This window comes from Pseudoxanthomonas sp. JC1303 (assembly GCF_058448525.1).
This window is the reverse complement of the sequence record NZ_CP185958.1, coordinates 3,799,546-3,914,888: the sequence shown is the minus strand read 5'-3', so window position 1 is coordinate 3,914,888 and position 115,343 is coordinate 3,799,546. Positions and strand designations below refer to the sequence as shown.

Here is a 115,343-nt window from a genome sequence, read left to right as displayed (position 1 = left end):
ATGCGCGAAGAAGCGGCGTTCCAGGCGTCTTTTAAACTTGGCCTAGAATACAGGACGCCGCGAAATCCTGTTCGCTCGCTGCGTTCAGAGCGCCGGAATGATGTCGTCGGTAGAGAGCATCCCCTCTGAATGCTGGCGCGTGCGCAGCTTGTCCTGGAGACCGCTTGCGAAATCCGGAACGTTCTCACTCAGCAGCCTCCCCAGCTCCGTCTCAAGCGCTTGATGCATCACGCCGTTCATCTGTGCAAGAAGCGCATTGGGCGCCGGACGGGGGCTGCCCGCGTCGGTCCATATCTGCCACTGCGCCTCCATGATCGCCGTGTAAAGCGTCAGTGCGCCCGAGGGCCATCCCTGCCAGTGGCCATGCTCGGGTCCAAGGATCTGCAGGTGCTCGTTCATGTGCGCTCCGATCGATTCATTCAGTCAAACGACTATGCGCCAGTGATGCCAAGCTTTCCCTGAAGATGCCCCGGGCAGTCATGGCCGACGGGGTACCTCAAGCATCGCTTGATGCGGTCGGGAAGACTCCGGCTGCTCTGGGTGATTGAGCAGATAAGCGCCCAGGAGTGGCGTGTGCCGAGCATGAAGACTCTCGAAGAGCGACCGCCAGCTTCAAAGAACGCAGGTGTTTTTCGCCATCCCAGATGGCAGACCTCGGCACGATGACAGGCCTTCCCTCACCCGCCCCAGATCTGGGGCGTGCTCTTGCAATAGCGATCGATAAACGCCTGTTGCATGGGCAACCCCGCGACCGCTTGCTGGATCGGCGCCCGGATCGAATCGATGAGTCCGCGCAGGTTGGCATCCGACAATGCACGAGGCAAGGGATGGTGCTGCTGAGGCATGTGCCCCTGCCCCAGCAGGACGTGCACCCAGGAATCGGCGCGGAACAGCTCATTGGAACTCTGCCAGACGTGCGCACATTCCTTCCAAGCGCGCAGCCGAAGCTCCAACGAGGAAGGCAGCGCCATTTCCCGGCAGTGCTGCCACATGGCTTCGGAGCGCTGGTTGGCGTGATAGTGCAGGATGATGAAATCGCGTACGTGCTCCATCTCGGCACGACTGATTTCGTTGTAGATCTCGACCTGCGACGAGACGATCCCTTCCAAAGGAAAAAGCATGAGCAAGCGCATGACCGCGGCGATGGTCAGCTGAATGCTCGTGGACTCCAGGGGCTCGATGAAGCCACTGGCCAGCCCCAGGGCCACCACGTTCTTGTTCCAGACCTTGCGCCGCCGCCCCGTGCAGAACGGCACCAGACGCGGGTCGTTGATCGGCCTACCGCCGACCGCCTGCAATAGGCGGGCCTGCGCCTGGTCGTCGGACATAAAGCGACTGGCATACACCAGTCCATTGCCCACCCGATGCTGCAATGGGATCTGCCAGCGCCAGCCCGCCTGATGGGCGATGGCGCGTGTGTAGGGCAGCGGCGCCTGTGTCGATTCGGTCTGGACGGCGACGGCCCGGTCGCAGGGGAGCCAATGACTCCAGTCTTCGTATCCGGTCTGCAGGGTTTGCTCGATCAGCAGGCCGCGGAATCCCGTGCAGTCGATGAACAGATCCCCTTCGATGCGCTGGCCATCCTCGAGGATCAGTGCCTGGATGGCACCGTCGCGCTGGTGTTGGCTGACATGCGCAATCCGCCCTTCGATGCGCCTGACCCCATGACGCTCCGAGATGCCGCGCAGGAAGCGCGCATAGAGGCCTGCGTCCAGGTGGTAGGCATAGTTGAGCGGCGGACGCTGCTGCAACGCGAACCGCCCCTGACGCGACGCCTGAGTTTCAAGGCAGAACTCATCAAAATCCGAATGCATTCCGCGCCGCAGGGACTCAAGCCAGAAGTGGTGAAAGGCGCAGACCTGCGTGCCCTGGCCGACGATGCCGAATGGATGAATGTAGTGCTCTCCATCGCGCCTCCAGTTTTCGAAGGAGATGGACAGCTTGAACGTCCCGGCGACCGCGCGCAGAAACTCGCGCTCGTCGATCTGAAGGAACTGATGAAAGCTGCGGATGGGGGGAATGGTGGATTCCCCAACGCCCACCGTTCCGATCTGCTCGGACTCGACCAGGGTGATCTCCAGCTCCGTGCGGAACTGGTGCGACAGGGCGCATGCGGCAATCCACCCAGCCGTGCCACCGCCGGCGATGACCACCCTGCGAATCCGATCCGTCTCGCTCATGGCCGTTGACTCATGCAGGCATTCCCCCGGGTCCTTCAACGGTTCAGTCGATTGATCAGCAGGGCGCGCAGCTGGCGCGAACTTGCTTCGTCCAACGGCCCCAAGACGTTGCGCGCGGATTCTGGCAGGTGTTCCCCGGCGCGCTCGGCCGGGCCGAACACGTAGTATTCGAACACTTCACGCCAGGCCTGTTTTTCTCGCTCCGGTCGATCGCGGATGGCCCAGAGCGCGTGATACATCGCAAGCGTCGGTGCGGGCAGATAGGCTGGCGCGCCGCTCCACCAGTAATTCACCAGTACGTTGAACGGCGCGAGCGCCTGGACGTGGTGCCACCACATGCTGGGGATGAAGACCGCGTCACCCGGCTCCAGGATCGCGCTACGCGCGTGCGCCAGTGCTTCGCGGAAACGCGGGTGGCGCGTGAAGTCCGGGCGGGTGAAATCAACCATGCTGACGACCTGCCCGCCTGGCGTCGGCTCCAGCGGCCCGGGATAGAGGTTGTGGATCTGCTCCGGCGGCAGCACCGTGATCCGGCGGCGACCCACCGCGCAGCACGCAATGTTGTTGGGCGCATCGTAGTGGCAGGACGCAATCGTGCGGTTGCCGATCCAGATGCTCGGACGCGACACCACTCCGCAAGCCTCCAGATCCAGCGCGTTGTCCGCCAAGAATCCGGGCATATGCTGGTCCAGCAGCAATGAGGCCAGATAGAAGGTGGGCGGACTGGGATCGTCCAGATGCGCCGCGATCTGTCCCAGCAGTTCCTCCAGCGTGCCGCGACGCACCTGCGTGTTGAGGCACGTTGCACTGTCATCGTAGAAAGGGCGGCCTTGGATCTCCGGCCCCCCATAGGAATACTGCACGGGCCGCCCGACGTCGTACTGCAGCAACGCCGACATGGCAGGCGCCGGCCCGGCCATGCCCTGCCTGACCAGACTCCAGTCCCGCGCGATGCCGCGCAGCACGACGGGCGTGCCTGCGTCCACGAGCGACTGGGCCGGAAGCGCATCGGGGGCGTGGCCCGTCAGTTCCTCGATGGCTGGCAGCGACGACATGATCACCCCGGCAGCGGCGCGGCGGCCGGCGATGTCTCGGCTGCACGCAGGCGGCGCTGCTTCTCCGCCATCAGGCGCCGCACGTTATGAAGCGAGGACAACATCAGGAAGGCGCCCTCCAGATAGCCAGCGCGATGAAGTCCGTGCAGCGTGGTCGCATCCAGTGCCGCCAGGCGTTCGCGATCGATGCCGTACAGGCCGGACAGACTCACGCCATGTTCGCCGTCCAGCCGCAGCGCCAATTGGGTGGGCTGGATCAGCCCGGCCGCACCGAGCGCGGCGAACATGTCGCGGCCGGCGGCGTCGCCATCCCGGATGCCACGCAGGATGGTGATGATGTGCTCCAGGTAAGGGCTCTGCCCCCCCTGTGGCAGAAACACCGCTTCGCCCTGCCCTGTCTGCAAGCGTGGGTGATCCAGATCGACGTGGATGACCGGCTCATTGACCAGCACCCCGTCGATGCGCTGCTCCTGGAATCCGATCAGGAACGGCCCTTTGGCCACAATCCCGGGGACGTAGGACGCATTCCAGCGCTGCCCCTGCAGGAACAGGTTCTCGCCCGCCTCGAATCCCAACACCGCCACGGCCTGGTAGCCACCGCCGTCCGGCTCCTTGCGCAGGAAGATGGGGTACTCGCGTTGAAGCTCGGCGAATTCGGTTGGAAACGCCTGCACCAGGCCGACCTGGTCGCCGAAGGCGGTGCCAAAGCGCAGGTCCACCCTCAGGTCCTGATGCGCCAGATTGTTCAGTAGTTCGTATCTTGCCACCGGCCCCTCCAGCCAATTGCAACATGGTCGGGCACATCACCGCCTGACGGGCCCTGCGGGAGCATGCCTGATCGACCGCAGTGTCTCCATGCGACTAACGTGTCGCCTGTCCGCGGCCTAAAGGCTGCCAGCCGCGCGGAAAAGAGAAAGCCGCTGCCCTGGGCGATGCCATGGACAGCGGCTTGTCGACACGCGATCGCTCAGAAGTTGTAGCGCACCCCGAGGGTATAGCGCGGATCCTGATCGATCAGCTTGATCACCTGCTTCTCCGAGCGGCCATGCCACCGCACGTCTTCCCCGGTGAGGTTGATCGCCTCGAAGCCGATCGAGAAGTGATCATTGAACGCGTAGTTGACGCTCAGGTCCCACTGCTCGTACGGCTCGACGTAGTACGGATTGCGATTGGCGCCATTCTGGTTAGCCGCGATGAGGTACTCGTCGCGCCAGTTGTAGGCCAGACGGGCAGACCAGCCGTACTTCTCGTACATGAACATCACGTTGGCCGTGTCGCTCAGCCCCAGCAGCGCGAACTGGTCGCGGTCCAGCACGTTGTTGTCGAAACCGACGTCGCCCTCCACGATGGTGTAGTTGGCGTAGATGCCAAAGCCGGTGTCGGCGAAGAAGTACTGGCCACCCAGTTCCCAGCCATGGATGTTGGCCTTGTTCTGGTTGACCGGGCGCGAAACGTCGAACAGATACAGCGGATCGTCCGCCTCGCCGGTCAGGTCATAGGCGTTTTCCAGTGCCAGGGTCTGCGCGGAGCTGCCGTTGTAAGCCGCCAGACCACCGGTCTCCGCAGTATTACGCAACAGCGCGGTCGCCGCGAACAACGCGGTGTCGTTGGCCGAGCAGGCGGAGGCCACGTCGTTGCCTGCCGCGCCCACCTGCGCCGCGCACGCACCACTCTGCAGGAAGGCCAACGCCGCCTGCGCGTCCGGTCCGGAGGTCGGATCGGTCAGGCCATAGAGCGATTCGCGGCTGACCGTGTTACCGATGAAGTTGTTGACCCGCTTGTTCCAGAACGTGGCCGACACGTAGCTGGCGTCGGCGAAGTACCACTCCAGCCCCAGGTCCAGGTTGTCCGATTCGAGGGGGTCAAGCTTTGGGTTCTGAGAACTTCCCGCGCCGCGCGTGGAGGGATTGATCAGGATCGAGCCAGTGGGTGCGCCGGGGCTGGGGCCCGCAAAGAGATTGGAATACGGCGCGCGTGCGATGGTCTGGCCGAACGAGACGCGTCCTTTCAGGTCGCTGGTGATGTCGATGCTGAAGTCCAGGTTCGGCAGCACGTAGTTGTAGGACGTCTTCTCGCTGAAGGGCTGCAAATCACTGGAACGCACGATCTGGAAGTCGTTATTGGCTTGCCAGAGGATCGCATTCGGCGTGGCCACCTGCGAGGTGGAAACCACCTCAGTTTTCTCGTAGCGCAGTCCGAGCCGGGTGTTGGTGGTCATGCCGCCGAGCTCGCCGGGCAGCTCGAGCTGCACGTAGGCCGAGCGCGTCTTTTCCTCAACGTGGTTGTTGTCGCTGTACTGCGGGTTATAGCGCGTCGTGGCGCCGTACTGGTTGCCCGCCCAGAGGGCAAGTTGGTCAGCATTGCCCCGCCACGCAGTCGACGGCGTGCCGTTAACGCTGTAATCGTCGAACATGCCGGTGATGTCGACGGGCTGAAGCAAGTCGGTCAGCCCCGGCTCGTTGCCTGCATTGGCCACGCTCCAGTCGCCCAGGGTCGAATAGGTGTCGCTGATCTGTCGATCCATCGTGGTCTCAGTCGACCCGATGCCGAACTGGAAGCGTCCGTTGTCCAGGTCCCAGGTGCCGTCGAAGCGCCCTTCCTTGACCTCGGTCACCTGGCGTTGATAGTAGATGCGCAATACCTGCGAGCCCAACTCACCCTCGGTGAAGGGCCGGCTGGGGTCGCCGTTGGTGCCGGCGATGGAATCGGCCGCGGTGGGATACCAGGTGCGCACGCCAGTGGGCAGACCGTTGTTGAAGCTCAACTCCTGTGCCCATTGCCCACCGCAGTTGGGACCATTCGTGCAGTTGTTGGTGCCGGCCAGGCTGAAGTAGGTGGCACTGCCGCCGGTGACCGGATCGTTGGGCAATGCCTGGGTCTTGGAATTGTGGGCGTCGAAAGACAGATTCAGGCGATCGGTGGCCTGCCAGTTGGCGTTGAAGCCCAGGGAGCCCAGCTTGTATTTCTGCATGTTGCGCTGCTGCTCCAGGCCGAAGTCCTTGGCTCCGGTCGGGACGTCGCGCAGGTAAACCGGCGTGGCCACGGTCTGGCCGGTGTCGAACTCCAGATTGGTGAAGCTGTTGGCCCGCTGCAGCCAGATCGCTTGCTCACCGCGCTCCTCGCGGATCTCGTTGGTCGAGTACGTGTAGTCCAGGGTCAGGGTCAGGCTGTCGGTCGGCGCGAACTGCAGCACCGCCTGGCCATTGATGCGTTCGCGCTCGAAGTCGGCAAAGGCATAGCGCAGATCGTTAGGCATGCCATAGAGCTGTCCGATCTGTGGCGCGTTGACCACCACCGCATCGGGCCGCAGCGCTGGGTCGCTGCCGGTCCATTGTTGGATGTTCCAGGTGTTCTCGGTGGCCTGGACCGAGCCGCCGTGGCGCTTCTGGTAGCTACCGCTCAAGCCGATACCCCAGACCTTGTCGGGGCTGGTGTAGCTGAAGATGCCCGAGACTTCTGGCGTTATGTCGTTGCCGAACGGTTGCGACTCATCGTAAGCGCCTTTCACGCCGGCACTGGCCACCACGCCCTGGTGGTTGAACGGACGGTCGGTCTGGATATTGATCGTGGCGCCGATGCCGCCGCTGGGTGCGGTGGCCCGACTGGTCTTGTAGACCTCGATGCCGGTGATGGCCTCGGATGCCAGCTGGGCGAAATTGAACGCGCGCGTGCCGCCATCCACGCCACCGATCGGCGTCTGGCCGGGTGCGCCGAATGCGTCGGCGCCCGGGATCAGACGCCCGTTGAGGGTGACGGTGTTGAACTGCGGACCAAAGCCACGTGCGGTGACCTGCGCGCCTTCACCATCGCGGCGCTCGATCGAGATGCCGGTGATGCGCTGCAGGGACTCGGCCAGATTGGTATCGGGGAACTTGCCGATGTCCTCGGCGCTGATCGCATCGACCACGCCGGCGGCATCGCGCTTGATCCCCATCGACTGGTTGAGGCTGTTGCGGATGCCGGTCACCTGCACGCGATCCAGCGTGGTGGCATCGGTCTGGGCTGCCTCCTGCGGATCGGGCGTAGCGGAGGTCGCGTCCTGTGCAAAGGCCGGGTTGATGACGAGCACGCCACCAACGAAGGTGAACATGGCCCGCGACTTGAATTTCTTCAGCGTGTGATTCATCCGTGTGTCCTGTGGTCTGTGGCCGAACGGCCGGTGGCGCCAGCGGCAAGCGGCACGTGCCGCGCTGTTCTCGTAACTGGTACGTGAGCCAATAACTTGTGACGTCGCATTGGTCCCCTCCCCTCGTGGATCGATGGACCACCCCCCCCGGACGGCAGCCACCGGCGGCCCTCGGCCGCAATCCCGCGTCGCGCTATGGAGCAACCGTTTCCGAAGATGGAAACGTATGCACCGAGCGCGCCGGTGGCCGAACCGCTCGGGCACCCGCTGGTGCCACTGCGCCTCCGCCCCCTCCTTCGTGTTCGCGACCGTATTTACGTGTTAGCGCTATCACAAAGTGGCGCCACATAATCATCAATGTCGCTGCTTGTCACCGTGCGTTGCAGCATGTGTAGCCACTGACATCGGCTGTAACCGTTATCAACCGATCACTGCTTGGACTTTATGAAAAGACCAGCTCAAACCAGGCTTGCACACGCTCGCCAGGCAGCAGCACATCACTGCGCAGATTGAAGGCGTCGGGCGGCCCGGTTTGCGGCTCCAGGCATGTCGCGTGGGGTGTTTCGTCGTACAACACCCAGTGGTCGCAGCTGGCGGTGAGCAGCAGTCGCTGCCCCGCGCGCTCCAGGGCCGCCGCTTCGCCGCTGATGTAACAGTCGTCCAGCGGACCCGGCGGCCGGGCCAATGGCAGCGTGGCGATCCCTTGCTCGTCGCGCGGATAGAACGCGCGCGGGTTGAAGGCGATGCGCTCGGCCTTGTGGAACCATGGATGCCAACCCAGCACCGGACATGGCATCGCCCGCTGCCCCGCGCTGAAACTCAACTCCATCCGCAACCGGTTGGCCGACAGCGCGATTCGATGGGTGGCATCGCCGCCAAACGGCCAGCGCGGATCGTCTTCCAGCGACAGGGCCAAGGTCAGTTCAGTGCGTTGCTGCTCCAGCACACGCCATGGCCGGTCGAAGGCGACCCCGTGGATCGCATGCGGACCCAGGTTGACCGGCAGCGCATGGTCCCGCGCCTCGAATTGGAAACGTCCGCTGCGTATCCGCCCCGCCCACGGCAGCATGGGATAGCAGCCCCAAGAGATCGCACCGGGGAAGCCCTGATCCGGACCCACCAGCCAGTCCACCCCTTCGTACCGGATCGCCGACAAACGTCCACCGGCGTGTAAGGCCACCTCCACTGCCAGACCGGCGTCCTCCAGGCCGATGCAAGGGCCTGGCGGCAAGGGATCCAGCGCTGGATCAGTCGTCTTTTCCATAGGGATACACCGTGACGATGCTGCCATCGGGCGCATGCTGCAGTTCGACCACCTTGATCGACCGCAAGTGCGTAATCCCGCCAGAGTACAGGGCGTCGTGGTAATACAGCCACCAGCGCCCGCCGAAGGCGACGATCGAATGATGTGTCGTCCATCCCACCACCGGCGCGAGCACCCTGCCCTGATAGGTGAATGGACCATACGGACTGTCACCGGTGGCATAGCAAACGTAATGCGTATTCCCGGTGGAATAGGACAGGTAGTAACGGCCTCCGTGGCGATGCACCCAGGGCGCTTCGAAAAACCGACGCGCGTGGTCGCCGGCGAGCAGAGGCTGGCCATCCTGGTCCAGGATCTGGACCTCCCGGGTCGGCTCGGCGAACTGTTTCATGTCTGCCGACAGTCGCGCGATGCGCGGCCCCAGCGCCGGCTGATCCTCGGCCGGTTCGTCGTAGTCGACGTGGTACTGATCATCGCGATAGTGCTGGAGTTGCCCTCCCCAAATACCGCCGAAGTAAATGTAATGTGCGTCGCCGTCTTCCAGCACCGCCGGATCGATGGAATAACTGCCGACCATGGGCTCCGGCTCGGCCACGAAGGGGCCCTCCGGACGCTCGCCCACCGCCACGCCCAGTTGGAATCTGCCATCGGCACGCTTGGCCGGGAAGTACAGGTAATACCGACCGTCGCGGCATGCCGCATCCGGCGCCCACATCTGCCTTGAAGCCCACGGCACGTCCTTGACGTGCAGCGCCATGCCGCAATCCACCGCCTCTGCGTCAGGACCGTCCATGCGAAAGACGTGGTAGTCCTCCATCGCGAAGTGGTCGCCGTTGTCGTTGAACGCCGCGCCGCCCTCGATGTCGTGCGAAGGATAGATATAGAGGCGCCCCTCGAAGACGTGGGCTGACGGGTCGGCGGTATACAGGTGGGTGACAAGCGGCGCCGAGACGGCCCTGTCGGCCAGCGCTTCGAGTTCGGTCGGATCAGTCAATTCGGTCATTGCATTGCCAGGGCAAGGGGGAGGAAGGCCAGGTCAGGCGCTCGATGCCGCACTGGCCCGGCGCAGTTCCAAGTCGTGTTCGATCCGCTTCTCAGTGGATTTGTTGATTTCGTAGCGGAACAACAAGGCGATCCCGAGCAGGAAGGGGATGGCGCAATAGACACTGACGGTCAGGCGGATGCCCTGCACCACCGAAGGCGACTGCACGGCCGCGTCTCCGTCGTAGCCATAGGCGGCCAGGATCGCCGCCACCAGTGCGCCGCCGATGCTCAGGCCCGTCTTCAGGCCACACAACATGGCCGAAAAGATGATCGCCGTGGCGCGACGGTGGTTGCGCCATTCCGAGTAATCGGCGACATCGGCGATCATGGCCCACAGCAACGGCGTGCTGATCCCGTAGAAGAAGCCATGGAGCATGTAGGACAGCATCACCAGGCCCACCGCGTCGGGCGGATAGAACGCGTAGGCCAGCAGACAAAGCGTGGACAGGAACAGCGAGCCACCGAAGACATCGCGCTTGCCGTAGCGATCGGCCAACCGACGCGAGAAACAGATGCCGCCGATCATGCACAGCACGCCGCCGGCACTGAACACGCTGAAGGCCGAGGTGGGCGCGTCCTGTGGCCAGTGGAAGCCGGCCAATCCCATGCCAATCAAGCCACGGTTGAGGCCCGCGATGGCTCGATTGACACCGACCGCATCGACGAAATGGGCCAGCGCCCCGGCATCCAGGTAGTACTTGAAGTAGTAGACGTACATGCCCCCCTTCAACGCCAGGGTGACAAACACCAGGATGGTCAACAGCAACATGACGCGCCATGGACGGTTACGCACCAGGTCGGTCAGGTCCTGGCGAATGCTCGACCCTTCCCCTGACACCGGCACCACCCGCTCGCGGGTGGTGAAAAAGGTGATCAAGAAGAACACCGTGCCGATCACGGCAAACAGGGCCATCGTGTACTCGAAGCCGCGCGCCTTGTCGCCATCACCCAGGATCAGCACCAATGGCAGCAGCAGGACCTGGATGATGAACTGGGCAATCATCACCGCCACGAAGCGATACGAGGACAAGCTGTTGCGTTGATCCATGTTGCCGGTCAGCACGCCACTGAGCGCCGAGTACGGCAGGTTGTTGGCCACGTAAACCAGCATCAGCAAGGTGTAGGTGGCCAGGGCGTAGGCCGTCTTGCCAGCCTGGCCCAGGTCCGGCGTGGTAAAGGCCGACAGCGACAGCACCCCGAACGGGATCGCGGTCCACAGGATCCAGGGCCGGAACTTGCCCCAGCGCGTGCTAGTGCGGTCAGCCAACACGCCGATGACGGGGGTGAAAACGAACGCCCCCAGCAGGCCGACGACGAAGATCACCTTGGCCGCACTGGCCGCCGGAATGCGATAGACATCGGTGTAGAAGAACGCGAGGAAGGTCACCAGGGTCTGGAAGATCAGGTTGGCTGCCAGATCGCCCAGGCTGTAGCCAATCTTCTCGCGGACCGAGAGCTTGCCCGTGGCGTCGGTCATGCGCATCTATCCCTCAAGGCCAGCGTAGATCGATCGACTGGATCGTGTCGCATGTCCCCTTTTCAACGCCATTGTTTGCGCCACCTCACCGCTCCTGTGTTGGCGAATCCGCGGCAGGATTGCGCGCTTTGGCGATCCCCGCATCTCGCTGCGCGCAAATTATGATAGCGCTATCATTTGTGGGTCACGCTGCGCAGCAGCAAAGCGTCGAGCGCCTGTCTCGCAAAACGTTGTACCCATGCACGGTGCCCTGCGCCTTGCTTTCAGGCTCAGTCCCTATCGTCGCGCAAACGCCGGGGCGCATGCGGTGCCCTTGATCGAATGATCCATCCAGCCACGGAGCTCGCCGAATGCCGCAACCATTCCAAACCACCCTGCCCCGCTGCGTCGTGCGACCTGCCGCCAGTCCTACCAGGACCCTGACCGCGCCTCGGTTACGCCAGGCCCGGCCGCGCCTGGCCGCGCTGACGGCCGCCTTGATCGCGCTCTCCAGTATCACAGCCTGTGCCGCCCAGCCCCAGAGTCCTCAGACCTTGAAAGACACCTATCGTGGTGATTTCAACGTGGGTGTCGCCATCGGCGATGGCGTAGTCAGCGGGACAGACACCTGTGCCCGCCAGGTGGTGCTCTCGCAGTTCGACAGCATCAGCCCAGAAAACACGCTCAAGCCCGAAGTGCTGCACCCCAAGCCTGGCGTCTACGACTTCAGCAAGGGTGACGCGTATGTGGACTTTGGACGCGCACATGGCATGTTCGTGGTCGGACATACGCTGCTGTGGCACATCCAGACCCCGGCATGGATGTTCACCGATGCGCAAGGCACCTCACTCGATGCCGATGCCCAACTCGCTCGCTTGCGCGACTACATCCAACGGGTTGCCGGCCACTACGCGGGCCGCGTGCAAGGCTGGGACGTGGCCAACGAAGTCATCGACGCGCATGGCGGTTACCGGGAGAGCCCGTGGCTGAAGAATGTCGGCGACGGTGATCGCCTCCTGCGCGAAGCCTTCCAGGCCGCTGCCCGCCATGCGCCGCAGACCGAGCTGTACTACAACGACTTCGATACCTACAAGCCGGACAAGCGCGCCGGGATCGTGCGCCTGGTCAAGATGCTGCAAGCGGCGGGATTGCGCATCGACGGTGTCGGGATGCAGGGCCACTGGGGCCTGGATCGCCCCTCGATCGCGGAAATTGAACAGACCATCGACACCTTCTCCGCGCTTGGGGTCAAGGTCATGATCACCGAGCTGGATATCGACGTCCTGCCGCAGCCTGCCCAGACCGAAGGCATGCCCGCGGACCAGCGACTGGCGCTTCCCACCGACCCGGTCGCGCGCCGCAAGCTGGACCCTTACCCGGATGGCCTGCCCGAGGACATGCAACGACGCCTGGCGCAGCGTTACGCCGACCTGTTTGCGCTATTCCATCGCAAGCGCGCGGCCATCTCCCGGGTGACCTTCTGGGGCGTGCAGGACGGTGGCTCCTGGAAGAACGATTACCCCGTGCAGGGCCGCAGCAACTATCCCTTGCTGTTCGACCGCCAGTGCAAGCCCAAGCCCGCGCTCGACGCGGTCCTGCGCGTGCCGACACAGCTCACCCCCTAGATCCCTGGCGCGGGCGCGAAGGCTGCCGCGCCGTAGAGAAAATGCGGAGGCGACGATGCCGGCGTCCCGGGGAGGAACCCGCCGACATCGCCGCACCCGCGCCGGTCATCGTGCATGCGCGGTGACCGGCCGAACGGCGTGATGGTTCAGTCGCTTTCCACGGTCAACTCGGTGCTCGCGCGAATGTCCGCACTGGATGCGCCAACCTGCACCTCGTAAGCACCCGGTGTCACCACATAGCCCGCAGCGGACTCGTCGTAATGGCGCAGGTCCTTGGCCGGGGTGAGTGCAAAACGGACTTCGCGCGTCTGGCCCGGCTGCAGGTGGACGCGCTGGAAGCCACGCAGGTCCTTCAGCGCCCGTCCTGGCGTTGCCTGGCGTGGACGCAGGTACAACTGCACCACTTCGTCGCCCGCACGCTCGCCTTGGTTGGTGACCTTGACCGTGGCAGTGAACGTCTCGCTCTGGCCGACGCGATCGTGGTCCAGCGACAGCTCGGAATACCCGAACTGCGTATAGCTGAGCCCGAACCCGAATGGGTACAGCGGCTCGCCGTCGAAGTACCTGTAGGTGCGCCCGGCCATGGCGTAATCGTCGAACGCAGGCAGCGTTTCCTCGGCCTTGTAGAAGGTCACCGGCAGGCGACCGGCCGGGTTGATCTTGCCGAACAGCACGTCGGCCACCGCATTGCCGCCGTCCTGGCCGGGATACCAGGCCACCAAGATCGCCGGGAGATGCGCCTTGGCCCAATCAACGCCCAGCGCCGACCCCGTGGTCAGGACCATCACCACCGGCTTGCCGGTGGCCTGCAGCGCCTCGAGTAGCGCCTGCTGGGTGGCTGGCAGGCGGATGTCGGTGCGGTCGCCGCCGGCAAAGCCCGGGTAATCGACCTTCATCTCCTCACCTTCCACGTCCCCGGTCAGGCCGCCGACGAACACCACCACCTCCGCGTCGCGCGCCGCATCCAAGGCCTGCTGCAAGGCCGGCTTGGCGCCCGGCATCGCCCAGCCCAGGCGCACGCCGGCATCGCGTTGCCCGTCGTAGTACTCGAGCTTGATCGCGTAGGCGCGACCGGCTTCCAGGGCAAGCGTGGTGCTCTGCGCCTGCATCCGGTCACTGTCCTGCCAGTGGTCCAGCACCAGCTTGCCGTCCAGCCACAGCCGCACGCCGTCGTCGGCGGCCGCCTCGATCCGGTAGTCGCCGGACACCGGGGGCAGTAGCTGTCCGGTCCAGCGGATGCTGAAGTCGTCGTTGGGCAGCGCCTGTTCGCCGCTGGCCTCGCCACGTGCCATCAAGGTGTCCGTCGGCGAGCCGCGGTCCCAGCGGAAGCCGATCTGGGTATCGGTCCGCACCAATGCCGGCGTGCCGGACAGCGTCCGGTTGCGGAAGTACTCACCGCGCAAGCCGCGCTCGCTGGAATCCTTCGACGGTCGCAGGTACTGCGGTTCAATCAGCGGCGTGGCCGAAGGATCATCGCGGCCCGGCACCAGATCGGCGCCGCGTGCATAGACCACCTGTGCCTGCGGCGCCGCCGCGCGGATGCCCTGCAGGATGGTCACCGGGTTGGCCGGGGTGCCGTAGTAGTTGCCCAGCAAGGCCATGGTGTCGTCGGCGGTCGGGCCGATCACCGCGATGCGGCGCGTCGCCGGCGACAGCGGCAACACGCCCTCGTTCTTCAACAGGACGATGGATTCCTGCGCCGCCTTCCGCGCCAGCGCGTCGTGCTGCGGCGACTGGACCACCGAGTAGGGGATCGCGTTCCAGCGCACCTGCTGCGGCGGGTCGAACATGCCAAGTCGCATCCGTGCGGTGAACAGCAAGGTGGCCGCGGCATCGAGCTCGGATTCTGGAATCAATCCCTTGCGCACCGCCACCGGCAGCGCCTTGGCATAGGTGCTGCCGCAGTTGAGTTCATCGCCGTTCTTGACCGCCAGCGCGGCGGCCTCTTCGGGTGTGGCGACGATCTTGTGGTTTTCCCAGATATCGCGAATGGCCCAGCAGTCGGACATCACGTACCCGGTAAAGCCCCAGTCCTTGCGCAAGGTGTCGCGCAGCAGGAACTGGCTGGCGCTGGCCGACTCGCCATAGACCCGGTTGTAGGCGCCCATCACCGCATCGACCTGGCCTTCCTTGACCAGGGCTTCGAACGCCGGCAGGTAGGTCTCGTAAAGATCGCGCCTGGACGGATGCACATCGAAGTGGTGGCGGTCGGCTTCGGGCCCGCTATGCACTGCGAAGTGCTTGGCGGTGGCATCGAGCTTGCGGTACACCGGGTCATCGCCCTGCAGGCCGCGCACGAAGGACACCCCCATGCGCGCGGTCAGGTAGGGGTCTTCGCCATAGGTTTCCTGGCCGCGGCCCCAGCGCGGATCGCGGAAGATGTTGATGTTGGGCGACCAGAAGGTCAGCCCCTGATAGCGGCCGCGCTCACCCTGGGCGCTGAAGCGGCTGTACTTGGCGCGCGCCTCATCGCTGATTGCGCTGGAGACCTGGTCCATGAGCGGGATATCGAACGTCGCCGCCATGGCAATGGCCTGTGGGAACACGGTGGCGCTGCCGGCGCGCGCCACGCCATGCAGCGCTTCGTTCCACCAGTCGTAAGCCGGCACGCCCAGGCGTTCGATGGCCGGCGCATCGTTCTGCATCTGCGCGGCTTTTTCTTCCAGCGTCATCGCCTTGACCAGCAACGCGGCGCGCTGCTCGAAGCCCTTGCTGGTGTCCAGCCAGGGCCGCTCGGCATTGGCCTGTGCGTACACGAGCGATGGCAATGCCAGCAACGTCAAGGCCAGCGCGCCCGCGCGCAGCCGTGGATGGCCCCGCCCTTTCGCTGAAAGCCTCGATGTCGTGGGCGCGCCAAGGCGGACGAAGTATGGGTTGTGCATGTCAGAGATCCTTTCCGCTGGATGGGCGCGGACGTTCGTCGCGGGCGTAAGGCCCGATCATGGCGCCGACAAAACCGCCGGCGACCTCGGTGCTGAGCAGGGTTCCGTCTGCGTCTTGGACCAGCCACTGCAGGCCGTGCCCGTCGTCGTATCCAAAGCCATAGGCGCCGCCGTCGGCCTGGATCTTCAATTGCACGCGCTCGTTGACTGGCTGAAGTCGGTGGCTGGCCACTACCGTGGCCGGCGCATCGCCTCCGCGCTTCTCCAGGAACACCTCAGCATGTGCGCCCGTGCGGCGCACGCCCAGGAAATACCAGAAGCGCTCGTTCTGGAACGCCGCGATTCCCGCAGCGGTGCCGGGCGGCGGCAGCGCCAGCGCGGTGCTGGATTCGAACGCCAGGTGCTGCTGGCGACGGGCCAGGAATGAGGGATTGCCCAGCGTGTCCAGGCCTGCGGCGAGCGGATGGATGGTCAGGTATCCCGGTTGCTTGCGCAGATCGAACCACGGCGCCTTGGGCATCCGCACCTGCAGCCAGGCACGCCCAAGTGTTGGCTCATCGAAGTCGTCGCGCCAGCTGAAGTTGCCGGTGTTGGGCGCCTGATCCTGTTCGCCGGTCATGAACGCAGGCCCAGGCACTACGTAGGGAATGGCCTTGCCGTGCGCCAGGATCCGCGGCCAGCCGTCGGTCCAGGTCACCGGCAGCAGATAGGTCTCGCGACCGGTGTTGTAGTGCACGCCGGCATAGTTGCGACTGGCCAGGAACACCGCCCACCAGCTTTCATCGGGCCCCTGCACCAGATCGGCATGACCGGCGTTGGTGATCGGCAGGGCGCGCCCGGGCGGCAGGTCGCGCTGGGTCAGGATCGGGTTGTCGGGATTGGGCTGATACGGCCCCCATACCTGGCGGCTGCGCAGCACCACCTGCGAGTGCTGCGGGCCGGTGCCGCCTTCGGCCGCGGACAGGTAATACCAGCCATCGCGCTTGTACAGATGCGGACCCTCGATCCAGATCGGCTGCTTGGCCGGCTCCACGCCACCATCGATCAGTACCTTGCGTGGACCAAACGGGGTCCGTGTGGCGAGGTCGATCTGCTGCATCCAGATGGCGCGATGCCCCTCATAGCGCGGCGTGCCCTCCGGCGCATCGTTGTTGATCACATAGACCTTGCCGTCGTCGTCGAAGAACAGCGACGGATCGATCCCCTCGATTGACTTGAGCCAGATCGGATCGGACCATGGCCCTGCCGGATCGGTCGCGGTGGCGATGAAGTTGCCCCCACTGTCCACCGCGGTGGTGATCACATAGAACGTGCCGTCGTGGTAAGAGATGGCCGGCGCGAAGATGCCGCGCGACACGCTGAGCCCATCGAAGTCCAGCTGTGAGGGGCGTTCGATCACGTTGCCGATCTGGGTCCAGTGCACCAGGTCATCGCTTTGGAAGACCGGAATGCCTGGGAAAAAGGTGAAGCTGGAATTGACCAGGTAGAACTTGCCCCTGGCCGCCACCACGCTGGGATCGGCATGGAACCCGGCCAGGACCGGGTTGCGGAAGCCGCCAGCCGGCACCGTACATTCGAAGGCCACGTCATGACCGGTGTATGCAAACCAGTCGAACACCGCATCCGGCGCTGGCGCATCGGACGATGGCGCGCCGGCCCAGGCAGCGCCAAGCGTCGCGAGAAGCACGACGCCCAGCACGCGCGCGGCCCATCGGCGAGATCGCGATGATCGTCTGGTGGGACGTGGCCCTGCCGCGCCACGCCGGGCGACGGGTGCAATGAAGCCAGTCGATTGAGCGATCGGGATTGCGTTGATGGTCATGGCAGCGCGGCAGGCCCTCATGGGATGGGAAGTTCGAACGGCCCGGCCGGCAGGCCGTTTCCGTCGTAAAGGGTGACCACCGGGCTGTCGGCCCAGCCATAGCGCACGCGGGTGGCCTGGGCTGCCTGTTCGGCGCGCAGCAGCACCCGGTCGCCCTCGATCCGGGCGCTGGCGTAGCGGCAGCTGGCCTGGGTGGCGCCGCATAGCTCGAAACCCACCGGGCCTAGACCGCCGTAGGCGATTAGTCCGGCTTCCACCTCGCCAAAGCGCACCGACACCGCATCGCCTTCGTGCCGAGCCGTCAGCGGCACCGGGCCGGACGCCGGCATCGCTTCGCCATAGACCACGTGCCGCGCCGCGCGCGCCAGCCGCCGGCCCAACTCCTGTTTATTGGCAGGATGGATGTCGCCACGCTCGCCAATGTCGATGGCCACGGCCAGCGCAGAATGTGCGTCCTGCGCCACTGTTGCGCGCTGTGCCTCGCGCAGCTGCGCCCATTCGCTGGCGCCAGGCCGGATCGGCGCCGGGCCGAAATTGGCCAGTTGTACGACCAGCAGCGGCAAGTCCTTGCCGAAGTAGGCGCGCAGGTCGCTGCGATAGCGGTCCAGCAGCCCCGCATAGCGCGACGCTTCGCCCGTATTGGACTCGCCCTGGTACCAGAGCACGCCACGCAGGCCGTAACCCGCCAGGGGCGCGATCATGCCGTTGAACAAGGTGCTCATGCCCGAGGCCGACATCCACGGCGCCGTTGGCGGATTTCCAATTTCCTTGGGGACGGTGCGGTAGTGCCAGTCGGCCAGTGGCACGCGCGTCCCGTCGGCCAGCGCCAGGGCCTGGCGCGCGGCCGGGCCGCCGATCCCGCCCAGTCGATAGGTGTTGACGACGTTGACCACCACCGTGTTCCGGCCCGCATGCAGGGTGCCGCTGGGCAGTGGGTAATGACGGCCGCTATCGGCTCCGTAGCCGCTGCCGGCCACCACCCCATTGACCCAGGCCAGGTCGATCTCATCGACCGGCCCCAGTTCCAATGACGCCGGCTGCGCGGCCTGGCCGGCATCGAGTTCCACCGTGGCGCGATACCAAGCCACGCCAACTACGTCCGCCAGTGCCGGCGCCAGCCACTGCTGGGAAGGCGTGGCCGCGGTCCACGGCCCTGGCGCATCCGGCTTCCACGGCGCGTCACCGGCCTGGCCGGCAAGGCCTTGCCACCAGTGTTGCCACAGCGCCCCCCAGCGTGCCGTGCCGGTCGCCGGATCGCGCGCGTACAGGGCCAGCACGTCCAGCGCCGCAGCTTGGCCACCCGCCTGGCGTAGCGCATCGGCACTCATCCAGGCTTCGATCCTTGAGCCTCCCCAGGACGCATTGATCAGCCCCATGGGCACGTCCTGGTGCTGCTGCAGCTCGCGCGCGAAGTAGTAACAGGCCGCGGAAAAGTCCGCCACGCTTTGCGGCGTCACGGGCTTCCAGCTCAGCGGCGCCTCGAACCCAGGCTTGGGCATGGGGCTGCTGACCTTGGGAATGGTCAGCAGGCGCATGCGGTCGTTGCCGGCGCCGCCAATTTCCGAAAGCGCATCCAGGCTGCGATTGACCGGTAGTTCCATGTTGGATTGGCCGCTACACAGCCACACATCGCCGACCAGCAGGTCTTGGACACGCTGCACCTGTCCTGCGGCCTTCACTTCCAGTTCGTAAGGACCACCGGCGGCCAGGGCCGGGAGTTGCGCCCGCCACGCGCCGTTGCGATCGGCACGCACACGGACCGTGCGATCGGCCATGCGCAGCTGGATGTTTGCGCCAGCCTCCGCTTGGCCCCAGACCGGGATGGGTTGGTCGCGCTGCAGGACCGCATGGTCCTGGAAGGGCGCTGCCAACAACGACGCGGCGCTGGCCGGGAGGGTGGCCAGCGCCGCACCGAGGACAACCAGGTGAGCCACAACGCGGCAAGGCAAGGCACGGGGAAAGCCGCTCATTGGGTGTTCCCCGGCGCAAACGGAAAGGACAACGACGTGTAGTAGGACAGCGGGTGCGATGGTGCTGGCTCGCCAGGCGGCAGCGGGCGCTGGCTGAGGCTCATGAAGTACGCCACGCAGGCATCGCGCCACCACATGGCCTCGCGCTGCTGGATCGCCAGGAAGGTGGCCACTTCGTCATGGCGCTGCGGATCGATCTGGCCGGAGAGCGATGCCCAGGTCGCGCGCATGGCCTTTACTTCATCCACGCCGTGCCCGTAGCGCTGCACCAGCGCGGCCCATAGGGTCTGGCCGGAGCGCATGCGATAGTCCCAAGGGACGTGGTGAAACCACAGCAGATATTGCTCGGGCACCTGGGACAGGTCGGCAAACCGACGCGCCACAGGCGCGGCGTACTGGGCCACGGCGTTGCTGCCGCTGCCGGTGCGGTCAAAGCCGATGCCTTGCGCATCGGCCCGGTGGTAGTACACCGGATCCCAGTCGGGCCGTTCGCTGCCCGCGTCCCATGGCGCCGGGCCGTAGTGATGACCACGGCCCATCAGGTGCGCCAGCCCCAGCGGCGTCATGTAGTCGACCGCCGCCTCGCGCGATCGCATCATCATCGACACCACCGGCTGCACCACCTGCGGCGCGTTGGAGAAGGTCATGCGCGCCCAGTCGTCGGCCACCTGGCGTGCGTCGGCCATCGGGTTCCAGGCCATGCGGCCGAACACATACCAGTTGGCCTGGTCGAACTGCGAGCCCGTCCAGTTGCGATCGCTGCCGACATTGGCCACGCCCGCCATGCCGGTGATGCCGGCCTGCTGCAGCGAGCCGTCGATCACCCGTGCCACCGTCGATCCCCTGCCCTGCGCGTAGGTATCGGCGCGCAGCGTCTCCTGATACAGCGGCCCCAGGTACACCAGGTGCGTGGCGAATCCCAGGTACTCCTTGGTGATCTGGAACTCCATCATCAGTGGCGTCTGTGGCATGGCGCCGAACAGCGGATGAAAGGGCTCACGCGGCTGGAAATCGATGGGGCCGTTCTTCACCTGCAGCAACACGTTGCGACGGAACTTGCCATCCAGAGGAACGAACTCGTCGTAAGCCTGCTTGGCACGATCTCCTGCGTCTTCGTGCGCATAGACGAACGCGCGCCACATCACCACGCCATGATGCGGCGCCAGTGCGTCAGCCAGCATGTTGGCGCCGTCGGCGTGGCTGCGGCCATAGTCCTGTGGGCCGGGCTGCCCTTCGGAATTGGCCTTGACCAGCAGCCCGCCGAAGTCCGGAATGGCGCGATAGATCGCGCTGACCTTGTCGCGCCACCAGCGCCGCACCTGCGGGTCCAGCGGGTCGGCCGTGGTCAGCCCGCCGATCTCCATCGGTGCGCTGAACCTGGCGCTCAGGTAGATGCGGATGCCGTAGGGGCGCATCACGCGCGCCAATGCCGCGGCCTTGGCCAGGTACTGTGGCGTCAGGCTCTGGGCACTGGCATTGACGTTGTTCAGCACCGCGCCGTTGATGCCAATGGACGCGTTGGCGCGTGCATAGTCGGTATATCGAGGATCCAGCCAATCGGGCAGTTTCTGCCAGTCCCAGAGCGACTGTCCGGCGTAGCCGCGCTCGACGCTGCGGTCCAGATTGTCCCAATGGTCGAGCACGCGTAGTTGCAGGTCGGGGTGTTCGCGGACCGCCAGCGTCTGCGACAGCTGGGTGGTCTGCAGCAGCCGCAGCAGGTGGAACACGCCATAGAGCGTGCCGATGTCGTCGTTGGCTGCCACCACGATGGCGGCATGGCCGTCGATCTTCGCGCCGCGGATCAGATAGCCCTCGCGGCCCAGGCCCTCCAGCGGCAGCTTGAGCGTGGCGATGTCGGGAGAAGACGCCGGTGTGCCCACCACGATGGCGCCATCGGCCTTCACCGCGTCGAGCCGCTCGGGCCCCTGGTCAAGCAGTCCTTCCAGCCCGTGCAGCAATTCATCGCGTGCGGCCCGCTGGGTCGCTGTTTCAACCGGCGCCAGCACGCCACGCGCAAGCGCACGGTATGCAGGAAGGACCGTGGCCGGCAGCGACCGATAGCGTAGCCACAGGTCGTAGCCGTCCTCGGCGTGGGCCGATTGAACCGACATCAGCAAGGCCACCGCCAACAGGCAGGTGATGTGCCAGACGCGTCGGCAGCAGCCCTGGTTCACGGAAATCCCCCCTCCGCACGGGCCAGGCAGGCCGGGAAACTGTCGCCGCTGAAAGCCGCGCCCGCTACCATGGATTTGCCAGGGACCGACCGGCCGGTCCCCGGCCACCGGCACCGCCTGCCCTCGCCCGTCCCCAACCCCGCAGCTCTGCTGCGCCGGCGCCAACGAACTACCTGGAAGGTCCTGCCTTGAACATTCCCAAGAAATCCGTCCGTCGCAAGGGCCGCGCCACCACCATCGACGAGGTCGCCGTGCTGGCCAAGGTGTCGCCGATGACGGTCTCGCGCGTAGTCAACGGCAAGGGCAATGTCCGCGAGGCCACCCGTGCCCGCGTGCTGCGCGCCGTGGACAAGCTGGGCTACACGCCCAACCTGGCCGCCAGCACGCTCGCGGCCGCCCAGAACACCCGCATCGCGTTGATCTACACCAATCCCAGCGGGGCCTACCTTCGTGAACTGCTGGTGGGCGTGCTGCACGTCGCCTCGCGGACCGCCATCCAGCTGGTCATCGACTACTGGGACGGCCTCGACCCGGAAGGCGAGCGGCTCGCCGCCCGCCGCCTGGCCCGCGGGGTGTCCGGGGTCATCCTGCCGCCACCGCTGTGCGAGTCCGAAGCCGCCGTACACGAACTGGTGCGGGCCAAGGTGCCCGTGGTGGCCATCGCCTCGGGACGCTTCAGCGACCGCATCAGCTGCGTGCGCATCGACGAATTCGGCGCCGCGCGTGAGATGACCGAGCACCTGATCGCCGCCGGCCATCGGCGCATCGGCTACATCCGCGGCCGTAGCGACATGACCGCCAGCGAGCATCGCTTCGAGGGTTTTCGCGCCGCGCTCGATGCGGCGGGCATTCCCTTGGACCGACATCTGGTGCAGCCCGGCGAGTACACCTATCGCTCCGGCATGCTGGCCGCGGAAAAGCTCCTGTCCCGCCGCATCCCGCCCACCGCCATTTTCGCCAGCAACGACGACATGGCCGCCGCTGCCGTGTCGGTGGCCCATCGGCGCGGACTCGACGTGCCGCGCGACCTGTCGGTGGTGGGCTTCGATGACAGCTCCTCGGCCACGACGGTGTGGCCGGAGCTGACCACGGTTCGCCAACCGATCGAGACCATGGCCGACTCGGCCGTGGACATTCTGCTGCGCAGCATCCGCAGCGGCGAGTCCAGCGAACGCAACATCGTCAACGAAGTCTTCGCCCATCAACTGGTGCAACGTCAGTCGGTGGCACCGCCGCTCGACGCGGCGGTCCCCAAGGGCGGCAAGTAGCGAAAGCGCCATGGCCGCTCCCTGCAACGCTCAGCGCAGCAGGTATTGGTTGACCAGGTTTTCGTAGGCTTCCTGACGGCCGCTGGTCTGCGCCGGCTCGCCGTTGCCGCGTGCGTGCTCTGCCAGTGCGGCCAGATCCAGCTTGCCCGACGCGAAATCCGCACCGGCGCCGCTGTCGAAGCTGGCATAGCGTTCCTTGCGCCAGGCTTCCAGCGGCGAGGACTCCAGCAGGGCATGAGCCACCTCCAGGCCGCGTGCGAACGCATCCATGCCGCCAATGTGCGCGATGAACAGGTCCTGCGGATCGGTCGACTCACGCCGCACCTTGGCGTCGAAGTTGAGCCCGCCCGGCGCCAGGCCACCCTGGCGCAGCACCACCAGCATGGCACCCACGGTGTCGTACAGGTCGCTGGGGAACTGGTCGGTGTCCCAGCCGTTCTGCGGGTTGCCGCGGTTGGCGTCGATGCTGCCCAGCATGCCGGCATCGGAGGCCACCTGAAGGTCATGCTCGAAGCTGTGTCCGCTCAGGGTGGCGTGGTTGGCCTCGATGTTGAGCTTGAAGTCCTGGTCCAGGCCGTGCTGGCGCAGGAAGCCGATCACCGTGGCGCTGTCGAAGTCGTACTGGTGCTTCATCGGCTCCATCGGCTTGGGCTCGATCAGGAAGTTGCCCTTGAAGCCAATGCTGCGACCGTAGTCGCGGGCCATGGTCAAAAAGCGCGCCATGTTGTCCTGCTCGCGCTTCATGTTGGTGTTGTGCAGGCAGGCATAGCCTTCGCGGCCGCCCCAGAACACGTAGTTCTCGCCGCCCAGTTCCACCGTGGCCTCGATGGCCGCCTTGACCTGCACGCCGGCGCGCGCGACCACATTGAAATCCGGGTTGGTCGACGCGCCATTCATGTAGCGCGGGTGGCTGAACAGGTTGGCCGTGCCCCACAGCAGCTTCATGCCGCTGGCGTCCTGGCGCCGCTTGGCCTGGGCCACCATGTGCTTGAGGTTGGCCTCGTACTCACCGATGTCTTCGGCATCGGGCGACAGGTCGATATCGTGAAAGCAGTAGTACGGCACGCCGAGCTTGGTGAAGAACTCGAACGCCGCGTCGGCCTTGGCCTCGGTGCGCTCCAGGGGCTTGCCGGGCGCATCCCACGGATAGTTGCGGCTGCCCGGGCCAAACGGATCGGCGCCGTTGCCGCAGAAGCTGTGCCAATAGCACACCGCAAAGCGCAGGTGCTCGGCCATGGTCTTGCCGCCGAGCTTCTTGGCCGCGTCATAGACCTTGAAGGCCAGCGGGTTGTCCGAGCCCAGCCCTTCGAAGGGGATCGAGCCGATGCCGGGGAAGTATTCTTTGGCGCCAATCAGGATGTTGCTCATGTCCGTATCCTCGTGTTCTTAGGGGAATGCCATCAGGCGTCGCGCGGGCTGATCGCCCGCAGATTTGAAAGGAAGTGCTGGTAGGCATCCCGATACGCTTTCGCGCGGCCCGGGTCGGGCTGTGTGGACAGGGAGGCATCCACCTGCAGATGCTCCAGCACCACCGTCGCGAGTTCGTCGTCGCCATCGCCGCAGGCCCACAGCGCCTGCAACGCCGCGCCAAACGCCGCGCCTTCGGGCTGGTTGGGCACGTGTACCGGCAGTTCGAATACATCGGCCACCATCTGGCGCCACTGCGCGCTCTTGCTGCCGCCACCAGTGAGCAGGATCGTGTCGAACTGCAGTCCGGCGTCGACGAAGGCGTCAAAGCCATAGCGAATGCTGAAGGTGGCCCCTTCCATGGCGGCGCGATACATGTGCGCGGCGGTGCCGTTGTGAGGATTCATGCCGAACAGGCAGCCGCGCGCCTGCGGTAGGTCCGGCGTCCGCTCGCCGTTGAGGAAGGGCAACATCGATAGGCCGTCGGCACCCGGTGCCGTGCCTGCGATCGCGTCCTCGCACTGGGCGCGGCTCATGCCGAACATGCGCATGACATGCTCGGTGGCCACGGTGCAGTTCATGGTGCAGATCAGAGGCAGCCAGCCGCCACTGGACGAGCAGAACGCGGCCCAGCGCGCCGCTTGATCCACTACAGGCCGGTCGGCATACGCGAACAGGGTGCCCGACGTGCCAAGACTCATGGTCAGCCGTCCCAACGTGACATTGCCCGTCCCGATGGCCGCCATCATGTTGTCGCCACCGCCGGTGGTCACGCGCACATCGCCCGGCAACCCCAGTGCGCTGGCGGCGGAAGCGGAAAGCGGGAACGTGGTCCCCGCCTCGACCAGGGCTGGCAGGGCCTGGCGCAGATCGCGCTCCGGATCGATGGCACGCAGCATCTCCTGCGACCACGTGCGTGTGCGCACGTCTAGCCAACCGGTGCCCGATGCATCGCCGGCCTCCATGAAGCGCTCGCCGGTGAGCCAGAAGTTGATGTAGTCATGCGGCAGCAGCACGGTGGTCATGGCCGCATAGGCCTCGGGCCTGTGCTGGCGTGTCCAAAGCAATTTGGAGGCCGTGTAGCCGGTCAAGACCGGGTTGCCGGCGAGCGCGACACTGCCCTGCGCGCCGCCCACCGCGTCCATGATCTCCTCGCACTGCGCGTGGGTGCTCGTATCGCACCACAGCTTCACCGGCGCGGTGACCTGGCCATCGGCCGCGACCGGGACAAAGCCGTGCTGCTGCCCCGAGACCGCGATCCCCCGCACGCGATCGCGCAGTTCCGGCGCGACGGCGCCGAAGCAATCGATGATGCCGTCGATCCACCACTGCGCCAGCTGCTCACGGGTTCCGTCGTCTTCACTGATCAGCTCCAGCGCAGACGAGGTGGTGGCCACCACTTCACGCAACTTGGGGTCGTAGACCACCAGCTTCACGCTCTGCGTGCCCACGTCCAGGCCGACATACAGGCTCATGCCATCACGCCCTTCTGCCCGATCGAAATGCCCCTCGCCCGGAAAACTGTTAGCGCTATCATTTGCTCCTCCAAAAAAAGACGGAAAGACCTGCCATCCGCCGCGGATCGATGCTTGCCAAGACGCGACTCTAAGCAAGAAGCCGGCAAAAGCCATGCTGCAGCGCGCCAACCGCGCTTGGTGCCCCTCCCGCTTGGGTCCGGGCAGAACAGAGACCCTCGCGCCGTTTGACCCGTCTACCGCATCAGCCGCGGATCGACGTCATGACCCCCATTGGATCTGGTCGAGCTTCTCAATCCAGGTCGGGCACGGCATGCAACGCCCAAAAGAATTCGGATTCGTTCACGTGCCGAATTCAGCGTGCTTGCCGTGACCGGGGCGGAAGGTGCGCGAAGAATGTAATGGCTCAAGCCGGGCAGCGAGTTCCCGCTGGTCCGGCTGCTAAAGCTGCCCTTGATGGACGCGATGCGTTCGGCGTCAGATGTCCATCGAACACCGAGTCGTCGAAGCGGATGTCCAAGTCCTGCCCGCCTTCCATCGGCTATCCAGGCGTTAGCCGGGGAACGCGGAAAGCGACCTCGACACGGGCGGGAATGCTCAGAAATGGCTGGACGGCATTGTGCAATTTGATCAAAATATTACCCGATTCGGCCAGCGGCCTCACCTCCAATGCGAGGATCAACACACACCATGTCCAGTGTTGCCATTAGTGACGTGATTGTGCCCAGGGACGTCGACAGCGTCCCTCGCCCCGTCGTGGCCTTGAGCGCCACATCGGTGACGAAGGACTGGGAGAATGCGCAGCATCGGCACCACAAGGCGCAGCTGATCTACTCCGTTCGCGGCGTCCTGAACTGCGAAATCGAAGACGGTGTCTGGATCGTGCCGCCGCAGTGCGCGATATGGATACCGGGAGACCTGTCCCACGCGGCGCGGGGTGCGGGTGAGACGGAATGCTATTGCCTGTTCGTCGAGCCAGACGCCGCACCGGATCTTCCGAAAACCTGCTGCACGATTTCGGTATCGCCCTTGCTCCGCGAGTTGCTACTGAAGGTCGCCGGCTTTCCTGAGCTATACGCACTGGGGGGACGGGAAGACCGATTGATTGCCGCGTTGCTCGATGAGTTGGTGGCAGCGCCGGTGGAAGACCTGCATCTGCCCATGCCGCGCGACCCACGGTTGCGCCGCCTCGCCGAAATGATGCTGGCCGATCCCACGGACAAGACCTCAAAGGCCGATTGGGCTATCCGCATTGGCATGAGTGAGCGAAGCATGAGCCGTCTTTTGCTGCACGAAATTGGAATGAGCTTCGGGCGCTGGCGTCGGCAACTGCATGTGATTCTTGCGCTTCAACGCTTGACCAAGGGCGAGAGCGTGCAAACCGTGGCATTGGAACTGGGGTACGAGAACGCCAGCGGGTTCGTGACCATGTTCCGCAAGGCGGTGGGTAAGCCTCCTGCACGTTATCTCTCGGAACGCGTGAGCGGCAGGGAGCTTGCTTCCGTGCCTGGCATCATGCTTCCCGATGAAATCTCCTCCTGACGGGATCAGGCTGTCCTGGCTCAGGACAAGCGGCCAGCCTCCGTCGTCAGTTGGCGTCCCTTGCGGAGCTGCCGACATTTCGCACACGTCGTGGTGATGGTGAAGACCGACTGCTCGTCGATCGCAAAGCCCTCCGCGGATGCCAGCGACCGCAAGTGTTCACGCAACGCCAAGTCTTCGATGAAGACCAGCCGCGCGCCACAATGACATCGCAGTGTGCCGCACTGTTCGTTCGACGCCCTCGGCTTGATTGCATAGAACGCCCGCCCACGCGCGCCTTCCGTGCGAATCAACAATCCAGCAGCACATAAATCATTCAAAGCCCGGTAGATCGATCCCAACGTGAGCCTTTTGAATTGTGTGCCGAGGATAAGATACGTCTGACTGGCATCGAGACAGCTCGGGGCTGCCCTCTCCAAGGCACTCAACACACTGGCACGAGTGACCGTCGCGCGCAGCCCGGTCGCCGCCAAACGTTGTTCCTGAGACAACACCGGCGATCTGGCATCGTCACGGGCTTTCGCAGCCTGTCTGTGTTTGCCTGATGGCAGCTTCTTGCTACCGAATGATGCAATCAAGTCAACAATCCGACGCGAGTCATCGTGCGGCTTCATATCGTTATTCCTTCGCCATGCCAGACCTCGGCTGTTTCGCAATGCGAAGCGGCTTGGCTCACGGTTGGTCTGGGCGCCAGCGCGACGGCGACCTCGCCGCCTCGCCGGCGCCTGTCGAAGCTATTGCGACGCGGCCTGTTCCCATCCGCCACCAAGCGCCTTGAACACACTGATGCGTGCCGAGCCCACTCGCTGGTCGGCCGAAGCCACCTGCGACTTCGCCTCGATCAAGCTGGTCTGCGCCACGATCACGTCGAGATAGCTGATGGAGCCGGCCCGGTAGCGCTGGTCAGCCAGCCGGAACGCGTTTTCGGCCCGATCACGCGCCTCGACCAGGGCATCGCGCTGCTGCATCGCCGCGCCATAGCTGCTCAACGACTGCTCCGACTCTTTCAGTGCGTTCAGCACGGCACCATCGAAACTGGCCAGCGATGCTGCGTCTTGTGCCCGCGCCTGTGCGATACGACTGCGTGCCACGGTCGTATTGGGGAACGTCCAGGAAATCAGCGGACCAACGGAGAACGACCAGGTGCGATTGCCCTTCAGGGAGTCGTTGCGCAGGTAGTTACCCGAGGCGCCCAGCGTGACGTGCGGATATAAGTCAGCGACGGCGACGCCGATACGGGCGGTGTCGGCTGCCAGCTGGCGTTCGGCCTGACGTACGTCAGGCCGGCGGCGCAGCAGCGCAGCGCCATCGCCGACCGGCAACGCACCGGCAATCTCGGGCGCCCTGGCGCAGGTCCGTGCGGGTCCCGGCACTTGCGAGGGCGTGCGTCCCATCAATGCGGCTAGCTCGAACAGCGCGGCGTCGCGCTGGCCTTGCAATGGCGGCAAGGCGGCTTGAGCCTGAGCCAGCGTCACGCCAGCGCGCTCCACATCCAGATGCGAAGCGGAGCCAGCGCGCTCCTGGCTGCTGACGATATCCATGCTGCGCCTGGCCAGCGCAATGGAAGAGTTCGCGACGTCGATGGATTCGCCATAGCTGCAAGCGTCCACATAGGCCCGCGTCGTTTCTGCAACGACGACCACCCGGGCGGCATCGTAGGCAGCGGCAACCGCCTCGGTGTCGGCACGTGCGGCCTCGATGTCGCGCCTGACCCGGCCGAACAGATCGACCTCATAGGAAACATCGAGCCCGCCGGTGTAGCTCCACTGTTTGGGAGCTTGGCCGGTGCCCGTCCATTTGGTCTGGTCGCGTCCGTAGCCTGCGCCTGCCGATAGGTTGGTCGAGGGCAAAAGCCCGCCGCGCGCTTCCTTGTAAATAGCCCGCGCGCGATCGAGATTGGCCAGTGCCACGCGCAGATTGGTATTGGCTGACAATGCTTCCTGCACCACGTCGTTGAGTGCGGGATCGTTGTACAGCTTCCACCAGTCGGTGGGCAGCGCTGCGGCGGCATCCGTATCAGGCGATTGGCTGACAAAGGGCCCGGCTGCGGTTTCCGGCAACGCCGGGGTGTGATAGTCAGGGCCACTGACGCAACCGGCGATGAGGGCAGCAACGGCAATTGCCAGGAAGGTCGCACGCCAAGCATGAAGCGCTGGCCGGCACGGAGCCATAGTCCCTGCTTCAACGTAGATTGATGGCAACTTAGAGTTCGACACTGGGAGCCTCCGCAGTAGCAAGTTCACGAGCGCGAGGGCTTTCCGCTGCCGCACGATGATCCTTGGCGATGAAGCTGTAGATGGTGGGCAAAACGAACAGCGTGAAGAAGGTGCCGATCAGCATGCCCATCACCACGACGATGCCGATGGAGAAGCGACTTGCCGAGCCCGCGCCGTCGGCGAACAGCAACGGCACCAGACCCGCAACCATCGCCGCCGTGGTCATCAACACGGGACGCATGCGCACCGCCGCAGCCTTCTCGATGGCTTCGATGCGGCTCACGTTGTCGTGGTGCTGGATGTGGTTGGCAAAGGTGACCATCAGGATGCCGTGCTTGGAAATCAGACCGATCAACGTGACCAATCCGATCTGCGTGTAGATGTTGAGCGTCGCAAAGCCCAGCCACAGCGGTACCAGCGCGCCGCAGACGGCCAGCGGCACCGTCACCAGGATCACCAGCGGATCACGCAGGCTCTCGAACTGAGCCGCCAGCACCAGGAAGATGACCACCAGCGCAAAGCAGAACGACACCAACAAGCGGTTGCCTTCCTGCACGAACTGGCGGCTATCACTGAGCCAGTCCACGCTGGTGCCGGGCGGCAACTGCTGCGATTGCAGAAACTTCACCGCTTCGCCCATGCTCACGCCCGGGGCCGGCAGCATTTCCAGCGTGGTCGAGTTCATCTGCCCGAACTGGGTGAGCTGGTTCGCCTGCGGCCGCATCTCGACGTGAGCCACGGTCGACAGTGGCACCAGCGCGCCGGAGGTCGCCTTGACATAAAACCGTCCGAGGTCTTCCGGCGTCATGCGCTCGCCGTCACGCACCTGTGGAATCACATCATAGGAGCGGTCGTGGAAGTTGAAGCGATTGACGTAATTCCCACCGACCAGCACGGCCAAGGTATCGGCGACGGACTGCATGGTCACGCCCATTTCGCTGGCTTTCGCATTGTCGACGGTGATGTGCGCCTGCGGACTGTCGTAGGACAGGTCGTTCTGCACATAGAGGAACAGCCCGCTGGCATAGGCCGCCATCTTGAGCTTTTCGCCTGTCTCGTAGAGGGTCTTGAAGTCGTCGGGCGAGCGCAGCACCATCTGCACCGGCAGGCCTCCGCTGGATCCTGGTAGCGGGGGCAACTGCACCGCGGTCAAGGTCTCGCCATCGATGGCGCCACCGGCCGCCTGGATCTGGCCCTGAATGTCAGCAGCCGACCGCTTGCGCTGCGACCAGTCCTTGAGGATCGCGCCACCGAGCATCATGTTCTGGCCGCCGGCGGAGTCGCCGATATTCATGAAGCTGCTATCGAACTCGGGAATCTGCTCGAACAGCTTTTCGATCTGTTGCGCATAGCGGGCGCTGTAGCCCACACCGGCATATTGCGGCGCCTTGGTGACGACGATGACGACGCCCTGATCCTCCGTCGGTGCCAGCTCGCGGCGGGTGCCGGTGAACAACACCACGATCGCGACCAGCACGACCGCGCCAACCAGCAGCACCGCGCCGCGCGCGGCCAGGGTGTGGGCCAGCAGACGTCCATAGAATGCCGTCAGCCGTTCCATGGCGTGTTCGATCCGCTTCGCCAGCCTTCCCTCGCCCTGCTTGGAGTTGAGCAACATCGAACTCATCACCGGTGAGAGCGTCAGCGCGACGATCCCCGAGACGATCACCGAACCGGCCAGCGTGAAAGCAAACTCCTTGAACAGCGCGCCGGTCAGCCCGCCCATCAGGCCGATGGGCGCATAGACCGCCGCCAGCGTGATCGTCATGGCGATCACCGGCCCAATGATTTCGCGAGCGCCGAGCAGTGCCGCGCGCACGGGCGTCAGTCCTTCCTCGATGTGGCGGTGGATGTTTTCCACCACGACGATCGCATCGTCCACCACCAGGCCGATCGCCAGCACCATCGCCAGCAGTGTCAGCAGATTGATCGAGAAGCCGCAGGCCAGCATCAGCGCCGCCGTGCCGACCAGCGACAGCGGGATGGTGACAACCGGGATGATGACGGCGCGGAAGGTGCCGAGGAACAGGAAGATCACCACGATCACGATCACGATCGCTTCGATCAGCGTGTGCTTCACTTCCTCGATGGACGCGTTGACGAAGCGTGCCACGTCGTAGTTGGGGGCCACGCTCAGCCCCGGAGGTGCCATCGCGCGGATCTTGGGCAGCAGTGCGTTGGCGTTCTTGACGATCTCCAGCGGATTGCCATCGGGCGTCGGCTGCAGGGCGACGAAGATGGCAGGCACGCCGGTGGCGAACGACAGGTTGTTGTAGTTCTGACCACCGACTTCCACCGTGGCGAGATCGGACAGCCGCACCACCCCGCCACCGGTGCTGGATTTGACGACCATCTGGCGGAAGTCATCGACGCTGCGCAGATCGGTGGCCGCGCTGATGTTGGTGACGGTCAGCGAACTCTTCAGCTGGCCCGGCGCGGCTTGCACGTTATTTGACCGCAGCGCGGCCGAAATCTCGCCGGCCGACAACCCATGCGCCGCCAGCCGCACCGGGTCGATCCAGATACGCATGGCCAGCGGCTGGCCGCCATAGACATCGGCCGAGGCAACGCCCGGAATACTGGTGAACAGCGGCTGCGCCACGCGGGACACGAAATCCGTGACCTGCGGGATCGACAGGGTCTTGCTGTGGAAGGCGATGTACTGCACCGCCGTGCCGCCTTCAGTGGACTTGCTGATGACCGGATCGGTGACACCCGCCGGCAACTGGTACTTGACCTGCTGCACCTTGGCGAGGATTTCCGTCATCGCGCGATCGGCGTTGGCGTTGAGCACCAGGCGCGCCTTGATCTCGCTCTTGCCTTGCGTGGTGGTCGAACTGAGGTATTCGATGCCGCTGGCGGTGGCGATGGACTGCGCGATCGGCGTGGTGACGAAACCCTGCATCACGTCCTGGGTCGCACCCGGAAGCGTGGTGCTGACCGTGATGGTGGCGTTTTCTAGATAGGGATACTGCCGGACGGGGAGCAGGAACACGGCGGTGGCCCCCATCAGCAGGATCAGCAGGCTGACGACCAGTGCGAGGATGGGTCGGCGGATGAAGATGTCGGTGAAATGCATGGCGCCGTCCTCTACCGTGTACCAGCGGCAGAGGCGACCGTTGGAACGGCATGCGGCGTTGCGGCCACAGCCGCATTGATCTTCACCATCGCACCGGGCGGCAGCCGATTCTGGCCGGCCATCACCACGATGTCGCCGGCCTTGACGCCCTGGGTCACGACGACGTCTTCGCCGAGTCGCCGACCGGTGATGACCGGCACGGTGACCGCCTTGCCGACTCCCTGCGCATCGGCGCCCTGCACGAGCACCACGCTGTCACCGGAGGCGGATGTCTGGATCGCCGTCAGCGGCAATACGATGCTGTCGGTCGTTGTGGGCAGCGCCAGCCGCGCCGTGGCGTACATCCCGGACTTCAGGAGATGGTCGGCGTTGGACAACAGGGCCTGCACGGCCACATTGCGCGTTTCATCGTTGATGCGTGGCTCGATGCTGGTGATCCTGCCGGTGAACACCTTGCCCGGCGCGGCATCCACCGTGACCCGCACCTGCGCGCCCGGCGTCAGCTTGGCCAAGTCCTGCTGCGGCAGGGTGAAGTCGATGTAGAGCGGATCGAGTTGGGTCAACGTGGCGATCTCATCGCCAGCGTTGAGATACTGACCGGGATTGATGCGGCGGATGCCAAGCTGGCCAGAAAACGGCGCGCGGATGGTTTTCTGCTGGATGCGCGCGTCCAGTTGCCGCACCGCCGCGAGTGCTTGGGCAGCTTCCGCCTTTCGTTGTTCGAGCATTTCGCGCGGCTCGGCGCCGGTGGGCGCCAGTTCCTGCGAGCGCCGGAGTTGCAGTTGGGCGAAATCGGCCTTGGCCGCCGCTGCGGCACGATCCGCTTGTTCGGGGGCGTCATAGAGCTGCACGAGCGCCATGCCCTCCTTCACGGTCTGGCCAGCCTCGAAATGAATGGCCGTCACGCGACCCGACGTATCGGGGGACAACAGCACTTCGCGCACGGCTTGCAGGTCGCCAACGGCCTGCAATTCCTCGGCCACGCCGCGAGGCTCGACGCGGATCGTCGAGACCGGCAGCGGCGGCATGGCGTGTTGTTCAGCGCCTGCGCTGTGGATGGTGCGCCAGGCATAGAGCAGGCCGAACACCACGACGAGGCCAACGGCGCTTAGGACAAGGGGCTTGGCACGGGAGACGGCGGCGCGGCTCATGGATTTCCCTCAACGACCGCCGGTGCCGAGGGCACGTGTGGCCGACTGCGCATCACCACCATACAAAGCCAAAGAGGGGACATAACGGGATTCCTCGGTCAGGACAAAGTGCTTGTTTCGGCCGGCCAAGCACTCGAGCTGAGGCGCGGAAAACCACGATGGAGCGCAGCGTACTCATGCGAGCCAAGCGCAGCATTGCGAAACCGGGTCATAATGTTTTTCATTACGGCCACTTCGCCGCCATCGTCGCTTCTGGCCTAAATGGACAAGAACCTGGCCTGATTTCGCCATCGCCACAGGGCGCCAATATTGTTAAATACGGCTCCTAAATGCGAATGAGTATTGTTCATGGCTGACCCCACAACGGACGGGAAATCTCGCTGGCCGATCGATATGGATACAGGCCCCGGCACCGTCCCCCCTCGTCTGGATCGCCGCTACAAGGGCGCCATCACGGCCACGCCGCGGACCCGGTTGAGCGCTGCCGTTGCAGCCGCAGTTCTCGTTTGCGCACAGGGCGCATCTGCGGCCGAGTCAGCACCGTTGCAAACCAAAACGGGCGAGGCGTCTCAAGAGGCGACCGCCTTCCCGGCCCTCACCGTCAAGGGCCACATGGATACGGCGACCACCGAAGGCACTGGCCTCTACACCACCGGCGAGACGGCTGCCGCTACGCGCATGCAGCTGTCGATGAAGGAAACACCGCAGGCAATGACGGTGATCACGCGCCAGCACATGGACGACCAGCAGTTGAATTCGGTGCAGGACGTGCTGGAGAACACCACCGGCGTCGCGCCGTACCAATCCGACAGCGAACGAACGAGCTTCTATTCGCGCGGTTTCCTGATCAACAACGTTCAGTACGACGGCATCCCCACTGTCGTCGGTGACATCGTCAGTGGGAGCGGCATCGGCTCGATCGACACCGCGTTCTATGATCGTGTCGAGGTCGTGCGCGGCGGTTCCGGCTTGTTGACCGGCACCGGCAATCCGTCGGCCGCCGTCAATTTGGTGCGCAAGCGACCAACCCGCGACTTCTCGGCCGCCGCCTCGCTCGGTGCTGGGAGCTGGGACACCTACCGGAGCATGGGCGACATCTCGATGCCGTTGACCGAGGACGGCCACATCCGTGCGCGCCTCGTAGGAACGTACCAGGATGGCCACTCCTACCTCGACAGCTACAAACCGGAGAGGAAGTCGTTCTACGGCATCATCGAGGCGGATCTGACCCCGGACACGACGGCGAGCCTGGGCTATGAGTACCAGGACATCACGCCAAAAGGCGCCACCTGGGGAGGATTGCCACTCTGGTTCAGCGACGGCACGCAGGCGGAATATTCACGTTCCAAGACTTACGCGCAGGACTGGAGCCGTTGGGACAATACCCTCAAGACGGCGTTTGCCGAGATCGAGCACCGTTTTGACAACGACTGGAAACTGCGTGCTATCGCCAACCAGTACCGCACCGAATCCGATGCCCAACTGGCCGGCCTGGTCGGCAGCCCCGATCGCGCCACAGGACTGGGCTTTTTCCCCTTCGGCGCTTATCCAGTCGCACTGGCCTCCGAAGCACGCAGCCGTCAAAACACGTTCGACGTGATGGCGAGCGGCCCGTTCGAACTGTTCGGCCGCCAGCATGATCTGGTGGTGGGTGCCATGAGTTCGCGCCGTACGTGCAACCAAGAGGATATCGCGCCGTTCTATGCGGCCTTGACGCCGGTCAATGTCTATGACTTGACGCCCGCCCTACCCCGGCCCGACTTCGAGGCCATGCCTTGGATACCGACCCGCACCCAAGTCAAGCAGAGCGGTTTCTACAGTGCGGCCCGCTTCTCGCTGGCCACGCCGCTGAAACTCATCGTCGGTGGCCGCCTGAGCAATTACGAAATCGACGACAACGCCAACGGCAGTGCGTTGCACTACAAGAAGAGCGGAGAATTCACTCCGTATGCGGGCCTGATCTACGATATCAACAAGACCTATTCGGCCTACGTCAGCTATACCGGCATCTTCAACCCGCAGACCGACTATCGAGACAGCAACGGCAACGTGCTCGCGCCGTCAAAGGGAAAAACTAAGGAGATCGGCATCAAGGGCGCTTACATGGACGGGCGTCTGAATGCGTCGGTGGCCTTGTTCGAGACCAACCTGGACAACGCGGCGCAGATCGTCGCGGGCACCTATACCCCAGCCGGTGGCCAAGCCTACAAAGGCGCTGACGGGACGAAGTCGCGCGGGATCGAGCTGGATCTGCAGGGTGAACTGGCGCGTGGCTGGAACATTTACGCAGGCGTCTCCCACTTCACGGCGCATGATGGCGATGACGTCCGCCTGAACTCGCAGTTGCCGCGTACGACAGCCCAGTTCTTCACTACCTACCAGTTGCCCGGAGACTGGAGCAAGTTGACGCTGGGCGCAGGCACCAAATGGCAAAGCCGGTTCTACCAGGCGCCCAACAGCGGCACCAGTTCGCTGGGCGGGGAGCAGGGTTCCTATGCGCAGGTATCACTGATGGGGCGCTACTCCATCACCAAGCGGACCAACGTCGCCGTCAACGTCAACAACGCCTTTGACAAGAAGTACGCGCTACAGAAGGGCGACTTCGACACCGTGGGTTATGGCGCACCACGCAATGTGATGGTTCGGTATTGATTTGCGCTGAGACGAACCCTTCAACGGCTGGAAATCCTCTGCCCTATCGCCATTGATTATCGAGAAAACGCTTATGCCCCTTCAGCCTCCTACCCCGACTCAAGCCCTGGCCAAGAGCAACTCCAACAAGGTCGCCTTGTGCTGGTTGACGACAGCCGCTGGTGCCGTGCTTTTCGTCACCTTCCAGTTGTTCTTTTACGTAAACGACTTCGTGAGAGCGCAAGGAGCGACGCCGGCGATCACGTTTGATCCCGGGATACTGTGGGTGTTCCCCGCGTTCTATGGTTGCTGGATCGTCACGGTGCTTTTTGCGCTGATCGGAACGCGTAAAGCCCAGTGGGCTGCGCTGGTATTCGGCAGCCTGCTCGTCGTCCTGAATACCCTCGGGGGAATCGCCGACGGGTTGCGCGACGGTTGGTACGTCGCCTTTTCGGCAGTGTTCTTCATTTCGCTGCCCGGCGTGTTCGCTATCGCGACCACCTGGCATCACATCAAACGCTAAGGAAAACGGCCATGCCGATGAATAGCTCCGACTTCCCCTTGGTCTGGATGAATCTTGCGCAAGAACCCGGACATGATCACCAGAAGGACTTCGACGAGTTCGAAACCAATTTGCAGCGCGGAGAGCCCTTCGTGATCTTGAGCGATACCGCACCACCTGAAGAAGAGCACGAGCACTCGCCGGAAGAGAAGAAGCGCCTCGCGCTTTGGATGAAAAAACACAAGGTTGAATTGCGAAAACTGGTCCTGGCAATGATTCAGATCGAGCCGAACCAGGCCAAACGCCTGGGTTACAAGGCATTTGCGGTCCTTTTCGCCAAGTTCTGGGGCTACCCTCTGCTGCTTGCTGCTTCACGTGAGGAGGCAATAGAGATGGCGAGAGAGCTGCTCACCAAGGACGGAAAGGCCGTCCATTGATGGGCCACGCTGGCGTCGGATCTCCCATGAAATGTCTCGCCCGACCTTGGTAGACACCTCGGAGCCGTTCGCAATGGCCAGACAAGCGGCGTCAATGAGCGGCAAGCGGGAGACGGACGAGTTCAGCTCGAAGCAGTACGTCAGGTGACCGAGCGCGGTCATCGCAGGGTTGCGAAGGCCGCGCGCCTCGGGATTACGTGTCCGAGGAACGTGACGTTAAAAAAGCCGCCACGCACTTAGCCAAGACGCCCGCGGGGAGTACGTGTTCATAAGGGAGAACACGCAGCTGTTTCGGATGCTGCCATGTGTCAGGTGCTGGGGTTCACCGCAGTGGCTCCCATACTCGGTTGAAGCCGCCACTCAGTGCGCCGGGGAAGACCGGCGCTTGCTGGGATCGATCAAGCAGACGTGGCGTGAGAGCGACTGCGTCTAGGCAGATCGCAAGGCGACGCCGGACCTGCGCGACGTTATGACGGACTTTCGATGGCTGGTGATAGCCCCGAGTGGCCTGATTCACTCCCACTCGATCGTCGCCGGCGGCTTGCCGCTGATGTCGTAAACCACACGCGAGACGCCGCGCAGTTCGTTGATGATGCGGTTACTGACCGTGCCGAGGAAGTCGTACGGCAGGTGCGCCCAGTGCGCGGTCATGAAGTCGATGGTCTCCACCGCGCGCAGGGCGATCACCCACTCGTAGGCGCGGGCGTCGCCGACCACGCCGACCGACTTGACGGGCAGGAACACCGCGAAGGCCTGGCTGGTCTTGTCGTACAGGTCGGCCTTGCGCAGCTCGTCGATGAAGATCGCATCGGCCTTGGCCAGCAGCTCGGCGTATTCGGGCTTGACCTCGCCCAGGATGCGCACGCCCAGGCCCGGGCCGGGGAACGGGTGGCGGTAGACCATGGTGCGCGGCAGGCCGAGTTCGACGCCCAGGCGTCGCACCTCGTCCTTGAACAGCTCGCGCAGCGGCTCGACCAGGCCGAGCTTCATGTGCTCGGGCAGGCCGCCGACGTTGTGGTGGCTCTTGATCACGTGCGCCTTGCCGGTCTTGCTGCCGGCCGACTCGATCACGTCGGGATAGATCGTGCCCTGCGCTAGCCACTTGGCGTTGGACAGCTTGCTGGACTCTTCGTCGAAGATGTCCACGAACAGGTTGCCGATGATCTTGCGCTTGGCTTCCGGGTCGGCCACGCCTTCCAGCTTGGCGAAATAGCGCTCGGCGGCATTGACGCGGATCACCTTGACACCCATGTGCTCGGCGAACATCGCCATCACCTGGTCGCCTTCCTGCCAGCGCAGCAGGCCGGTGTCGACGAACACACAGGTTAGCTTGTCGCCGATGGCCTTGTGCAGCAGGGCGGCGACCACCGAGGAATCGACGCCGCCAGACAGCCCCAGGATCACCTCGTCATCGCCCACCTGCTCGCGCACGCGGGCGATCTGGTCCTCGATGATGTTGGCCGCCGTCCACAGCGTGGCGCAGCCGCAGATCTCGGTGACGAAGCGGCGCAGCAGGGTTTGCCCCTGCAGGGTGTGAGTGACCTCCGGGTGGAACTGCACGCCGTACCAGCGCTTGTCTTCGTTGGCCATGGCCGCGACCGGGATGCGATCGGTGGTCGCGGTGACGGTGAAGCCCGGCGGCGCCTTGGAGACGTGGTCGCCATGACTCATCCAGACATTGAGCCTGGCGGCACCCGGATGATCGGTCAGGCCCGAGAACAGTGCGTCGGGCGCGATGACCTCGACCTCGGCATGACCGAACTCGCGCTGGTCAGCGGCCTCGGTGGCGCCGCCCAACTGCGCGGCCAGGGTCTGCATGCCGTAGCAGATGCCGAAGATCGGCAGGCCACTGTCGAACACTTCCTGCGGCGCGGCGGGCGCGCCCGGCAACGTGGTCGATTCCGGGCCGCCGGACAGGATGATGCCCTTTGCGCCGAAGGCGGCGATCTCGGCCGGATCGTGGTCCCAGGCCCAGATCTCGCAGTACACGCCGATCTCGCGGATGCGACGGGCGATCAGTTGCGTGTACTGCGCGCCGAAGTCGAGGATCAGGATCTTGTCGTGATGGATATTGGTCATCGGCCTGGCGCACCCTTGGCATCTGGATAAGACAACGCGCGCAAACCGGAACCTGCGCGCGTCACTTTGATTGTGTTCTTGCTGCCGTCCTGGCGCGAGATCTCGGCTTCGCAACGTCCGGCCCGGCCATCCGTGGCCGGGCGTTCGGCAGGCTGCGCGGCAGTGCCGCGCAAGTGGCCTGTCTTACCCCGCCCGGTAGTTCGGCGGTTCCTTGGTGATCTGCACGTCGTGCACATGGCTCTCGCGCATGCCGGCGCCGGTGATGTGCACGAACTGCGGCTTGGTGCGCATCTCTTCGATGGTCGCGCAGCCCACATAACCCATGGTCGCGCGCAGGCCACCGACCAGCTGGTGGACGATGCTGCCGACCGAGCCGCGATACGGCACGCGACCTTCGATGCCCTCGGGCACCAACTTGTCGGCATCGGAGGCGTCCTGGAAATAGCGATCCTTGGACCCTTTTTCCATCGCGGCCAGCGAGCCCATGCCGCGATAGCTCTTGTAGCTGCGGCCCTGGAACAGCTCGACCTCGCCCGGGGCTTCCTCGGTACCGGCGAACAGGCCGCCGATCATCACCGTGGAGGCGCCGGCGACCAGCGCCTTGCCGATATCGCCGGAGAAGCGGATGCCGCCATCGGCGATCAGCGGGATGCGGTCCTGCAAGGCCTCGGCGACCATGTCCACCGCGGTGATCTGCGGCACGCCGACGCCCGCGACCACGCGCGTGGTGCAGATCGAACCCGGACCCACGCCGACCTTGACCGCATCGGCACCGGCATCCATCAACGCCAGCGCAGCGTCGCCGGTCACGATGTTGCCGCCGATGACCTGCAGCTGCGGGAAGGTCTTCTTGACCCAGTTCACGCGGTCCAGCACGCCCTGGGAGTGGCCGTGGGCGGTATCGACGATCACCACGTCCACGCCGGCAGCCGCCAGCGCCTCGACCCGCTGCTCGGTGTCGCCGCCGACGCCGACCGCGGCGCCGACCAGCAAACGACTGGAGGCGTCCTTGGCGGCATTGGGGCTGTCGGACTTCTTCTGGATGTCCTTGACCGTGATCAGCCCGCGCAGGGCGAAGCCGTCGTTGACCACCAGCACCTTCTCGATGCGGTGCTTGTGCAGCAGCTCCAGCACTTCCTCGTCGCTGGCGCCTTCGCGCACGGTGACCAGGCGATCCTTCTTGGTCATGATGTGACGGACCGGATCGTCGAGCTTCTTCTCGAAGCGCATGTCGCGGCTGGTGACGATGCCGACCAGTTGTCCGCCGTCCACGACCGGCACGCCGGAAATGTTGCGGTCGCGGGTGAGCTTGAGGACTTCGGCGATGGTGGTGTCCGGGCCGACCGTGAACGGCTCGGTGATCACTCCGGATTCGAACTTCTTGACCCGGGCCACTTCGGCGGCCTGCTCGTCGACGCTGAGGTTCTTGTGGATGATGCCGATGCCGCCCAGTTGGGCCATCGTCACCGCCAGGCGATGCTCGGTGACGGTATCCATCGCGGCCGAGAGGATCGGCAGTTTCAGCTTCAGATCGCGCGTGAGCCGCGTTTCCAGGCTGACGTCCTTGGGCAGGACGATCGAATGGGCGGGGACGAGGGAAACGTCGTCGTACGTCAGTGCTTCAGCCAGGATGCGGAGCATCGGCCACCTAACCGGTTCTTTGGAAGCGCGACATTGTACCGCAGCGCCGCAGGCTTTTCCTCAGTCCACGGGTGGAAAGCAGTATTGAAAGCGCCAGCGGGCGGGACGCTCGGCCAAATCCGCCCTGCCCGGCTCAGCCGGCGTCGCCGGCTTCGGCCGCTTCCAGGGTGTTCTGCATCAAGGTGGCCACGGTCATGGGGCCCACGCCGCCGGGCACCGGCGTGATCCAGCTGGCGCGCGCCGCAGCGGCCTCGAAGCCAACGTCGCCGGTCAGGCGGCCGTCCTCGAGCCGGTTGATGCCCACGTCGATCACCACCGCCCCGGGCTTGACCCACTCGCCGGGGATCAGGTTCGGCCGGCCGACGGCGACCACCAGGATATCGGCGTTGCGCACGTTGGCCTCCAGTACCTCGGCCGGCGTGAACTTGTGGCAACAGGTCACCGTACAGCCAGCGATCAGCAGCTCCAGCGCCATCGGCCGGCCGACGTGGTTGGACACCCCGACGATGGTGGCGTTGCGACCGCGCACCGGCTGATCGGTGTGCCCGAGCAGGGTCACGATGCCGCGCGGCGTGCACGGGCGCAGGCCGAATTCGCGCAAGGCCAGGTGACCCACGTTCTCCGGATGGAAGCCATCGACGTCCTTGCGCGGATCGATCCTGTGGATCAGCCGGCGCGCATCGGGAATCCCGGGCAGCGGCAGCTGGACCAGGATGCCGTGGATGGCCGGGTCCGCATTGAGTCGGTCGATCAGGGTCAGCAACTCGGCCTCGGTGGTGCCCGCCGGCAGGTCGTAATCGTGGGCGACGATGCCCACCTTCTCCGCGGCGCGACGCTTGTTGCGCACATACACGGCGCTGGCCGGGTCCCCGCCCACCAGCACCACCGCCAGACCGGGCGCTGGCTTGCCCGCCGCCACGCGCACTTCGACCCGCTGCTTGAGCTGATCCAGGAGGTCCTCGGCGATACGACGTCCATCGAGGATGCGGGCGGGCATGGCAGCGGTCATCGGGGTGCGGTGTAGAGTCTTTGGCTCCCTATTGTCCCCGATTGCCCCCATGACCGACACCACGCAGTTCGAAGCCGCCGCCTTCCGCCGCCTGCTCCGGCATCTCAACGTCGAACGCCCCGATGTGCAGAACATCGATCTGATGATCCTGGCTGGCTTCTGCCGCAACTGCCTCTCGGACTGGTACCGCGAGGCAGCGGAGGCCGCCGGCACGCCGATGAGCAAGGATCGGGCCCGCGAGGCCGTCTATGGCATGCCTTTCGCCGAGTGGAAGGCCCAGCATCAGGCCGAAGCCACCCCGGCGCAGCTGGCGGCCTTCGCCGAGGCGCGCAAGCGCCACGGCTGACGGGGGTGATCTCCGGCAGGTCTTCACGCCGGACGCCTGCGGATGGGCGCTGCATGCACGTGTCCATCACGCCAAACCCGCCCAGCACTGAACAACAGGACCACGCATACGCGATCGCAGCGATTCGTTGACGTGGCCCTGCCAGCGAGGCCGGCAAGGTCGAAGCTCCCCCGTACGATCAGGTGAGCGCATGTCCACGATCCATTTCCAGACCCGCGACATTCCCGATGGCGGCATGCGCGGTTACGCCGCCGATGACCAGAAGATCCTGGTCCTGCGCGATGGCGAGCGCATCCGCGCCTTCCAGGGCACCTGTCCGCACGCCGGGGCCGACCTCAGCCAGGGCGTGCGCTGCGCCGGGCGCGTGGTCTGTCCCTGGCATCATGCGGCGTTCGATACCACCGATGGCGGCCTGCGCGAACCGCCGGCCACCGAGCATCTGACCCGGTTCGTGGTCGAGCGTGACGGCGATGGCTGGTGCGTGGATTCCGCCCGCACCGCGCCCTCCAGCGCGCCGATTCCCCAGCTGGCAAGTGACCACGTGGTGATCGTTGGCGCGGGCGCGAGCGCCTTCATGACCGCCCAGACCCTGCGCCTACGCGGCTATGCCGGGCACATCACCATGCTGGCGCCGGAAGGCGTTGCCCCTTACGACCGCACCATGCTCTCCAAGGCGTTTCTCGCCGGGGAAATGGCCGCGGACGACCTCCCCCTCGGCGGTCAGGACTGGGCGGACGGGCAGCGGATCGCCCTCGTCAAGACGCCGGTTGGCACCCTGGACATGGCCCACAAGCACGTCACCCTGCGTGGCGGGGAACGGCTGCGCTACGACCATCTGGTGGTCGCCACCGGCGCCTCGCCGGAGTCCGCCGACCTGCCAGGCGCAGACTTGTCCGGCGTGCACATGCTGCGTTCGCTGGATGACGCGAAGTCGCTGCGCGAGGGCGCCCAGGCGCAGGACATCGTCATTGTCGGGACGGGCTTCATCGGCCTGGAGGCCGCCGCCAGCCTGGTCGGCGATGGCGGAGCGAAATCGGTCACCGTGATTGGACCGGACGATCAGATCCTGCGCGGCTTGTTCGGCCCAGAGCCCGCTCGCGCCATGCAGGATCTGCATGCGCACAACGGCGTGCGCTTCCGTCTCGGCCAACGCGTGCAGGGGTTGCATGGCGATGGCAAGGTGGACGCGGTGATCCTGGAGGATGGCACCCGGGTGAAGTGTGGGCTGGCGCTGCTCGGCTTGGGTGTCACGCCGGATGCAGGGCTGCTCGGCGAGTTCGTCGACGAGGACGGCGCAGTCAAGGTCGATGCGGGCATGCGTGTGGCGCCCAGTGTCTATGCGGTGGGCGATATCGCAGCGGCCCCCACCGCGTGCGGACGCCTGCGCGTGGAACATTGGCGCGTGGCCATGCAGGAGGGCATGGCCACGGCCGAGGCGATCCTGGCCCGCCAGCAGGGCACCATGGACGGGCGCGTCCCCTTCTTCTGGACCATGCAATACGGCAAGAGCCTGCGCTACGTGGGCCACGCCGGGCCCCGCGCCGAGCGCCACCTCTGGGGCGATCCCGGCAGCCTGGACTTCATCGAGTTCAGCCTGGAAGGTGGCTACGCCGTGGCGGCAGCCGGTGTCGGGCAGGACAAGGCACTCGCGGCGTTCGAAGAACTCTTGCGCGGCGGCCGCTCCCCAAGCGCGGACGAGATCAAGGCAGGTCCTTTCGATCTGGTGCAGGCCCTTCAGGAGTCGGACAGGCAGCGGCGGGCGGCCTGATCCGCGTCGGCTCTGTGATCAAACGGGCGGCACTAGGCGTGTCGCCCGTTCTCGTCAGCGCGCATGCGCATGCGGCTGCGGGTCTCCAGGACGGCGACCACCACCAGCACCCCGGTCACGGCCGTATTGAGGCCTGCCAGTCCCAGCCACGGTGCGCCAGCGGCCACGACGAGCAACAGCGCCAGCCCAATTAGGTGCGAGAGCGGGAAACGCGTGTAGACCACGCGCTTGTAGAGGCCATTGCCCAGCAGGAACAGCAGCGCACCTCCGACCACCACAGCGAACGCCAACGCGGAAACATGTCCATGTCCGCCGGCGATGGCCAGCTCATTGCCGACTGCGGTCACGATCACGCTGCCCACCACAATCAAATGCATGTAGTGGAACAGCGCGCCATAGCGTCCGGGGTCATCGGCGTGAACAATCACCTCGGTGGCATCGCTCACGGCGGTGTTGAAATAGAGCCACCACATCGCCAAGCTCCCCACGAAAGCGAGACCGAACGCCGACAGCACCGCACCGGACCAGTCATGCGCATGGGCCAGGGTCGCACCGCTGACCAGGATCGATTCCCCCAGCGCGACGATGACGAACAGCGCGCAGCGCTCCACCAGATGCCCGCCCTCGATCGTCCACTCCCGAGGGCTGTCCGAGCGCCCCAGCCTGGGCAGGCGGAACCCGAACATCGGCGAGATGTATTCGCAAAGGATCGCCACGGCCCAGCACGCCAGGCGCCAGTTGCCGTCCAGCAGCCCACCGCAGATCCAGAACACTGCGCAAATGCACGCCCAGGCCAGGATCCGGCTGAAATTCGGCCCCAGCGGATGCGTGCCCAGCTGAAGCCGCAGGAACAGCGCCCGGCCCACCTGCATCACCGCATAGCAGCCGGCGAAGACCAGTCCGCGCTCACCGAAGGCCCCGGGCATTGCCGCGGCCATGACCAGGGCCACGCCCATCTGCGCGAACAGCAGCAGGCGGATCGGCCGCGTCTCCGGATCAAACCAGTTGGTGGCCCAACAGGTGTACTGCCAGCCCAGCCACACCGCGCACCAGAGCACCAGGGCTTGCAATACGCCCAGGGCGGTGAGATGCGCGAGCAGGTAATGCGAGACCTGGGTGACCGCGAACACATAGACCAGGTCGAAGAACAGTTCCGCGTAATGGACCTTGGCTTCGTGCCCATCGCGCGCGCGTAGCAGCGGGTGGGGCTCGGTCGCCGTGCGCGCGGAATGCGCCGCAGCGCTCACCTCGGCCTCCGCAGCCTGATCGCCAGAATCCAAGCCAGCGCCACCGGCAGCGCGAAGATCAGCAACTGCAGTGGGGCCTCCTCGCCCAGCGAGTAACCGTGCGACAGCCCGGTTCTCAGGTTCCAGCCCACCGCCAGCAGCCACAGCACCGTGAAGGCGACCGCGCCATGGCGCCGGTAGCGTGGCGGCATGCGGAAGACGGCGCCCACGGCGATGAGCAGGCCGGCCAGGATCAAGATCAAGGTGCGCATCGCGGGGAGCTTCGGAAGGACATGGACTGAAACGTTAACGCATCACTTCAGCCACGGGGAGCGCGCTAACAACGCTCCCTCCGCTCAGTCGCTCAGGTCCGGGCAGTCACCGCGCAGATTGGACACGCGGGATCGACCGGAAGCGCCAGTTCGTGAAACCGCATCGACAATGCATCGAAGTTGAGCAAGCGCCCGGCCAGCGTCGTCCCGACCTGCAGCAGCAGCTTGATCGCCTCGGTGGCCTGCAGCAGCCCGATGACTCCCGGCAGGACGCCCAGCACCCCGGCCTCGGCGCAGTCCGGCGCCAGCCCGGCGGGCGGCGGCACGGGGAACAGACACCGATAACACGGCGCCATGCCCGGTTGCCGGCCCGCGTCGAAGACACTGACCTGCCCCTCGAACTGCTGTACGGCGCCGTAGACCAGGGGTTTGCCGGCCGCTACGCAGGCGTCGTTGAGGACGTAGCGCGTGCGGAAGTTGTCCGCGCCGTCGATGACCACGTCCACGCCGTCCAGCAGCGCGGCGACGTTGTCGGCATCGAGCCGCGTCTGGAGCGCTTGGACCGTCACACCGGGATTGAGCGCCTCAAGCGCGGCGGCGGCCGAGTGCACCTTGGCCATCCCGATCCGCGCCTCGGTGTGAAGGATCTGGCGCTGCAGATTGCTGCGCTCGACCGCGTCGTCATCCACGATCCGCAGCTGCCCGACCCCAGCGGCCGCCAGATAATAGGCAGCCGGCGAGCCCAGTCCTCCGGCGCCGACCAGCAGCACGCGCGATGCCAGCAGGCGGCGCTGGCCGGCCTCGCCCACCTCCGGCAGCAGCAGGTGGCGTGCATAGCGCTCACCGAAATCGCGCTGCCCGGCCTCCAGCTCTGGAACGACCATCGGCAAGCCCTCGGCGCGCCAGCGCGTGGTACCGCCTTCCACCGTGGCAAGCCGCGCATAGCCTCGGCCCAGCAGGGCCTGCGCCGCCGCCAGGGAGCGCTGCCCGCTCTGGCAGATCAGCACGATCTGCATCGAGGCGTCCGTCAGGAGGTCCGCTGGCTGCTCCAGCAGGCGCGCAAGCGCGATGCCCTGCGCGCCTTCGGCCTGGCCTTGGGCGCGCTCATGTATTTCGCGTACGTCGACCAGCACGGCCCCGGCGCGCTGGCGCTGCCGTGCCTGTGCGGGCGTGAGGTGTTCGATGTCCATGCGCGGATTATCGTCCCCTCCGGCAGCGGCGGGCGCGAACGTCAGTACGGCAGCACCGGCACCACGAAGCCGGCGGGATATTCGCGCTCACCGGCGTCCAGGACGATCAGCGCATCGCTGTCGGCCGCCCCGCGCAGCTGGTGGGAGGCTTCGGCCGGGTTGGGCTCGACCAGCAGGCTGCCATCGTCGGCGCTGTGCAGCCGCCCGCGCAGGAACTCCTGGCGCGCATGCGTCTTGCGCCAGGTGCTGGACAGGCGCGCCATGAAGCGGGGCCGCGGCTCCGCCCTGCCCTGCATCGCATCCAGCAACGGCCGGCCCAATGCCAGGAACGTGGCCAGGACCGAGACCGGATTGCCCGGCAGCCCCAGGAACGCCGCCCGGTCCAGCACGCCGAACAGCACCGGCATGCCGGGCTTGATCCGCACCTTCCAGAAATGCACTTCACCGTGGGCCTGCAGCAGTCCGGGGACCAGGTCCTTCTCGCCGGCCGACACACCGCCCGCGGTGATGACCACATCGAAGGCGGCCGCCGCATCGCGCAATGCCGTCTCCACGCGCTGCGGATCATCCGGCAGGCGCGGCCAGGCCACCGGCTCCAGGCCCAGTTGGCGTAGCAGCCCCATCAGCAGGTCACGATTGCTGTCGTAAATCCGCCCCGGGCCCAGCGGCATGCCGGGCTCGGTCAGCTCGTCACCGGTCGAGAACACCGCGACCGTGGGGCGCGGAAACACCGCCAGGTCGGACTGCCCGAGCGCGGCGGCAAGCGAGACCCGGGCCGGGGTCATGACCTGCCCCATCTCCAGGACGCGCGTACCGGCCTGCACATCCTCACCCGCGCGGCGGACGTCGTTTCCAGCCGCCACGCCGGGGGGGACGATCACCTGCTCACCGCTCCAGTCGAGCAGTTCCTTCATCACCACCGTGTCGGCGCCTGCCGGGAGCGGCGCGCCGGTCGTGATCCGGGCGCACTGCCCTGCCCGCAGCGTCAGCCCCGCATCGGCACCGGCGAACTGCTCGCCCACCAGGGTCAGGGTCGTCGGGCCGCTGTCACTCAGATCCACGCTGCGCACCGCAACGCCGTCCATGCGGCTGTTGTCGAACGGCGGCAGCGCAATGGCCGCGTCCACCGGTTCGGCCAGGATCCGGCCATCGACACGCTGGATCGCCAGACGCTGTGGGGTCAGGCGGCGCTGGGCGCCGACCCTGAGGACGGTCTCCAGCGCCTGGGCGTAATCGATGCGCGTCGGGAATGCAGCCATCGGCCTACTTACGTTTGACGTGGCGGATCAGGCGCTTCTTCTTGGCCACCTGGCGCTCGGTCAGGACGTTCTTCTTGCCCTCGTACGGGTTGGTGCCCTCACGGAACAGGAACCGCACCGGAGTCCCGACCAGCTTGAAACGTTTGCGGAAGAAGTTTTCCAGGTAGCGCTTGTACGATTCCGGCAACACCTTCAGGCGCGTGCCGTGGACGATGAAGGTCGGCGGGTTCTCTCCACCGGGGTGGACATAACGCAGCTTGGACACGTGGCCGCGGATGGATGGCGGCGGGTTGGACTCGTAGGCGATTTCCAGCGCCTTGTTGACCTCGCTGGTGCCGAAGGTGCGCGTGGCCGAGGCGTGCGCGCGATGGACCGCCTTGAACAGCTCGCGCAACCCCGAACCATGCTTGGCGGAGATGCGCACGGCTTCGGCCCATTCGACGAACCCCAGCTTGCGCGACAGCAACTGCTCGGCCTGCTGGCGCTGGTAGTCGGTCAGTCCGTCCCACTTGTTGACCGCCACCACCAGGGCGCGGCCGGCATCCAGGATCGCGCCCAGCACGCTGGCGTCCTGGTCGGTGACGCCTTCGGTCGCGTCCAGCAGCAACACCGCGACCTGGCATTGCTCGATGGCCTGCAGGGTCTTGACGATGGAGAACTTCTCCACGACCTCGTCCACCCGGCCCTTGCGGCGCAGGCCCGCGGTATCGACCAGACGATACAGGCGCCCGTCGCGCTCCATGTCCACGGCGATCGAATCGCGCGTGGTGCCGGGGACTTCGGAGGCGATCATCCGCTCCTCGCCCAGCAAGCGGTTGACCAGGGTGGACTTGCCGACGTTGGGCCGGCCCACGAATGCGATCCGGACCCGGTTGGGATCGGTATCCAGCGTCTCGCCGGCGCCCTCCTCCGGCAGCCGCCCTAACACCTCGTCCAGTAGTTCATCCAGGCCCTGCCGATGCGACGCGGACAGGCTCACCACGTCGGAGAACCCGTAGCGGGCGAAATCCGCCAGGGCGTTGTCCTCATCGACGCCGTCGATCTTGTTCAGCACCAGCATGGTGGGCCGGGCGGTCTTGCGCAGCCATTCGAGGATCTCGTCGTCCAGCGCCGAAGCGCCTTCGCGCGCATCGACCACGAACAGGACCAGATCGGCCTCGGCCGCAGCGGCGCGCGCCTGACGGGCCGTGGCGCCCGACAGACCCTCCTCGTCGCCGGCGATGCCGCCGGTGTCGACCAGCACGAAGGGCTGCTCGGGATCCAGGCGGCAGATGCCGTAGTTGCGGTCGCGGGTCACGCCGGGCTGGTCGTGGACCAACGCGTCGCGGCTGCGGGTCAGCGCATTGAACAGCGTGGACTTGCCCACGTTCGGGCGGCCCACCAGGGCGACAAGTGGAAGCATTGGAATCGGTCCAGGACCGGGGTGTTGAAACAAGGGAAGGCCTGTGGCCGGGACGCCGCAGCAGTGCCGGCAGGCCCGCGCCAGGACGCGTCATGGCGCAACAGGATACGAAAACGGGGAGCCGGACGCATGTTCCGGCTCCCCGTGTCGGCAGCGGACGGGTTTACTTGATGCGGAACGCCGTCAGCTTGCCGTCGGTGTTTTGCACGATCAGCACCCCGTCGGCGAACACCGGCTTGGCCCGGATGGGGTCGCCGCCAGCGCGCTCACGCGCGACGATTTCACCATTGTCCAGCCGCAGCCAATGCACATAGCCGTCGTAGTCACCGACCACGGCGTAGTCGCCATCCACGGTCGGCGCGGTCAGCGCACGCCGCAGCAGCTTCTGGTTGGACCACAACGAACCGCCGCTGTTCTTGTCCAGCGACCACACCGCGCCCTTGTTGTCGGCAACCACCAAGCTGCTCGGACCGACGCCCAGCCCGGCAAACCCACCGTTGTCGCGGCTCCAGAGGGTGCGACCGCTGGGACCATCGACCGCGATGGTCGCGTTCTTGTAGCTGGAAGCGTAGATCGTGGTGCCATCGACCACCGGTGCGCCGTCCACGTCGGCCATGCGCTCCAGTTCGGTGCGCCCTTCGGGCTGGCCCACGGTCTGGTCCCACAGCGAGTGACCATCGTTGAGCGCCAATGCGCTCAGGGTGCCATCGTCATTGCCCACGAACACGATGCCCGGCCCCAGTTCCACCGGGCCATTGCCGCGCACGGTCAACGCTGGCTGCTCACGGTTCCAGAACCAGCGCCGGGTGCCGTCGGTGACCTGGTAGCACAGGACCTGACCGTCGTTGGCATGCACCAGCACGTTGCCCTGACCGATCACCGGCGGGGCGATCACTTCGTTGCTCGCCTGGGCGGTCCACTTCTCGTCCCCGGTGGCCGGGTCAAGGGCGATGACCTTGCCTGACAGCGTGCCGATCACCACCAGGCCTTCGCCCGCACCGATGGCCGAGACGCGCGCGTCCTTCATCTTCTTGTGCCACAGCTCCTTGCCGGTCTGCAGGTCGAGCGCGCGCACGCCACCCTCGATCGCGGCCGCATAGACATGACCATCGGCGATCGCCGGGCCCTGACGGGTCCCGAGGAGCTTTTCACCATCACCGGCCTTGGCGGTCCAGACCTTGTCGACCTCGATCGACGGCTTGAACTTTTCCAAGGGCAGCGGTTCGACTGCGGCCTTCTCGGCGGCTTTCTTGTCATCGGTGAACCAGCCCTTGACGGTGGTGCACCCAGACATCACCGCGGCGAGCGCGACGACCACGGCCACGCGCTTGAGGTTGACAACCAGTTTCATCAGATCGACTCCGCGGACCCGGGCGGGGTGCCGCCGGCATGGGTGAGTTTGATAGCGACGATGCGGCGCTGTGGCGATGCCACATCCATGCCGGTCATGGCCTTCAGATAGGTGTCGCGGGCCTCTTCAAGCTTGCCAGCCTGGACCAGCGCGTCACCACGCACTTCCAGGGCGGATGGGCTGTCGTAGGAAGACAGCAGCTTGACGGCGTCCTCCGGCTTGCCGGCTGCATTGAGCAGGCGCGCCGCATGCAGGTCCGCGTAAGGCTTCATCGGGGAATCCGCAGCGACCTGCTTGAGGGTGGCCAGCGCGGCGTCAGGCTGCTTGGCCTTGACCTGTGCCTGGGCCAGTTCAAGGACAGCGAGTTGGGCATACAGCGACTGCGGAGACGCTTCGCGCAGCGCGGCCACCTTGGACTGGGCCTGCTTGAGGTCATCGCCCCCGATCGCCTTGACCGCCTCGGCGTAGGCGGCATAGCCCGCTTGTGCCTGCTGGTCGCGGTGCTGCACCCACCACTTCCATCCAAAAATAAGTGCCAGTCCCAGCGCGATACCACCGATCAGTCCGGCGCCGTTGTTCTTCAGCCAGTTGCGGACGCGCTCACTCTGCTCGTGCTCGTCCAGCAGGTCATCAATTGCCATGCGTACTCTCGCCCCGCAAAGACGCGGGGTCATCAAATTGCTTCAGGAAGACCCTCGCGGATCAGTCCTGGACCGGCGCGAGTGATCCGTCGGAGGATACCGCAAAGCGCGCCACGTTGGCCCGCTGATACGGCGTGAGGTCCACCGTACTCCCGTCATGCTGAACCTGAACCGCAGTCGCATTGCCCAGTTTGATCCAGCCAACCTGCCCGGCCGAAAAGGCGCGTTCATCGCCCGACTTGAGCAGGCCGCGCTCGATCATGTGCCCCTCGGGATCCTCGATCTCGACCCAGCTGTCGCCGCTGAAGCTCAGGTGCAGCGCGGAGGTCTGCGGTTCGACGGGCTCGGCTGCGCGATTCAGGCGCGGCGCCATGGACGCGGTGATCGGCCCGTTGTCGTCATAGGCAGCCGAGGAGGCAGGCGGCGGCGTCACTGGGCGCTCCTCGGAAGCCGGCTCGGTCGCAGGCTGACCGGCCACTTCGGCCTTGGGAATCACATCCAGCGACGCGGTCTTCAGGGCGCGCGTGCCGGCACCGTTATTGGAAAACAGCAGCCACATCGGCACCGCGAAGAAACACACCGTGATCACCACGTATACCGCACGCCGGGCCGTGCTCTCCAGGACGCGCTGGTAGCGCGGCGTATGGGTATGACTGACCAGCTCGACCGGCCTTACGGCCTGCAGGGAGGCCTGGTCTAGGTAGGCCGCGACATCGACACCCAGCAGTTTTGCGTAACTGCGCAAATGTCCGCGCACGAAGACCGGCGCTCCAAGTCGCGCCCAGTCGCCCTCCTCGAGCGCGCTGACCACGCGCGTGGGAACCTTGAGCCGGGAAGCCGCCTGCGCGACGGTCATGCCCTGCTGCTCGCGGGCGCGGCGCAGCATCGCGCCGGTCTCCGCCTGTTGCCCGTCACTGGGCACGGAGAGGGTCGTGTTCCGATCCGTCATGGTCTTGCAGTGTCCCCGGAACTTGCGGCAGCAGCATCCGGGAACTCCGCCCGCAGTCGCTGCCGATATTTCTCGGCAGCTGCCCTGTCGCCGAGCTTGGTCTCAATGTCGGCTGCCAGTTGTAGCACGCTTGCGTCCGCTGGTGCAGCTGCAAGACGCCGTTCGGCGAATGCGCGCGCATCCATGAAGTGGCCCAGTCGGTACTCGTTGCGCGCCATGGAAACCAGCGCATAGGCATTGATCGGGTCCAACGCCAAGGCCTTGCGCAGGTCAGGCTCCACCCGCTCGTACTGCCCGGTCTGCAGCGCGCATCCCCCGGCATTGGCCAGTGCCGAAGCCGGAGCCGCGTAGCCGGGCGCAGCCAGGGCACGGTCAAACCACACCAGCGCTTCAGCGGCATGCCCATTGCTGCAGAGCCAGGCGCCATAGTTGTTGAGCATGCTGCCGCTGTTGGGCGACAGCTCGGCCGCACGGCGGTAATGCTCGCCCGCCGCCTCGCCCTGCCCGCGACGCCCGGCGACAATGGCCAACAAGGTGTGCGCATCGGCCGAATCAGGATTCAGCTTGAGCGCCTTGTTCGCTTCGCTCTCGGCCGCGTCCAGGTCGCCCACACGCAGGCGCTGCTCGGACAATCCCAGGCTTTCCCGCTCTTCCAGCCGCAGCTGCGTCGCCTTGCTGTCGCGCACGTGGTAGGTGCTCTTGGGGACCTCGATTTCCTTCATGCCCCCCTTTGGGCGGACAAAGGTCAGCCGCGAGCAGCCGGCGCCAGCCGCCGCAAGGATGATCCCTGCCAGCAGCAGCTTACGCAGCGGCATCACCCAGGCCCTGCTCACGCAGCTGGCGATTGAACTCGGCCTGACGCCGCGTGCGGTCCATGACCTGTCCCTTGAGCTGCCCGCAGGCCGCGTCGATGTCGTCACCGCGGGTGCGCCGGACCATGGTGAGCACCTGGTTGTCCAGCAGGATCTTCTGGAAGGCACGGATCTGCGGCTCCTCCGAGCGCTCGTAGCGCGTGCCGGGGAAAGGATTGAACGGGATCAGGTTGACCTTCCCCGCCTCGCGGGACTGCATCTGGTTACCGAACTGCCGCATCAGCCGGACCAGGGCCCGGGCGTGTTCCGGCTGGTCGTTGACGCCCTTCATCAGCGTGTATTCGAAGGTGATCGAGTCCCGCTTCGGGCTCGCCTTCAGATAGCGCGCGCAGGCCGCCATCAGCTGCTCGACCGGGTATTTCTTGTTGAGGGGAACAAGCTGGCTGCGCAGGTCGTCCTGTGCCGCGTGCAGGGACACGGCCAGGGACACGTCGCTCTCGGTCGAGAGGCGGTCGATCATCGGCACCATGCCGGCCGTCGACAGCGTCACCCGCTTGCTCGCCAGCCCGTAGCCCAAGTCGTCGCGCATGATGCTCATCGCGCGCACGACGTTGTCGAAATTGGCCAGCGGCTCGCCCATGCCCATCATCACCACGTTGGTGAGACGGCGGATCTGCGCCGGCACGTTGCCCAGGTGGCGTGCAGCCACCCAGACCTGGCCGATGATCTCGGCCGTGGACAGGTTGCGGTTGAAGCCCTGCGTGGCGGTCGAGCAGAACTGGCAGTTCAAAGCGCAACCGACCTGCGAGGACACGCACAGCGTGCCGCGGGTCTTGTCCGGGATATAAACGGTCTCGATGGCGTTCTTGCCATCCACGCCCATCGACAGCAACCACTTGTGGGTGCCGTCGGTGGAAGGCTTGTCGAACACCACGCCAGGGACGACGACCTCGGCATGTTGCTGCAGCTTGGCGCGCAGCGACTTGCCCAGGTCGGTCATCTGGTCGAAGTCGGTGACGTAGCGGTGGTGGATCCACTTCATCACCTGGTGGGCGCGGTAGCGCTTCTCGCCGAGGGTCTCCTCGAAGAAGCGCTCCAACCCGACCCGATCGAGATCGAGCAGGTTCTGCTTGCGCACCAGCCCACCGGCGAGCGCGTCGCCAGTGGTGGTCACAACCGGAATCGGCTTGGTCTCGGTCACGGGCCCTCCCTCAGCGGGACACCACTTCGGTGGCGGCGAACCAGTACGCCACCTCGATCGCGGCATTCTCCAGCGAATCCGAGCCGTGCGCGGCGTTGGCATCGATCGAATCGGCGAAGTCGGCGCGGATCGTGCCCGGCGCGGCGTCCTTCGGATTGGTGGCGCCGAGCAGCTCGCGGTGCGCGGCCACGGCGTTCTCGCCTTCCAGCGCCTGGATCATCACCGGGCCGGAGATCATGAACTCGACCAGCGCGTTGAAGAACGGGCGATCCTTGTGCACGGCATAGAAGCCTTCGGCTTCGCGGCGCGACAGCTGCTTGTACTTGGCGGCCACGATCTTCAGGCCGGCCTTCTCGAAGCGGGCGTAGATCTCGCCGATGACGTTCTTGGCGACGGCGTCGGGCTTGATGATGGACAGGGTGCGCTCAAGCGCCATGGAATTTTCTCCGAAAAAACGGACCTCGCGATCCGCAGGTGCACGAAAAACCCGCGTCAGGACGCGGGCTTAGGTTGGTTTGTTGTGGGAATTCTAACGTATCGCCCGCAACGATGCAGCCCGCACGTGATTTTGTCGCACTGCAACATGACAGGGGCGCATCGAGGGCGCAGACTCAAACAAGCGTTTGATTCACATCCCCAACCGACCATGGCCAACGGCAACCAGTTTTCCACCAAGGACCGCATCCTCGGCGCCGCCGAAGAGTTGTTCGCCCTGCACGGGTTTGCCGGCACGTCGCTGCGCCAGGTGACCAGCCGCGCCGACGTCAACATCGCAGCGGTGAATTACCACTTCGGCTCCAAGGAAAACCTGGTCAATGAGGTCTTCCGGCGCCGTATGGACGTCATGACGGCCGCGCGCCTGGGCCAGTTGGAGGCTGCGACCCGCGACCATCCCGGCATGCTCGAACCCGTGCTGGCGGCCTTCGTACAGCCGGCCCTGGCCATGGCCGAGGATGGCCAGGGCGGGGCGGCTTTCGTCCGGGTCATCGCCAGGGCCTACGCCGAAAAGAACGACAACCTGCGCAAGTTCCTGTCCGACCACTACGGCCACGTGCTGCGTGACTTCGCCAAGGCCATTTCCGCCTGCCTGCCGGCCCTGAGCAAGGAAGAGCTGTACTGGCGGCTGGACTTCCTGGCCGGGGCGCTGACCTATGCCATGGCCGACTTCGGCCTGATCAAACGACCTGCCGGCGTCACCGAGGCGGCGCATCGTGAGCGCGCCGCCCGCGAACTGATCCGATTTGCCGAGGCGGGGTTTCGTGCCGCCATCCTTGAATCATGATTTCAACCAAAACAAGGGTTTGTTGAATATGTCTCAGAAACTACTTGTGCGCCGCGCCGCCGTCCTGGGCGCTGGCGTCATGGGCGCCCAGATCGCGGCGCACCTGACCAATGCGGGCGTGGATACGGTCCTGTTCGACCTGCCCGCCAAGGAGGGGCCTGCCAGCGGCATCGTGCTCAAGGCGATCGCCCAACTGGGCAAGCTCTCCCCCGCTCCGCTGGCCTCCAAGACGTTGGCCGAAGCCATTACGCCCGCCAACTACGGCAGCGATCTCGACCTGCTGCGCGAGTGCGACCTGGTGATCGAAGCCATTGCCGAGCGCATCGACTGGAAGCAGGACCTGTACGCCAAGATCGCGCCCTTCGTGGCCGACCATGCGGTGCTGGCCTCCAACACCTCGGGGCTGGGCATTAACAAGCTGTCCGAGGTGCTGCCCGAGCAGCTGCGCCATCGCTTCTGCGGGGTGCACTTCTTCAATCCGCCGCGCTACATGCACCTGGCCGAGCTGATTCCGGCCAAGACCACCGACAAGGCGGTGCTCGAAGGCCTGGAAACCTTCCTGGTCACCACCCTGGGCAAGGGGGTGGTCTACGCCAAGGACACGCCGAACTTCATCGGCAACCGCATCGGCGTGTTCTCCATCCTCTCCACGATCCATCACACGCAGGCCTCGGGCCTGGGCTTCGATGAGGTGGACGCGCTGACCGGCCCGTTGGTCGGCCGGCCGAAGTCCGCCACCTATCGCACCTCCGATGTGGTCGGCCTGGACACCATGGCCCATGTCATCAAGACCATGGCCGATACCCTGCCCGACGACCCGTGGCATGAGTACTTCACCTCGCCGAAGTGGCTGGAGGCGCTGATCGCCAAGGGCGCGCTCGGTCAGAAGGCCGGCGCCGGCATCTTCCGCAAGGTCGGCAAGGACATCGTGGTGCTGGACCTGGAGAAGCAGGACTACCGCCCCGCTGATCGCGCCGCCGCCCCGGAAGTGGTCGAGATCCTGAAGATCAAGGACCCGGCCGAGAAGTTCGCCAAGCTGCGCGAGAGCCAGCACCCGCAGGCGCAGTTCCTGTGGGCGACCTTCCGCGACCTGTTCCATTACAGCGCCTACCACCTGGCCGACATCGCCGAGACTGCGCGCGATGTGGACCTGGCCATCCGCTGGGGCTATGGCTGGTCGCTGGGTCCGTTCGAGACCTGGCAGGCCGCCGGCTGGAAGCAGGTGGCGCAGTGGATCGCCGATGACATCGTCGCCGGCAAGACCATGTCCGATGCCCCGCTGCCGGATTGGGTGTTCGACGGTCGCGACGGCGTGCATGGCGCCGAAGGCTCCTACAGCCCGGTGCAGGATGCCAAGCTGCCGCGTTCGTCGCTGCCGGTCTACAAGCGCCAGCGCTTCCCCGATCCGGTCCTTGGCGAACAGTTTCCCAAGGGCGAGACCGTTTACGAGAACGACGGCGTGCGCATGTGGCACGACGGCGACGATGTGGCCGTGGTCAGCTTCAAGACCAAGATGCACACCGTTTCCGACCAGGTGCTGGATGGCCTGCAGGAAGCCGTCGGCCGCGCCGAGAAGGACTTCAAGGGCCTGGTGATCTGGCAGCCGAAGGAGCCCTTCTCCGCCGGTGCCGACCTGGCCGGCGCGCTCGGCCTGCTGCAGGCCGGCAAGGTGGATGCGTTCGAGGCCATGGTCGCCAACTTCCAGGCCACCAGCCAGCGCATCAAGTATTCGCTGGTGCCGGTCGTGGCCGCGGTGCGCGGCCTGGCCCTGGGCGGCGGCTGCGAATTCCAGATGCACAGCGCCAAGACGGTGGCCGGGCTGGAAAGCTACATCGGCCTGGTCGAGGCCGGCGTCGGCCTGCTGCCTGCCGGCGGCGGGCTGAAAGAGCTGGCCGCGCGTGCTTCGGTCGCCGCAGGTCCAGGCGGCGACGTGTTCGCCGAATTGAAGAAGACCTTCGAGACCATCGCCATGGCCAAGGTCTCCAACTCCGCGGTCAATGCGCAGGAGCTCGGCCTGCTGCGTCCGACCGACAAGGTGGTCTTCAACGCCTACGAGTCGCTGTACATCGCCAAGAACGAAGCCTCGGCGCTGGCCGAATCCGGCTACCGCCCGCCCCTGCCCGCGCGCCGCATCCAGGTCGCCGGCGACGTCGGCATCGCGACCTTCAAGATGCTGCTGGTCAACATGCTCGAAGGCCGCTTCATCAGCGAGTACGACTACGAGATCGCCACCCGCATCGCGACCGTCCTGTGTGGCGGCGAGGTGGACCGCGGCGCCATCGTCGACGAGGAATGGCTGCTCAAGCTGGAACGACGCCACTTCGTGGAACTGGCCCAGCAGGAGAAAACGCAGGCGCGTATCGCGCACATGCTCAAGACCGGCAAGCCCCTGCGCAACTGACGCGACGAGACGAGGACACTATTTATGAGCAAGCAGATCCAGGATGCCTACATCGTCGCCGCCACCCGCACCCCGGTGGGCAAGGCGCCGAAGGGCGTATTCCGCAACACCCGTCCCGACGACATGCTCGCCCACGTGCTCAAGGCCGTGGTCGCGCAGGCCCCGGGCATCGACACCTCGCGCATCGATGACGCCATCATCGGCTGCGCCATGCCCGAGGGCGAGCAAGGCATGAACGTGGCGCGCATCGCCGTGCTGCTCGCTGGCCTGCCCAACACCATCGCGGCCCAGACGATCAACCGCTTCTGTTCTTCCGGCGTGCAGGCCGTGGCGCTGGCAGCGGACCAGATCAGGCTGGGCAATGCCGACCTGATGCTGGCCGGTGGCACCGAATCGATGTCGATGGTGCCGATGATGGGCAACAAGGTGGCGCTGTCGCCGTCGGTGTTCAAGGACGACCACGTGGCCATCGCCTACGGCATGGGCATCACCGCCGAGAAGGTCGCCGAGGAATGGAAAGTCAGTCGTGAGGACCAGGACGCCTTTGCCCTCGCCTCGCACCAGAAGGCCATCGCGGCGATCCAGGCCGGCGAGTTCAAGGACGAGATCACCCCTTACGAGATCACCTCGCACCAGCCCGAACTGGCCGACGGCAACACCATTCGCCTGCGCAAGCTGCTGGTGGAACAGGACGAGGGCCCGCGCCCGGATTCCTCGATCGAGGGCCTGGCCAAGCTGCGGCCGGTGTTCCGCAATGGTCAGTTCGGCGGCAGCGTCACCGCGGGCAACTCCTCGCAGATGAGCGACGGCGCCGGCGCGGTGCTGCTGGCGTCCGAACAGGCGATCAAGGATTACGGCCTCACGCCCCTGGCACGCGTGGTGAGCTTTTCGGTCGCCGGCGTGCGTCCCGAGGTCATGGGCATCGGCCCGATCGCCGCCATCCCCAAGGCGCTCAAGCAGGCTGGCCTGACCAAGGATCAGCTGGATTGGATCGAACTCAATGAAGCCTTCGCCGCGCAGTCGCTGGCGGTGATCCGCGACAGCGAGCTTGACCCGTCCAAGATCAACCCGCTCGGCGGCGCAATCGCACTGGGTCACCCGCTGGGTGCGACCGGCGCGATTCGCACCGCGACGCTGGTGCATGGCCTGCGTCGTCGCCAGCAGAAGTACGGCATGGTGACCATGTGCATCGGCACCGGCATGGGCGCGGCCGGGATCTTCGAGGCGCTTTGAGTCCAGGCCTGAGGCGCGCCGGTATTGTGCCGGAGCATCCTGACCAAAAACGAAGGCGGCCAATGGCCGCCTTTGTTTTACGCTCCAGGCCGTGCGAAACCGCTATTGCGATTCGCGCACACCCAGCTCCTTCAGGGCGTTGCGCATGGCTTCGGCCGCGGCCTCCCCGATCTTCTCGCTGTGCAACGCGTAATGGATGGTGGCTTCGACCAAGCCGATGTGCGCGCCGCAGTCGAAGCGGGTGCCCTTAAAGCGATAGGCGTGGACCGGCTTCTGCTTGAGCAGGGCGGCGATGGCGTCGGTCAGCTGGATTTCTCCGCCGGCACCCGGCTTGGTCTCTTCAAGCAGTTTGAAGATGCTGCCATCGAGGACATAACGCCCCACGACGCCGAGGTTGCTCGGCGCATCGGCTGGCTGCGGCTTCTCGACCATGGCGTTGATCTTGCCACTGCGACCGTCGAAAGCGTCGGTGTCGACGATGCCATAGCTGGCCGTCTTGTCCGGATCCACGTCCTGCACGGCGATTTGGCTGGCGCCGGTGCTCTCGTGGGCGTCGGCCATCTGCTTGAGCGAGCCGTCCCCGTCGCGATTGACGATCAGATCGTCGGGCAGCATCACCGCAAACGGCTCCTCGCCCACGATGGATTTGGCGCACAGCACGGCATGGCCGAGGCCGAGCGCCTCGTTCTGTGTGACAAAGATCGCCCGCACGCCCTTCGGCAGCGGATTGCGGACCTTTTCAAGCAACTCGAGCTTTCCGGATGCCTCGAGCTTGTCTTCCAGCTCATAAGCCTTGTCGAAATAGTCGCCGATCGCATGCTTGTATCGATTGGTGACGAAGATCAGGGTGTCGCAACCCGCTTCAACGGCTTCATCGACGGCGTATTGGATCAACGGCCGGTCGATGATCGGCAGCATTTCCTTCGGCACGGTCTTGGTTGCCGGCAGGAAGCGGGTGCCAAGGCCTGCGACGGGAAAGACTGCCTTGCGGATACGTTGGGTCATCGGTGGGTCCTGGCCTCTCTGGATGGGAATGGAACAACGGTATCGACGGGTTCATGATCCTGTGCGCGGATGAACTCCGGCACGGCGGTATGCAACAGATCGCTGATCGTTTGGTCGTCGTAATCCGCAACAGCCTGACGCAACGCGTGCAACGTACGTGTGACGGCCTCCGGAGAGACGGCCCGTGCACGGGCCTCCAGGATCTTCGAATGGGCCGTGGGGCGGTAGAGTTCCTCGGCGTGGAACAGGGTTTCGTGCAACTTCTCACCGGGTCGCAAACCGGTGTAGGTGATGGCGATGTCGCGGCCCGGATGCTTGCCAGCCAGGCGGATCATCTGTTCGGCGAGCACACGGATCGGAATCGGCTCGCCCATGTCCAGCGTGTAGATGGACGCATGGGCCGCGCTCGCAGCGGCCTGCACGATCAACTGGCAGGCCTCCGGGATGGTCATGAAATAGCGCGTGACTTCCGGATGGGTCACCGTGACCGGGCCGCCTGCGCGGATCTGCTCGCGGAACAACGGCACGACCGATCCGGCTGAGTCGAGCACATTGCCGAAGCGCACGGTCGTGAAGCGCGTACCGTCCCGATCGTCCAGGCTCTGGCACGCCATCTCGGCAAGACGCTTGCTCGCGCCCAGGACGTTCGCCGGATCCACGGCCTTGTCTGTGGAGATGAAGACGAAAGTACCGACCTTGGCATCGCGGCAGGCGCGGGCCATGGTTTCGGTCACCAGCACGTTGTTGCGTACGGCCTCGCGCAACTGACCTTCAAGCAAGGGCACATGCTTGTAGGCGGCGGCATGGAAGACCGCATCGGGCTGGACGACCCGCAGCGCGTGCGCAATCGCAGCCGGATCGCCACAGTTGCCGAGGAAGGGAATCACCTCGATATCGGGAAAGGCGCGCAACAGCGCCTCATGCGACTTAATCAAGGCCAGCTCGCTGATTTCCATCAGCGCGATGCGCTGGGCGCCGTGCCGGGCGCACTGGCGACACAGCTCCGACCCGATCGAACCGCCCGCGCCCGTCACGAGCACGGTCCGTCCGCCCAGCCAGCCGCGGATCAATTTCCAGTCTGGCGTGACCGGCTTGCGCCCGAGTAGATCGTCGATGGCGACTTCCTTGAGCTCGCCTGGCAGGGAGCGGCCTTCCAGAATGTCCACCAGCCGTGGAACCGTGCGGAACGGCAACCCGGTGGCTTCGCAGATGGCGACCACCCGCTGCATCGCCGTGGCGTCCAGTGAGGGAATGGCGATCACGATCAGCCGCGCGGCGGTCTCGCGCGCGATGACGGGGGCATCCGCAAGCGCACCCAGGACGGGCACGCCCCGCAGCTTGGTGCCATGCAGCCGTTCGGCATCGTCAAGCACGCCCACCGGCTCCCAGGCGCCGCTGCGGCGCAGGTCCCGAAGCAGCGCCTCGGCCGCACGTCCGGCCCCCAGCACCAGGACGCGCTTGGCCCCGACCTCCACCGCATCGCGCGTCTGGTTATCCTTCCAGGCGCGGTACAGCAGTCGCGGAACACCGAGCATGCCGACCAGGGCGAATGGATACAGCACCAACGCCGCACGCGAAACCGCGTCAATCCGGTTATAGACCACCAGTCCCATCGCGATGGCGAGCAAGCCGATCAGGCCGGCCTTGAAGATATTGCCCAGGTCCGGGACGCTCGCAAAACGCCACAAACCGCGATACAGGCCCACGCGCCAAAACACCAACCCCTGGGCCACCAGCACGATCGCGGACTCGGCCGACCACCACGGCAGCGCTGGTGCGCCCTGCACCATGGCATAACGGAGCCAGTGCAGCCCGTGCCAGCACAGCCAGACCATGATCAGGTCGTGGCAGACAATGGCCACGCGGGGAAGCGTGACCGAAAGGCGCGTACGCCAATACTTCATTCAGTGTTCCTCATCCGTGGGGAAGTCCCGGGCCAGCTGCAGCCACCACAGTGAGGAAGCCAGCACGCAAAACACGACTGCAACCCCGGTCGCCAGCACGATATCGCTGCCCCAGGTCATTACCATCAGCATCGTAGCGGTCGCGGTCAGTGCTGCACAAGCAAGGGTTACCGGGGAGTGCCCCCAGCGTCGGGCGGCACGTTGATAGGCGTGCGTGGTATGCGGACGCCACCACGCTTCGCGCGCAAGTACACGACGAGCAAGCGTGAAGCCAGCGTCAATGCAGCACACGCCCAGCGGCAGCAGCACCAGACAAGGCGAACCGGGGTTTTGCGCCATGGCCATGACCGCCAGCCCGGCCAGCGTGTAGCCGAGCGCCCCACTGCCGACGTCACCCAGGAAGATGCGCGCCCGCGGGAAATTGAACGGCAGGAAACCGACGAGCGCAGCGCAGAAGCAAGCAGCTACCCAGGACCATGGCGCCACCAGCACCCAGGCGAAACCAAGGCTTCCAATCAAGGCCTGGCTCGCCACCAGGCCGTTGATGCCATCCATGAAGTTCCAGATGTTGACCAGCGCCACGCACAACATGGCTCCAGCGATGGCCTGCCACCACGCCAGACCCTCCAGGCAAAGGCCCGCTCCCAGCAGCGCGCCGGCCAGCACATGCACCAGGAGTCGTGGCCACGGCGAGAGGGCGCGATGATCGTCCACCCACCCAATGCCGGAGACCAGAACCAAGCCCACCACAAACAGCACGAGCGCGGGGCGATGCGCGGGCCATATCAGGCCAGCTGCACAGCACGCGCCCAACACCACCAGCACAATGGCCAACCCGCCGCCGCGTGGCGTGGGCACCACATGACTGCGCCTTGCGCCAGGCGCATCGATCATTCCGCGCCGCAGGGCGTATTGACGTGTAACCCAGGTCAGGCCAGCCGAAGCCAACGCGCACACCACATAGCCCCACGCCAGGTCGGACATCAGACGACGGCGTAGTTCAACAGCGGCTTGACCGTTCCCCATTCCTTGCAGCTGGGGCACTGCCAATGGTGGGTCCGCGCGCCGAAGCCGCAGCGCGTGCAGCGATAGCTCGGGTTACGCACCAGGAGTTGGTCGGTGATGTGCTTGAGATCGTGCAGCGTTGCCGAAGCGTCGCTGCCTTCGGACAGCGTCAGCTCGATCAGCGCCGCCTCGCCGCGCACCGACGGCCGATCCTTCAGCTGTCGGGCGAGGTAGACCCGCGCCTCATGGAGCCCATCGTGCGTCTGCACCAGGCGGGTCAGCGCCAGCACGGGCGCGATGCCCCGGTAGTGCTCGCACATTTCGGACAGGAAGGCACGCGCGCCAGAGACATCGCCGACCTTCTCGTAGCTGGCCAGCAGCCCTGGCAGGATTTCGGGCAGGTAGTCGGGGTCGTGCCGGGCGGCGCGCTCGAACGCACGGATGGCCAACTCGGCATGCCCGGATTCGGCCTCCAGCCGTCCTTCAAGGATGCCGGCGCGGACGGACTTGGCATCTGCCTGGTAGGCGCGAGCGATCGCTTCACGCGCAGAATCGATCGCATTGGCGGTGCGGTAGCGCTCGGCCAGTTCGCACTCGAATTGCGCGACCAGCTTGCCCATCGGCTCCCCGGTGACTTCTTCGAAGCGGGTGGCGTTATCGATCGCCTTTTCCCAGTCGCGCTCGGCCTGGTAGATCCCGATCAGGTGCCGCAGCGCCTGCGGGGCACGCTGGTCGATCCTGGCGAGATCGGTGAACACGGTTTCGGCGCGGTCGAGCAGGCCCGAACGCATGTAGTCCTCGCCGAGTGCCAGCAGGGCCTGGACGCGCTGTTGGTCGGTCAGGTCACTGCGCTGCACCAACCCCTGGTGCAGGCGGATCGCACGATCGACCTCGCCACGCCGGCGGAACAGATGCCCCAGGGCGACCTGGGTTTCGAAGGTCTCCTTGTCCAGCTCGGCGATATGCAGGAACAGCTCGATCGCCTTGTCCGGCTGCTCGTTGAGCAGGTAGTTGAGGCCACGAAAATACGTGCTGGACAGATGGCTGACCTGGGTCACGTTGTGCCGTTGACCACCGCGTCGGCCGATTACCCAGCCGACCAGCGCGGCCAGCGGCACGAACAGGACAAACCAGAACCACTGGTTGAGAAAATCCATTCGGTCAGATTCCCGACTTTGGTGGCACGTTGGATGTGGTCTGGACAGGCGCTTCTGCAGCTATTGGCGTCGCCCGGCCGACCTTGCGCAGGCGTGCGTAGAGCGGCCAGGCCACGGTGGCCAGGACGATCAATGCACCGATGCAGACTCCGCTCAGCAACGACACGATGATCGCCGCGCCCGAGCCGGTCTGGATCTGGGTAAACAGCAGGTTGAGCGTGATCGGCTGCGTGTTGAGGATGCCCACGACAAGCCCAACGGCCAGAAAGACCAGGGCGATGATCAGGCGGATGATGTTCATGGAGTCCCTCCAGGGGCGTAGGCGCCTAGCTTAGCCGAGGCGGACACGACGGGACGTTGGATCAGGGTCGCGACGCTGCGCGACGTGGACCGAAGCGGCAGCTCAATCGCCGCCGATCTCTTCGATCGGAGACACGGTGCTGACGCGCTCGCGCAGCTCCTTGCCTGGCTTGAAATGCGGCACGTGCTTGGCCGGCAACGCAACCGGATCACCGGTCTTCGGGTTGCGACCCATGCGCGGCGGACGATAGTGCAGGGAAAAACTGCCGAAACCGCGGATCTCGATGCGTTCGCCGCGGGTCAAGGCGCCCCCCATCATTTCCAGCAACGACTTGACCGCAAGGTCGACGTCGTCCGGCTTCAGGTGTGGCTGCCTGCGGGTCAGGATCTCGATCAGTTCGGATTTCGTCATCGGCTGCTATGCGCGAAACATCTGGACATGACCACCGCCGGCCCGGGATCCGGGCCGGCGGGGCTTCACTCATGCAACAGGCTTACTCGGACTTGCCGCCGTCCAGCTGCGCGCGCAGCAGCGCACCCAGGCTGGTGGTACCGGTAGACGCTTCGGCCGTGGTCTTGTTGTACTCAGCCAGGGCTTCGGCGGTCTCCGCCTCGTCCTTGGCCTTGATCGACAGCTGCAGGCTGCGGCCCTTGCGATCCATGCCCATGAACTTGGCTTCGATCGTCTGCCCGACCTTCAGGTGCTGGCTGGCGTCGTCCACGCGGTCGTAGGAAATATCGCGGGCCATCACATAGCCCTCGACACCATCGGCCAGTTCGATCGTCGCGCCCTTGGCGTCGACTTCCTTGACCACGCCTTCGACCTTGGAGCCCTTCGGATTGGCGGCCATGTACTGGCCGAACGGATCCTGCTCCAGCTGCTTGACGCCCAGGCTGATGCGCTCGCGCTCCGGATCGACGGCCAGGACGACCGCGTCCAGGTTGTCGCCCTTCTTGAAGTTGCGCACGATGTCTTCGCCAGTGGTGTTCCAGCTGATGTCCGACAGGTGGATGAGGCCGTCGATGCCGCCGTCCAGGCCGATGAAGATGCCGAAGTCGGTGATCGACTTGATCTGGCCGGACACCTTGTCGCCCTTCTTGTGGATGGCCGCGAAGGTCTCCCACGGATTGGCGGCGACCTGCTTCATGCCCAGCGAGATGCGGCGACGCTCCTCGTCCACGTCCAGGACCATGACCTCGACTTCGTCACCGACCTGCACGACCTTGGACGGGTTGACGTTCTTGTTGGTCCAGTCCATCTCGGACACGTGCACCAGGCCCTCGACGCCCGGCTCGATCTCCACGAACGCGCCGTAATCGGTGACGTTGGAGACCTTGCCGAACACGCGGCTGTTGGACGGATAGCGACGCGAGATGTTGTCCCACGGATCCTCGCCCAGCTGCTTGAGGCCCAGGCTGACGCGGTTGCGCTCGCGGTCGTACTTGAGCACGCGCACTTCCAGCTCCTGGCCCACTTCCACCACCTCGGACGGATGGCGCACGCGCTTCCAGGCCATGTCGGTGATGTGCAGCAGGCCGTCGATGCCACCCAGGTCGACGAACGCGCCGTAGTCGGTGAGGTTCTTGACCACACCCTTCAGCACCACGCCTTCCTGCAGCTTGTCCATCAGGGCCTCGCGCTCCTCGGAGTGCTCGGACTCGACGACGGCACGACGGGAGACCACGACGTTGTTGCGCTTGCGGTCCAGCTTGATGAGCTTGAACTCAAGCTCCTTGCCTTCCAGGTAGCCGGGATCGCGCACCGGGCGCACATCGACCAGCGAACCGGGCAAGAACGCGCGGACGTCCTTGATGTCGACGGTGAAGCCGCCCTTGACCTTGCCGCTGATGCGGCCGGTGATGGTCTCGTTCTTCTCCAGGGCTTCTTCCAGCTCGTCCCACACCATGGCGCGCTTGGCCTTCTCGCGCGACAGGACGGTTTCGCCAAAGCCATTCTCGAGCGAGTCGAGCGCGACCTTCACCTGGTCGCCCACACCCACGTCGATCTCGCCGGCGTCGTTACGGAACTGTTCGATCGGCACGATGCCTTCGGACTTCAGGCCGGCGTTGATCACCACCACGTCGTTGCGCACCTCGACCACGGTGCCGACCACGATGGCGCCGGGCTTCAGCTTGGCCAGATGGTTCTGGCTCTGCTCAAACAGTTCTGCAAATGATTCGGTCATTGTTGATTACTCGGTTGGACACACAGACAGGTGGCGACCGGAGAAAGCCGGCCTTTGCCCCTGTCCACCCTTTTGCGGCACCGTGACGGCTACCGTGTGTTGGTTGGTTTGAAAGAACACCACGGCGGCCAAGGACGGCCGCGACGTGGCACGGGATCTGCCGCACGAGCGCTTCAGGCGGCGGAAGCAGGCACCAGGGCCAGCACCCGCTCGACGACGGCCTCGATGCCAAGCCCGGTGGTGTCGATGAGGACGGCGTCTTCGGCCGGCCGCAGCGGCGCCACCGTACGTTGGGCATCGCGAGCGTCGCGCGCGAGGATCTCGCGCAGCAGACCGTCAATTGTCACCGAAACCCCCTTGTCTTTCAACTGCTTATAGCGCCGCTCCGCACGCTCCTCCGCGCTGGCGGTCAGAAAGACCTTGAAAGAGGCGTCGGGGAAGATGACCGTCCCCATGTCCCGGCCGTCCGCCACCAGGCCGGGCGCAACCCGAAACGCCCGCTGGCGCTCTTTCAGCGCCGATCGGACTTCCGGGATGGCGGCGATCGCCGAGGCCACCGTCCCGGTGGTTTCCAGGCGCAACTCATCGGTGGCGTCGACCTCATTGACCAGAACCCGCATGTCCGCCCCGACCTGTTCACGAAACGAGACCCGGGTGTCGAACGTGCAACGCACCAGCGCCGCGGCATCGGACAGATCCAGATCGGCCCAACTGGCGGCCACGCCCACCGCGCGGTACAGCGCACCAGAATCGAGGTAATGCCAGCCCAGGCGGTTAGCCACCAGGCGACTGACGGTCCCCTTGCCCGCCCCGGAGGGGCCATCGATCGTGAGCACGGGAATGGCGTCGGTCATTGCAAAGGCTTCCTTGGGCAGGGAGAAGCATGAAATTATGGACGAAGCGCCTAGCCCGCGCCGGCAGATGGGGATGCACAGTCGAAAAAATTCGCCCAACCACTTGAACGGGAACGGAAACACCCGCTAGAATGGCGGGCTTAGTACGTTCCATCCCATTCCACGCCGAGGTTTTACGTCATGAAGGTCCTGTCCTCCCTGAAGTCGGCGAAGGCCCGTCACCGCGACTGCAAGGTGGTCCGCCGTCGTGGCAAGGTCTTCGTGATCTGCAAGTCCAACCCGCGTTTCAAGGCCCGCCAGCGCTGATTGACTGGCGCCGCGAGGCACGCAGAGAGCCGCCCGCCCGGGCGGTTTTTTGTTGCCCGGGGTCTGCTATAAAGGCCGTCTCAACTGGGGAGCCCGTGAGCCATGAAGCATCGTCTGTCCCTGCTGTCCCTGATCGCCCTGGCTGGATTGAGCGCAACGGTGTCCGCCGAGACGCTGCTGATCGACCGGGCCCACGAACCGGCTTCCAACCTGCCCGTGCGCGGCTTGACCGCTGCCCAGGTCCAGGCCAAATACGGCGCACCGCAGCAACGCCTGGATCCGCGCGGTGGGCAGAAGCGCCAGTGGCCCACGATCAACCGCTGGGTGTACCCGGAGTTCACGGTCTACTTCGAAAAGAACAAGGTGATCGACGTGGTGGCCAACAAGGCCAGCCCCGATGAGATCGGGCCCAAGCCGCCGATCCGCTGAAACATGTCGGCGCGATGCTGAAGGGACCGCGCCGCCTGCGCTGAACGCCGTTGTCAGACAGGATTTTCAACCTGAGCGCCGGTGACCCGTCCCGGCCCAGCCCATGGAACACACGATGAGCAATGTCCGTTTCCCCGCGGAGTGGGAGCCCCAGTCCGCGATCCTGATCGCGTGGCCGCACGCCGGCACCGACTGGGCCGAGCGCCTGGAACAGGTCGAAGAGACCTACATCGCACTGGTCGCCGGGATCACCCGGTTCCAGCCCGCGGTGATCTGCGTGGCCGACGCCGATCTGCAGATCTATGCCGAGGCGCGCCTGCGCTCGGCGCGTGTGGACATGGCACGGGTGCATTTCGTCGAGGCGCCCTACAACGACACCTGGCTGCGTGACTCCGGGCCGATCAGCCTGCGTGGCGAGGACGGCTTCAGGCTGATGGACTTCCGCTTCACCGGTTGGGGTGGCAAATACGACGCCTCGCTCGACGACCTGCTGGTCGGTGCGCTGTCCGGCGCTGGCGTCTTCCGCGACGCCTCGGTCCAGAGCGTCGATTTCGCCCTGGAAGGCGGCGCCATCGAGACAGATGGACACGGCACCCTGCTCACGACCTGGCGTTGCCTGCATGAACGCCACCCCGAGGCCTCGCGCGCGTCGCTGTCGGACACCTTGAAGCACACCTTGCAGCAGGACCGCGTGCTCTGGCTGGACCACGGCTACCTGGAAGGCGACGACACCGATGCCCACATCGACACCCTGGCCCGCCTGGCGCCAGACGATGCCATCGTCTACCAGGCTTGCGACGATGCCACCGACGCGCATCACGACGAGCTGCAGGCGATGGGTGCCGAGCTTGCCGCCCTGCGCACCGCCGAGGGGAAGCCGTACAAGTTGTATCCGCTGCCCTGGGCCCAGCCGGTCCTGGACGGCGGCCGCCGGCTGGCTGCCAGCTACGCGAACTACCTGATACTCAATGGGGCAGTGCTGATGCCGGCCTATGGCGATCCGGCCGACGGCCCCGCCGCCGCCGTGCTGGCCCAGGCCTATCCGGGGCGGGAGATCGTGCAGATTCCCTGCCGCGCCCTAATCTGGCAGAACGGCAGCCTGCACTGCGTGACCATGCAGCTGCCCGAGGGCCTGCTGGCGCTCTGAACTTTCGGCTTGCGCAGCGTTCCAAGTGCCGTGCTTCGGCGCCGGCGTTCTAATGCCGACGCCAGATCGCTCCCATGCGGTGCTCACGGCGACACGCCTGCCGGGCCTGCGATGCAACCGCGTTACCATGCTCCGCTCCCCTGTTACCGCGCAGTCCTGACATGACGCTTGACCGACTTCCCGTCGCCCTGATCCAGGAAAAGAACCACGGCGACGCCGACGCCAACCTGACGGTGATCGAGCAACGCGTGGCCGAGGCGGCCAAGCGCGGCGCCAGGCTGGTGCTGCTGCAGGAGCTGCACAACGGCGCGTACTTCTGCCAGCACGAGTCGGTGCACGAATTCGACCTGGCCGAGCCGATCCCAGGCCCCAGCACCGCGCGCCTGGCCGAACTGGCCAGGCAGCACAAGGTCGTGCTGGTGAGCTCGTTGTTCGAACGCCGCGCCGCGGGGCTTTATCACAACACCGCCGTGGTCTTTGAAGCCGACGGGTCGGTCGCCGGCAAGTACCGCAAGATGCACATCCCGGACGACCCGGGCTTCTACGAGAAGTTCTATTTCACTCCGGGCGATCTTGGCTTCAAGCCGATCGATACCTCGGTCGGCCGCCTGGGCGTGCTGGTGTGCTGGGACCAGTGGTATCCGGAAGGCGCGCGCCTGATGGCGCTGGCCGGTGCCGACCTGCTGCTCTACCCGACCGCGATCGGCTGGGACCCGGACGACGCACAGGACGAAAAGCACCGTCAGCGCGATGCCTGGGTGCTGAGCCACCGCGGCCACGCCGTGGCCAATGGCCTGCCGGTGCTCAGCTGCAACCGTGTCGGCCACGAAACTTCGCCGCTGGGCGCATCAGGGATCGACTTCTGGGGCAACAGCCACGTGCTGGGGCCGCAGGGTGAGTTCCTGGCCGAGGCCGGCGGCACCGCCGATATCCTCAGCGTCGAGGTCAACCTGAAGCGCAGCGAGCACGTGCGGCGGATCTGGCCGTTCCTGCGCGACCGCCGCATCGATGCCTATGGCGACCTCACCAAGCGCTACATCGACTGATGCTGGCAAGAGCGCTGCGCGCATGAACACGCCGCCGCGAATCCGGCCGGTGCGCGCCGACGACATCCCCGCCATCACGGCGATCTATGGCGCACAGGTCAGCAGTAGCGTGGCGACCTATGAGTACGACCCGCCGGACGCCGCCGAAATGCAGCGCCGCATGCAAGCGCTGCTCGACCAGGGCTACCCCTACCTGGTGGCGGAACTTGACGGCCGCGTTGTCGGCTATGCCTACGCCAGCAGCTACCGCGCCCGGCATGCCTACCGGTTCACCGTGGAGAACACGGTCTATGTGGACGCCGACTGTCACGGCCAGGGCGTGGGCGCGTTGCTGCTGGAGGCGCTGATCGAGGGCTGCACCGCGCGCGGCTTCCGGCAGATGATCGCGGTCATCGGCGAAGCGGCCAATGCGGCCTCGGTCCGCCTGCACACCCGCGCCGGCTTCCGTGTCGTGGGCACCTTCCAGGGCATCGGCCGCAAGCACGGCCGCTGGCTCGATACGCTACAGATGCAGCGGGCGCTGGGTGACGGCGACGCTGGCGCACCTTTCGACGAGTAATCCATGACCGACTCCGATTCCCCCACCCTGCCCGCCGCGTCCGTGTCCGAGGAAGCCGTCGAACAGCCCATGCGCGTGGTCGAGCGCGATGGCGTGCGCTACACCCTGCTCGGCACCGCGCACGTGTCCAAGGCCAGCGTCGACGCCGTGCAGCGAGCCATCGAAACCGGCGCCTACGACGCCGTCGCGGTCGAGCTGGACACCCAGAGGCTGCAGGCCCTGAGCGATCCGGACGCGCTGGCCAAGCTGGATCTGGTGCAGGTCATCCGCAAGGGCCGCGTGGCCCTGTTCGCCGCCAATCTGGCCCTGGCCGCCTACCAGCGGCGGCTGGCGGAGCAGTTGGGCATCGAGCCCGGCGCCGAACTCAAACAGGCCGTCGCCTCCGCCCGCGAGCGCGGGTTGGCGGTGCACCTGATCGATCGCGAGGTCGGGCTGACCTTCAAGCGCGCCTCGGCCGGGCTGGGCTTCTTCGGCAAGCTCAAGCTCGGGACCGGGCTGCTCGGCGGCCTGTTCGCCTCCGAGGAAGTCGGCGAGGCGGAGATCGAGCAGCTCAAGCAGGGCGACATGCTGGAAGCCAGCTTCGGCGAGTTCGCCAAGGAGAGCCCGGCCCTGTACGAGGCGGTCATCGCCGAACGCGACCGCTACATGGCCGCGCGCCTGCGCGAAGACGCCGGAAACGCCCGCGAGGTCCTGGCCGTGGTCGGCGCCGGCCACCTGCAAGGCCTGGCCAGGCATCTGGTCGAGGATCAGGCCGATCCGGCCACCGTGCGCAGCGAGCTGGAGTTCGTTCAGGCCAAGCGCAAGCTGCCGTGGATCATGATCCTGCTCAGCGTGCTGGTGCTGGGCGGCATCGCATGGGGTTTCTACAGCGGCGGCCTGAAGGTGGGCAGCACCCTGCTGCTGCAGTGGCTGGTCCTGACCGGTGGCCTGGCCGGGCTTGGCTGCCTGGCCGCTGGCGGACACCCCTTCAGCATCCTGGCGGCGATCATCGCCGCCCCGCTCAAGCCCTTTCGTCCGGGCCTGCCGGCCGGCGCGTTCAGTGCATTGGTGGAAGTGCACCTGCGCAAGCCGGCCTACGGCGATTTCCTGGCATTGCGCGACGATGCGCAGACGCTCAAGGGCTGGTACCGCAATCGCGTCTGCCGCGTCGTGTTGACCTTCTTGCTGACCAACCTGGGCAGCATGATCGGCTTCTGGACCACCGGCGCGCTGGTCGCCCGCAAGCTGCTGGGCTGAGGCCTGGCCTCCCGATCGGCGCAGGTTCAGGCTGCGCCGATCGCCAGTTCCGTCGACACGCCGCGCGCGCGGCGCACCAGGCGGGCCATGCCAGCGCTGAGATCGTCCAGGATCGCGTAGATCGTCGGCAGGAACAGCAGGCTGACCACGGTCGAGAACGCCAGCCCACCCGCAATGGCGCGCGCCATTGGGAAGTACGGCGGGCCATCACCGCCCATCTGGGTCCCGCCCAGCGCGATGGGGACCATCGCCAGGATCGCCGTGCCCATCGTCATCATGATCGGACGCAGGCGCTCGCGACTGCCTTCCACCAGGGCCTCGGTACGGCTCAGGCCACCGCGGCGCAGGGTGTTGATGTGTTCGATCATCACGATCCCGTTGTTCACCACTACGCCCATCAACACCAGGATGCCGATGAAGGACATGATGCCGAACGTGGTCCCGGTGACCCAGAACAGCCAGAACACCCCGAAGATCGAGAACACCACCCCGGACATGATCGCCGCCGGGAACAGCAGCGACTCGAACACCGCCGCCATCACCAGGTAGATCATCAACAGGGCGATGACCATGTTGAACAGCATCTGCTGCATGGCCTCGCCGTCGTCCTGGTAATCGCCTCCGTCGAAGGTGTAGTGATACCCAGGCGGGAAACTCATCCCCTTGAGTGCCTCCTCCATCGCCTCGCGTCCCTTCGGCGCGGGCACCTGCTCGGCCAAGTTGGCGGTGATGGTCAGCGTGGTCTGGCGATTGAAGCGTGAGATCTGCGACGGCGACGGCGACTGGTCCACGCTCACCATCGACATCAGCGGCACGCTGCGCCCGTCCTTGGCCCGCACCGTGAAGCCTTCCAGGTCGGCGATGGTCGACTGCTCGGCACCGGCGAAGCGCACCGTCACCGGCACTTCGGTCTCGCCACGACGCAGCTCGCGTAACTGGCCGCCACGCAGGGCGATGTTGACGAAGCTGGCCACGTCCTGCGCCGAGAACCCGAAGGCTGCCGCACGCTCACGATCCACACGGACCTTCAGTTCGCTGCTCTGGTCACCGGCATCCACGCGCACGTCGCGCAGCTCCGGCCGCCGCGCCAGGGCCGGCACCACGTCATCTGCGATCTCGCGCAGCATGCCGGTCGAATCGCCGGTGAGCTGGACCTGCACGCTGTTGCCGCCCTTGCCATTGTTGCCGTTGCCATCGCCCAGCACGATGTCGGCCCGGGCCGACCGCGGCATCAGCTTGCGCAGCGCTTCGACCCGGCGCCGGGTTTCCTCCGGATCCTTGGTGTCGAAGGTCACCATGGTCGAGGCGCCCTCCGATTCGCTGAACCACGAATAGATCTGCTCGATGCCCATCGCCTTGCGCTGGCCCTCGAGCACCTGCTCGGCACGGGCGACCTCGGCGGACATCTGGTCGCGGGTGTAGGAGCCGTGGAACTGATACATGACCCGGGTCTCGCCGGCCGAACCCCCACCGAACATGTCCATCTGGGTGCGCACCATCGGCACGACGCTAGCTGCGACGATCAGCACGATGCCCAGCACGCTCCAGCCACGATGGGCCAACGACCAGCGCAGTCCGCGGGCGTAATGACGCTGCATCCACGGGATCAGGCCACGATGCGACTGCAACTGCGGCGGGGTCTTCATGCGCGCGGCCAGCATCGGGATCAGGCTGATCGCCACCAGCCAGGAGGCCAGCAGCGAGACCGAGATCGTCACCGCGATCTGCGCCATGAAGATGCTGATCTGGTTGGTCTCGCCGAACAGGTTGGGCACGAACACGATGCAGTGGCACAGCGTGCCGGCGGACAGGGCAATGGCGACATGCTTGGTGCCCAGCAGCGCGGCCTTGACCGGTTCACCAGGCATCTTTTCGCGCTCCTGGAAGATGCTTTCGACCACCACCACCGCGTTGTCCACCAGCATGCCCACGGCCAGCAGCAGGCCCATCATGGTCAGGATGTTGAGCGTGACCCCGGCGAAGTACATGAAGCCCAGGGTGATCACGAAGCAGATCGGGATCGCCAGGGTGACCATCAGGGTCGAAGGCCAGTGGCGCAGGAAGAAGAACAGCACCGCAATGGACAGCACCAGGCCGATCGCGCCGGCCTCGGCGAGTTCCAGCAGCGAGGAGGTCACGTTGTCGCCCTGGTTCTCCATGATCTTGACCTGCACGTCGCGCAGCTGCGGCTGGGCGCGGATCGCCTCGACCTCGGCCAGTGCATCACGCGAGACCTGCACCAGGTTGGCGCTGCGCTCCTTATAGATGTCCATGCCCACGGCGGGCTTGCCATCCAGCCGGCGCCCGTAGTCCATGCGCGAGGGCTTCAGCTGCACCTGGGCCACATCGCCCAGGCGCAGGCCGTGGTCGCCGATCACCAGTTCGCGCAGCTGCTGCAGGTCGGCCACCTCGCCCATCGGCTGCACGCGCAGGCGCTGGCCGTGGTCGTCGATCTGACCTGCGGAGATGGAGAAATTGGCGGCCTTCAACCGCGTGGTGAGGTCGTTGAGATTCAGTCCATGCGCGGTCAGGCGATCCGGCGCAATGGCGACCTCGACCTCGTTGGGCGCCGCACCGGAAATCTCCACCCGTGCCACGCCTGGGATGCGCTCGAGCCGGCGTTTGAACTCGCGGTCGATCATGTCGTAGGCGTTGGTCATGTCGCGGTCGCCGGCCAGGCGCACGCGCAGGATCGGCTGGTCGCCGCTGGACCACTTGAACACCGAATAGCGGGTCAGGTCGTCTGGCAGCTCGCTGCGGATGGCATCGATGCGCTCGCGCGCATCGGAAGCGGCGATGGCGATGTCCCGATCCCAGTCGGAGAACTCGATGAACAGGTTCGCCCCATCGGCGGTGGCCGTGCCGCGCAGGCGTTTGATCCCCGGCATGATCGCCACGGCCTCTTCGGCCGGACGCAGCACGTTGCGCTCGACTTCCTCTGGCGTGGAGCCCGGATACGGTAGCTGCACGAACAAGAAGGGCGCGGAGATGTCGGGAAAGGCCTCCAACGGCAGGCGGATGGCAGCGATCGTGCCGACCACCAGCAGCGAGACGAAGCACATCACCGTGGTCACCGGGCGGCGAACGGACAGCGCGGCGATGCTCATGCGCGGGCCCCCTCGACCACCTCACCCTCCGCGTGCGCGGCGCGCAACGCGGGACGCCGGTCCAGCAAGTCGTAGACCACCGGGATCACCAGCAGGGTCAGCAGCGTGGACACCAGCAGACCACCGATCACGGTGATCGCCATTGGCGCGCGCACCTCGGCGCCTTCGCCGGAGGCCAGCGCCAGCGGCAGGAAGCCCAGCAGCGTGCACAGCGTGGTCATGACGATGGGGCGCAGGCGCGAGCGCGCGCCTTCGACCAACGCCTGCACCTTGTCCATGCCGCCGGCCCGCAGCTGGTTGACCGAATCGATCAGGATGATGGCGTTCTTGGTCACCAGGCCGACCAGCAGGATCAGGCCGATGAACACCACCACCGACACCGGCGAGCCGCTGAGCTTCAGCGCCAGCACCGCGCCCACCAGCGCCAGCGGAATGGTGAACAGGATGACGAAGGGATGCAGCAGCGATTCGAACTGCGAGGCCATCACCAGGTACACCAGGAACACCGCCAGGCCGAAGGCAAACAGCAGCGAGCGCACCGAATCGCCCAGTTCCTCGCCCTGCCCGCCGATGTGCATCGACACGCCCGCGCCCAGCGGGTGCGCGGCCACCAGCGCGCGGACCTCACGCACGGCCGTGCCCAGGTCGATGCCGTCCAGCCCGGCCGAGACGATCGCCACCCGGCCCTGGTCGGCGCGATGGATCTCGCTGGGCCCGACGGTGGCAACCACGTCGGCCACTGCGTCCAGCGTCACCGGTCGGCTGCTGGACGGATTGACCACCAGCTTGCGCACATCGGCCACCGAGGCACGGTCGGACGGCTGCGCGCGCACCAGTACGTCGATCTTGCGATCGCGGAAGCTGTAGCGCGTGGCCACCTCGCCGCGCACCTTCTGCACCACCGCGTCGGCCACCTGGCGCGTGGTCAGGCCCAGGGCGCCAGCGCGCTCCTGGTCGAAATGGATCTGGATCTCGGGGAAGCCCTGCTCGGCCGAGGAGCGCACATCGGTGTAGTGCGCGTTACCGCGCAGCAGCTGGGCCAGGCGCTGGCCGGCCTGATCCAGCGTGGCCAGATCCTGGCCGCGCAGCTCCACCTCCAGCGGCGTGGACAGGCTGAACAATGCCGGGCGGGCGAAGTCGACCTGCACGCCAGGCCAGGCCTGCATCGAGGCACGCAGCGCGGCCGTCTCGCGCGCTTCCAGCTGCGGGCTACCGCCGCCGGCCATCACCACGGTGAGCTTGCCGATGTTCTCGCCACTCTCGGTCGGATTGGCATCCAGGCGCGTGCCGCTGCCGCTGACGCCGAAGATGGCCGCCACGCCCTCGTCCTTGGCATGACGCTCCTGCAGGGTGCGCAGCACTGCATCGGTGTCGCGCAGCGGCGTGCCCGGCGGCAGCTTGACCGTCATTTCGAAGCGATCCTGGGCCAGCTGCGGGATCAGGTCCGTGCCCAGCGTCGGCACCAGCGCGGCGGTGCCAGCCAGGGCCAGCGCGGCCAAGCCGAGCACGCGCCACGGGTGCGCCAACGCGGCCGGCAGGGTGCGCAGATAACCGCGCTCCAGCCAGGCGTAGGGTTTCATCGTCCAGTCGCTCAGGCGGCGCATCACCGGCCCGATCACGCGGACCACGCCGCGACACGCCTTGACCACCAGCCAAGCGATGGCGAACACCACGCCACGGATCGCGGCCCCCAGACCGCGCCCGCCCAGGGCCAGCGGCTTCTGCCAGCGGGCCTGCGGTGCCCAGCGCGGATGCGGCGGCTCCGGCGCGAAACCCAGCGGCGCCTGCCCGCGCAGCGAACTCAGCATGGGGATCAGGGTCATGGCCACCACCAGCGAGATCGCGATCGCGATGGCCACGGTCAGCGCCTGGTCGCGGAACAGCTGGCCGGCGATGCCCTCGACGAACACCAGCGGCAAGAACACGGCGATCGTGGTCAGCGTCGATGCCACCACGGCCATGCTGACCTCGCGGGTGCCGACGATGGCGGCCTGCACGATGCCCAGGCCGCGCTCGCGCGCCTTGGCGATGCTCTCCAGCACCACGATGGAGTCGTCCACCACCAGGCCGGTGGCCAGGGCCAGGCCGCCCAGCGACATCACGTTGAGGCTCAGCCCCAGCCGGTCCATGAAGAAGAACGTCGCCACGATCGAAACCGGCAGCGACAGGCCGATCACGAAGGTGCTCCAGCCGTCGCGCAGGAACAGGAAGATCACCAGCACCGCCAGCAGGCCGCCGATCACTGCATCGCGCTTGACCTCGCCGATGGCGTGTTCGATGAAGGTGGACTGGTCGTCCAGCGTGTCCAGCGCCATGTCGCCTGGCAGCTGCGCCTTCAGGCGTTCCAGCCGGCCGCGCAGCGCCTTGGCGGTGGCTACGGTATTGGCATCGCCTTCCTTGTAGATGGCCAGTTCCACCGCCTCGTGCCCGGCGCGGCGGATCACCGCCTCGCGCTCCTTGTAGCCCTGGTGGACACGGGCCACGTCGCGCAGGCGCACCGGCATGCCGCCTGCGACGGTCGTGGTGCCGCTACCGGAGGCGCTCTGTACCGAAGCCGCCGCCGCCAGCACTTCGGCCGATCCGCTGGACGCGGCGATCGCCGCCATCTGCGCGGCCGCGTTGGCCGCGGCGTTGTCGCCACCGCTGTGGGTGGTCAGCAGCAGGTTGCCGATCTCCTCCACCCCGGCGAACTGGTTGACCGTGCGCACCAGATAGCGCTGGCTGCCCTGTTCCAGGCGGCCCCCTGACAGATTGACGTTCTCGGCCTTGAGCCGGTCGATCACCGTGGACAGCGGCATGTGCAACTGGGCCAGCTTCTGCTGGTCGATGTCCACCTGGATCTCATCCTCCAGGCCGCCACCGACCTTGACCGCGGCCACGCCGTCCACCGGTTCGAGCTTCTTCTTCAGGTCCTCGTCGGCGTAGCGGCGCAGTTCCACCAGCTGACGCTGGGCGCCGCGCGCGTCGTCGGCCGGCACCTTGGCCGACAGCGCCAGGCGCATGATCGGTTCGGTGGACGGGTCGAAGCGCAGCAGCACCGGCGCGGCGGCCTCCAGTGGCAGCTGCAGGGCCTCTAGCTTGTCGCGGACCTCTAGCGCGGCCTGGTCCATGTTGGTGCCCCAGGCGAACTGCAGCACCACGTCGCTCTGCCCGGTGCGCGAGACCGAGCTGAGCTGGCGCAGGTTCTTGACCACCCCCACCGATTCCTCGACCGGCTCGGACAGCAGGGTCTCGATCTCCGCCGGTGCGGCGCCGGTGTATTCGGTGCGCACGGTGAGCGTGGGATAGCTCAGGTCCGGCAGCAGGTTGACCTTGAGGCTGCGTAGGGCGATGAAGCCGAACAGCAGCAGCGTCACGGTGACCATCGCCACGGTCACCCGCCGGCGCACGGCCAGGCCTACGATGCCGCCACCGCTCTGGTGTTCTGCGCTCCCCGTCATGGCAATCCCCTCAGCGCTGGCCGGACATGGCCACGGCCTGGGGCCGCGGCGGGGCATCGATGACCGTCACCGCGCTGCCATCGCGCAGGGCGACCTTGCCGGCGGTCACCACGGTATCGCCGGCCTTCAGGCCCTTGCGGATTTCGATCCATTCGCCATCCACGTAGCCCGGTTCGACCGCCGTGCGCACCGCCTTGCCGTCATGCACGCGATAGACCGACGGGTCGCCGTCGTCCAGCAGCGCCGCGCGCGGGATCACCAGGGCATCGGCGCGGTGGTCGTATTCGATGCGCAGACGACCGAACATGCCGGCCTGCAGCTGCGTGTCGCCCTCCCCGTCGAACGCACAGACCACGCGGAAGGTACCGCTGCCGGAATCGACCATCGGCGCGACCCGGTCCACGGTGCCTTCGAAGGTCTGTCCGGGCAGCGCATCGGCCTGCAGGCTCACCGGCTGGCCGGCACGCAGGGTGGACAGCTCGCGCTCGGGCACGTTGAGCGTGGCTTCCAGGCGCGAGCGATCAATGATGCGGATGATCGGCGTATTGATCTGCACGAAGTTGCCGGTCTTGATCGAGCGCGAGGCCACCACGCCGGAGATCGGTGCGGTCACGGTGGTGTAGGACAGTTCCAGACGGGCGAGGCGGTTCTGCGCGCGGATGTCCTCCAGGTCGTAGCGCAGCTGGTCCACGTCGTTGGCGCTGATCATCTGCTGGGCGACCAGTTTGGTCGCGCGCTGGTAGTTGCCTTCCAGCTTGCGCATCTGGGCCTCGGTCTGGGCCACGGCCAGACGCGCGCGATCGGCATCCAGCCGCACCAGCGGCTGCCCGGCATGCACCTGCTGGCCTTCCTCCACCAGCACGGCCAGGGCCACGCCGGAGGTCTTAGCCACCACCTGGGATTCGGCACGCGGCTCCAGGCTGGTGGTGCCCGAATAGCTCGCCGCCACGGGACGCCGGGCGGCCTTGACCGCCTCGACCGGCACCGCCTCGGCGGCGGCCGGCTTGTCCTTGTTGCTGGCCTCGGCAGCGGGTTTGGCATCGGCGCCATCGGCCTTGCCGCAGCCGGACAGGGTCGGCAGCGCGGCCAGGACCAAGAGCATGAGGCCGGTGCGGGCGGGGAAACGCGAGGGGGTGGCGCGGCGCATGGCGGTCAACCTTGACTGGTGTTGTAGACAACTACATCACCACTTCTATAGAACGACATGCGCCGAAGGTCACGGTGACCTGTGTCACTTCGTGTCACCGCACGACATTGGCGCCGGAACGCCCACGACGCGCGTAAGTTGTTGCGTCGCGTCATTTTTTTGCCGATCGCAGGCCTTGCCGGACGACCTGAACGGCAGGCTATACTCGGCCCAGCCAAGCGCCGCGGACGGAACGGGGCGCGCGCAAATCACGGAACACGACATGACGCGACCGCTGTTGTTCGCCGCCTGTTTCGCCCTGCTCTACGCCGGCGTGACCGCATCCAGCCAGGCCCGCCAGGACGCCACCGAACCCAACGCCCAGCCCTCCGCCCCCGCCCAACCCGCGGCAACGGCGCCCACACAGCCCGCCGCGGCCGTGGTCGGCAACGCAGAGACGGGTAAGCAGCTGTCCTACACCTGCCAGGGCTGCCACGGGGTGACCGGCTACAAGAATGCCTACCCCAACTTCCACGTGCCCCGGATTGGCGGGCAGTCCGCCGAGTACCTGGTCCAGGCCCTGAGCGAATACAAGGCCGGCAAGCGCAAGCATCCGACGATGCAGGCCCAGGCCCAGAGCTTCTCCGACCAGGACATCGCCGACCTGGCCGCCTACCTGTCCAGCCTCAAATAAGCCGACCATGCGCACAGCCGTTCACGCCACCCGCCTGACCCTGGCCCTGCTCGCCGCCCTGGCGCTCGGCGCCTGCAGCAAGATCGAGACCACCGATACCGCAGCGGCCGACCCCGGTCACGCCAGCGGCGAGCACGGCAGCGCCTCCTCGGCCGGCCTGCCGCCCGGCAACATCGCCGCCGGGGAGAAGCTCGCCCAGCAGAAGGGCAAGGCCACCGGCCAGAGCTGCGTGGACTGCCACGGCGCGGAGGGCAACGCGCCGATCGCGGCGACCTATCCGCATCTGGCCGGGCAATATGCCGACTACCTGGCCCACGCGCTGCAGGCCTACCGGAGCGGCGACCGCGAACAAGCGCTGATGTCGCCCCAGGCCGCCCAGCTCAGCGACCAGGACATCGCCAACCTCGCCGCATATTTCGCCTCGCGCAAGTCCAGCCTGCGCGATCTGCACGGACTGGACTGAGCCCGTCCGCGACACCGAACGCGCACGCGTTCCATGTCCAACCGCACGGGCCCATCGGGCCCGTTTTTTTGACTGCCACCCTGGATCAGCTGCCGACCGGGATGGGATGGCGCTTGACCGGGATGTCCGGCGGCGGACGCGCGGTCGCCGGATGGTCGTTCTTGTTGGGGTCGTACACGCCACACGCCCCGCCGGCCTGCAGGACCGAAATCACGCAGCGGATCCGCTTGCTGGTGCCCGGGATCGGAATCTCCATCTCACGCACGCCCCGGCGGACCCAGTCCTGCAGAAGGCTTCCCCCCGGCAGCCAGTACTTGTCGAACATCGTCGGCTCGTAGCCGATATTGGGTCGATCCAGCCAGGTGCCGGCCCGATCGGCGTCCAAACGCGCCTGCTGGCGCGAGCCCGGCACGCCCGGCTTGACGGTGCTGCCACCCCCGGCCAGATCGTCCGGCAGCTTTGCGCTGCCATCGGCGTTGAACAGCCCCTGCCCGCCTGCATCGCCCGGCGTGGCCTTGCTGGCCGCGCCCCAGTCGTCGGCGACCTGCTGACCCGGCGCACCCCAGTCATCGCGTTGCGTTGCGCCGGCACCGTGCCGTGCGGCCTGGTTGCCCGCCGTCTCGCGCCCTGCCACAGGTGAGGAGGGGGCGCCGCTTGTCCCGGTCGCCGATGCGGGCGCCTCCGCCGGTGCTGAAGCAGTCGTGGAGGACGTCTCCGCAACGGCGCCAGCCGGGTTCACCGCCTGTGTCGACGCGGGGGCTGGCGACTGGGCAGCGGTCGCATCCGGGGTGGCGTCCATTGCGGCGCCGTCCTGCTGCGCGGCGGACGGTTGCGGCGCGGGGGGAGATGGGACATCCCGCAGGCGCACCTGCGCCGGTGCCGCCTGGGTCAGCCGCACCGGGGCGGCAGTCTCCGTCGGCCGGAGGTGCTGCATCTGCGGTGCCTGGAGCGTCGGGACCGGCTCGGGCATGGGGATCTCACGCTGCCGGACCTGGGTCGGCATCGCCTCCAGCGTGGGCACCGGCGTCGCGCGCGGCGCGACCTGCTGCACGGCAATCGGCTCCTGGGTCTCCACCGGTTCCACCTCGCGCAACCGGATCTTCGTCTCCGGCAGGCTGAGCTGCGGACTTGGCAGCGTGACCTGCGGTGGGGTCACCGGTGGCAGGACGAAGGACTGGGTGGGCTGCGGCGTTTGCGTCACCTGCAGGGGTTGCTCAGTCGCAGCTGACGTGGGCGGCTGCGGCGCGGGCTCGGCGGCCGCGACCGGTGCAGGGGGCTGCGCCTGCTGTTGCGGTTCTGGCTGGGCTGGTGGAGACGCGTTCGACGGCGCGGACGGCGCGGCTGCAGCCTGCGCCGCTGCTGGCGGACGGCGCGCGGACTTTGCCGGCGCTTGTGGAGCTTCATCAGCCGACGTTGCCGTTGCGGACGCTGCGGCTGGGGATGCAGGCGTCTGTGGCCCCGCGCCCCCGCCCTCCCCCTGTGTGCCACGCCCGATCAGGGTCAGTTGGATCCGTCCTTCCTGATCCTGCACTGGTGGCACCGGCACGGTGAGCATGCTTGCGAGCAGGAGAACAAACACGAAGCCCAGATGCAGCACCAAGCTGCCGATCCGGCCGACCCAGCGCGTCCCACGTTCTTCCTTCGGGGGCGGATCCCAGTGCTGCCACAACAGCGAGCGGGCCGCGCGCCAGCCCTCCATCGGCACGGGCCGCGCAGGCGGCCGGGCGCGCATCGCGGCGACCGCGGCAGCGGTGATGTGGGCGATGGGTTCGTAGGTCAGCTGGCCGTCGCGCGTCGGCGCGTTACGCAGCCAGATGCCCCAGCCGTGCGGCAGGCCCGTGGTCTTCTCGACGACGTGCACGGGCCGGCGCGCCCACAGGAAAGCGATGATCTCGGTGGCGGTCGTCACCGGGTAGCGTTGAGGTCAGGCAGCGTCGCGCGGCATGTACGGCGCTTGGCCGGTGTCGTGATCGGTCGCATCCCGCACCGCCGTTACGCCGGGCACGCGGGTCAGCAGCGTCTTCTCGATCCCCTGCTTGAGGGTCACATCGGCCATGCCGCAGCCATGGCAACCGCCGCCGAAACGCAGGAAGACCACGCCCTCGCCGGTCACTTCCTCCACGGCCACCCGGCCCCCGTGCGAGGCCAGTTGCGGGTTGACCTCATGCTCGACGACCCAACGCACCCGCTCGACCAACGATGCGCCTTCGGCGGGCGCCTTGCCCTTGATGTGCGGCGCCTTGATCGTCATTTGGCTGCCTGCCCCCTGGGTGACGAAATCGATCTCGGCATCGTCCAGCCACGGCACGCTGGCCGCATCGACATAGACCGTGAAGCCTTCACACTCCACGACCCATTCGTCGCCAGCCAGGTCGCGGGGCTCGGCGAACTCCAGCCGCGCATCGGCACGCGAGGTGCCGGCGTCCACCGCACTGAGCCTCACGCCCAGGCCGGGCGTGGCCTCGCGCTCGATGAGTTTGCGGAAATGGCTCTGGGCGGTGTCGGAAATCTGGATCATGCCCGTATTCTAACGGCCCGCCGCCGACACGTCAGAGCCACTCGTTCACGGCTCCCGGTGGTACGTTCAGCCGCCCGACCCGCGCGCCCAAGCCCGCGCCCTGCAGGAGAACCGCCATGTCCGACCTCATTCCGCTGGCCCAGGCCCATTGCCTGCCCCGCAGCGGCGCCGAGCACCGGCTCGGGCAGGCCCGCATCGCCGAACTCATGCCGCAGCTGCCCGGCTGGGAACTGGTCGAACAGGGCAAGGCCCTGAGTCGCACGTTCCGCTTCGCCGACTATTACCGCACCCTCGCCTTCGTCAATGCGCTGGCCTTCATCGCCCATCGCGAAGACCACCACCCCGATCTGGGCGTGCACTACGACCGCGTCGTGGTGCGGTTTTCCACCCACGACGTGGGCGGACTGAGCGAGAACGACTTCATCTGCGCTGCCAAGGCGCAGGCCCTGGACCCCGAACAATGAACCTCACGCCCATGAATCGATCGCTTCGCCTGTCCCTGACCGCGCCGTTGCTGCTGCTGGCCGCATGCAACCAGCCGCCGGCAGGCAACGAGCAGGCCGCCCCTGCCGCGCCCGCTGCCACCGAACTGACCGCCGTGCAGACCCCGCCGCCGCAGTATCCGCTGGAGGCGGCTTGCAACGGACAGGGCGGGACGACCACCCTGAAGGTGACCGTCGGCACCGAGGGCACGCCCACCGATGTCACCGTGGCCCATGGCAGTGGCAACGACGCCCTGGATCAGGCGGCCATGACAGCCGTGAAGACCTGGAAGTTCAAGCCCGCCACGCGCGGCGGTCAGCCGTTCGCGCAGACCATCAACGTGCCGGTGAACTTCCCCGCCCCGCAGGTGCGTCCGGACGCATGCTTCTCGCTGGACGAAAAGAAGCCCGCGCAGTCCTGATGCCGGCTTGGCCCTGGCCTTTACGCCAGGGCATCCAGCGCCGCCGCCAGATCCTCCGAAAGCGGCGCATTGAGCACGTAAGGGGTGCGCCCGGCGTCGAGCGCGAACTCCAGCGAGGCGGCGTGCAGGAACAGCCGCTTCAGGCCCGCCTGGTCCCGTAGCCGCTTGTTGGCCGCCGGTTCGCCGTACTTGTCGTCGCCCGCCACCGGGTGGCCGATGTGCTGGGCATGGACGCGGATCTGATGGGTGCGGCCGGTCTCGATCAGCACTTCGCAGTACGACTGCCCGCCACGGCGCTCCAGCACCTTGAAATGGCTCACGCTGGGCTTGCCGCCCTCGTTGACCTGAACGTGGCGCTCGCCGCCCTGCCGAAGCCCGACCAGCAACGGCGCATCGACGGTCATCACGCCATCGGGCATGCGCCCGGTCAGCAGGGTCAGGTAGCGCTTGCGGATGCCCTTGGTCGGGCCGGCATCCTCGCGCAGCAAGGCCTGCAGCTCGGTCAGGGCCGAACGCTTCTTGGCCAGGATCAGCAGGCCTGAGGTGTCCCGGTCCAGGCGGTGGACCAGCTCCAGGGATTGGTTGGGGCGCAGGGCGCGCATGGTTTCGATGGCGCCATGACTGATTCCGCTGCCGCCGTGGCTGGCCACTCCGGTCGGCTTGTTGATGACCAGCAGGCGCGCGTCCTCGAACACGATCGCCGCCTCCATCCGCGCCAGGAAGCCCGCCGGCGGCGCCGCGCGGGGGCCGGTTTCCTCCAGGCTCACCGGCGGAATGCGCACCTCGTCGCCCGGCTCGAGCTTGCGCTCGGCCTTGGCCCGCCCCCCGTTCACCCGGACCTGGCCGCTGCGGACCAGCTTGTAGACCAGGCTGCGCGGGGCGCCCTTGAGCTGTCCAAGCAGAAAATTGTCCAGGCGCTGGCCGCCGCGATCGGCGGGCACCACGACCATGCGGACGGCGCTACGGGCAGGAGGGTTTTCGGGGTTGGAGGGGGCGGTCATTTGTCCATCTTGTCTGTTACACTCGGCCTGCGAGATAAGGGTTTGATTTCGCTAGGAAGTTGCGTCACGGGCCAGAAGCCCAGCTTTCTTCAGCGAAGCCCGGCACAGTGCGCGACCACCGTCCTCGGGGCGGCCATGTTAGCGGCTCGCCGGCAGACCCCGACACCCGCCGGGTGCGTCAGACATCCGAAGCTGAACACGTCCCGCGCGGCGCAACCGGCCTTTGGGCCTGTCGCCGACGGTCCCGCAACACCGACATCGCAACAAAGCGCTCCCGCGGCTCGCCGTGGTGTCGAAGCGCTGGAAGCTCCAACCCGCCCCACCCGCGCTGCGCGCGAGGAGCGGCCGAACGTTCCAGAGGCAAAACGCCATGGTGTTTGTCGCGCGGTAGAGCGCGAGGAACACAACAATGAAACGTATGTTGATCAATGCCACGCAGGCAGAAGAACTGCGCGTGGCGATCGTGGATGGGCAAACGCTGTACGACATCGATATCGAGCAGCCCTCCAAGGAACAGAAGAAGTCCAACATCTACAAGGGCCGCATCACCCGGCTCGAACCCTCTCTCGAAGCGGCCTTCGTCGACTACGGCTCCGAGCGCCATGGCTTCCTGCCGCTGAAGGAAATCTCCCGCGATTATTTCCAGGCCGGCGTGGACCACCACAAGGCCGGCCTGCGTGAACTGTTGCGCGAGGGCCAGGAAGTGGTCGTGCAGGTCGACAAGGACGAGCGTGGCAACAAGGGCGCGGCCCTGACCACGTTCATCTCCCTGGCCGGCCGCTACATGGTGCTGATGCCCAACTCGCCCACCGCCGGCGGCGTCTCGCGCCGGATCGAGGGTGACGACCGCGCCGCGCTGAAGGCCGCCATGGACGCGCTGACCATCCCCGACGACATGGGCGTGATCATCCGCACCGCTGGCGTGGGTCGCGACGCCGAAGAACTGCAGTGGGACCTGGACTACCTGCTGAGCGTCTGGAAGGCCGTGGCCGAGGCCGCCCTGGCCAAGCCGGCGCCGTTCCTGATCTACCAGGAGTCGCGCCTGATCGTGCGCGCCCTGCGCGACTACCTGCGCAGTGACGTGGGCGAGATCCTGGTCGACACCGAGGAGCTGTACGCCACCGCGCAGGAGTTCATGCAGCAGGTGATGCCGCACAACCTGCGCAAGCTCAAGCACTACACCGACGACATCCCGCTGTTCAACCGCTTCCAGATCGAATCGCAGATCGAGGGCGCTTACGAACGCAACGTGCGCCTGCCCTCCGGCGGCTCGATCGTGGTCGACCAGACCGAGGCGCTGACCGCCATCGACGTCAACTCGGCCCGCGCCACCAAGGGCGGCGACATCGAGGAAACCGCGTTCCACACCAACTGCGAGGCGGCCGAGGAAGTGGCCCGCCAGCTGCGCCTGCGCGACCTGGGCGGCCTGGTGGTGATCGACTTCATCGACATGGCGTCCAACAAGCACCAGCGTGAAGTGGAAAACCGCCTGCAGAATTCGCTCAAGTACGATCGCGCCCGCGTCCAGCTGGGCCGCATCTCGCGCTTCGGCCTGATGGAGATGTCGCGCCAGCGCCTGCGTCCCAGCCTGGGCGAGTCCAGCCAGATCGTGTGCCCGCGCTGCGACGGCCATGGCCGCATGCGCAGCGTCGAGTCGCTGTCGCTGTCCATCATCCGCGTGGCCGAAGAGCACGCCATGAAGGACAACACCGGGCAGGTCCTGGTGCAGGCGCCGCTGGAGATCGCCAACTACCTGCTCAACGAAAAGCGCGGCGCGCTGCGCGAGATCGAGCAACGCCACGGCTCGCCGATCATCATCGTGGCCGACGAGCAGCTGCACACCCCGCACTACGAGGTCACGCGCCTGCGCGAAAACGAGCTGGGCGAAGAATCCAGCAAGCCCAGCTATCAGCGCGGCACCCCGCGCAAGCTGCCGGTGCATGCGTTGACCAAGGCCCAGCTCAACATCCCCGCCGCCCCGGCGGTGACCACGGTCAAGCACGCCCAGCCTGCCCCGGTCCGCCAGGAGCGCGAGGCACCGGCCCCGGTCGAACCCACGCCGGCCCCTGTCGCGCCTGCTCTGCAGCCGGCCGTCGCGCAGGGCGGCGTGGTCGGCTGGCTCAAGCGCGTGTTCGGTGCCGCCAGCGCCCCGGCGCCGGCCTCCCCTGCCACGCCCGCACGCGGCAACGACGGTCGCCAGGGTCGCGCCGAGCGTGGCAATGGCAACGCGCCGCAGCAGCGCCGTGACGCCAACCGCGGCCAGGGTGGCAATGGTCGCGGCGGCCAGAACGGCCAGCAGCGACGCGAGCGTGGCAAGGACAAGGAGGCGAACCAGAACAATGGTGGCGCTCAGCAGCCGCGCAATCGTGGCGAGCAGCAGGGCAAGCCGGCCAGGCAGCAGCCCAAGGCCAAGCAGCAGGAAAAGCAGCAGGACAAAAGCCCCTCGCCTGCGCAGGCCAACGAGCGGGGTCCCAAGCCCCAGCGTGAGCCGCAGCAGAAGGCGCCCGAGGTCCAGAGCGAGGTCAACCCCGCCGTTGCGGCCACTGCGCTCGCCCAGGGCGCAACCGTGGCGCAGCAGGACACCGCGCCGCAGACCGCTCCCGCCCCCGAGGCGCGCAGCGAAGCCCCTGAAGCACGCAAGCCTCGCGAAAAGAAGCCTCAGGTCGAGGACACCGAGACCCTGACCGCTAGCGCACCAGAAGGCCAGGAAGCGGCCGATGAGGCCAACGCGGCGCAGGACACAAGCGATGCGAACGAAGCCGATGCCGGCGATGAGAACGGCACCCCGCGCCGTCGCCGTGGCCGTCGCGGCGGTCGCCGTCGCCGTCGTGGCAATGGCGAAGGCAATGGAGCGCCGCACGACCAGAACGATGCGGACGCCGACCAGGCAGGCGATGAAGAGCCGGTCGTGATCGCGTCTTCTTCCCAGCCCGAGTTCGACTTCGACGATGCCGAGCCGGCAACGCCGGCGCCCGCGCCACGTGCCCAGCCTGCCAGCGCGCCCGTGACCGCGGCCGCGGCCGCGGCCGCAGCGGTTGCCGTCGCCGATGCGACGCCGGAATCCAAGTTCGAGCAGAACCAGGACGCCGCCGATGCCGCACCGCAGGCCTCCTCCGAACCAGCCGCCCCCCCGGCGCCGCAGGTCGTGACGCCAGCCCCGGTCGCCGTGGCAGTCGTTTCGGAAGTCGCGCCTGCCGAGGAGATCGCGCCGTTGGTGGTGGAAGAGACGCCGGCCACCGCAGCGTTTGCCGAGGTGGACATGCCGTCCGACGCAACCCCGGCTCCGGTGGAACCTGTCCTTGCCGCCGCGGAAACCGTCGATGCCGCAGGCCAGCCCGACCTGCTGGTCGCCGCCGAGGTAGCCCCGTCTGCCGCGGAAGCAGAAGCCGCGCAGCAGGCCGCCAAGCCTCAGCCGATCACGCCGCCGGCCGGTTCGCTGTTCTTCGCTGCCGACGTGGCCACTCCGCGTTCGGTGACCCGCCATCTGTTCGAGCCGGCGTCTCCGTCGCAGCCCGCGCAGGTGCCGAGCGAAGCGCACAACGACGATGCCCCCGCTGCCGGCGATACGGCAGGTGGCAGCGATTCGGAAAGCGAACGCAGCGCCTGATCGGCGCTGCACACCGGCGCGTGCTGGGTCAGACCACGCGCGCCGGATCCACCAGGCCGTACTGCGCGGCCAGGCGGGCCAGCGACACGGTGTCCTGGACGTTGACCTTCTGGAACAACCGCGACTTGTGCGTGTTGACCGTCTTGGGGCTAAGGCTGAGACGCCGCGCGATGTCTTCCTGTCGCAGCCCCTGGATGAGCAGCATGGCCACTTCCAGCTCACGCGGGGACAGCGCATCGAACGGTGACCCCGCCGTGTCCACGCTGGACAACGCCAGGTTCTGCGCCACGCTGGATCCCAGATAACGACGCCCGCGCGAGACCTCCCGCACGGCGCGCACCAGCTCTGCGGCATCCCCACCCTTGCCCACATAGCCCGAGGCTCCCGCCTCGAGCAGCCGCTTGGGCAACGGACCGTCCTCCAGCACCGAGACGATCACCACGCGCGTGCCATAGTCGCCGCGCACGATGCGCTCGGTGACATCCAGCCCGCTCAGGCCCGGCAGATGCAGGTCGCACAACACGACATCGGGCTTGAGCTTGCGGATCTCCGGCAGCGCATCTTCGCCATTCTCGGCTTCGCCGACGACGTCCATATCGTCCTGTCCGGACAGAATCATCTTCAGACCGGTCCTGACCAACGCATGGTCATCGACCAGGAATACCCGGATCATCATCCTTGCTTCCCCTTGTGCAAGACATCATCCCCTCCCCGCCTGCCAGACTAAACGCCGCCATCACGCGGAGCAAGTCAGTCACAAGACGCCAGTAGTGGGTCTGTTTGCATTCCCACACCTTACAAAGCCATCGCGAGCTCCTGGAAACTCTCCTGATGACCAACTCACTCGGCGCATCTGGCAGCCGAGCTGAGGCACCGGGGGATAGCAGTAGCATCGCGCCGCAGTTCACGACTACACCTCGCCCAGGCCAGCCGCTGCCGCAAGATGGGTAGCGCATCCAACTAAACCGCGGACCGCCAGCCGCTTCCGTGTTATTGAAAAAGAGGCGCACATTGCGTGCGCAAGCGCAGGAGATCGCGCTTGCCTCGCCGCTCGACCTGCCCTCATGTTTCCCTATGTCTATAGCGACAGGCTCGGACTCATCTGCGTTGGATTGGCCTGCTGCTGAGTCATGTCCAGTTGTTGTTGACGCACTTGGGTCTGTTGGATCGTCTGGGCCTGCTCCAGATTTTGTTGGGCCGGCTGCTGAGAGGCCTCGCGCCCATCAACCGCGACGTGGAAGAAGGGTCCTTTTTCCCCGTGCGGCGCATAGACAGCGAAAACGTTCTGTGCGCCATCCTGTCCGAGCCCCCCGCCGACCTTGTCAACCTGTCGAACGAGCGGATCCTCGGCTTGCTGCTTGTAAAGAGCGGCGCTGACGTTCTTCCCCTCTTGCTCGTTCCAGTTGCCCGTTCCTTTCACCCAGGCGTGGATGCGGGCATAGGTCTGATGGTCGTCATGAGCCGGGTTGTCGGCCAAGACTTGCCCGGGCCGGCTTATCGTCTCGGGTGCTCTTTCGGGCTGACTGGCTTGGTTGGGCCTTAGCTGCCGGACTTCAACGTATCGCTGCTGGTCACCGGAGGTATCCACAAAACCAAAGGCCTTGCCGGTTCCGCCAAGTCGGACCCCGGCTGCTTGGAGCTCTTTCGCCGAAACCCCCAACTCACCCAAATTCAGGCCAATCTTAGGCACACCGTGGGTGCTGGCGTCGGTGCGCGTCTTCCAGATATCTGCACCGGCCGAAACCACGTAACTCGCGTAATAAGCTTGGTAGTTGGAGGTGCCCATCATCCCCAGGCTGCTGGCTCCCTTATCGAACTGACAGGTGCCGACAGCATCCACCGCAGGGCTGTCGATGCGCCCGCCCGTGCGCTGCATTCCATCGTTATCCAAGCGAATCCCAGGCTCCAGGCGTCCGTTGGTTACGCACTCGGTGGTTGGATCCAGCCGCTTCAACAGTTCGGCTCGGCTCACGCCACCATCCAGGGTCTTTACCCGGCTGGCCACCGCGTTCATGCCGACCAGCTCTGCCAGAGCTTCATTCTGGCGGGAAGCATGGACGTAATCCTTCGCCAGCGGGGTGATATCAACCGTGGCATCGCCGTATTGGGTTCCGACCTTCAGCGCCTGATCGATGTCATGCGACAACTTGTAGGTGGTGATTTGGTTGGAGCGAGCCATCAGCGCGTGTCCGGTTTCATGACCCATGACTCCGGTCAGCACGTCTACCCGATCGGACTGTTTGGGAAACAAGAACACGTCCGAACTGATGTTGAGGGTTCGGCTGTCGTGACTATAGTGACCGCCCTCGTGGGGTCGCTTCGATACGGTCACGTGCTTCAAAGAGCCGCTGTCGATGGCCTGGGACATGGCTGACGCCAGGTACGGGGAGGACTCCACGGCCTCCCGCAAATCTCTTGCCGCCCACGGCGGGAGGGCGGCTTGCTTCTCGGTCTCCTGGAGCATCCGCTCGATGCGGGGGTCAAGCATCGGCCCGCTCCATTTCCAGGCTGACGACGGAAACGCAATGCGGGGCATCCCTGTAGTCGGGGGTAACCTCGATATAAAGCCCAAGCGAGGGCGCCACAATTTTGTGAAAGGTGATGCGCTGATCGTCGCCAAATGTCGGCACGAAGACCTTGAATCCTTCGGCCACCAAGGGCTTGTTCAACGCGTCATAAGTGAGAACGCAGGATTCAATCGGCGAAAGCACAAGTTCGACACGATGCCCCGGGTGCTTGGGAGAAGGCTTCCACACCGCCAGTTCATAGATGCCGATCCCAACCTTGCCGGTCAGACCACGCCGTTTGCCTCGGGCATCAGGCGGCAGCGAGAACCCCAGTAGCTGCTCCACCTTGTCAGGGTCAGAGTCTCTTTGCGAATGAAGGGCCTGGGCGAGCCGGAGAACCATTGAGTTCAGCACGGCAGACGTTTGCTCGGGGCCAGGCTTCAGCGCGGGATAGCCGTCTTCGTTGTCGACCAATGGAGAGGGATCAGATATTGCGGCATCGGAAATCGCGGCGGCGTTGTCCTGCTCTCGCTTGAGTTCTGCAGACAGGGATGCGTCCTGCATAGCGTGCTCCTGGGAGGGTTGCAGCGGTTGTGCGCACGCCGCCAATCCCGCCAACAAAACCCCCGATGCCGCTGACACAGCGAGGACTTTCCGGAAGCAGCGTCCGTTGCAAAGAAATTCCATTGACCCACTCATCTGAAGGGCATGGAAAGAGTGTATCGCCTACCTCGACAACATCGTCAAGGCAGTTAGAGGCTGCCCAGCCTTCAATGTAAAGGCCCAAGTGAGCCGGTTGGCGATGAATTCCGGCTCGGTGGTGGTGTGGTTAGTGCGCTTCTCGAAGGGCGAGAGCGGACCAGGATGTCGCTGTGCTTGGGGGCTGTGTCGGCGCTCCAATTCTGCGTGCATCTTCTGCGGCTGCGGCAGTGACGGTGCGGCCTTCCATGCCGACGCGTAGCACATTCAGCAGGTTGACCCGCTGTTCCAGCGTGGCGCGGTCACCGTGGATCGGCGTACCGACCTGCCGGCGCTCGGCGTCGTCAAGGAACTGCTGGCGCTGCTCGGCCGCTTCCAGCTCGGTGATTTTTGATTGCAGCGTGGCGAACTGCTGGGACTGTTCCAGGGTGAGGCTGCGCTTCTCGGTCTCGGCAGCGGCGAGGATGGCGCGGGCCTGCTGCACCTTGGCAGCGCGGGCGGCGCGAGGTTCTGCGATGGTCATTTGAGTCTCCGGGCTAAGGGAGTTCCCGGAAGCTCAATTAGTTACGCGCGCGAGGCGTCAAAGGAATCGCCCCTTAGACAGCACGAGACAATAGAATTTCAGCTAGAAGCACAAATTAGCGCAAAACCAAGGGTAAGCATGGGCGTCATACTTGACCACTCCAGCGGCATTGAGCACGCGAGATCACCCGCGATGCAGAGCCTGTGGGATCAACGCTGGGGAATTCAATATCTCGCGCATCACATGCGAGAAATCGAGCGTGAAAAGCTCAAGCCCGAAGTGATAGGACCAGGCCACACACTTTACCTTCAATCTCCCCATCCATTCGTATACGGCTGTTTCAACTGGTTCTCGACCGCGCTGATTGCTTATCTCCGACAGGTCAGCCTTTTTGAGACGATGCATTAAAGGGGATGGAACATTGACGACGTAATAGCTAATCGCCAAGCGATTAAAGATGCTGGCAATGAGTACGCTCGAACGATCGCGCCTATTGTTTACCAATGGCGGAATAAGGTTGGTGCTCACGCTGCTGCCGTTGACCCTCGCCCCAAAGACGGTTTAGCGCAATTACTTGAGTCAATCAGCTATTCCCTTGCTTCCTACCGTGATCGATATTACGTAGGAACTCAAACCCGCAAGATTTTCCTGCTAGAGAAGAATTTTAGATCGGACGAAAGCGAGAATCGAGAACTCATGGCGCGCCGGTCTTTGGTTGACGAGCTACCGGCAGCACAATGGTCGGTCACAGAGGTCTTCGAAGACCTCGCGCCGAGGATGTGGCCTGACCTCGATCTAAGCCCAGGATTTGACGATTAGACCGTTGATGGCTTTTTGTTGGCCCTTCGGAATACTCACTTCTATGTCATTGATTTTATTGACATAGTGGCGGAGAGAGTGGGATCGGATCAACTCGCACGTAACTCATTGATCCGTCAGCAGGGAACGTCTCGGATTGTTTCCTGTTTTGTTGCCCGCGATCATAGCGACCAAGCCGACCCGATTGCCAGCACATGTGCTGTCGATGGCCGACACCCAAGCCACGGAAGGACTGCCCAGGATGAGCAACAGCCACACCCCTCAAGACAGCCGCGTCGCAGTCTTGGTCGACTGCGACAACGTGCCCACCGATATCGTGGAGCACGCCCTGCGCATGGTGGCCCAGTTCGGCCGGGTCGTCCTGCGCCGCGGCTACGGCAACCACGCCACCCTGGCCAACAAGTGGCAAGAGGTCCTGGTTCGGCAGGCATTCACCCCGTGCCTTCAATACCAATACGCCTCGGGCAAGAACACGGCGGACATCGCTTTGGCGCTTGATGCTTTGGAAGCCCTATTCGACGGTCGCGCCGATACCTTTTGCTTGGTGACCAGCGACTCGGACTTTTCCTACCTCTGCCGCAAGCTTCGGGAGCGCGGTGCCACGGTCTGCATCGTCGGAGAACCCAAGACCCCGGACGCGCTGCGCAACGCCTGCGATCAGTTCTTCGAATGGGACCGCACGGCCCAAGAAGAAGCGACCGCGAAGCGCCAGGCGGCCGAGCCGGAGACATCAAAGGCGGAGACAGCCAAAGAAGAAGCCGCCCGGTCCGATGGCAAGCCGCTGCCGAAACGCCGCCCCCTGTTCCTGGTCGAAGCGGTGACGCTGCTCGCGGGGGACACCTCAGAGGGCAAGGTCGGGCTCGGGGCGCTTGGGCAATATTTGAAACGAACCGATCCGTCGTTCTCGCCCAACGTTTATGGCCATTCGGGCCTGCTCAACATGGTCAAGACCTACGACCTGTTGACCACCCAGCGAGAGGAAGCCGGCGGCTGGTCGGTAGGCTTGGCACCCAAGCCGACCGCCGCGGTGCAGACAGTCTGACTAAAGTTCAGATGTGTGAACCAGCGCTCGCCCTCCGCGCTTGTGGGTTCATGAATACGCGGTTGTATGCAGGCAACCCCTCAACGCTCTGAAGGAGCCGCATGCCCGCCGAAACCCAGTTAGAAATAGCCAGTTGCCTGCTTGGCCACTTGATACAGCACCACCCTACGCGCAACCTCCCCGAACGACTGGACGACATTCGCCATTGGCTCGACATGGCGGCCGAGCAGATGCGAACGCAGGGAGATGATGGTTGCTCCTCCGGCCAGACGCCCGCCTCCGCTGCTCCCAGGCCCACGCCATTCGTGCGGCGCGCAGTGATTGATAGGACGCTCCTGCCTCCCAACCCGCACGATGTCGGGCAGTGGCGCGCCTACAGGGCTCGTAAGGACGACGACCACCAGCCCAAGCCCGGTCGTCGGAAGCCCAGCATCCACTGAAGAAGTGGGAGCGCAGAAAAAGCCCCGCATCCGCGGGGCTTTCTTTTCAGGGGCGTGGCCCCCGTGGCCGTGGAGCAAGAACAGGTGCCGGTGCCGGTGGCGACGCATCAAACTCCTTTCCCACGATGGTGTGCGGGGACAGCGCCGCATACTTGAGCGATGCGTGCTGGCTCCACTCCTCCAGCTGGCCCGCTGCGATGGCGATCTCTGCCTCGCATGCGGCCTCTGCCTCTGGTGTGATGGATGCCTTGGCCGCTTTCAGCTCAATGGTTCGGGCGCGCAGGGTGGCTTGGCGCCGAGCCCGCCGCTGCGCCCACTCTCCGGTGGACCACACCCCACCGCGATCCGGGTAGTCGGCGTTGTAGTCCTCCAAGGACCGCTCAGCCATGTGGAAGAGCCGCTCCGCTCTTCCCACCGCCGCGACCCGCTGGGCGAACCTCGTCAGCCGCTTCTTCAGCCGGTTGAGCCCTTTCACCAGGATGGCGAGGTCGCGGCGCAAATCGCCCGGGTCCACGCGCTGCCCCCACTCCCTCAACTGCTGAAGCAAATGATGGGTGGCGGCCAACGCCAGCGAGGACCGAAGGACGACGATCTCAGCCAAGGTTTGCGCGGCGTCGGCGAGGAGGTCAACGGCTGACCGCTCGGGCACCTCGTCGTGATCGCGCGGCTTCGGTTTGCCGACTAAGTTCCTCATGCGGATGCCGGTCAGCCCGTAAATCTCCAAACCCGGGAATGGCGAGCTGTGGGAAGCGGGAGACCCGGACCGCTCACCTCGCTCCTTTCGCGCCTGGGCTTGGCTGTGCCCGCCCGGCACCGGGGCGGCCCGCCCTTCCCGCTCAGCCTGGGCCAGCAGGTCATCGAACGCCTGCACGTTTTCCTCCTGGATGCGGGCGTTTTCAAAACCCCGATCCGTTGTCAGGCCTTTGCGCTCAAGTGCAGATGCTGTCTTCCCCAAGTGCTTGGTGGGCTGCCGGGACAACGCCATGGCTTCCGCGATGTCGCCGCGGCCCAACGCGTCCTCGGCCTGGACCTCAAGCCGGCGGTGGTCCACCCGCTGGTCAACTCCCGCGGCCCTCAAGTGCTCATTGATGGTGGACGCGATGGTCTTGCGCACCCATTCGATCTCAATCTTCCCGGACGCACCGCCGTCCAGTTCTCGGGTCTTTTCCCCAAACCCTTCGCTAGTCAGCCGTCGGGTAGTCGCCAAGAAGTGAACGTGGTGGTTGAGCCCATCCCGTGAGCCTGGGGTGTGGATGCTGGCCTGGACTGCAAAGCCATAGCGCCCGATGAGGGCTTGTCCGATGGCCGTGGCGAGCTCCGAGCGCTGCTCGTCGGTGAGCTCGTGCGGCAGCGCCACCTCGAACTCCCGAGCAACGGTCGAGTTCTTCCGGTTCTCCGCTGCTTCCGCTGCCGGCCACAGCTCACCGGGGACAAGCGCCCAGTCCGGCGCGTCCTCGGGAACGAGGCAGACCGACTCAACGACGCCACCGCGGCGACGGTAGTCGTGGCGCTGTCCGGTGAGGTGATCGATGAGGAGAAGGCCAGCCCGGTAGGCAGCTGCCGCAACAGAGGAATCGCCGCGAGCGCGGCTAAAGGTTTTGACGCGAGAGTGGTAGATGGCCATGCAGGGCTCCAGATTGTGCTCCGCTCTTTATGCCGTGGCTTTTGACGTTGGCAAGCGCACGCGCTTGGGGTTCAAGGGGCGCAGCCCTTTGCGCACGCAATGTCGAAGACATTGCCTAAGTGCGCTCTTGCCTTCTTCGCTATCGCTCTGATTTTTCAAGTTTTGCGGAGTGAGCCCGTTCGAATATTTTCTTGCTGCTACGAACTTGACGAACGCCTATTCCTTGGTTGACTGGTCCCAAGCCAACTGGAGAAACGCATGACCGCCACCGATCACTACCGAGACCAAATCAAGCGTGCCACCGAACGCATGGCGCAACTCCAAGCGAAAGAGCTTTTAGCTAGCCAGCGCCGCGATTCGAAGGCCAAGGGATTAGCGAGACGGGAAGAAGCGAAACGACGTCAGCGCGTGGCCGACCTGGTTTTCCTGACCGGTGCCCAGGCATTGGACGATGCCGAGCTGGAGGCACTGCTCACCACTCATATGGGGGGCCGGGAGAGCTCGCTCCACTAACCATCCCTGGAAAGCAAGCTTCATCGGCCAGCGCTTTCAAGGGCCGCCAACGGTCATCCGCCGCGCTTGCTCGTGGCTTCCGCTACGGCTTCGTTGAGCAAGTAGTTGGGGCGTGGATGCATAGACTCCACCCTGCTGGGCGAGGACAGTGGCAGCGAGGGAATGCAGTGCGGCGTCTAGGAAAATCTCTTCGAAGTTTATGGAAGTGTTCTCTGAGGTTCACCTTCCTGGTGGCATGCAGAACATATCGCTCGCAGAGCCAAAGACCCACGAAGCCTTGACTAGAGCTGCATCCAACGCTTCGCCTCGACGATCACATCTCCTTCTTCACCCTCATGCGCCAAGTAGAGTGGCGAGTTCGCGATTCGCCAGCCCGTGGACATTGGCACGCGCTTGCGATTGGACGTAGAAAACCACAGATTTCGCCACACAAGAGCTGCGCGCGCAGGATTCTTTTTCTGCCCCAGTATCTTCTCGAGCTCCCCTCCAAGCAGGCGCCCCGCGTGTGGCTCGCGAATAGGTCTGGATTGAATACGCTCAATGTTCGCGCGCAAAAGTTCTTGGGACGGCTCTTCCCAGTAGCGCTCCACATCGAGAGGCTCGCAGAACTGCCTCAGCCGCCACACCAGCAGGTCCAAGGATCCCAGCTCGTGGTCCTCAATGGCATAGGAGTTGATGAAATACCGATCCGCATTCCAACGCACCAAGTTATCGAACGCTCTTCTCTCTCCCTCGGTGAGGGTCATTTCGATCTTCAGGGTCTGGTTGACAAGATCAAACGCTCGCGCCAAGTCGTGCCTCAACTTCTTAGTGTCTACTCGGTTCAATACCAAGATGCACTTGAGGTATTTTTCGATGGCTTGCTCCGCGGCCCAGAGGTATTGGGGATGTAACCTTGCTCTCATCGCTAGCCGCGCCGCGATGTAGTCACCGTCTCCCGTGTCTCGAAAGCACCGGATAGCAAAGTTATTGACTTTGGCACGCAGAGGCGGCGGATGCCACGCCGCCCTTCTGGCCGCGAGATCAGCTTCCCAGTCACCCATCGCCCCACATCCTCGTTTCTCAATGCCATCAGCAGGCCCCTAGACAACGGAGGTCGCGCAAACACCGTCCTTCGGTGCACCCTTGGACCAACTCTGCTCCGTGTCCTAGCGCACTTTCTTATCCTGCCAGCCAAGCCACAAGTTCCCGCACGCCAGCTGCGTCCGCGCACGCTGCATCCACCCCATCGCTTTCGACCTTCACCTGGAACGTCAACCAGGCGTGCTCCTTCTTTTCGGTCAGCCCAACATGAGGTTCGATGGCACCTCGGCTCCATAGCCAGATCGATCTGTTCCGAAGCTTTTTGACAAGTGCTTGGATGTGCGGCAATGCGTCTGCTCTCTCCGCCAGTAGCTCAAAAGCCTTTGAGGCCGGGCCCTGCGGCCCCTTTTTTGGCAGCCCCCCTTCGTCCAACGAGATCAGCCCGTCGTCCGCCATTGTTCTCAACGCCAATCTACAGGCAGCGATATCATCGTCGTTCGCATCCAGGAAACCATGCTTAGTGGCCTGCCGAAACGCGTAATCCAAGTCCACAATCGCACATGCTGGAAGGCCCAGTGCCTCAAGGATCTCCATGGACTTCTGAGTATCCGAGACGCCGCTCATCGCTACAATCGCGAGCGAGGACTGCCCCATGGTCTTACCGGACACTGCACTGAAGAGACTGGGGAGCAACCGGAGCTCTGTCTTTCCCTCGGTCAAGACCACCTTGTCAGCGAACAGCATCTGGGAAGAATTCGTCAGGCTGAAAATCTGATGGAGCTGATGCGTAGGCTCGGCGACCAGCTGCTCGACCACCGACTGAAGCCTAGGCCTTGCCTGGGTCCCCTGCGGATGCTTCTTCGTCATCAACAAAGCATTTTTGGCGTCGCGGGCGAGGATCATTTGAGCAGAGTGGGTCGAAAAGACGACCTGATAGCCTGATGCGGAAAGTGCCCTCAGTGCTTCGCGAACCTGCTCCACCGCGAACGGATGCATGAACAGCTCGGGCTCATCGATCAGCAGCAGGGTCACACCGCCCGCTACCGCGGCCCCTCGCTTCAGATCGGCCAGATGGCGAACCATCGCCATTTGGATTGCTCGCTGGGCACCGTGTCCGTAAGAACCGAAGGCTCTTCCTGTCCCATCCCCTTCATAGACCTTTACGGTTCCCGCCTTGATGAGATCGTTCAACACTGGAACGGGGAAGTCCAACTTAATGCTCACCCCAGGGAACAGATCGGAGATTTTTTGATTGATGGAGGCGTCAATCCTCCCCAGCTCTTCAAATCGTTCTGCACCCTCGGCGGAGAGCATTCCAACGATTGCTAAGAGGTGCGGCGATAGATCCGCCTGATGCCTTTCTTGAATAGCTGCAACCATGTCTATCAGAAGCTTACCAATCGTCGTGCTCGTCTTTGCCTTACTGGCATCCTCTTCCGCATCCTCCATAGCCCCGATGCGTATTGGATCCGGAAAAAGAGCAGAGATGGCCTGGTCAATGCCGGTCGGATTGGGATCCCACTCGTTCGTGTCTGGGTTCAACACAGTCAGTGAAACGCCACTACCAGACACTTGCTGAATTTTTCGGATGCAAAGCACGCCAGCACGCACATGCGGCTCGATCCTCCTTCGATGCTTCAACTCCAGCATGGCAAGGTCCTCTTCGGCGATGCCATACAGACGGCCGGATACCTCAATAGGAAGAAGTGGATCATGGAAGTCTTCCTCCTTCCATCGCCCCCCTTTTACCAACCACTGAAGTGCAGTGAGGCAGTTGCTTTTACCGCAGTTGTTCAACCCAACCAGCGGTGTGAACTCGGTCAACTGCAACTGGGTAGAGACGCACGAGCGGAAGTTGCGAATATCCAGTTCTGAAATGTAGACAGCCATTCACTTGCCCCCTGTTGTGGTTCATTACCCGATCACGGACCTAAGCTGCTCGGCCAGGCTGTTGCTCTTCTCGTCTTTCAACTTGGACATGAGGTAGATGCCCCTGCCTTGCTATTGGTAGCCAAAAGCTCGCTCACGTCCATTTTGGTGCTGTCTCCAAGGCCCGATCAGAGCTTACCGATCCGGGCGCCCGTTGGCACCCGAAGTGCATTCGGGTTCACACCCACCCCCTCGCGGCCAAGCTGACGTGCTGGCGACCGCCGATGACCAAGTGGTCCAACACGCGCACGTCGAGAAGTGCGAGGGCCTGTTTCAGCCTATCCGTGATTTGACGGTCGGCCTGGCTAGGCTCCGGATTCCCGGAGGGATGGTTGTGGAACAACAAAACCGCGGCCGCGTTGAGCTCAAGGGCGCGCTTGGCGACAACCCGAGGGTGGACTTCGCAAGAATCGATGGTCCCGCTGAAGAGGTGCTCGGTGGCGAGAATCTGATGCTTCGTGTCGAGGAAGAGGACTCCGAAGACTTCATGAGGCAGATGGGAGCAACGGGCCACTAGGTAGCGGCCGGCCTGCTCGGGGCTTTGGACACCGCCTTCCCGGTGGAGGCGTTGCTCCAGAATCTGAGCTGCGGCGAGCAGGATGCCCTCCTCGTCCATCGGGAGTTGGTATTGGGCCTTCCGGTCTTGAGTGGCGCGCTTCATCGGTTCTTTTCCACCAGCGCGTCGTGCGCCTCGTGGGAACCGACAGGCAAAGCGTTCGGCCCTACCGCACCCGCGAGTGAGCACCGCGGGAGCGGCGCGCAGCGGAGGGCCGGAACAACGCGTCAGCGGCGAGGAGGAGGCCTGTCCTTGCGGTAGGGGCAGCGAAGCCAGGATCCCCTTCGAGAGGCTCAGCGCTGAGAGGACAAGGCCAATTGCGCAGTCAGTCCACCAGCCGCTGGCACTCAACGTATGGACGCATGCAGGGCAGGATTGATGGGGCTAGCATCAATGCCTTCGCACGTGGAAGTCATATGACCGCCCCTCTCTTGGACGTGAGCAACCCTGCCAGTTGGCCCGAAGGGCTTCAACAAGTCATTGAGAGGCTGCGCCCGGTGTTCAGGGCATGGGAGCAGGACCGCCCTGAGAAGTCAGCGGCAGCGTTCGATGAAGCGATGCAGCAACTGGGCGATGCGCTGAGTCCGTTTGCCATTCGCGGCTTCTATTTCACCCGTCTTACGGATGATGAAGCGGCTGGCATACGAACAAGTGGCTTGGAAGTCCTGAGCACCGACCTGATAGCGCGCCGTGTTGCAGCTCGAGTCGAGCGAGGTGCCCTAACAACAGACCAAGCGGCGTATCTACTCAAGACCAATCAAATCCGGGACGCTAATCGCAGCGGGCAGGCTTGGTTCTGCTTCTATCCGCCGTGCGAAGTGCACGAAAGCGGCGTGAGGCGACTGTTGGAGCACTGGGGAGGCGAAGCGCTTTACAACTTCAACGCTGAGAATCGCGTGCTGGGCCCCCCTGCTTCGCACAATCGGCAGACCCGCCCTCGTCCAAGCTAGAGTTCCGGCCGCCCATTTGCGAAACAGTTTCGGACTGGCCGCGGCGGTCTATCAAGCAGATCTGGCTACCTACGGTATTGAGACGAGGGACCCGCCGGGCCGGTTTGAGGATTACAGCCGGTTCAACCTCGGGCCCGACCAAATCGAGCATGTCTTCCTTCACCCGGATGCTGATTTCGTTCGGCTCACGGAAAGCAACAGGTGGTCTTGGACTCCCAGATAACGTCACACACTTCAGACCAACCCTTAGCTCCGTAGGACGTGTTGCTTATGATCTTAGGTCCGTCACAGCTGAATCTCGTTAGGTCGCCTACAACCTCTAGGCCATCGCTGACCGCGTTTACCAAGAAGTGTCAGATGCCAAGTAGTTAAACTAACGTGCTCAGCGAGGGGGCACGGATGGCCCCCCATCCCATTTACCAAGCCTCAGCTTCCTTTCTTATGTTTGTGAGGTTTGAGATCAGGGGTGTTGCCAGGCGTTTCCTTGTTGTCACGCCGACGCTGATCAGGCTTTCCAGTTGAGGGCGCTATAGGCTTCGGGCCAGGCTTAATCGGCATAACTTGACTCCTTCAGGATGGGGGCCAACCGTTTAAAGCTGCGGCGGATCCTTCATACCTGTCAAGTTAATCTAACAAAAAATGAATATCGTTTAAGATCCATTCATATTTATGTTAGGTTATACAACTTTTCCAGCAGCCTTCATTTTTTAAACAGTATACAAATGACTCGGACAATCCCTAACGTGCCGCGCGCAAGCCCTTGTTGCTGTTGATCAATTTTGACTAAATCCGATTGGAACAAAACTTGTGGAGCCGCCACAACAACCCTCCTTGCCGAGTTTGCCTAAGGAGAAAAATAAACACCGGTTTTGGATTGACGGTCTCCGCTGCCGACGTATGACTACTTCCATTGAAACAATGGAAGCAAGGCAATGAAGAACCCCCTCGTCGAAACACTCCAGTCGTATATCGATAGCCCATCCGGCGCCCTCGTTCTTGAGGACCTCCGCATTGGACGTATCCGCATCGGGAAGCTGGTGGTTGCCAGCCGCGAAGCGGCTTACAACGCCCAAGACCTCATCACCACCGCTTGCAACAAGACGGCCCGCGTTAGAAGCGGCAAGCACGGCACGCGCTATCACGATCCGCTGCCTGTCGGCAGCCCTGCCCGCCTCCTGTCCATCGAGATCGAGGACTACGCCAAGCACCAGAAGCGACGCTATTTGAAGGCCGTGACCGTAGAAGCCTCCACGCGCACGCTCAACTTGCTGTTGCTGACCTGTGGCGATGTGCCTGTGTCTCGCATCGACCACACCCATGTCGAGCGCATGTGGGAGCTGCTGCGCTGGGCACCTCCTGGCTTGGCCAAAGACCCCGAACTCGCCGGCCTTTCGTTTGATGAAGTGATCGCGCGGGGCCAAGCCCTCAACGTGCAGGGTCCGGCCAGGGCAACGCAGGAGAAGCACCAGCGGTTCCTCACCGCGTTCTTCAACCGGCTGGTCGCCACCCGGGCCATCGTGAACTCGCCAATGGCCGCGTTCGGGGACATCAAGAAGGATCTGACACGCGATCCCGACAAGTCCATCCTCAAGCGCCATCCTTTCAGCGATGAGGAGCTGCAGCGCATCTTTGACCCGGTTACGTTCACCGCCTGGGCCAAGAAGTGGCCGCATCGCTGGTGGGGGCCGATGATCGGCCTCTATACCGGAGCAAGAATCAATGAGGTGGCGCAGCTGAAGGTGGCCGACATCATCCAGGAGGGCGACGTGTGGTGTATCGCCATCCAGCAGACCGTGGACCCCGACTTGGCTCGGAACGAGGGCGCCAGGTCGCGACAGAGCCTCAAGGGCAAGTCGGCCATCCGCCGCATCCCCATCCACCAAGCTCTCCTTGACGCCGGATTCCTCGAGTTCGTCGAGGACATCAAGGGATGCCGCCACCCTCGCCTTTTCCCGCACCTGTCCGCTGGCATCAATCGAGCAACCGGGGAGACCAATGCGCGCTACAGCCAAGGACTGCTGAACCAGTTCAGCACCTACATGAAGGACTTAGGCTTCGCAAAAGGCGTCGGTTTCCACGGCTTCCGCCATACCCTGGCCACCTACCTGAAGCACCGCCGCGTTCCTGACGCTGACGTGGCCGCGCTTACCGGTCACACACCACGCCAGGACTTCCCGGTCCTGGGCCAATACAACAGCACGCCGAACCCCTTCGAGCGGCCCCGCCAACTTGAGGCCCTTGAGGTGTTCCAGCCGCCAGTCGTGTTGCCGCGCTACAAGCGAGGGCAGTTCGCGAAGCAGCTGGGCCGGGGTGCGAAGTTCTATCCGTGAAACGGATCGATAGGAATGGGGATGGGGCATAGAGGAAGCCACGCCCTAGCCAGCGGCTGCCACAGATCGAACGCGAACCAGATCCAAATAGTGCCCGCGGATGTGGCCTCCTTTCACCGCCTTACAAAGACGCTCCGCGGCCCGCTCCCCATAGCCTACAAACAGCGATCCCATCGGACACGCCTTGCCCGGCGTCCCATCCTCACGGCAGAGGGCTAGGCGCCCCTTGGTGAACACCACTGCCGACGCGTTGGGATGGGTCAGGACTGACGCGTGCATGCACCCGGTCTCCATTCGAGCAAAAATCAGCGCCACCCCGTTTCCATGCTCGGCTGCTTTGGAGATCCAGGCATCCATGCCGCGTCCGTAGGGCGGGTTGAGCCACACGAACGACCTCTTCGGCCAAGCCATGGCAAGGCCGTCGTCGCTCGGCCTAAGCATTTTCTTGGCGGTTCGCCAAGGCATGCCCTGCTCGGGCGTAGCCGGGTCCAAGTCGAAGGGGCCAAGCGCGTCCAACAGCGAAGGCGGCGTAAGCCAAGTCTCGGTGGTGGCTGGACACCTGTCATAGCCGACCTTTGAGGAAGCGGGAACGGGGACGGATTTCTGAGCGGCAGGCATGGGTATCTCCGGAGCTAAGTGGGCATGGCTCCGCCACCGCGCCAGGATTGGCGCGCTCAGGAAGATGAGTCGACGGAGGACACCGTGTGCGAGCTCCGGCTTTGGTCCCGGGCCGCTGTCGGCGTGAGGACATGATCCGAAATGTGGATACAGCCAGCTCCGTCTAAGGGGCGCCCACCCCTCAGAGCTGAATCGCGATTCATGCACACGTCCCAAGAAGCCACCGCGTTCTAGAAGCGAAAGGGCACCGGCTTTCGCGCTGGAGCCGCCGCAGGCAATCCTGCTTCCATAGCAGCCGTCCTGATCTCTGCCCTGACCAGGGTGACGGTCCTCGCGGTGTCCTCGATAAGGGCCAGCCGCGCCTTTAACTCCTCTAGCTCCCGCAGCGCTTCGCTCTCGTGCTGCGCAAGCAATGCTTCAAGGTGGGCAAGGAACTGAACGTAAAGGAAGACCAAGGCTTTCCGGAGTTCTGGCTTCGCCCAAGGCAGATTGAAGACCTCCGGAAGCGGCAGCTCCTGCCTGGCAAGCGCTGCGAAACCCCGCTCGTCGACTTCTACCACCCTCGCCTGCTCCCGCAGAAACGACCGAAGCATCGCCTTGGCGGCCGGGGTGCGTTGCTCAAGGTCGATCCATGCGACAACCTCAGCGCCGTCTTGGCCGCTTAGCACCACCCTCACTTTGTGCCCGCGGAGATCCTGGAACTTGGCACTCACTTCGGAGGAAGCCCGCGTAGCGCCAAGAATCTCGCCGTCCTTCCTCGATGTCCGCCAGTTCCGCACTTTGGGCACGCCCTCGGCCCACTCCAGTAAGCGAACAAGGCTGATCGAGGCCACCACACGGGACTTGCCGGGAACTTGGTCGGGAACCAACCGCCCAGTGGGCCCATCGGCCCGGGCGAGCTCATTGAACGCCTTGTAAGAAAGCTTCAGCAACCCCGCGCACTGTTCCGCGGTGAACGGTATAGCCCGACTTCTCATCTTCTTTCGCAGCTCTTTCGCCCTTTGCTCATCTCGCTCGGCTGCGGCCTCCCGAGCAATGGTTTCCTTGAGCTTGGCCCATGACACTCCGAAGCCTGCTTGGAACGTTTCATCGTTCCTTCCGTAGGTCTCTGCGTAGCGCCTTAGAAGGGCGGCTTCAACATCCTTTATGGAATCAGCGGACATCCGAATCCTCTATAGACCATTGATGGCCGGCGTTAACGTTATCCGTCAACTGCTTTCGCGTCGGCCGCCGCCTGTGAATACAGACGTGTGGCCTCTTGCATGGCGCTTTCCAAGGCCTGGCGTCTTGTCAGAGCCGCCTGCCTGAGTTGCAGAACAGTCATGCGACCAGTGGTGAGCTCTGCTTCCAGCTGAGAGCGCCGCGACATGATGGTTCGATCCAGGTCGGCAACCTGTCGCGGATCAATCGCCGCGGCAGGATTGAAGCGGAACTGTCCTTCAAGCTTCTGACGCCACTTGAGAAGCCTGTCGGTAAGGGCCGGGCCGAACCCAGGGACCTGCAAGACTTTGCTTCGCACAACGTCGGCCGCCGTCTCGACACCAAACGATTCCAGCATCGCCTTTTTCGCAGCGCCTACCCCAGGAATCTTCGCCTTCTCGATCTCAAACTGATCGAGGTAAGCGTTGAGAGCATGCCGCTGCCGGTTGTTCATCAAGACTGCGTATCGCCTCTCGCGTTCTGCTGAAAGACCCAGCAACTCGTCTCGCAAAGGCCGGAGTTGCTGTTGCTTCGACTGGAGCTGCGTGTCGGATTGCTCTCGAGTCCAACGAGCCTTGAGTCCCTCGTAGTGGGTTTTGGCTTGTTGGTATCGCGCGGTGATAGGGCTGACATCGGCTCGCCCTCTGCTGTTGACCCACGCCCCCATACCGAAGCCCAGGCCTGCCCAGAGAAGAAATGCGGGCGCATTGAGCACAACCCCGAGCACCAGGATCGCAAGTCCGACCGCCCATCCCATGTTTCGCCACACTCGCCGGCGTTGCCCCACGGCAGCCACCGACTGGGAGGCTGGAACCACGGTCGGCTGGGGCATCGCCGCCAGCGGCGGCAAGATGGCAGAAGTGATGTCGCGCCAGACCGACTCCAGATTGAACTGCCCGGGCCCAAGCTTTTTGATGACCGCTGCCGTGGCGCCAAATAGGGCAATGCCGGCGCGCTCAATCGGGCACCACGGGCACGAGCCGTAGCCGCCGAAATAGAAGTGAGAGGAACGCTGAGAACATCGAACGAACGCGCCCTCGAGCTTCGTTAGCGCTTGAACCCAATCTTGAGCGGTAGGCCTTCCATTCGGCTTCGCGCCCCCACTGCCGAACGCACGCTCCCACAGCCCCGCAACAGCGGGCGAGGCAACTGTAGCCGGCGGAGTCAGTGGTGGTGGCTGCATCTTCATCGCAGCCGCGTTTGATGAGTAGGCGTAGCGGAACTCGGGGATAGCCTTCTCAATCGGCATCTCGCCGGAGCCACTGTAACGACCGGCAAAAGGATGCCGGCCATTCATGAGCATCTGGAAGATTAAGACCGCGAGTCCGAAGTTGTCATGGTTGGCCGTGCGGGTGACTTGCTTGAACGCTTTGCCTTGGAGCTCGGGAGGGGTGAAGTCTTGGACACCTACCTCGCACAGGAACGTGCGCCCCTGGTGGGAAACCTGGAAGCTATCGGTATCGATGAGTCGGACAGTAGCGTCCGGCGAGATCCGGACCCCGCCATGGTTCACATCCCCAACGAGGTGCCCCGCCTGATGGAGGACTGCAAACGCCCGCGCGGTATTGAGCGCTGCACGGACAACCATCCGCCAGTCGGCTTGTGGAAAATCAGCCAGGCGGCTCTTGGGACTGTAGAGGCGATGGATGTCCTTCGAGTCACGAAGGTTTGCCATCACAAACCCGGTTACCTTGCCGTCCGATTGGCGAAGGACTTCCAGCGGCCAGGCGGTCAGCTGGTCCAAGGCAGGCGTCCGGAGCGCCGCCATAGCTAAAAGCTTGTCCGACCGCTCGGTGCTTGCGGGGGTTAGGTAAACCTTTGCTGCGGCTTCAGGCCTTCCCTCGACCTCATAGACCGCTCCCTCGCCCCCCTTACCGAGCAACTTTCCTAAGCGGACAGGGCCAGATTTTCCAACGAGAACTTGGCTTGCCACTTAGGCACTCTCTTCGACCACGGCAGATGTAGGAATCGGCGGCTTCGCGAGGCGACTGGCCAACAAGAGAGTCTTGTCGTCGTCCGTGCGGTCGCAAATCACTGGCGATGAGAGGTATGCCTCAAGCTTGGCGGACATCTCTTCACTGAAGCCGCCGTGCTCGAGCGCCCTCACAGGCTGGAACATCTGGTCAAAGAAGGGAGCGTGGACCGTCTGTGTTGCGTAGTGCAGCACGAGCGCCTCAATGCCATCCGTAAAAGCTGCCACCTCATCCACGAATCCTGCTTGGCAAGAGAACTCAAAGTTCTCCACCGCTGCCGGGTCGGTTATGAACACCGTGGTGTTGATGTATTCGCCGTGTTGAGGCCAGAACACATAGGCCCAGTCGTCACCTCTGGGCCGGATGACAATGGCTCCATCACCGACCTGGAAGAAGCACGTATGCGTAGACGAAACAATGGCAGCAAGCAAGGTGCACGCATACTCCCGCACGGGAAGATCATCCACTTTAGCCCGCTCCGAGATGCGCTCAGCGGCATTCCTCAACCACTCATTGGCGACCTCTCGGGTTACTTGTGAAAGATCTTTCCCGTCGTCAAAGAAGTTTCGAATGGAGTCCAGTATCTCACTCGTTGCCAGTTGCGACCCAGTGTCCGAGTGCGAGGCACTGCCTGCGCCGTCAGCTGCGACCAGCACTATGGTCTGGTTGTCCTGCGTGAGATCCCAAGCATGTGCATCCTGACAGGGCGCCTCCGTCTTGAGGTGCGACGCACCCAACGAAGACGCCGCTACCACTCTCCACTCTTGAAGCTCCATTACACGCTGGCCCAACCATCAGGCGCGGTCGGGTTCGAGAGCGGCACTGCATCCCCAGGCGTTGAACGGGACACCGCGCTCATGGAGTTGGACAGCCAGCGGAACAACTCTTTGAACTGAAGTCCCTTGAGATGAAGAGGAGCGCGCGTGGAAATCTGGCTGAGAACACTCATGTCGGCGCCTTGCACCCCGACGGCGAAGAACTGAAAGTTCTTGGTTGCTTCGCCCTCCTTGACCAACTGGGCTGCACGTGTCCAGTTGTCAGTGGGCGAACCGTCAGTGATCAGGAAAACCCAAGGGCGGTAATAGGAGACGCCATTGGCCTTGTAGATCTCCTTCCGCTGCCGAACCATCTCAAGGCCCTGCTCAATGGCGGACCCCATCGGAGTGTCACCAGTGCACGTCAAGACGGGGGGATAGAAGCTATCTGCCGTGACGAACTCGGTAACGGTTTGAACAGGGCCAAACGTCACGATGGCGACTTCGACACGCTTGGCCGCCAGGGAGTCCGCATTCAATTCCTCTTGGAACTGGAGCAGTCCCGCGTTGAGCTGTTCAATCGGTTGGCCATTCATCGATCCCGATGTATCCAACAAAAGAAGGCAGGCGCAGCGATTTTCGGGGTTTTCGGCGAACGCACTGGCACCGAAGGGGACTTGTTCAAACTCATTGGTCATGCTGGATCTCCTTGTCGTTGAGACGAGTCTACGGTGAAATTGTGGACGTGGCCGCAGGACCTTTTATGATCGCGCCATGGCCACGCCTTCAACCACGCCACCTGGCTGGGCTCCTAGGGGGATTGCAGACTGGTTCCCTCTGGTGGTCTCCGCATCCATCGTTCTAGTCTTGCTAGGTGCGATTGCAGCCAAGCCTCCTGGCGATGCAAGACACGTGCCTGAAGTGGCGCCACAAAGTCCACCTCCGGCACCCACGCAACCGCTCAGGAAGGGCGCGTCCAGGGTCGTGCCAGGCAAAGTCGGAACCATCCGGCTTGTGGAAACGCATTCATTGCCGCGCCAAAAGCAGGCGATTCTTGCGAGCGGCGAATGCCAGCGAGCTGCCCCTGCGACCCCATCCCCGTCGGCTCAAGCGGCCATCAACGCTGGTTGGCATGTCAGCGAAGACGTTTTCCGGATGGGATACCAAGTGGTCTTGGTCGATGCAGGGACAGAGAGGGTTGGATCGGCGTGTCTGCCCGTGGGATCAAGCGTGCTTGTGTTTACGTCGGAAGGGCTAATTGCCATCGCGTATGAAAAAGGAGGGAGTAAGGCATCCCGACTCGGCACCATGCGCTCGGTCGGCGTTGATGGCGTCGTCCTTTCGGGTCCAAAAGGGGCGCTCGCCAACCTTGCGTTCTCGACCGAAGAAGTCCGACTCCTGCCTTCCGAACGGTAGACCCTGAGCAGAAGAACAAAGCTCAAACCGCGGCGAACGGTGGCTGTGGCTTCTCCCCCTGCACTTCCGGCTAAAGCTTCGGATCGTTGTTACGAGCTGCCGACTTGCTGAACTTCTTCATCAGCTGAAGCAGTTCAGTCTGCTTCTCATCCGGCAGTTGGGCCAGAACGAGAATCGCCTCCGCCATCAAATCACTGGTGGCATGGAAGTAGGCGACTGGCAGTTCTAGAGCGGCCGCTAACGTCTCCATCGTCTTTTCGTCTGGCATCCGGTCCCCGCGCTCGTATCGAGAGATCCGCGGTGCAGCCGAGTTCTCGTCCTCCAGCCCCAACACTGCCCCAAGCTCCGCTTGGTTCATCCCTCGCGCTTGGCGGGCTTCGCGCAGACGACGGCCCAACGTTCGGGCGGGAGGGATTGGAGCAGGCATGGGGGCAAGATCGAACGATTGCTGACTAAGCCCGCAGTCTGGCGGTTCCAAGTTTGCGCTGCATTTGCCATATTGGCAAACGTCGCCAAGCCGGCGAATGACAGGGGCATCACATGAAGCACTCAGGACAGGGAGCGTTCGCTGCGCTCCTGGGTATCGCACTGTTCTCGACAACAGCCAGCGCCCAAGAAGCACCCAACAGCGCAGGCGAGAAGCCTGGCTTCTTCCGTCAGTTGGGAAAGGGGTTGGCTGACACTGGAAAGCAGATGGTTGGCATCAAGCCCGCCAGCGCGGGCAAGGAAGGTCGCCAGCCGAGTAACACCGGCCCTATCTACTCCCCGATCAGCGGCTCCGGCAAGTTGCCCAACCTGTTCAAGGCGGACAATCACCAGCAGGCCCAGCTCGGGAAGCTGGACTGGCCCCGGGTCGCGCTGACCTACACCGAATGGGGCGCATCGCTGCCCTGCTGGACGGTGGAAGCACGCATTTGGACCAGTCCGACCACCTCCACGAGCGAAACCTTCCGCACCTGCGCCGATGCAGCCGTGACGGAGGCCGATGACCTGGGCGAGACGGCCGAACTCAACACGTCCGCCCTTTGGAAAGGTCGCGACACGCTCACTGGCATCCGGGTTCTGCCCAGCAAGCCGAACTCAGGCGCCCAACGGTCTACTGGCCCCAACCCGCCGGCACAGCCCTTTGTCGTCAACGTGTCTCGCCCTGGTGTCTCTGACAAGGCCGTTGACGTTGCGCTGCGCGTGGCCTGGGTTTCTGGATTCTTCCAGACCGCCGACCTGCATCCCGGCGCCTCGGGCCTGCTGACGCCATTCAAGGACGCGCGCATGTGGATTGCCGGGTTCAAGCCCGACGGCAATCGCGACCGGTAAGCACTCGCCTTCCCACGCTTACTCCCCTCGCGGGCCGGCCTGCCGGCCCGCCCCTTCCCAGCAAAGGAACGACATGAAGAACGCATGGATTGGCCTGGCCGCCCTGGCCTCGGCCGTTGGCCTCACCGCGTGCAGCGGAAAGCCGTCCAACGCCAACGCCAAGCAGGCGCTGGCCAGTCTCTTGGAACAAAGCGGCGCCGGGCGCGTCGTGGAGGTCCGGGACTTCGAACTGAGCGGCTGCGCCCAAGCCGACGGCGCCGATGGCTACCGTTGTGACACCCGCGGCCAGGTGATGCTGGAGATCGCCGGCCGGCAAGTCCCTATCTCCGTGAACAAGAGCCTGCGCTATACCAAGGCCGACGGCGTCTGGAGGGCTTACACACGATGAGCACCGACCCGATGACCGGAACGTCCGTGGGTGCGGTCGGTGGCTACCGTGGTGACAAGGCCTTGAGGGCCACTCCCAAGAAAGTCATGACTCCACACACCCGCTTTTTCTGCTGGTTCTCTTTGAGCCTGCTCCTGCTGGGTCCTTTCGGATTCGTCGTCGGCCCGCTGTTGGCTCGCCGCGGGCTGCGAAAGGTCGAGCGGCTGTATCCGCAGGAGGCCTACGCGGCTCGGCAGCGCGACCAAGGCTTTTCTTGGGGTCAGTGGTGGGTGATGACGCCTTTGGTCGTCATGATGGCCATGGGAGCCTTGGCTTTCCTGAAATGGCTTCCCTTCGCTCTGCTGGTGATGTGGGTGCAGCTGACCAGCTAATCAGACGTGTGTCTCCGCCTCTTCCCCAGTCCTTCCCTGGCTGGTATATCAAACCCCAGCTAGGGAGGCTTTCAGGGGAAGGGAGATGGGGTTTTATCTGCGAAAGAGCGTCCGAGTGGGCGCATTCCGATTCAATCTGTCGAAGGGTGGTGTCGGCGTCTCGGTTGGCATCAAGGGCTTACGGGTAGGAACTGGGCCACGAGGCAACTACGTCCACATGGGCGCGGGCGGCGTTTACTACCGAGCTACGATCCCCGCGAGGCGGGCCTCTCCCGCGGTAAAGCCGCCTGCACCGAGTCAGCCTCAGCCGTCGAACCTTCCGAAGGCTTGGCAAACACAATCTGCGACCGTTGGCCCGATGGTTGATATCGATTCGGCGCAAGCAACAACGATTGTCGATTCTTCCTCCCAATCGCTTCTCGAAGAGCTAAACACGAAGCGGCGCCGATGGCTTCTTTGGCCATGGGCATTGGGCGCCGCGGGACTGGCTTTGCTGCTTCTTGCAGGAAATGACAGCCCGCGCTGGCTGTTGCTCACCAGCGCCGTCGCCTGCGCCATTGGTGTTGCACTCGTGGCTGCAAAAGACCAGCTAAGGAAGTCGGCCGTGGTGCTCTACGATCTGGACTCTTCGATGGAAGAAGCCTTGAACCGGCTTTACGAAGGGGCAAATCATCTGGCATCCGCGAGCGCCGCCTGGCACGTCTCGTCGAGCGCACGGGTTCACGATTCGAAGTATCACGCGGGCGCAGGCCAGGTCATCGCCCGCGCAGCCACACGGTTTACCTACTCCCCGCCTCCGTTTGTCCGAACCAACGTTCGAACCGTCTCGGTCAACGTCGGAGCACAAACGCTTCACTTCTTCCCTGACCGTGTGCTCATCTACGACAAGGAGGGCGTGGGCGCGGTGAGCTACCAAGAACTGAGAGTGAATGTGTCCGTAACGAACTTTGTTGAGGAAGGCGGCGTCCCCCGTGACGCCACGGTCACTGGGCACACGTGGCGCTACGTCAACAAAAAAGGCGGGCCTGATCGACGGTTCAAGGACAACCGGCAGATTCCAGTCTGCCGTTACGAGGAAGTGGCGCTATGGAGCCAGACCGGCCTCAACGAACTCCTGCAAATCTCCAGATTGGGCTCCGCCAACGGCTTTGCGCACGCCATTTCCAGACTCGCCTCAATCGTTCCCAGATAAGTGAATGCTGACAACCGGTTGGCGGACAAGCCGGGATGCCTTATCCGCAGCCGACTGATGCCGCTGCTGAAATATGAGACCCGCGATGAGCAGCACTGAGGACAACGGAGAGGACACGCATCATTCCATGAACTCATTGGAGAATGGAAGCAAGTTGCCGCCCATTAAGAGACTGAAAAGATGGTGGCGTGGACTAGGTCCAGTCGCGCGTGTATACGCCCTCGCGCTCGTCAGTCTCCTTATCAGTTTCGCCATCACTTGGGCAGCCCCAAAGCACGCTGTTGCGCAGGCGTTCGCCTATCTCGCGTTCGCGCTGTTCGGCCTGTGCTTCCTGAAGGAGGCTCACGACTGGGTCATTCCCAAGCTGCAGCTTCCCCTCGTGAAGCTGCTCGTGGCGGCCGGCGGTGTGATGGCGGCAGCCGCCGCGACGGGGGTGAGCCGCATGGCGGTAAACGAGGCAACAGGACAAGACCCTGCGGCCTTCACCACCACAGTGGCTTTTCTGATCCCGCTGTCCTTCGTCCCAGTCCTTGCAGCCTTGGTAGCGGTTGGGGGCGTCTTCGTGGTGCCGGCCACGATGATCGGAAGTCTGGGAAAAGCGTTCTTTACCTGGAGCAAGCCGAAGGATCTGGACGTCATGCTCAGCCTTGCTCGGGTTTTTGGCTGCGTAACGGTCATTGCGGCCTCGGCCTCCCTGCTTTACGCGTCGTCGCCGCTCTTTCCGGCCTTGAACTGGCTCGCGGGGCACGGCGCGATGATGTTCGACCTTCAACCCAACACAGCTTGTGCTGAAAACTCAAAAGACCGAGTGCTCCGCTTAACCGACGATGTCGTCATCCTGGGTCGCACTACCGATGATGGGCTTCAGTTCGTCCGACGTGACTGCCCGCTCGCAGCAGAGAGCCTGCCACTTGGCGCCTCCCGCTAGTCTTTCAAATGCCACCCAATGACTACCAAGATCGATCCGATGGCTGGAAGCTTGGTGGGCGCTGCCGGCGAGTTCAAGGCGACAGCGCCTTGCACCGCTCCTAAGAAGGCCGTGACCCGCGCAACTTCTGTATTTCCCGCTGAGCCTGCTGCTTGGGCCCTTTGGTTCGTGGTCGATGGCTCGGCAGGGTTGAGGAATGAGGAGCGGCGTCATCCTCACCAGGCTTACGAGGCTCGGCGGCATGACCAAGGCTTCAGCTAGGCCAGTGCGTGGTTATGACGCTTCTGGTAGTGATCGTTAGCATAACGGCACTTTTTTTGCTTCAGGTTGCTGCTGTTAGCGATGACGGTGGCATGGGCGCAACTGAGCAGCCAACCACCATGGTCCCGACCGCATCATTAGTAACAAGCATTCACGACACGATGTGTTTTTTCCGCCTGATATCCCTGTTCCCACGCCGCGATGCCCCCATCGCCTGCATCACGCACAGCAATTATCGATACTGACCACTTGACTTAGATAAAATCCAGCCTAAAAGGGATAAAAATATGGAGGACTTATGGTCATCGACAAGCTGAAGAAAGCTAAAAACAAGCTAACAAGAATGAGCCACCCCCAAGCTGTCGCCCTTGGATTTTATAGCGTCGTAGGCGTCGGAGCGCTATTTGTGGCTATAGCCCTACTAAACACAACAAGCTCAAGCTAAAACCTAGAAAGAAATATCACACCCCAGCCAACGGAGGCCAAAACATTGAGGCAGAAAACCGTCCAAACAATTGGCCTAAATTTTTTATCTAAACGATCTGGATTATTTCTGATATTTTTTGAATTAATTAATACAGAAAAAAGTGAAATCCCGCTGCCGATAAAT

At 64.7% G+C, this 115,343-nt stretch carries 92 protein-coding genes and 2 pseudogenes (1 of these 94 running past the window's edge); 32 read left to right on the top strand and 62 right to left on the bottom strand.

The features are described 5' to 3' along the window. Window positions 1–84: 84 nt before the first annotated feature. The 8 genes from ACORQU_RS17475 to ACORQU_RS17440 form a co-directional block, all read right to left on the bottom strand. Entirely contained in the window at window positions 85–399 is a 315-nt protein-coding gene (locus ACORQU_RS17475; RefSeq protein WP_491642328.1) for a hypothetical protein, read from the bottom strand. Between the two features lie 278 nt (window positions 400–677). Beyond that, a complete protein-coding gene (locus ACORQU_RS17470) occupies window positions 678–2,180 on the bottom strand; it encodes a tryptophan halogenase family protein (RefSeq protein ID WP_491642327.1) in 1,503 nt (500 codons plus the stop codon). A gap of 35 nt (window positions 2,181–2,215) precedes the next feature. Then, a complete protein-coding gene (locus tag ACORQU_RS17465) occupies window positions 2,216–3,268 on the bottom strand; it encodes a cupin-like domain-containing protein (RefSeq protein ID WP_491645163.1) in 1,053 nt (350 codons plus the stop codon). After that, entirely contained in the window at window positions 3,238–4,002 is a 765-nt protein-coding gene (locus ACORQU_RS17460) for a SapC family protein (RefSeq protein ID WP_491642326.1), read from the bottom strand. Before ACORQU_RS17460 ends, ACORQU_RS17465 begins: the two co-directional genes overlap by 31 nt. A 200-nt stretch (window positions 4,003–4,202) precedes the next feature. Next, entirely contained in the window at window positions 4,203–7,361 is a 3,159-nt protein-coding gene (locus ACORQU_RS17455; protein ID WP_491642325.1) for a TonB-dependent receptor, read from the bottom strand. A gap of 442 nt (window positions 7,362–7,803) precedes the next feature. Continuing rightward, on the bottom strand, window positions 7,804–8,625 hold the full coding sequence (locus ACORQU_RS17450) for an aldose 1-epimerase (protein WP_491642324.1): 822 nt from the start codon (window positions 8,623–8,625) through the stop codon (window positions 7,804–7,806). Beyond that, window positions 8,609–9,628: a glycoside hydrolase family 43 protein gene (locus ACORQU_RS17445; RefSeq protein ID WP_271645933.1), complete on the bottom strand. Its 1,020-nt coding sequence runs from the start codon at window positions 9,626–9,628 to the stop codon at window positions 8,609–8,611. The genes ACORQU_RS17450 and ACORQU_RS17445 overlap by 17 nt, the downstream gene beginning before the upstream one ends. Before the next feature lie 33 nt (window positions 9,629–9,661). Then, a complete protein-coding gene (locus ACORQU_RS17440; protein ID WP_491642322.1) occupies window positions 9,662–11,146 on the bottom strand; it encodes an MFS transporter in 1,485 nt (494 codons plus the stop codon). Window positions 11,147–11,565: 419 nt separating this feature from the next. On the opposite strand from ACORQU_RS17440, the gene ACORQU_RS17435 reads away from it, so the two are divergent. Beyond that, on the top strand, window positions 11,566–12,750 hold the full coding sequence (locus tag ACORQU_RS17435; protein ID WP_491645162.1) for an endo-1,4-beta-xylanase: 1,185 nt from the start codon (window positions 11,566–11,568) through the stop codon (window positions 12,748–12,750). 146 nt (window positions 12,751–12,896) lie between these two features. On the opposite strand, the gene ACORQU_RS17430 is transcribed toward ACORQU_RS17435, so the two are convergent. From ACORQU_RS17430 to ACORQU_RS17415, 4 genes are read right to left on the bottom strand one after another with little or no spacing between them, the layout of a single operon-like run. Further along, window positions 12,897–15,632 (bottom strand): glycoside hydrolase family 3 protein, encoded by a 2,736-nt coding sequence (locus tag ACORQU_RS17430; RefSeq protein WP_491642321.1) that lies wholly within the window; start codon window positions 15,630–15,632, stop codon window positions 12,897–12,899. Window position 15,633: 1 nt separating this feature from the next. Continuing rightward, complete coding sequence (locus ACORQU_RS17425; protein WP_491642319.1) at window positions 15,634–17,454, bottom strand: glycoside hydrolase family 43 protein; 1,821 nt, start codon at window positions 17,452–17,454, stop codon at window positions 15,634–15,636. A 17-nt stretch (window positions 17,455–17,471) separates the two neighbouring features. Then, window positions 17,472–19,424, bottom strand: a complete 1,953-nt coding sequence (locus ACORQU_RS17420) for a sialate O-acetylesterase (RefSeq protein WP_491642318.1) — start codon at window positions 19,422–19,424, stop codon at window positions 17,472–17,474. Then, complete coding sequence (locus tag ACORQU_RS17415; protein WP_491642317.1) at window positions 19,421–21,598, bottom strand: alpha-glucuronidase family glycosyl hydrolase; 2,178 nt, start codon at window positions 21,596–21,598, stop codon at window positions 19,421–19,423. The genes ACORQU_RS17420 and ACORQU_RS17415 overlap by 4 nt, the downstream gene beginning before the upstream one ends. Window positions 21,599–21,786: 188 nt before the next feature. On the opposite strand from ACORQU_RS17415, the gene ACORQU_RS17410 reads away from it, so the two are divergent. Continuing rightward, the gene (locus ACORQU_RS17410; RefSeq protein ID WP_333909490.1) at window positions 21,787–22,866 is read left to right on the top strand and encodes a LacI family DNA-binding transcriptional regulator; all 1,080 of its coding nucleotides are present in this window, start codon (window positions 21,787–21,789) and stop codon (window positions 22,864–22,866) included. 30 nt (window positions 22,867–22,896) lie between these two features. Here the strand turns inward: ACORQU_RS17410 and xylA are convergent, their stop codons facing one another. Next, a complete protein-coding gene (xylA, locus tag ACORQU_RS17405; RefSeq protein ID WP_491642315.1) occupies window positions 22,897–24,234 on the bottom strand; it encodes a xylose isomerase in 1,338 nt (445 codons plus the stop codon). A gap of 32 nt (window positions 24,235–24,266) precedes the next feature. After that, window positions 24,267–25,748 (bottom strand): xylulokinase, encoded by a 1,482-nt coding sequence (gene xylB / locus ACORQU_RS17400; protein ID WP_491642314.1) that lies wholly within the window; start codon window positions 25,746–25,748, stop codon window positions 24,267–24,269. Between the two features lie 690 nt (window positions 25,749–26,438). On the opposite strand from xylB, the gene ACORQU_RS17395 reads away from it, so the two are divergent. After that, window positions 26,439–27,290, top strand: coding sequence for an AraC family transcriptional regulator (locus ACORQU_RS17395; RefSeq protein WP_271645940.1), 852 nt, complete (start codon window positions 26,439–26,441; stop codon window positions 27,288–27,290). 20 nt (window positions 27,291–27,310) lie between these two features. Here ACORQU_RS17395 and ACORQU_RS17390 read toward each other — a convergent pair whose 3' ends face one another. The 4 genes from ACORQU_RS17390 to ACORQU_RS17375 form a co-directional block, all read right to left on the bottom strand. After that, window positions 27,311–27,904, bottom strand: a complete 594-nt coding sequence (locus ACORQU_RS17390) for a Fur family transcriptional regulator (RefSeq protein ID WP_491642313.1) — start codon at window positions 27,902–27,904, stop codon at window positions 27,311–27,313. Between the two features lie 120 nt (window positions 27,905–28,024). Beyond that, complete coding sequence (locus ACORQU_RS17385) at window positions 28,025–29,491, bottom strand: efflux transporter outer membrane subunit (protein WP_491642312.1); 1,467 nt, start codon at window positions 29,489–29,491, stop codon at window positions 28,025–28,027. 1 nt (window position 29,492) lies between these two features. Further along, window positions 29,493–32,585 carry an efflux RND transporter permease subunit gene (locus ACORQU_RS17380; protein WP_491642311.1) on the bottom strand — a complete coding sequence of 1,031 codons (3,093 nt, stop codon included), beginning with the start codon at window positions 32,583–32,585 and terminating at the stop codon, window positions 29,493–29,495. 11 nt (window positions 32,586–32,596) lie between these two features. Further along, complete coding sequence (locus tag ACORQU_RS17375; protein ID WP_491642310.1) at window positions 32,597–33,736, bottom strand: efflux RND transporter periplasmic adaptor subunit; 1,140 nt, start codon at window positions 33,734–33,736, stop codon at window positions 32,597–32,599. A gap of 348 nt (window positions 33,737–34,084) precedes the next feature. Here ACORQU_RS17375 and ACORQU_RS17370 point away from each other — a divergent pair, with 348 nt between their 5' ends. The 3 genes from ACORQU_RS17370 (at window position 34,085) to ACORQU_RS17360 (ending at window position 37,306) form a co-directional block, all read left to right on the top strand. Beyond that, on the top strand, window positions 34,085–36,388 hold the full coding sequence (locus ACORQU_RS17370; protein ID WP_491642309.1) for a TonB-dependent siderophore receptor: 2,304 nt from the start codon (window positions 34,085–34,087) through the stop codon (window positions 36,386–36,388). A gap of 73 nt (window positions 36,389–36,461) precedes the next feature. Beyond that, window positions 36,462–36,890: a hypothetical protein gene (locus tag ACORQU_RS17365; protein ID WP_491642308.1), complete on the top strand. Its 429-nt coding sequence runs from the start codon at window positions 36,462–36,464 to the stop codon at window positions 36,888–36,890. Window positions 36,891–36,901: 11 nt separating this feature from the next. Then, window positions 36,902–37,306 (top strand): hypothetical protein, encoded by a 405-nt coding sequence (locus ACORQU_RS17360; RefSeq protein ID WP_271645947.1) that lies wholly within the window; start codon window positions 36,902–36,904, stop codon window positions 37,304–37,306. 513 nt (window positions 37,307–37,819) lie between these two features. On the opposite strand, the gene guaA is transcribed toward ACORQU_RS17360, so the two are convergent. The 3 genes from guaA to folD form a co-directional block, all read right to left on the bottom strand. Then, entirely contained in the window at window positions 37,820–39,385 is a 1,566-nt protein-coding gene (gene guaA / locus ACORQU_RS17355) for a glutamine-hydrolyzing GMP synthase (RefSeq protein ID WP_271645948.1), read from the bottom strand. Between the two features lie 183 nt (window positions 39,386–39,568). Continuing rightward, window positions 39,569–41,026 (bottom strand): IMP dehydrogenase, encoded by a 1,458-nt coding sequence (guaB, locus tag ACORQU_RS17350; protein WP_271645950.1) that lies wholly within the window; start codon window positions 41,024–41,026, stop codon window positions 39,569–39,571. 133 nt (window positions 41,027–41,159) lie between these two features. Further along, window positions 41,160–42,035, bottom strand: a complete 876-nt coding sequence (folD, locus tag ACORQU_RS17345; RefSeq protein WP_491642306.1) for a bifunctional methylenetetrahydrofolate dehydrogenase/methenyltetrahydrofolate cyclohydrolase FolD — start codon at window positions 42,033–42,035, stop codon at window positions 41,160–41,162. Between the two features lie 49 nt (window positions 42,036–42,084). On the opposite strand from folD, the gene ACORQU_RS17340 reads away from it, so the two are divergent. Both ACORQU_RS17340 and ACORQU_RS17335 read left to right on the top strand, forming a co-directional pair. Continuing rightward, entirely contained in the window at window positions 42,085–42,381 is a 297-nt protein-coding gene (locus tag ACORQU_RS17340) for a DUF1244 domain-containing protein (protein WP_491642305.1), read from the top strand. A 190-nt stretch (window positions 42,382–42,571) separates the two neighbouring features. Continuing rightward, on the top strand, window positions 42,572–44,149 hold the full coding sequence (locus tag ACORQU_RS17335) for an FAD-dependent oxidoreductase (RefSeq protein ID WP_491642304.1): 1,578 nt from the start codon (window positions 42,572–42,574) through the stop codon (window positions 44,147–44,149). A gap of 32 nt (window positions 44,150–44,181) precedes the next feature. Here ACORQU_RS17335 and ACORQU_RS17330 read toward each other — a convergent pair whose 3' ends face one another. The 11 genes from ACORQU_RS17330 to ndk form a co-directional block, all read right to left on the bottom strand. Continuing rightward, entirely contained in the window at window positions 44,182–45,396 is a 1,215-nt protein-coding gene (locus ACORQU_RS17330) for a low temperature requirement protein A (protein WP_491642303.1), read from the bottom strand. Next, on the bottom strand, window positions 45,393–45,638 hold the full coding sequence (locus tag ACORQU_RS17325) for a hypothetical protein (protein WP_491642302.1): 246 nt from the start codon (window positions 45,636–45,638) through the stop codon (window positions 45,393–45,395). Before ACORQU_RS17325 ends, ACORQU_RS17330 begins: the two co-directional genes overlap by 4 nt. A gap of 101 nt (window positions 45,639–45,739) precedes the next feature. Then, window positions 45,740–46,837 (bottom strand): molybdopterin-synthase adenylyltransferase MoeB, encoded by a 1,098-nt coding sequence (moeB, locus tag ACORQU_RS17320; protein ID WP_491642300.1) that lies wholly within the window; start codon window positions 46,835–46,837, stop codon window positions 45,740–45,742. Between the two features lie 41 nt (window positions 46,838–46,878). Further along, window positions 46,879–48,096: a molybdopterin molybdotransferase MoeA gene (locus tag ACORQU_RS17315; RefSeq protein WP_491642299.1), complete on the bottom strand. Its 1,218-nt coding sequence runs from the start codon at window positions 48,094–48,096 to the stop codon at window positions 46,879–46,881. Between the two features lie 4 nt (window positions 48,097–48,100). After that, window positions 48,101–49,498, bottom strand: a complete 1,398-nt coding sequence (gene der, locus ACORQU_RS17310; RefSeq protein ID WP_491642298.1) for a ribosome biogenesis GTPase Der — start codon at window positions 49,496–49,498, stop codon at window positions 48,101–48,103. A gap of 163 nt (window positions 49,499–49,661) precedes the next feature. Beyond that, the gene (gene bamB, locus ACORQU_RS17305) at window positions 49,662–50,849 is read right to left on the bottom strand and encodes an outer membrane protein assembly factor BamB (RefSeq protein ID WP_491642297.1); all 1,188 of its coding nucleotides are present in this window, start codon (window positions 50,847–50,849) and stop codon (window positions 49,662–49,664) included. Next, window positions 50,849–51,490 carry a YfgM family protein gene (locus tag ACORQU_RS17300; protein WP_491642296.1) on the bottom strand — a complete coding sequence of 214 codons (642 nt, stop codon included), beginning with the start codon at window positions 51,488–51,490 and terminating at the stop codon, window positions 50,849–50,851. Before ACORQU_RS17300 ends, bamB begins: the two co-directional genes overlap by 1 nt. 61 nt (window positions 51,491–51,551) lie before the next feature. Next, a complete protein-coding gene (locus ACORQU_RS17295; RefSeq protein WP_491642295.1) occupies window positions 51,552–52,439 on the bottom strand; it encodes a helix-turn-helix domain-containing protein in 888 nt (295 codons plus the stop codon). Further along, on the bottom strand, window positions 52,436–53,233 hold the full coding sequence (gene pilW / locus ACORQU_RS17290; RefSeq protein ID WP_491645161.1) for a type IV pilus biogenesis/stability protein PilW: 798 nt from the start codon (window positions 53,231–53,233) through the stop codon (window positions 52,436–52,438). The genes ACORQU_RS17295 and pilW overlap by 4 nt, the downstream gene beginning before the upstream one ends. 7 nt (window positions 53,234–53,240) lie before the next feature. Then, entirely contained in the window at window positions 53,241–54,389 is a 1,149-nt protein-coding gene (gene rlmN, locus ACORQU_RS17285; protein WP_271648695.1) for a dual-specificity RNA methyltransferase RlmN, read from the bottom strand. A 73-nt stretch (window positions 54,390–54,462) separates the two neighbouring features. After that, window positions 54,463–54,888, bottom strand: coding sequence for a nucleoside-diphosphate kinase (gene ndk / locus ACORQU_RS17280; protein ID WP_130518656.1), 426 nt, complete (start codon window positions 54,886–54,888; stop codon window positions 54,463–54,465). Window positions 54,889–55,098: 210 nt separating this feature from the next. Between ndk and ACORQU_RS17275 the strand changes: the two genes are divergently transcribed. From ACORQU_RS17275 to ACORQU_RS17265, 3 genes are read left to right on the top strand one after another with little or no spacing between them, the layout of a single operon-like run. Then, complete coding sequence (locus tag ACORQU_RS17275) at window positions 55,099–55,734, top strand: TetR family transcriptional regulator (protein WP_491642294.1); 636 nt, start codon at window positions 55,099–55,101, stop codon at window positions 55,732–55,734. Between the two features lie 28 nt (window positions 55,735–55,762). Then, entirely contained in the window at window positions 55,763–58,135 is a 2,373-nt protein-coding gene (locus ACORQU_RS17270) for a 3-hydroxyacyl-CoA dehydrogenase/enoyl-CoA hydratase family protein (RefSeq protein ID WP_491642293.1), read from the top strand. Between the two features lie 24 nt (window positions 58,136–58,159). Further along, window positions 58,160–59,368 carry an acetyl-CoA C-acyltransferase gene (locus ACORQU_RS17265; protein WP_491642292.1) on the top strand — a complete coding sequence of 403 codons (1,209 nt, stop codon included), beginning with the start codon at window positions 58,160–58,162 and terminating at the stop codon, window positions 59,366–59,368. A gap of 102 nt (window positions 59,369–59,470) precedes the next feature. On the opposite strand, the gene galU is transcribed toward ACORQU_RS17265, so the two are convergent. The 8 genes from galU to cmk all read right to left on the bottom strand — a co-directional run bounded on the left by galU (window position 59,471) and on the right by cmk (window position 67,779). Next, window positions 59,471–60,373 (bottom strand): UTP--glucose-1-phosphate uridylyltransferase GalU, encoded by a 903-nt coding sequence (gene galU, locus ACORQU_RS17260; protein ID WP_271645970.1) that lies wholly within the window; start codon window positions 60,371–60,373, stop codon window positions 59,471–59,473. Next, window positions 60,370–62,277 carry a polysaccharide biosynthesis protein gene (locus ACORQU_RS17255; RefSeq protein WP_491642291.1) on the bottom strand — a complete coding sequence of 636 codons (1,908 nt, stop codon included), beginning with the start codon at window positions 62,275–62,277 and terminating at the stop codon, window positions 60,370–60,372. Before ACORQU_RS17255 ends, galU begins: the two co-directional genes overlap by 4 nt. Then, window positions 62,278–63,261 carry an MraY family glycosyltransferase gene (locus tag ACORQU_RS17250; RefSeq protein ID WP_491642290.1) on the bottom strand — a complete coding sequence of 328 codons (984 nt, stop codon included), beginning with the start codon at window positions 63,259–63,261 and terminating at the stop codon, window positions 62,278–62,280. It abuts the gene before it with no gap. Continuing rightward, window positions 63,261–64,439, bottom strand: a complete 1,179-nt coding sequence (gene lapB / locus ACORQU_RS17245; protein WP_271645973.1) for a lipopolysaccharide assembly protein LapB — start codon at window positions 64,437–64,439, stop codon at window positions 63,261–63,263. Before lapB ends, ACORQU_RS17250 begins: the two co-directional genes overlap by 1 nt. Before the next feature lie 4 nt (window positions 64,440–64,443). Then, window positions 64,444–64,740: a lipopolysaccharide assembly protein LapA domain-containing protein gene (locus tag ACORQU_RS17240; protein ID WP_491642289.1), complete on the bottom strand. Its 297-nt coding sequence runs from the start codon at window positions 64,738–64,740 to the stop codon at window positions 64,444–64,446. Window positions 64,741–64,842: 102 nt separating this feature from the next. Beyond that, window positions 64,843–65,151 (bottom strand): integration host factor subunit beta, encoded by a 309-nt coding sequence (locus ACORQU_RS17235; RefSeq protein WP_271645975.1) that lies wholly within the window; start codon window positions 65,149–65,151, stop codon window positions 64,843–64,845. Between the two features lie 82 nt (window positions 65,152–65,233). Then, window positions 65,234–66,925 carry a 30S ribosomal protein S1 gene (rpsA, locus tag ACORQU_RS17230; protein ID WP_271645976.1) on the bottom strand — a complete coding sequence of 564 codons (1,692 nt, stop codon included), beginning with the start codon at window positions 66,923–66,925 and terminating at the stop codon, window positions 65,234–65,236. 173 nt (window positions 66,926–67,098) lie between these two features. Then, window positions 67,099–67,779 carry a (d)CMP kinase gene (cmk, locus tag ACORQU_RS17225; RefSeq protein ID WP_491642287.1) on the bottom strand — a complete coding sequence of 227 codons (681 nt, stop codon included), beginning with the start codon at window positions 67,777–67,779 and terminating at the stop codon, window positions 67,099–67,101. A gap of 180 nt (window positions 67,780–67,959) precedes the next feature. Between cmk and ykgO the strand changes: the two genes are divergently transcribed. From ykgO to ACORQU_RS17195, 6 genes are all read left to right on the top strand, one after another. Further along, window positions 67,960–68,085, top strand: a complete 126-nt coding sequence (ykgO, locus tag ACORQU_RS17220; protein ID WP_010342887.1) for a type B 50S ribosomal protein L36 — start codon at window positions 67,960–67,962, stop codon at window positions 68,083–68,085. 102 nt (window positions 68,086–68,187) lie between these two features. After that, the gene (locus ACORQU_RS17215) at window positions 68,188–68,514 is read left to right on the top strand and encodes a hypothetical protein (RefSeq protein ID WP_491642286.1); all 327 of its coding nucleotides are present in this window, start codon (window positions 68,188–68,190) and stop codon (window positions 68,512–68,514) included. Between the two features lie 115 nt (window positions 68,515–68,629). Beyond that, complete coding sequence (locus ACORQU_RS17210; protein ID WP_491642285.1) at window positions 68,630–69,661, top strand: agmatine deiminase family protein; 1,032 nt, start codon at window positions 68,630–68,632, stop codon at window positions 69,659–69,661. 161 nt (window positions 69,662–69,822) lie between these two features. Then, entirely contained in the window at window positions 69,823–70,707 is an 885-nt protein-coding gene (locus tag ACORQU_RS17205) for a carbon-nitrogen hydrolase (RefSeq protein ID WP_491642284.1), read from the top strand. A gap of 22 nt (window positions 70,708–70,729) precedes the next feature. Next, a complete protein-coding gene (locus ACORQU_RS17200) occupies window positions 70,730–71,266 on the top strand; it encodes a GNAT family N-acetyltransferase (protein WP_491642283.1) in 537 nt (178 codons plus the stop codon). A 3-nt stretch (window positions 71,267–71,269) separates the two neighbouring features. Next, window positions 71,270–72,502, top strand: coding sequence for a TraB/GumN family protein (locus ACORQU_RS17195; protein WP_491642282.1), 1,233 nt, complete (start codon window positions 71,270–71,272; stop codon window positions 72,500–72,502). 26 nt (window positions 72,503–72,528) lie between these two features. On the opposite strand, the gene ACORQU_RS17190 is transcribed toward ACORQU_RS17195, so the two are convergent. The 3 genes and pseudogenes from ACORQU_RS17190 to ACORQU_RS17180 form a co-directional block, all read right to left on the bottom strand. Then, window positions 72,529–75,609, bottom strand: a complete 3,081-nt coding sequence (locus tag ACORQU_RS17190) for an efflux RND transporter permease subunit (RefSeq protein WP_491642281.1) — start codon at window positions 75,607–75,609, stop codon at window positions 72,529–72,531. Window positions 75,610–75,662: 53 nt separating this feature from the next. Further along, window positions 75,663–79,049, bottom strand: a pseudogene (locus ACORQU_RS17185) (efflux RND transporter permease subunit); the annotation flags it as partial. A 10-nt stretch (window positions 79,050–79,059) separates the two neighbouring features. Continuing rightward, window positions 79,060–80,196: an efflux RND transporter periplasmic adaptor subunit gene (locus tag ACORQU_RS17180; protein ID WP_491642280.1), complete on the bottom strand. Its 1,137-nt coding sequence runs from the start codon at window positions 80,194–80,196 to the stop codon at window positions 79,060–79,062. Window positions 80,197–80,458: 262 nt separating this feature from the next. Here ACORQU_RS17180 and ACORQU_RS17175 point away from each other — a divergent pair, with 262 nt between their 5' ends. Both ACORQU_RS17175 and ACORQU_RS17170 read left to right on the top strand, forming a co-directional pair. Continuing rightward, the gene (locus ACORQU_RS17175; RefSeq protein WP_491642279.1) at window positions 80,459–80,869 is read left to right on the top strand and encodes a c-type cytochrome; all 411 of its coding nucleotides are present in this window, start codon (window positions 80,459–80,461) and stop codon (window positions 80,867–80,869) included. A gap of 7 nt (window positions 80,870–80,876) precedes the next feature. Next, complete coding sequence (locus ACORQU_RS17170) at window positions 80,877–81,332, top strand: c-type cytochrome (RefSeq protein WP_271645992.1); 456 nt, start codon at window positions 80,877–80,879, stop codon at window positions 81,330–81,332. 85 nt (window positions 81,333–81,417) lie between these two features. Here the strand turns inward: ACORQU_RS17170 and ACORQU_RS17165 are convergent, their stop codons facing one another. Together ACORQU_RS17165 and ACORQU_RS17160 are read right to left on the bottom strand one after the other, a co-directional pair. Further along, window positions 81,418–83,241 carry a hypothetical protein gene (locus tag ACORQU_RS17165; RefSeq protein WP_491642277.1) on the bottom strand — a complete coding sequence of 608 codons (1,824 nt, stop codon included), beginning with the start codon at window positions 83,239–83,241 and terminating at the stop codon, window positions 81,418–81,420. A 15-nt stretch (window positions 83,242–83,256) separates the two neighbouring features. Beyond that, complete coding sequence (locus ACORQU_RS17160; RefSeq protein WP_491642275.1) at window positions 83,257–83,850, bottom strand: NfuA family Fe-S biogenesis protein; 594 nt, start codon at window positions 83,848–83,850, stop codon at window positions 83,257–83,259. 116 nt (window positions 83,851–83,966) lie between these two features. Between ACORQU_RS17160 and ACORQU_RS17155 the strand changes: the two genes are divergently transcribed. After that, window positions 83,967–84,314: a 4a-hydroxytetrahydrobiopterin dehydratase gene (locus tag ACORQU_RS17155; protein WP_491642274.1), complete on the top strand. Its 348-nt coding sequence runs from the start codon at window positions 83,967–83,969 to the stop codon at window positions 84,312–84,314. An 11-nt stretch (window positions 84,315–84,325) separates the two neighbouring features. Beyond that, a complete protein-coding gene (locus ACORQU_RS17150; RefSeq protein ID WP_491642273.1) occupies window positions 84,326–84,754 on the top strand; it encodes an energy transducer TonB in 429 nt (142 codons plus the stop codon). Between the two features lie 20 nt (window positions 84,755–84,774). Here the strand turns inward: ACORQU_RS17150 and ACORQU_RS17145 are convergent, their stop codons facing one another. Then, window positions 84,775–85,755: an RluA family pseudouridine synthase gene (locus tag ACORQU_RS17145; RefSeq protein ID WP_491642272.1), complete on the bottom strand. Its 981-nt coding sequence runs from the start codon at window positions 85,753–85,755 to the stop codon at window positions 84,775–84,777. Between the two features lie 409 nt (window positions 85,756–86,164). On the opposite strand from ACORQU_RS17145, the gene rne reads away from it, so the two are divergent. Next, window positions 86,165–89,362 carry a ribonuclease E gene (gene rne / locus ACORQU_RS17140; protein WP_491642271.1) on the top strand — a complete coding sequence of 1,066 codons (3,198 nt, stop codon included), beginning with the start codon at window positions 86,165–86,167 and terminating at the stop codon, window positions 89,360–89,362. Window positions 89,363–89,390: 28 nt separating this feature from the next. On the opposite strand, the gene ACORQU_RS17135 is transcribed toward rne, so the two are convergent. The 5 genes from ACORQU_RS17135 to ACORQU_RS17115 all read right to left on the bottom strand — a co-directional run bounded on the left by ACORQU_RS17135 (window position 89,391) and on the right by ACORQU_RS17115 (window position 93,619). Continuing rightward, window positions 89,391–90,038: a response regulator gene (locus ACORQU_RS17135; RefSeq protein ID WP_271645999.1), complete on the bottom strand. Its 648-nt coding sequence runs from the start codon at window positions 90,036–90,038 to the stop codon at window positions 89,391–89,393. A 402-nt stretch (window positions 90,039–90,440) separates the two neighbouring features. Continuing rightward, window positions 90,441–91,850: a hypothetical protein gene (locus ACORQU_RS17130; protein ID WP_491642269.1), complete on the bottom strand. Its 1,410-nt coding sequence runs from the start codon at window positions 91,848–91,850 to the stop codon at window positions 90,441–90,443. After that, complete coding sequence (locus tag ACORQU_RS17125) at window positions 91,843–92,433, bottom strand: hypothetical protein (protein ID WP_491642268.1); 591 nt, start codon at window positions 92,431–92,433, stop codon at window positions 91,843–91,845. The genes ACORQU_RS17130 and ACORQU_RS17125 overlap by 8 nt, the downstream gene beginning before the upstream one ends. Before the next feature lie 265 nt (window positions 92,434–92,698). Then, window positions 92,699–93,091, bottom strand: a complete 393-nt coding sequence (locus ACORQU_RS17120; RefSeq protein ID WP_491642267.1) for a hypothetical protein — start codon at window positions 93,089–93,091, stop codon at window positions 92,699–92,701. A gap of 183 nt (window positions 93,092–93,274) precedes the next feature. Then, window positions 93,275–93,619, bottom strand: a complete 345-nt coding sequence (locus ACORQU_RS17115; protein WP_491642266.1) for a hypothetical protein — start codon at window positions 93,617–93,619, stop codon at window positions 93,275–93,277. Between the two features lie 532 nt (window positions 93,620–94,151). On the opposite strand from ACORQU_RS17115, the gene ACORQU_RS17110 reads away from it, so the two are divergent. Continuing rightward, on the top strand, window positions 94,152–94,952 hold the full coding sequence (locus tag ACORQU_RS17110) for an NYN domain-containing protein (protein ID WP_491642265.1): 801 nt from the start codon (window positions 94,152–94,154) through the stop codon (window positions 94,950–94,952). A 486-nt stretch (window positions 94,953–95,438) separates the two neighbouring features. Here the strand turns inward: ACORQU_RS17110 and ACORQU_RS17105 are convergent, their stop codons facing one another. After that, window positions 95,439–97,016 (bottom strand): MobA/MobL family protein, encoded by a 1,578-nt coding sequence (locus ACORQU_RS17105; RefSeq protein WP_491642264.1) that lies wholly within the window; start codon window positions 97,014–97,016, stop codon window positions 95,439–95,441. A 258-nt stretch (window positions 97,017–97,274) separates the two neighbouring features. Between ACORQU_RS17105 and ACORQU_RS17100 the strand changes: the two genes are divergently transcribed. Continuing rightward, window positions 97,275–97,529 (top strand): hypothetical protein, encoded by a 255-nt coding sequence (locus ACORQU_RS17100; protein ID WP_491642263.1) that lies wholly within the window; start codon window positions 97,275–97,277, stop codon window positions 97,527–97,529. Between the two features lie 281 nt (window positions 97,530–97,810). On the opposite strand, the gene ACORQU_RS17095 is transcribed toward ACORQU_RS17100, so the two are convergent. The 3 genes from ACORQU_RS17095 to radC form a co-directional block, all read right to left on the bottom strand. Further along, entirely contained in the window at window positions 97,811–98,572 is a 762-nt protein-coding gene (locus tag ACORQU_RS17095; protein WP_491642262.1) for a HEPN domain-containing protein, read from the bottom strand. A 118-nt stretch (window positions 98,573–98,690) separates the two neighbouring features. Next, window positions 98,691–100,442, bottom strand: a complete 1,752-nt coding sequence (locus ACORQU_RS17090) for an ATP-dependent nuclease (RefSeq protein ID WP_491642261.1) — start codon at window positions 100,440–100,442, stop codon at window positions 98,691–98,693. A 217-nt stretch (window positions 100,443–100,659) separates the two neighbouring features. Next, on the bottom strand, window positions 100,660–101,142 hold the full coding sequence (gene radC, locus ACORQU_RS17085; protein WP_491642260.1) for a RadC family protein: 483 nt from the start codon (window positions 101,140–101,142) through the stop codon (window positions 100,660–100,662). Between the two features lie 311 nt (window positions 101,143–101,453). On the opposite strand from radC, the gene ACORQU_RS17080 reads away from it, so the two are divergent. After that, a complete protein-coding gene (locus tag ACORQU_RS17080) occupies window positions 101,454–101,987 on the top strand; it encodes a hypothetical protein (protein ID WP_491642259.1) in 534 nt (177 codons plus the stop codon). Window positions 101,988–102,919: 932 nt separating this feature from the next. Further along, on the top strand, window positions 102,920–104,317 hold the full coding sequence (locus tag ACORQU_RS17075) for a site-specific integrase (protein ID WP_491642258.1): 1,398 nt from the start codon (window positions 102,920–102,922) through the stop codon (window positions 104,315–104,317). Window positions 104,318–104,362: 45 nt separating this feature from the next. Here the strand turns inward: ACORQU_RS17075 and ACORQU_RS17070 are convergent, their stop codons facing one another. The 6 genes from ACORQU_RS17070 to ACORQU_RS17045 form a co-directional block, all read right to left on the bottom strand. Beyond that, window positions 104,363–104,935: a DNA N-6-adenine-methyltransferase gene (locus ACORQU_RS17070; RefSeq protein WP_491642257.1), complete on the bottom strand. Its 573-nt coding sequence runs from the start codon at window positions 104,933–104,935 to the stop codon at window positions 104,363–104,365. Window positions 104,936–105,165: 230 nt separating this feature from the next. Next, entirely contained in the window at window positions 105,166–106,098 is a 933-nt protein-coding gene (locus tag ACORQU_RS17065) for a hypothetical protein (protein ID WP_491642256.1), read from the bottom strand. Window positions 106,099–106,136: 38 nt separating this feature from the next. After that, window positions 106,137–107,879, bottom strand: coding sequence for a helix-hairpin-helix domain-containing protein (locus tag ACORQU_RS17060; protein ID WP_491642254.1), 1,743 nt, complete (start codon window positions 107,877–107,879; stop codon window positions 106,137–106,139). Between the two features lie 189 nt (window positions 107,880–108,068). After that, window positions 108,069–108,884 carry a PP2C family serine/threonine-protein phosphatase gene (locus tag ACORQU_RS17055; protein WP_491642253.1) on the bottom strand — a complete coding sequence of 272 codons (816 nt, stop codon included), beginning with the start codon at window positions 108,882–108,884 and terminating at the stop codon, window positions 108,069–108,071. Then, a complete protein-coding gene (locus ACORQU_RS17050) occupies window positions 108,884–109,561 on the bottom strand; it encodes a vWA domain-containing protein (RefSeq protein WP_491642252.1) in 678 nt (225 codons plus the stop codon). The genes ACORQU_RS17055 and ACORQU_RS17050 overlap by 1 nt, the downstream gene beginning before the upstream one ends. A 788-nt stretch (window positions 109,562–110,349) precedes the next feature. After that, complete coding sequence (locus ACORQU_RS17045; protein WP_491642251.1) at window positions 110,350–110,706, bottom strand: helix-turn-helix domain-containing protein; 357 nt, start codon at window positions 110,704–110,706, stop codon at window positions 110,350–110,352. A 113-nt stretch (window positions 110,707–110,819) separates the two neighbouring features. Between ACORQU_RS17045 and ACORQU_RS17040 the strand changes: the two genes are divergently transcribed. The 6 genes and pseudogenes from ACORQU_RS17040 (at window position 110,820) to ACORQU_RS17015 (ending at window position 114,472) form a co-directional block, all read left to right on the top strand. Beyond that, entirely contained in the window at window positions 110,820–111,593 is a 774-nt protein-coding gene (locus ACORQU_RS17040; protein WP_491642249.1) for a hypothetical protein, read from the top strand. Window positions 111,594–111,666: 73 nt separating this feature from the next. Continuing rightward, window positions 111,667–111,981: a hypothetical protein gene (locus ACORQU_RS17035; RefSeq protein ID WP_491642248.1), complete on the top strand. Its 315-nt coding sequence runs from the start codon at window positions 111,667–111,669 to the stop codon at window positions 111,979–111,981. Continuing rightward, the gene (locus tag ACORQU_RS17030) at window positions 111,978–112,352 is read left to right on the top strand and encodes a hypothetical protein (protein WP_491642246.1); all 375 of its coding nucleotides are present in this window, start codon (window positions 111,978–111,980) and stop codon (window positions 112,350–112,352) included. Before ACORQU_RS17035 ends, ACORQU_RS17030 begins: the two co-directional genes overlap by 4 nt. Window positions 112,353–112,437: 85 nt before the next feature. After that, window positions 112,438–112,584: pseudogene (locus ACORQU_RS17025) on the top strand (DUF4236 domain-containing protein); the annotation flags it as partial. A 126-nt stretch (window positions 112,585–112,710) separates the two neighbouring features. Continuing rightward, window positions 112,711–113,544: a hypothetical protein gene (locus tag ACORQU_RS17020; protein WP_491645160.1), complete on the top strand. Its 834-nt coding sequence runs from the start codon at window positions 112,711–112,713 to the stop codon at window positions 113,542–113,544. An 85-nt stretch (window positions 113,545–113,629) separates the two neighbouring features. Further along, window positions 113,630–114,472, top strand: coding sequence for a hypothetical protein (locus ACORQU_RS17015; RefSeq protein ID WP_491642244.1), 843 nt, complete (start codon window positions 113,630–113,632; stop codon window positions 114,470–114,472). Window positions 114,473–115,174: 702 nt separating this feature from the next. Here ACORQU_RS17015 and ACORQU_RS17010 read toward each other — a convergent pair. Continuing rightward, window positions 115,175–115,343, bottom strand: partial view of a hypothetical protein gene (locus tag ACORQU_RS17010; protein WP_491642243.1) — the end only. The gene runs 530 nt beyond the window's last position; the window shows 169 of its 699 coding nt (coding positions 531–699); its start codon lies off the right edge, out of view — the gene reads right to left on this strand; the stop codon is at window positions 115,175–115,177.

Excerpts from the sequence above, each read along its gene's own strand:
- ACORQU_RS17475 (WP_491642328.1), bottom strand. The coding sequence starts at position 399 with ATGAACGAGCACCTGCAGATCCTTGGACCCGAGCATGGCCACTGGCAG.
- ACORQU_RS17470 (WP_491642327.1), bottom strand. The coding sequence starts at position 2,180 with ATGAGCGAGACGGATCGGATTCGCAGGGTGGTCATCGCCGGCGGTGGC.
- ACORQU_RS17455 (WP_491642325.1), bottom strand. The coding sequence starts at position 7,361 with ATGAATCACACGCTGAAGAAATTCAAGTCGCGGGCCATGTTCACCTTC.
- ACORQU_RS17450 (WP_491642324.1), bottom strand. The coding sequence starts at position 8,625 with ATGGAAAAGACGACTGATCCAGCGCTGGATCCCTTGCCGCCAGGCCCT.
- ACORQU_RS17445 (WP_271645933.1), bottom strand. The coding sequence starts at position 9,628 with ATGACCGAATTGACTGATCCGACCGAACTCGAAGCGCTGGCCGACAGG.
- ACORQU_RS17440 (WP_491642322.1), bottom strand. The coding sequence starts at position 11,146 with ATGACCGACGCCACGGGCAAGCTCTCGGTCCGCGAGAAGATTGGCTAC.
- ACORQU_RS17430 (WP_491642321.1), bottom strand. The coding sequence starts at position 15,632 with ATGCACAACCCATACTTCGTCCGCCTTGGCGCGCCCACGACATCGAGG.
- ACORQU_RS17425 (WP_491642319.1), bottom strand. The coding sequence starts at position 17,454 with ATGACCATCAACGCAATCCCGATCGCTCAATCGACTGGCTTCATTGCA.
- ACORQU_RS17420 (WP_491642318.1), bottom strand. The coding sequence starts at position 19,424 with ATGAGCGGCTTTCCCCGTGCCTTGCCTTGCCGCGTTGTGGCTCACCTG.
- xylA (WP_491642315.1), bottom strand. The coding sequence starts at position 24,234 with ATGAGCAACATCCTGATTGGCGCCAAAGAATACTTCCCCGGCATCGGC.
- xylB (WP_491642314.1), bottom strand. The coding sequence starts at position 25,748 with ATGAGCCTGTATGTCGGCCTGGACGTGGGCACGCAGAGCGTGAAGCTG.
- ACORQU_RS17395 (WP_271645940.1), top strand. The coding sequence starts at position 26,439 with ATGTCCAGTGTTGCCATTAGTGACGTGATTGTGCCCAGGGACGTCGAC.
- ACORQU_RS17390 (WP_491642313.1), bottom strand. The coding sequence starts at position 27,904 with ATGAAGCCGCACGATGACTCGCGTCGGATTGTTGACTTGATTGCATCA.
- ACORQU_RS17380 (WP_491642311.1), bottom strand. The coding sequence starts at position 32,585 with ATGCATTTCACCGACATCTTCATCCGCCGACCCATCCTCGCACTGGTC.
- ACORQU_RS17375 (WP_491642310.1), bottom strand. The coding sequence starts at position 33,736 with ATGAGCCGCGCCGCCGTCTCCCGTGCCAAGCCCCTTGTCCTAAGCGCC.
- ACORQU_RS17370 (WP_491642309.1), top strand. The coding sequence starts at position 34,085 with ATGGCTGACCCCACAACGGACGGGAAATCTCGCTGGCCGATCGATATG.
- ACORQU_RS17365 (WP_491642308.1), top strand. The coding sequence starts at position 36,462 with ATGCCCCTTCAGCCTCCTACCCCGACTCAAGCCCTGGCCAAGAGCAAC.
- ACORQU_RS17360 (WP_271645947.1), top strand. The coding sequence starts at position 36,902 with ATGCCGATGAATAGCTCCGACTTCCCCTTGGTCTGGATGAATCTTGCG.
- guaA (WP_271645948.1), bottom strand. The coding sequence starts at position 39,385 with ATGACCAATATCCATCACGACAAGATCCTGATCCTCGACTTCGGCGCG.
- guaB (WP_271645950.1), bottom strand. The coding sequence starts at position 41,026 with ATGCTCCGCATCCTGGCTGAAGCACTGACGTACGACGACGTTTCCCTC.
- folD (WP_491642306.1), bottom strand. The coding sequence starts at position 42,035 with ATGACCGCTGCCATGCCCGCCCGCATCCTCGATGGACGTCGTATCGCC.
- ACORQU_RS17340 (WP_491642305.1), top strand. The coding sequence starts at position 42,085 with ATGACCGACACCACGCAGTTCGAAGCCGCCGCCTTCCGCCGCCTGCTC.
- ACORQU_RS17335 (WP_491642304.1), top strand. The coding sequence starts at position 42,572 with ATGTCCACGATCCATTTCCAGACCCGCGACATTCCCGATGGCGGCATG.
- moeB (WP_491642300.1), bottom strand. The coding sequence starts at position 46,837 with ATGGACATCGAACACCTCACGCCCGCACAGGCACGGCAGCGCCAGCGC.
- ACORQU_RS17315 (WP_491642299.1), bottom strand. The coding sequence starts at position 48,096 with ATGGCTGCATTCCCGACGCGCATCGATTACGCCCAGGCGCTGGAGACC.
- der (WP_491642298.1), bottom strand. The coding sequence starts at position 49,498 with ATGCTTCCACTTGTCGCCCTGGTGGGCCGCCCGAACGTGGGCAAGTCC.
- bamB (WP_491642297.1), bottom strand. The coding sequence starts at position 50,849 with ATGAAACTGGTTGTCAACCTCAAGCGCGTGGCCGTGGTCGTCGCGCTC.
- ACORQU_RS17300 (WP_491642296.1), bottom strand. The coding sequence starts at position 51,490 with ATGGCAATTGATGACCTGCTGGACGAGCACGAGCAGAGTGAGCGCGTC.
- ACORQU_RS17295 (WP_491642295.1), bottom strand. The coding sequence starts at position 52,439 with ATGACGGATCGGAACACGACCCTCTCCGTGCCCAGTGACGGGCAACAG.
- ndk (WP_130518656.1), bottom strand. The coding sequence starts at position 54,888 with ATGGCGCTTGAGCGCACCCTGTCCATCATCAAGCCCGACGCCGTCGCC.
- ACORQU_RS17275 (WP_491642294.1), top strand. The coding sequence starts at position 55,099 with ATGGCCAACGGCAACCAGTTTTCCACCAAGGACCGCATCCTCGGCGCC.
- ACORQU_RS17270 (WP_491642293.1), top strand. The coding sequence starts at position 55,763 with ATGTCTCAGAAACTACTTGTGCGCCGCGCCGCCGTCCTGGGCGCTGGC.
- ACORQU_RS17265 (WP_491642292.1), top strand. The coding sequence starts at position 58,160 with ATGAGCAAGCAGATCCAGGATGCCTACATCGTCGCCGCCACCCGCACC.
- galU (WP_271645970.1), bottom strand. The coding sequence starts at position 60,373 with ATGACCCAACGTATCCGCAAGGCAGTCTTTCCCGTCGCAGGCCTTGGC.
- ACORQU_RS17255 (WP_491642291.1), bottom strand. The coding sequence starts at position 62,277 with ATGAAGTATTGGCGTACGCGCCTTTCGGTCACGCTTCCCCGCGTGGCC.
- ACORQU_RS17250 (WP_491642290.1), bottom strand. The coding sequence starts at position 63,261 with ATGTCCGACCTGGCGTGGGGCTATGTGGTGTGCGCGTTGGCTTCGGCT.
- lapB (WP_271645973.1), bottom strand. The coding sequence starts at position 64,439 with ATGGATTTTCTCAACCAGTGGTTCTGGTTTGTCCTGTTCGTGCCGCTG.
- ACORQU_RS17240 (WP_491642289.1), bottom strand. The coding sequence starts at position 64,740 with ATGAACATCATCCGCCTGATCATCGCCCTGGTCTTTCTGGCCGTTGGG.
- ACORQU_RS17235 (WP_271645975.1), bottom strand. The coding sequence starts at position 65,151 with ATGACGAAATCCGAACTGATCGAGATCCTGACCCGCAGGCAGCCACAC.
- rpsA (WP_271645976.1), bottom strand. The coding sequence starts at position 66,925 with ATGACCGAATCATTTGCAGAACTGTTTGAGCAGAGCCAGAACCATCTG.
- cmk (WP_491642287.1), bottom strand. The coding sequence starts at position 67,779 with ATGACCGACGCCATTCCCGTGCTCACGATCGATGGCCCCTCCGGGGCG.
- ykgO (WP_010342887.1), top strand. The coding sequence starts at position 67,960 with ATGAAGGTCCTGTCCTCCCTGAAGTCGGCGAAGGCCCGTCACCGCGAC.
- ACORQU_RS17215 (WP_491642286.1), top strand. The coding sequence starts at position 68,188 with ATGAAGCATCGTCTGTCCCTGCTGTCCCTGATCGCCCTGGCTGGATTG.
- ACORQU_RS17210 (WP_491642285.1), top strand. The coding sequence starts at position 68,630 with ATGAGCAATGTCCGTTTCCCCGCGGAGTGGGAGCCCCAGTCCGCGATC.
- ACORQU_RS17205 (WP_491642284.1), top strand. The coding sequence starts at position 69,823 with ATGACGCTTGACCGACTTCCCGTCGCCCTGATCCAGGAAAAGAACCAC.
- ACORQU_RS17200 (WP_491642283.1), top strand. The coding sequence starts at position 70,730 with ATGAACACGCCGCCGCGAATCCGGCCGGTGCGCGCCGACGACATCCCC.
- ACORQU_RS17195 (WP_491642282.1), top strand. The coding sequence starts at position 71,270 with ATGACCGACTCCGATTCCCCCACCCTGCCCGCCGCGTCCGTGTCCGAG.
- ACORQU_RS17190 (WP_491642281.1), bottom strand. The coding sequence starts at position 75,609 with ATGAGCATCGCCGCGCTGTCCGTTCGCCGCCCGGTGACCACGGTGATG.
- ACORQU_RS17180 (WP_491642280.1), bottom strand. The coding sequence starts at position 80,196 with ATGCGCCGCGCCACCCCCTCGCGTTTCCCCGCCCGCACCGGCCTCATG.
- ACORQU_RS17175 (WP_491642279.1), top strand. The coding sequence starts at position 80,459 with ATGACGCGACCGCTGTTGTTCGCCGCCTGTTTCGCCCTGCTCTACGCC.
- ACORQU_RS17170 (WP_271645992.1), top strand. The coding sequence starts at position 80,877 with ATGCGCACAGCCGTTCACGCCACCCGCCTGACCCTGGCCCTGCTCGCC.
- ACORQU_RS17160 (WP_491642275.1), bottom strand. The coding sequence starts at position 83,850 with ATGATCCAGATTTCCGACACCGCCCAGAGCCATTTCCGCAAACTCATC.
- ACORQU_RS17155 (WP_491642274.1), top strand. The coding sequence starts at position 83,967 with ATGTCCGACCTCATTCCGCTGGCCCAGGCCCATTGCCTGCCCCGCAGC.
- ACORQU_RS17150 (WP_491642273.1), top strand. The coding sequence starts at position 84,326 with ATGAATCGATCGCTTCGCCTGTCCCTGACCGCGCCGTTGCTGCTGCTG.
- ACORQU_RS17145 (WP_491642272.1), bottom strand. The coding sequence starts at position 85,755 with ATGACCGCCCCCTCCAACCCCGAAAACCCTCCTGCCCGTAGCGCCGTC.
- rne (WP_491642271.1), top strand. The coding sequence starts at position 86,165 with ATGAAACGTATGTTGATCAATGCCACGCAGGCAGAAGAACTGCGCGTG.
- ACORQU_RS17135 (WP_271645999.1), bottom strand. The coding sequence starts at position 90,038 with ATGATGATCCGGGTATTCCTGGTCGATGACCATGCGTTGGTCAGGACC.
- ACORQU_RS17130 (WP_491642269.1), bottom strand. The coding sequence starts at position 91,850 with ATGCTTGACCCCCGCATCGAGCGGATGCTCCAGGAGACCGAGAAGCAA.
- ACORQU_RS17125 (WP_491642268.1), bottom strand. The coding sequence starts at position 92,433 with ATGCAGGACGCATCCCTGTCTGCAGAACTCAAGCGAGAGCAGGACAAC.
- ACORQU_RS17120 (WP_491642267.1), bottom strand. The coding sequence starts at position 93,091 with ATGACCATCGCAGAACCTCGCGCCGCCCGCGCTGCCAAGGTGCAGCAG.
- ACORQU_RS17110 (WP_491642265.1), top strand. The coding sequence starts at position 94,152 with ATGAGCAACAGCCACACCCCTCAAGACAGCCGCGTCGCAGTCTTGGTC.
- ACORQU_RS17105 (WP_491642264.1), bottom strand. The coding sequence starts at position 97,016 with ATGGCCATCTACCACTCTCGCGTCAAAACCTTTAGCCGCGCTCGCGGC.
- ACORQU_RS17100 (WP_491642263.1), top strand. The coding sequence starts at position 97,275 with ATGACCGCCACCGATCACTACCGAGACCAAATCAAGCGTGCCACCGAA.
- ACORQU_RS17095 (WP_491642262.1), bottom strand. The coding sequence starts at position 98,572 with ATGGGTGACTGGGAAGCTGATCTCGCGGCCAGAAGGGCGGCGTGGCAT.
- ACORQU_RS17090 (WP_491642261.1), bottom strand. The coding sequence starts at position 100,442 with ATGGCTGTCTACATTTCAGAACTGGATATTCGCAACTTCCGCTCGTGC.
- radC (WP_491642260.1), bottom strand. The coding sequence starts at position 101,142 with ATGAAGCGCGCCACTCAAGACCGGAAGGCCCAATACCAACTCCCGATG.
- ACORQU_RS17080 (WP_491642259.1), top strand. The coding sequence starts at position 101,454 with ATGACCGCCCCTCTCTTGGACGTGAGCAACCCTGCCAGTTGGCCCGAA.
- ACORQU_RS17075 (WP_491642258.1), top strand. The coding sequence starts at position 102,920 with ATGAAGAACCCCCTCGTCGAAACACTCCAGTCGTATATCGATAGCCCA.
- ACORQU_RS17070 (WP_491642257.1), bottom strand. The coding sequence starts at position 104,935 with ATGCCTGCCGCTCAGAAATCCGTCCCCGTTCCCGCTTCCTCAAAGGTC.
- ACORQU_RS17065 (WP_491642256.1), bottom strand. The coding sequence starts at position 106,098 with ATGTCCGCTGATTCCATAAAGGATGTTGAAGCCGCCCTTCTAAGGCGC.
- ACORQU_RS17055 (WP_491642253.1), bottom strand. The coding sequence starts at position 108,884 with ATGGAGCTTCAAGAGTGGAGAGTGGTAGCGGCGTCTTCGTTGGGTGCG.
- ACORQU_RS17050 (WP_491642252.1), bottom strand. The coding sequence starts at position 109,561 with ATGACCAATGAGTTTGAACAAGTCCCCTTCGGTGCCAGTGCGTTCGCC.
- ACORQU_RS17045 (WP_491642251.1), bottom strand. The coding sequence starts at position 110,706 with ATGCCTGCTCCAATCCCTCCCGCCCGAACGTTGGGCCGTCGTCTGCGC.
- ACORQU_RS17040 (WP_491642249.1), top strand. The coding sequence starts at position 110,820 with ATGAAGCACTCAGGACAGGGAGCGTTCGCTGCGCTCCTGGGTATCGCA.
- ACORQU_RS17035 (WP_491642248.1), top strand. The coding sequence starts at position 111,667 with ATGAAGAACGCATGGATTGGCCTGGCCGCCCTGGCCTCGGCCGTTGGC.
- ACORQU_RS17030 (WP_491642246.1), top strand. The coding sequence starts at position 111,978 with ATGAGCACCGACCCGATGACCGGAACGTCCGTGGGTGCGGTCGGTGGC.
- ACORQU_RS17020 (WP_491645160.1), top strand. The coding sequence starts at position 112,711 with ATGGTTGATATCGATTCGGCGCAAGCAACAACGATTGTCGATTCTTCC.
- ACORQU_RS17015 (WP_491642244.1), top strand. The coding sequence starts at position 113,630 with ATGAGCAGCACTGAGGACAACGGAGAGGACACGCATCATTCCATGAAC.